Below are 114865 nucleotides of genomic sequence, written 5' to 3'. Positions count from 1 at the left end.
TCATCTTCCCTTCGAACTTGAAGCAGGTCATTTTGGCCTTGAGTTTAGGTGTGAATTCGAGGAAGAGCACGGAATGGGAATACGGTTTCGTAACTGGCAAATTGAGGAAGTAGGAGACGGATCAGAAGCCTTTTCTCTTGATTAAGGTCAAGCAATACATCTACTACCTAACCAATTACACAACTTTGAGCACCAGCAATAAAACCATAGTACTCCTCGGTAGTGGGGCCCGCGAACATGCTATGGCGTGGAAGCTGACCCGCGACGGGGCTACCGTGCACGTGCTGCCCGGCAACGGCGGTATTCCTAACAGCCACCCCGACCTCAGCGCCACCGACTTTCCCGCCATTCAGCGCTTCTGCCAAACCCACGGGGTAAAGCTGATTGTGGTAGGGCCCGAGGCGCCGCTGGCCGCCGGGGTAGCGGATTACTTCGCCGGTACTGACATTCGGGTGTTTGGTCCCAGCCGGGCCGGGGCCACGCTGGAAAGCTCCAAGGTGTGGAGCAAGGACTTTATGCGGCGGCATGGGGTAGCCACGGCCCTATCGTGGCAGTACCGCAGCGACAAGCTAGCCGAAGCCCGCGCCAAAGCTACCGAGCTGGATGGGCAGGTAGTGGTGAAATACGACGGGCTGGCGGCCGGTAAAGGCGTGTACGTGTGCTCTTCAGTGGAAGAAGCCCACGCGGCCCTCGACGACTTGCAGCAGCAGCACACCGGCTGGTTTAGCTTCTTGCTGGAAGAAAAACTGACCGGCCCCGAAATCAGCATCATTGGCGTGACGGATGGCAACCGCATCCGCCTGCTGGCCCCGTCTCAGGACCACAAGCAGCTGCTGGCCGGCGACCAGGGCCCCAACACCGGCGGCATGGGCGCCTATTGCCCCGTCCCGTTCTGCGACGACAACATCCTGGCCGCCATCCGCACCAGCATCGTGGACCCCACGTTGCGCGGGTTGCAAAACGAGCAGTTTGACTTCAAAGGCTTCCTATACTTCGGCATCATGCTCACGCCCCAGGGTCCGAAGCTGCTGGAATACAACGTGCGCCTCGGCGACCCGGAAGCCGAAGTACTGCTGCCGGCCCTGGAAAGCAGCCTGCTGGAACTCATTGAAGCTACCTTGGATGGCAAGCTCCAGCAAACGGTGGTGCGCCAACGCCGCGGCTACTACGTGGGCGTAGTGCTGGCCTCGGGCGGCTACCCGGCAGCTCAGTTCCCGACGGGTTTTCCCATTACCGGCCTCGAGGAACTGCACCCCAGCGTCCTCGCATTCCATGGTGCTACCAAGCGTACTGTGGAGGGTGAGCTTGTGACCAGCGGCGGCCGGGTGATGGTGCTGGTGGGGCACGGCGAGGAGCTGGAAGATGCTGTGAATCACGTGTATCGGGAAGTAGAAAGAGTTAAATTTCAGGATGTTTACATCCGTACCGATATCGGCCAGCGGCCCGAACCAATCGGTATTTTTAGCGCAGTGCGGTGAAGAAAAATACAGGACATCCGGATGCTTCACTCCCCAGCTCCTCTTTGCGGGAGGAGGGGGCGGAAAGGGAGGCCAAACGCCTCGCCATTCTTCTCTCCGGTCGGGGCTCCAACATGGTGGCCTTGGTGCAGGCCGTGCAAAACGGCGTGTTGCAGGGCTTGGCTGAGGTAGCCGTGGTGTTCAGCAACAAGCCCGATGCCCCTGGCCTGGAAACGGCCGCCGGGCTGGGGTGCCCTACCGCCAGCCTCAGCAGCCAGGGCCGCAAGCGTGCGGAGTACGACGCCGAGGTAGTAGAAATCCTGAACCACTATCAGCCCGATTACGTGGTGCTGGCTGGTTACATGCGCATTCTGTCGCCTACGTTCATTCGGGCGTTTGCCGGGCGCATTCTTAACATTCATCCCGCCGATACGCACCAGCACCAGGGCTTGCACGCCTACGAGTGGGCCTTTGAAAATCAGCTGCCGGAAACCAAAATCACGGTGCATCTGGTTGATGAGGGGCTGGACACCGGCCCTATTCTAGCCCAGCACCCCGTGGATTTGCGCGGGGCTGACACCTTGGGCGAAGTGGAGCGCCGCGGCCTAGCCGTGGAGCACCGGCTGTACGCCAATACCCTAGCCCGCCTCATGCAAGGCGAGCTATCCATTCCTACCTCCGAAACGGCTGCCGTTTCACCTCCTACCCCCGAGCCTCTGGTGCCATTCTCGTCCGGTTCTTCTGCCGAAGATGCCGGGGGTGAGGCTATTCGTTGAACATCACCACCCACCCCGGAATCCAGCTACCACCTGGCAACTGATAACACACTACCGACATGTGCGGAATTGTAGGTTTTTACGGCCCCGATGACGTCGCCCACGACATCGTATTTGGGTTGACGGCGCTTCAGCACCGCGGCCAGGATGCGGCCGGCATAGCCACCTTCGACGACAACTTCCACCTCTGCAAAGGCAACGGCCTGATTGCCGACGTGTTCCGTCCTAAGCAACTCAAGAAGCTGAAGGGCAACATCGGCATCGGCCACGCCCGCTACACCACCCAGGGTTCCAACGATGCCGAGCTAGCCCAGCCATTTACCACCAGCTACCCCTTCGGGCTGGCCATGGTGCACAACGGTAACGTCATCAACTTCCGGCAGGCCGCCAAGCGCCTACACGAGAAGTACCACGTGTTGCCCAAAACCAGCAACGACCTGGAGCTGATCATGTACACTTTCGCTTCGGAGCTGCGGCTGAAAAACCTCGACAACCTCTCGGTTATCGACATCTTCGACGCCGTAGAAACCACCCAGGAGCTAGTGAAGGGCGCCTACGCTACCATTACTGTCATTGCTGGGCACGGCCTGCTGGCCTTCAACGACCCCCTGGCCATCCGGCCCCTGGTGCTGGGTTGCCGCCAGACGGAGAAAGGCCCAATCTATGCCTTTGCCTCCGAAAGCACCTGTTTTGACTACCTCGGGTTTGAGTTTATCAAGAACGTAGGACCCGGCCAGGCAGTGTTTATCGACAAGGATTTTAAGGTTCACTATAAAAACCCCTATGCCCAGCCCAAGGCGTTCTGCGTGTTCGAACACATCTACTTCGCGCGGGAAGATTCCACCATTCACGGCCGCCTAGTGGCCCGGGAGCGGGTGCGGCTGGGTAAGATGCTGGCCCGTAAGGTCATCGAATCAGGTATTCAGCCGGACATGGTGATTGATGTGCCTTCGTCGGGCTACTTCTCAGCGTCCGGCCTGGCCGAGGCCATTGGGGTGCCTTACCGCCGGGCCTTGGTGAAAAACAACCACATGGGCCGCTCCTTTATTGTGAGCAGCCAAGCCGGCCGCGAGGACATCGTCAAGAAAAAGCTCAACCCCATCCGGGAGTTCGTAGAAGGCAAGAAGATTGCCGTGGTCGATGACAGCATTGTGCGCGGCACTACCTCGCGGCGTATTGTGCGCATTTTGCGCGAGGCGGGGGCCACGGAGGTGTACTTCATCAGCAGTGCCCCGCCCATCGTCTCGCCCTGCATCTATGGCATTGATATGGCTATGAGCACCGAGCTGATTGCCGCCAACTACACGGAGGAGGAAATCTGCCGCTATATTGAGGCCGATAAGGTTATCTATCAGTCGATTGAGGACTTGCAGGAGCTGTTTTCGGAAGAGAAGGGCCACGGCGGCAACTGCTTTGCCTGCTTCACCGGCCACTACCCCACCGGCGACGTAACCAAGTACCTGCGCCACATTCAGGAGGAGCGTCAAAGCCACCGCTCCGACAAAAAGCAAGGCACCGATTCTACACCCTCCGTGAGTGCCAAAGCCCCCGAGCCCACCGAGCATTAGTAAGTTGGAAGCTAGTAGTCAGAAGCTAGGAGCTAGAATTCGTTCTAGTGGCTTGCTGAACCTGCACCTGTTGCGCCTCTAGCTTCTTCACTTTCCTCCTAGCTCCTAACTTCTAGCTTCTAGCTTCTTTCTACCTATGTCCTCCTCCCAGAAACCCGCCGGTTACGACATCGACCTCGGCAACGAATGCTCCCGCAACGCCTACGCCTGGTCTAAAAAAACCTTTCCGAACCGGGCCGGCAAGCCTGGGGAGGCAGCCCAGGACCTGGACGGCGGCTTTGCCAACGAAATTCGCTTTGGCAACGCCCGCTTGGGCATCAGCTCCGACGGTATCGGGACGAAGATTGAGGTAGCGGAGCGGGTAGGGAAATTCGATACGCTCGGCTACGACCTAGTAGCCATGACGGCCGATGACCTTATCGTGGGCGGCTTCGTGCCCACCAACCTCAGCAACATCATCGACGTGAATACCCTCGATTACGAGGTGATTGACGAGCTGATGCGCGGCCTGCACGACGCCTGCAACTTTGCCGAAGTTGCCATTACAGGCGGTGAAATTGCTGAATTGGGCAACCGCATCGGGGGCTGGGCGGGTGCCCGCATGAACTTCAACTGGTGCTCCACGGCCATCGGTAGTCTGCACCCCAGCCTGGAGCGCCCCTTGAGCGGCGCGGGCGTGCAAGCTGGCCAAGCGGTAGTAGCGCTTCGTTCGCCGAGCTTCCGCTCCAACGGCTTCTCCTTGGCCCGCCGCACCCTCCAAAATCTGTTCGGCGAAAACTGGCATTCGGCCCCGTACGATGGCCCGGACGCTACCCCCCACGGCAGCGCCGGCCACACCTGGGGCGAGGTGCTGCTTGCGCCTTCCCTGATCTACTCGCCCGGCGTGGCGCGGGTGCTGGATGCGGGCCTGCCGCTCTACGCCGCGGCCCACATCACGGGCGGCGGCATTGCTGATAACTTCAGGCGGGTGCTTAAAAACGGCGTCGGTGCTGAGCTGACCAACCTCTTCGAGCCCCTGCCCGCCATGCAGAAGCTCACGGAGCTAGCCGGCATCACCCCTGCCGACGCCTACCTCTACTGGAACATGGGCAACGGCATGCTCCTGGTCACCGACGAAGCCCAGGCCGAGGCCGTAGCCGCTAGCCTCCGCAGCCAGGGCTACGACGCGCAGGTTGCCGGCCGCATTACGCCGGAGCCCGGTATTCGGCTAAACGTGGGTGCTGGCGAGTTGCGCTACGAAGCATAAGTTGGTCACAACTCGAAAAGCAGAAAGCCGCTCCATGAGAAATCATAGAGCGGCTTTCTGCTTTAGAACTGGATGAAAATCCCATCAGCAGTTGGCAGGCAGTGAGCCTCTGCAATGAGGAAGCTGCGGGTGCTAGCTATTTTACGGCCAAGACGCTAACGACCCCGGTTTGCTTATCTACCTCGAAGGCCGCTTTGTTCGGCATCCGGCCCGCCCAGTCGGTGCGGGGAACCAGAACTTGCCAGTGGTTTTCTACCTCCAGTGCGCGGGCCGAATCTAACTGGTACAGGGCCGCGTTGGGCTGCTGCTGCACAAGACGGGTCACGGCGGCGCGGGCGGCGGCTTCAGTAGAAGCTCCAGCTGCTGAGGTAGTGGCCGTTTCGCTGGCCTGAGCAGGGGTAGCTGTTACGGGCTGAGCCGGTTGGCAGCTGCTGAACCCCACCCAAGAGGCCAGCATCAGCAGAAAGGTAAAACGCATAGGCATGGGCGCAAGGTAGGTAAGGAGCCGGCCAAGTTAGGAAGGGGCTGGCCCAAAGCTGCTGAAGCCCGACCATTCGTAAAAAGTCGGCCTTTAGCAGCCCGGCAAAAAGCTACGCGGCGAGCGGCTCAATATCGAATCCGGCCTGCGACACCGACTTCATAACCAGTTCCGGAATGGGGTTTGCACCTTCCACCGTCAGGATTTTATCGGGGTTATTGGTATCAACACTCCACTTTTCTACGCTGGCTTCCGCATCGAGGAAGGGCGTGACGGCGCGCAGGCAGTTAGCACAATTAATGCTGGTTTTGAACCGAAGAGTAGTCATATGGCAGGGATGGTTAGAACAATGAAACAGCTACGCAAATAGCTAGCGGCGAGGCCGGAAGTGCTAGTATAACAAAGCACTTCCAAAAGTAGTGGCGGCAGCGGGGGCAGCAGGTATAGACTTTCGCGGCGGCCGTATATAGTTTTGATGTCTCGGGCCGGTTCGAAAACCGGGCGTAGTCAACGAGGGTAACAGCACATGGCAATGGATAAGAACGAGTTTTGGCAAATCATTGATTCGACCAGGGAAGCTGCGCTGGGTGACCAGGAGCGCCACCAGCAGGCCCTGATAAGCCGCTTGGAAAGCTACTCGCCCGAACAGATAGTAGAGTTTGAATGCCTGCTGCGCCAATACGTGTTGGAGGCCGATACCTTCCTCATCATGGCCGCCCAGAAAATCATCGACGGCTACGTTTCCGAGGATCCGTATCTGTACTTCCGGTGCTGGCTGGTTGGCCAGGGCGAAACCGTATTCACAGAAGCCCTACGCAACCCCGATTCCCTGGCCCCTCTACTTCACGACCCATATCAGGAGTTTGAGGCCCTGCTCTACGTAGCCGGCCTGGCCTACGCCCGTCGCACCGGCAAGCAGGAGGAAGACGACACCTTTCCCCGGGCCGTAGCCCTCACCCGCGGCCTGGATTACGCCGACTCCGTAACCACCGGCGAAGACTGGACGGAAAACCAGCTACCCAAAATGCTACCCCGCCTCTGGAAGAAGTTCGGCGCTTTGTAATAAGTAGTTGGTTGCTGCGAGGGCAGAGAATGGCTCCTTCAAGTCGGGACTATAAGCTTCTGTTCTGAGCTCAGAAGAGCTGTTCGCTCACGTGAGTAAGCCACAAGCCACTACGCGGGCCGTTGGGGCCGTTTCTCCAGAATCAAGTTGGTGCGGAAGGTGTTCAGGGTTTCCTCCAGGCCGACGGGGTAGGTGTGCGGGTTCAGGAAGCGGCGGATGCTGGGGTCAAGGGCTAGCACCTCCCGGTGGGCGCGGGCGCGGCTTTCTTGCAACGTGGGCAATTGGTGCACCAGCTGGCCGCGGCGGAAAATAGGCTCCAGCAGCTCCCGGTAGGTAGCATCGGGGCGCACGGGGCGGCGGCGGGTAGCGTCGAGCGGATCGACGATGGTGAGCTGGTCGGGCAGGGGCTCGGCTACATTGTAGAGCATATCGGCGCGGGGCTGGCCTTTTTCGCTTTCGTAGCGGCGCACCTGCAAAATGCCCGGAATGCTGGTTTTCGCTAGTTGCTCAGAAAGCTTGATGGTAAAGTCCCAGCCCGAATCATCTGGCTTGCGCAGGGCAGCCATTTTATACACTCCTCCTAGGGCCGGCTGGTCGTAGGCCGTTACTAGCTGCGTGCCAATGCCCCAGGTATCAATTTTGGCCCCTTGCTGCTTGAGGCTGGTGATAAGATTTTCTTCCAGGTCATTGCTGGCCACAATGCGCACATTCTCGAACCCTGCTTCATTGAGCAAAGCCCGAGCCTCGCGGCTGAGGTAGGCTAAGTCCCCGGAGTCGAGGCGGATGCCGCCCAGTTCGTGGCCCTTGGCGCGCAGCTCCCGGGCTACGCTGATGGCGTGGCGCACGCCTTCCAGCGTGTCGTAGGTGTCCACCAGAAAAACGGAATCATCGGGGAAGGCCTGGGCGTAGGCGGCAAAAGCTTCTTGCTCCTGCTCAAACGCCATTACCCAACTGTGGGCATGGGTACCCTTTACCGGAATGCCGAAGCGCTGTCCGGCCAGCACGTTAGAAGTTGCATCGACTCCGCCGAGGTAGGCGGCGCGGCTGGCACTCAGGCCGCCATCAAAGCCCTGGGCCCGGCGCAACCCAAACTCCAGCACCGTGTCGGAGCCGGCCGCCTCTCGAATGCGCGAAGCCTTGGTGGCAATCAGCGTTTGGAAGTTGACGAGTGTCAGGAGGGCCGTTTCCACCAGTTGAGCCTGTAATAGCGGACCCTGCACCCGAATCAGGGGCTCATTGGCAAATACTACGGTGCCTTCCGCAACAGCATCCACGTCGCAGCTGAACTTTAGCTCGCGGAGATAGGCCAGAAATTCTGGCGGAAACATGACCCCGCCCTTGGCGCTTTTCAGGCTGCCGAGGTAGTGCAGATCGTCTTCGGAAAACTGCAGGTTCTGCAGAAAATCGACCACGTAGGCTAGGCCCGCGCCCACGGCGTAGCCACCCGCAAAGGGCGGCCGGCGAAAGTACAAGTGAAATACAGCCTCGCGGTCCTGCATGCCCTGCTGCCAGTAGCCGTAGGCCATGGTAACCTGGTAAAGGTCGGTGAGCAGGCTTAGGGAGGGAGCGTAGAGGCCGGAAAGCGGAGCAGAATTCATGCGGGCAACGGTTGAGATGCCGCAGCTTACGCAGAATATTTCATTCCATCGATGGCCCAGCCGCTTCTACCTGTATCCTGTTCCTACAGTACTGCCCGGCTACCATTAGCGGTTCATTCGAAAGCTTCTGACTATCGGGAAGTTACCAGCCACCGTGTCCGCGTGAAGGCCCAAGAACTAGTGCACGAGTACATGCTGGCTCCGGCAGTACCGCTCAGCATCGAGCAAGGAGGGAACTACGGGCGGGCAGCTGGAGGTAGGCAGGCGGGCCAGCAACTGGTGGGCTGAGTCGCCGAGGTGGCACAGCACCAACGGAATCTGCCGCTCGCGCAGGCGCTGGTAGTAGCGCACCAGCAGCCGCAGCGTAGAAAAGGAAAGGTTACGCAGGTGGCTACAATCAATCCAGATGCTGGGCTTACCGCTCCGAATGGCCCGGCGCAGGGCGTACGAGAGTTGGGCCCGCGCCGTGGGCTGGCTATCATCGGTGAGGATGAGCAGGTAGCTCTCAGGAAGAATTTCACGGTAGACTTCCATAGTAAGAAAGGGGTAGCACAGGTGAAACCAAACACGTCACAGCGTCTTCCGCACAACTTCTAAGCCCTGGGCTCTAGGTAAGGAAACGTACTACAATATACGGGTACTATATTCGATAAAGTAGGTGTAAAACACTGATTTATAGATAAGTGATTCTACTGAATACGGCGGCGCGGAGTACCCGTGCGGCGGGAAGCCCGGACCAGGCACGTGCGGGCCGAGCCCGTTGCTGCCTCGGCAGCAATACTAGCTAGCCTCCAAGGCAATAGGGCCAACGCAAGGTGGTAGGATCAGCCCGAAAGGGTGGGGGAGGCCAGAAGGTGAAAGAACCCGGTCAGTGATGAGAAGAGGCCCGCTTTCCGCCCGAATGTGGCAGCTCCCATGCAGCCTTCACAGTAGTTATTCCGTACTATTGGCGAGCTGTGGCCACGTGGCCTTTCTACTGCTGAGTTTGAATCGACCCCTCTATGATTCGTGTATTGCTTGCTGATGACCATACCATTCTGCGGGACGGTATCCGGGCCATTCTCTCGCGTGAGCCTGATATTCAGGTGGTAGGCGAAGCCAGCAATGGCCAGGCACTATTAAATCTGCTGACAACTACCCCAGCCGATGTAGTGCTGATGGACGTCAACATGCCCGTCATGGATGGCTTCGTTACCATGGACTCCCTCCGTACTCACTTTCCGGAAACGCAGGTGCTCGTGCTGTCTATGCTCGACCACGAGAGTTACGTGCATCGGATGTTGCAGGCCGGGGCGCGGGGTTACGCGCTAAAAAATGCGGAAAGCGCTGAAATCACCCACGGCATCCGTACGGTAGCGGCGGGCCGGCCGTTTTTATGCTCCGAAATCGGCCTCAGCCTGCTCAACCGCACGATGCAGCGGGCGGCACCCGAACGAGCTACCCCGGTAAGCGAGGCCGCCGAGCCGCACCCCTCCTTTACCATGGCGCTGCACCGCAACGGCCCCGTAGAACTATCGGTGCGGGAAATGGAGGTGCTCAAGCTGATTGCCGAAGGGCTGACCAACGCGGAAATAGCGGATCAGCTCTTTGCCAGCAAGCGCACCATCGAAACGCACCGCCAGAACATCATCGAAAAAACCCAGGCCAAAAACACGGCTGCCCTTATCCGCTACGCCATGATGCACGGCCTGATAGAGTGAGTGGTGAACTAGTAAGGTGGTGAACTGGTGAGTTTGACGTTCCGCTGGCGCCACTTGCGCAGGTAGAACGTCAAACTTACTATTTCACACCTCACTAGTTCACCACTCCAACGTAGCCGCGACGGGAATCGAACCCATATCAAGCGTTTAGGAAACGCCTATTCTATCCGTTGAACTACGCAGCCAGGGGCACCCCTTCTTACAAAGCTACGCGGAAAGCGGCGGCCTCGCAAAACTACTTGGCGGGCGCCGCGTCCCTGCGCGGGCCCGTTGCGTATCTTCGCCTCCCCTCACCCTTACTTCCCCTCCTGGCTTCATGGGTTTATTGGACGACTTGCGCGCTGACCGCCGGGCCGCCGGCGAGTTGCCGCGCTCCGGAGCCGACAAGCAGCAGCCCGCCTTGCTGCTGATTCCGGATATCAGCGGCTTTACGCGCTTTATTGAGGAGTCAGGAAGTGTACAGGCTCCGTTTCTGGTGGCCGATCTGTTGGAAATCCTCATCGAAGCCAACACCCTAAACCTACAGGTAAACGAAATTCAGGGCGATGCGGTACTGTTTTATCGGCTGGGGCCGCCGCCGCCGGTAGCTGAGCTGGTACGGCAGTGCCGCCGCATCTACCTCGATTTTCAGAACTACCTGCGTATTGTAGCCCGCGACACAGGCTCGGAGCTGGCAGCGGCCCTGCACGAGCTAGCCCTCACGTTGAAAATTGTAGTGCACTACGGCCGCGTGAGCGTAGCTCGGATTCGGGAGTATACCAAGCTCATGGGCCGCGACGTAATTGTGGTGCACCGCTTGCTCAAGAATAACATTACGGGCTCCGAATACATTCTGCTCTCGGAGGGCTACCTAGCTACCCAGGACCTGGCCGCGCTGAGGCAGGCGTTTTCCTGGACGCGGCTGCTGCCCGGCGCTACCTACTACGAGTACCTCGGCGAAACGCCCTACCACTACGCCAGTCTCTCGCCCCTGCGGCTGCTGCTCAACAGCCCGGAAATAGACGATGACGTGCCGTTGGGCCGGGGCTGCGCCCTGAAAGTGCGCCGGGCCTTGCGCGTGCCTGCTCCCTACGCCGTGCGGCTCATTACCAATTTCCGGTTGCGGCCGCGCTGGATGGAGGGCGCCACTGCCGTGCACTACGATGTCACCAAGGCTGGCCGCCTCGGCACCAGCTATAAAGTGGATGTATTCGGGGGGCAAATTGACTTTCAGGCCGTGCAGCAGTTCGAGGATGAAGATGGCCGCCTGGAGTACGTGGAGAAGATTTCCCACTTCCGCCTCTTTCCCAACTCCCTGCTATTCTACGGCATTGAGGCCGTAACGCTCGACGCCTGTTTAGTAACGATAGAGCTACGCTACGGCCACATTGCCAGCCCCAGCCGCCTCGTCCGCTTCGGACAGCTCCGCCGCCTACACCGTTTCCTGGGCCGCTCCCTGCATAACCTAGCAGAATTAGTAGAGAAGCGGTGAAGCAGTCAGGTGGCGAATGAGTGATTGAGTGAAGTAGGGAATTGTCATGGCGAGGGTATCGACGCCATCCGTCCTGGCCAGCGTGCTACCCTTCTAGATGTAACAAGCCCTTACCGCCGCGCTGGCAGTAAGGGCTTGTCTCGTTTCTAGGCTATTCACAGGGAGGAGGAAGCTAGCGTCGCACTGCTCGCTATAACACTTCACTCAATCACTCATGCACCACCTCAGCGTTTAGACTTTGTAGAGCAGGGCGATACCGAATGATAGTGCCGTCAGGATCAGACCTACCATGAAGATGGTGTAGCTCAGGCGCAGCAGGCGGTACTTTTTGGTTAGCACGTCGCCGAGGTAGTAAATGTCCGTCACCATGTTGGTATAGAGCGCCTCCTTCTGGCCCATGATTTCCGTCATGCCGTGCTGAAAGTCGTCGAGGCTGAGTTTGCTGAAGTTACCAAAGAACAGCAGGTTTACCCGGCGGTTAGTAGCAATCTGGGGGCTGCGCTTAAGCCACTTGAAGCTCGTTACGTCGGGTTGGGCGCAGAGAATGGCGGTAATAACCGAGGCCAGCGCCGTGGCCAGCAGAATGCCCATCGGCACCGCAATAATGGGGTTCCGGATTAGGCCCACGTTGCTGAGGGCAGCAGTTTTGCTACCTAGCTTGGCGCCGAAGTACGTAATAATCAGCGACATGAGTACCGCGTTCAGCGAAATCATCATGTTCGCCTTCTTATCAGCCATGTCCGAAAGCTTCATGTGGTTGCTGTACATGGTCCGGAACATGGTTTCGATGCCGCGCTTGGGCTCAGCAAACGTGCCGCCTTCTTCCTCCTTTTTCTTCTTGTTCTTCTTTTCGGTTTTCTTGAGCTGCTTGCGCTGCTCCTTGATATTTTCCTTGAACTGCTCCTCGTACCGCTCTTTAGCAGCTTTCGTGTAGTACTTGCCGGCCAGCAGGAAAGCCAACTGGTTGTCGGCCCACTCCGTGTTAGAGTAGGTTTTGCCGCCGGTGGCTTCCCACTCGGCCCGCAGTAGCTCGCCCTCGGCAAAGAAACTCTCGCGGCCCATGTTGCTCATATCGGCATCCACCAGCAGCTGTTCCAGCTCGGTTTCGCGCTTGGCGTCGCGGTGGGTGGCCCGAATCAGGTTCTGTACCACGGCAATGCGCTCCTCAGGGTAGCCCTGCTGGCGCAGCCACTCGCCGGCCATTTCCGCGCTCCGGAACTCGTGGCCGTCGTACACTTCCGTGTAGCCCACATCATGAAACCAAGCCGCCAGCAGCAGCGCCTCCTGATCGGTCTCGCTGAGCCCCGCTGCTTCGCCCAGGGCCCGCGCCTCCTTTACCACAGTGGCCGTGTGCTTGGGGGAATGATACACGAGCTGGGCCGGGAGCTTTTTCTCCAGCAACGCCAGCACGTAGGCCTTGGCATTTTTTACAATTTCGGCCTTAGCCGGTTTCTGAACTAGAATGGTTTCCATCAGGGGCAGACAACAAACAACAGCGAGGAGCTGTTCGGCTTACAACGCGATTCGCGGCGCGGGGTTTTCGGGCCACGCGCCCCAACCGTAACGAAGGGAATTGCGTACGGCAGCGCACCGTACCTATGCGTAACAACTACCTTAGTCGTTACTGGTAAGTTTACCGTATTTCCTGAACATCCGTTCTCTTTCCTTGGTGCCCTCACCCGGCCCTTTGCTTTCTCGCTACCTCTCTTCTAGTATGAGCAGAAATTTTCTGTCCTGTTGCCTGCTGCTGGCCCTGGCCGGTGCCGCTGCCCCGGTGGCAATGGCCCAGCAGCAACCCACGCAGACGCCCCACCCCGAGCGGCCCAATTACCGCCGGGGGGGGCTGAACTGGGAAGCTAAAACGCCACCCGACAGCTCCCGCATTCGCTACACCGTGTTCCTGATTGGCGACGTGGGCAAGCCGATTCCGGAGGCCGAGGGCGGCGAGCCGTCTTTGAACTACATGCGCAAGCAGATTCTGGCTGCCGGCGCCAAAAGCACCACGGTCTACCTCGGGGATAATATCTACGAGTACGGCATGCCGGAAGCCAAGGCCTCCGACCGTCCGGAATCAGAGCGCCGCATCATCGACCAGATGAAAATTCTGCGCGACTACCAGGGCGAGAAATACATGATTCCGGGCAACCACGACTGGAAGCAGGGCTTGCGCGGGGCTGTAGACCAAGTAAACCGGGAACAGTTTTTCGTGGAAAGCTACCTGCAGAGCGACTCGGCAGCCTTCCCCTACACCGGCGACTTCTTCCTCCCCCGCGACGCCTGTCCCGGGCCGGTGGAGGTGCGCTTGCAAGACGATGTGGTGCTGATTGCCATCAACTCCCAGTGGTTCCTGCAGACCTCCGGTGAGCGGCCCTACGGAGCCAACAGCGGCTGCGGAGTAGCCAATGAAACGGATTTCTTTACCCAGCTGGAAGACATCATTCAGCGCAACGCGGGCAAGAACATTGTGGTGGTAGCTCATCACCCGCTATTTTCCGACGGTATTCACGGTGGCTACTTCACCCTGGGGGACCATTTCTTCCCCTTGTCCATCGTGTTCAAGTACGCCTTCGTGCCTTTGCCCATTATCGGCTCCATTTACCCGTTTGCCCGCAAGTACGGCGGGGTAAGTCAGGATATTCCGCACCCCTTGTACCAAGCGTATAAGAAGGGGCTGATGGAGATTTTCCAGAAGTACCCCAACGTGGTGTACGCTGCCGGTCACGAGCACAACCTGCAGTTCCAGAAGGAAGGCAACCTCAACCACATCGTCAGCGGCTCGGGCTGCAAAACCCAGCACGTGAAGCCCGGTAGCGGCGGCGACGCCCTGTTCTCCGACAAAGAGAAGGGGTTTGCCCGGGTTAACTACTACGACAACGGGGAGGTCTGGACGGAATTCTACGTACCAAATGGTACGGGTGAGACCGGCCGCCTTGTGTTCCGCACGCCCATGTACGCCCAGCAGGCCATGGCCTCCACCGACTCGGTGGCGCGGCCTACCGGCGCCCCGCGGCCCAACTTTGCTGATAGCACCGTAACGGTAGCCGTCAACCCCAACTACGTGAATCGTAGCGGAGTGCATAAGCTGTTCTTCGGCAAGCATTACCGCCAGGAGTGGGCTACGCCGGTGCAGTTTCCGGTGCTGGACCTAGCTACCGAAAAGGGCGGCTTGACGCCCTACAAAATCGGGGGCGGCAAGCAAACGGCTTCCCTGAAAGTACGCAACGAGCAAGGGCGCAATTTCACGATTCGCAGCCTGAACAAGGACCCCTCGGCGGTGCTGCCAGAAGCCCTGCGCGAAGGTGCCGCCGCCGACATTCTGCAGGACCAGATTTCGGCCCAGCATCCCTATGCCTCCATTGCCATTCCGCCCCTGGCTAAGGCCGCCGGCATTCTGTACACCAACCCCGAGCTGCGCTACATCCCTCAGGACCCCCTGCTGGGCCAGTATTTGGAGCGGTTCGGCAACACGCCGGGCGCCATTGAGGAAGATGCCAAGGACGACCAGAGCAACGTGGAAAGCCTGGGCAACGCCAAAAACCTGGTGGGCACCGACAAGGTGTTTGAGCGTATCACCGATGATAACGATAACCGCGTCAACGAAAAAGCCTTTGCCCGCTCCCGCCTCTTCGACATGTGGATTGGCGACTGGGACCGGCACGAAGACCAGTGGCGCTGGGCTGAGAAAAAGGACAAAGACGGGGACCGGAAGTTCACGGCCGTGCCCGAAGACCGGGACGTGGCCTTCTTCAAGGGCGACGGTATTTTTCCCTACCTGGCCTCGCGCAAGTGGGCCATTCGCAACTTCCAGAACTTTGGGTCCGACTACGGCGACTGGAAAGGCCTGAACCTAACGGCTTTGAGCAACGACCGGGTGTATCTGGCTTCGGTAACGAAAGAAGAGTGGGTGAAGCAGGCTGAGGACATGAAGGCCGAACTCACCGACGACGTTATCGAAAAAGCATTCCGGGAACGGTGGCCCAAGCAGATCTACGAGCTGCACGCCCCCGAAATCATTGCCAAACTCAAGAGCCGCCGCGACCTGCTACCCCAAGTAGCGGCCGACTACTACGAGGTGCTCAGCAAGGTGACGGAGGTGAAAGGCTCCAAGAAGCGCGAGCGGTTTGTGGTGGAGCGCCTACCGAATGATAAGACGCGCGTGACGGTGCAGAAAATCAACAAGGAAGGTGAGCTAAGCAAAAGCCTTTTCGACCGCACCTTCGACAACAAGGTAACCAAGGAGCTGCGTCTCTACGGCTTCCAGGGCGAGGACCAGTACGAGGTGAAAGGCGACGTGAAAGGCGGCCCGCTAGTGCGCATCATCGGGGGCACCGACCGGGACTCCATCGTAGACCGCTCCAACGTGGCAGGCCTGGGTCATAAGCTGCACGTGTACGATGCCGACACCGGCAACGTGATTGTAGCCGGCAAGGACGCCCGCCTGCGCCTGGAGCCCGGCATTGATGTGAGCCGCTACGATGTGCACACCCGCACCGACCGCAAGGACTACACCCTGAACTACTTCGGCCCGACCCTGTACTTCGGGTACAACATTGACGACCGGCTGTTTTTCGGGGGTGGCCTGGTGTACCGTACCTATGGTTTCCGCAAGTCGCCTTACGCTACGGAGCAGAGCCTGGCCGCCAACTATTCGCCCTCGCAGAGTGCTTACAATGTGCGCTACCTCGGTCACTTCGTGGATGTGCTGGGCAAAACAGATTTGCGCCTAACAGCCCAGCTCTACGGTCCTCAGTTGCTCTACAACTTCTTTGGCCTCGGCAACGACACCCGCAATATTCTGGCCGACGACCGGGATACCCGCGCCCGCGACATCAACGACACGTACCGCATCCGCTTCTCGAGGCTGTACGTGGCGCCCATGCTAGAAAAGGACCTGTTTAGCTTCCTCAAGTTCGGTTTCGGTCCCCAGTACGACCAGTTCCGGGTAGACCGCAGCCAGATTGGGCAGGAAATTGCAGCTGGTCTCGATGCCGCCGGTAACGGGCAGGAGGGCACCGCTGCCGCCGGTATTCGCGCTTCTGATTTTGGCTTGAACCGTTACCTTGGGGGTAGGGCATACTTGAACCTGGACGCCGCTTCTTCACCCAAAAATCCGCGCATTGGTCTGCGCTGGTACAACTCGGCAGAGTATAATCACCAGCTGAATGGCGAAAAGCTGACCTACGGCCGCCTGGCTACCGAATTCCGGGCCTACCTCTCGCCTAATTTCCCCTTCCAGCTAACCTGGGCCGGTCGCATTGGGGCCAGCCGCAACCTCGGCGACTACCGCTTCTACCAGGCCAACACCCTGGGCGGTACCACCAACTTGCGCGGCTACCGCCGTACTCGCTACGCCGGCCGTTCGTCGGTGTACGGCAACGCCGAGGTGCGCGTGCAGTTGTTCACGTTCAACGCGTACTTGGTGCCCGGTAAGTTTGGCATCCTGGGCCTGGCCGATGCCGCCCGCGTGTACAGCTCCCGCGACACCGATACCGGCCTGAGTGCTTTCCACACCGGCGTAGGCGGGGGCATCTGGGTTGATGTACTCAAGCAAGCCGTTATCAACGCTACCTACTCCGTAGGCGAGGAAAATCTTGTCTTCGTCGGCTTCGATTTCCTCTTCTAAGCGAAATGATGAGATAGTGAAATGGGGCATTTCACGCGCTTTCATGCCGAGGAAGCACGACGGTACCATCCGCTCTAATCACCATACTACCTCCCTAAAACCTAGCAAGCCCTTACCTCCAGCACGGATGGTAAGGGCTTGCTAGCTTACTAGACTTTGAGCGTAAGAGAAGGACGATGATGGCGTTGTGCTTCCTCGGCATGAAAGCCTGTGAAACGCCCCATTTCATTATCTCACTATTTCACCGTTCCGCCGCCTCATCTTTTTTTGCGAAAAGACGTTAAGGCTAGCCTAACGCCTTTTTGTCGTTTGTTTCTCTGCAAGCCACCCGTATGATTTCATTTTCTGCCCCGACGTTTCGGTTACTGGGGCCGCTGGCGGCCTCGGCGGCATTGTTGTGCGCCGGAGTTGCCCACGCTCAGATTACCCCCACTACGCCTCCCGTTTTCCCACCCCCGGCTCCTCCCGTCGGCGACACGGTGGCGGCGGTGAACACGCAGGAATTTGCTACCCCTTCTGTGGTGGGCATGGGCCCCAGCAAAGGCCTGATTTTCCACTACGAGCGGGTGCCGCGCTTCAACGTCACGTCGGATGGCAAGGTAGTGGGCTTGCAGGATTACAGCTCGGAAGCCACCAAAAATGCCCGCCTTGTTATCAAAGGCTACATCCCCATGCTCAACCGCCCCCACCTGAAGCTAATTCTGGGGGTGAACTATGAGCGGGAGGAGTTCAAGTTTCGGCAGAAACCTACCGGCTACGAGCTCTACGACAACATTGAAAACAAGGGCCTCAAAAACCTAGGAACCCAGTTGGCCGTGATTCGGCCCGTGAATGAGGTCAACTGGTACATCTTCCGGGTGAAGGGCGAGTTGAGCGGCGACTACACTTCCTCGGAGCTGAGTGTGCGCGACTACCTGCGTGTATCGTCGGAGTTCCTGTACGGCTGGAAGCGCAGTCCGATGTTCTCCTGGGGGGTAGGCCTGCAGCTAGGTTATACCTTCGGGCGGCAGAGTATTTACCCGGCCGTGCTCTACAACCGTACCTTTAACAACCGCTGGGGCGTGGAGGCCCTGTTCCCGGCCCGTATAACGGCCCGTTACAACGCCTCGCCCCGTTCCCTGTTCTTTGCTGGCTACTCCGTGGATGGCCTCAACTACATAGTAAAGCTGCGCGAGCCCCTACGCCGCGAAGGAGCCATCGACCTGCGCACCCTGGAGCTGCGTGAAACGGAGGTTAAGTTCCGGGGCCGCTGGGAGCGGGAAATCTATGACTTCCTGTGGTTTGGGCTGGAGGGCGGCTACCGCTACAACTATGCTTTCGATGCCTTTGACCGCACGAACGACAACCGTGTCAAAATCATTGACAGCAAGTTAGCCGGCGCTCCTTACGCCTCCCTCGAACTGTTTATTGTGCCCCCGCGCAAGTTCCTGAAGAAAACCGTAGATAAGGCTCCTAAGCCGTAAGGAGGCAAAGGCTGCCATCTATCCGCTAAGTTTCTTTGCTGTTTTGCGCGGCTGCTCCTAGTCGTTAGAAATAGTACTATTCTTCTGGTATGCTACCTACAGTAAGGAATCTGAGTTGCCCATGTAACGGGCTAACTCAGATTCTTTTTGGGTACAGTACAATCTGTATCGATAAAGACTTCCTTTGCTACCCAGAATCGAGTTACGAAGACGTGCTTTCCGAGATGGGTTTTTTGGAAAGTATTTTGGATCGTAACGACCATATTATAAACTGGTTACCAGCTAAATGTAGTGGATGTTGAGGTACCATCCTAACCAATGTAGCAGCGTAGGCTGCGCAGTGCCAGCTTTGCGGTGAATCCGATTCTTTGCTCGCTCCCGTGAGGTGGCGGTGGTGCTCAAGTGGGCCTGCTGGCTGAGGCTGATTTGGATACATTCTCAACAGCTGAGCAACTTGTGCTTTACGGCATTGTACGCAGACCTGAGCCGTAGTAACCTAGAGGGTAGCTGGCTGCGTTAAGTGCATTCATATCTTTCTATTATCCCTCTTTCCTCACATGCAAATTTCTAAACATACTGACCTGCGCGACGGCAGTAGCTGCGAGCTGGATTTTGACGAAGCTAATAATTGGCTGCGCGCCATTTGGCTGGGCTATATTGATCCGAATGAGGCCTACAACGGGGCCGCCCGCTTTCTGAGCGCCCTGCAGGAACTCCGCTGCCCCTACCTACTCAACGACAACAGCCGCCTCTCCGGCCCCTGGTTCGACTCGGTGGAGTGGCTTAGCAGCGTATGGGGGCCGCAGGCCGTGCGCCTAGGCCTGCGCTACATTGCCCACGTTGTGCAGCCCCACGACCTGCTCGATCAGGCTGCCTCGCTAAGTTCCTCCCCTTTTGGCGAGCAAATCCGCCTGCAACTCTTCGACGATGTTGTGTCGGCGGAGGAGTGGCTGCGCGAAATGCAGGGCCGGCGTCGGGCCTGAGCAGGTGGAGCGTTGTGCAGCAGTCGGGTAGTTGGCGGTAGATAAGGCCAGCTACCTACCCCTAAAAATGCGAAAAGCCTCTGCCGCGCAGAGGCTTTTTTATACCGGATGAGCTGCGGTAGTACTTACCATAGCCGCGTGTCGCTGACGCCGGAAGGTAAGGGAGCGTGCTCGGCCAGACCTAGCACGCACCAGCCTTCCTCAACGCCAAAGGAGCCGCCTTGCAGTAGGTAGCTGATCCAGCGCTCCGTGGTGCGGCCGCTGTACTGCTCGCTCTCGGGCTCGTATTCGCGCAGGAGTAGGGCGTCGCCTACGCGGTAGTCTCGGTCGTTGAGGCGTACATCGAAGGGCTTGGCCCCGCTTACCACGGCGGCAAAGCAGGCGGGCCATACCTTCAACTCGTGATGGTTGGCAGTGGCGCCGCGAACAGGAGCCAAGGCGCCGGAAGAAGTATATTGCATGAGGTTGAAGTCAGAAGTGAAAAGGTTACAGCCGTGAAAATTATGCCGTATTGCCTGAATGTATGTGCTGTTGGTTTGAAAACAAGCAATACAGGCGTATCGTTTAGCGCTACGGAGCTTTTCCTCTAACTGTTGCCACTGCCTATAGCTAACGTATATACTACCGCCGGCCTTGGTGCAGCAAAAAGCGCCTCCATTACACAATGGAGGCGCTCATACGGATTAAACTACTTTGTGCTGGCAGTCAAAAGGTTACAAAACAATAACCTCAGCTGACATCAGTGCACGCTACTTCCGCTTCTTGGTGGGTTTGCAGAGGCTTTTGAGGTAGTCGTAAGTGTCGAACTGGGAACGGATGCGAGCCGAGGCAGCATCCTCGGGGCCAATAAAGCGGTTATGGAAGTCGCGGGCCTTTACGTTGTCTTGGCGCTGCAAGTCCAACATGTGGCGCACCTCAGCCCGTAAATCGTCCTGCAGGACGGGGAAGGCTACCTCCACGCGGCGGTCGAGGTTGCGAGCCATCCAGTCTGAGGAGGCGACGTACACTTTTTCCTGGCCCCCGTTGCCAAACACATAGATGCGGCCGTGCTCCAAAAATCGGTCGACCATACCGCGCTGCTGGATGTTTTCGCTCTGGCCGGCCAGCTCCGGAATCAGGCAGGAAATCCCCCGAATTAGCAGCTCAATACGCACCCCGGCCTGGCTGGCCTCATAGAGCTTCAAAATCATACGCTCATCCTGCAAAGCGTTTAGCTTCAGAATGATATAGGCGTCCTTGCCCTTCTGAGCTAGCTGAATTTCGTGGTCGATGAGAGCCACCAGCTTTTCGCGCAGCTCGAAGGGGGCCACCAGCAAGTTGTGAAACTGCCCGGTCTTGTCCTGGCGGTCGTGGAAGTAGCGGAACACCTCCACCACGTCGCGCGTGATTTCCGGGTTGGCCGTGAACAAGCCGTGGTCGGCGTAGATTTCGCTGGTTTTCTCGTTGAAGTTGCCCGTGCTCAGGTAGGCGTAGAGGCGGTTCTGGTCGTCCTCGGCCCGCGTGATGAGTAGCAGCTTGCTGTGCACCTTCAGCTCCGGAATGCCATAAATGACGTTGGCACCGGCCTTCTGCAGCTTCTCGGCCCAGAACATGTTACTTTCCTCATCAAAGCGGGCCTTCAGCTCTACTACCACCGTTACCTGCTTGCCGTTTTTGGCGGCTTTGAGCAGCGCTTTGGCTACTTCGCTCTTGCCGGCTACCCGGTACAGGGTAATGCTGAGGCTGCTCACTTGCGGGTCCTGGGCGGCCTCCGTAATCAGACGGGTTACGTAGTCGAAGGACTGGTAGGGTGGGTGCAGCAGGTGGTCGCGCTCGGCAATGGCAGGTAGCATTTTGCCCGTGCGCGGCAGCGTGGGGTGGGGCAGGGGCGGCATGGGCTCGTACTGCAGCTCGGCCAGGCCAAAGTCCGGGAACCCGAAAAAGTCGCGGAAATTATGGTAGCGGCTGCCTTCTACTAGCTCCTCTTTCCCAATGCCGGTTTTCTGCATCACGGCCCGCAGTACCTCTTTGGGCATGGCGGGGTCATAGAGCAGGCGGGCAGGGTAGCCGGTTTCGCGCTTCTGCAGGCTGCTTTTAATCTTGGCCAGCATGTTGCCCGATACTTCCTCCTGAATGTCCAATTCAGCGTCGCGAGAAAGCTTGACGGCGTGCACCTGCACTTTCTGGTACTTTGGGAACAGCTCCCGGGCGCAGCAGCGCACTACATCATCCAGGAACATCACGAACTTCTCCTCGCCCTGGTCGGGTAGGCGCACAAACCGGCCACCGTGGCGCTTGGTGGGCAGCTCCATCACAACTACGCGCTCTAGCTCCTGCTTTTTGCGGTTCTCGGGCTGGCTAAGCAGGAAGGTAAGGTACACGCTCTGGTCGCGCAGAAACAGGTGGTGCAGGTTCTCGTCCAGGATAATGGGCGAAAGCAAATCCTGCACGTGCTGGCGGAAATACTCGTCTACCCACTGGCGCTGCTCGGCCGTGAGGTCGTGCTCAGAAATCAAATGAATGTGCTGGGCCCGCAGCTCCGGCAGGATGCCGTTGCGGAAGGTGTCGCCGAATTCCTGCTGCTGGCGGCCTACCTCTTCCAGCAGGTCGCGTAGCTGTACCACGGGGTCCTCGCCTAGCTTGGCCCGGGTTTTCTTCTTGAGTTTTACTAAGCGCCGCAGCGTGGCTACGCGCACCTTAAAGTACTCGTCCAGGTTGCTGCTGAAAATGGCTAGGAACTTAATACGCTCCAGCAAAGGCACTTCAGGGTTCTGCGCTTCCTGCAGCACGCGGCGGTTAAAAGCCAGCCAGCTCAGTTCCCGATTCAGCAGTTGGGGCTGCGCCTGTGTGGTTTCGGACATGGTGTGGGGTCTTGGGGGCCTGGGGTCTAGGGGCTTAGTGGGTGTTCAACGACAACGAAAAGCGCTGGTTGAACGTCAGCTTAGCCCCCCAGACCCTAGTTATTTTTTGGATGATCGTAGAAGTAGTACTCGGCGTTGGTCTGGTCGATTTCAGTCCAGCGGGCGCAGTTGAACTTCAGGCACACGATGGCGGCCGTGGGCATATCGGGAATACTGCTGGGAGACAAAATGTTGGCAAACTCCGTGATGGTAGGGTTATGTCCCACTAGCAACACCGAGTCGGCGGAGTCGGGGCACTGGCGCACCACGTTCAGCAAGTCCGGCACCGTAGCTTCGTAGATGCTGTCCACTACCTGAATTTTCTCGGCGGGGTACTCCAGCTCGTGAGCCACCAGGGCGGCCGTGCTCAGGGTCCGGACGGACGGCGAGGTCAGCAGCAAATCCAGCTGAATGTTGCGCTTGGCCAGGGCCTGGCCCATAGCCGGCGCATCGTCGCGGCCCCGGTCATTGAGTGGGCGTTCCTTGTCGGTCAGGTCGTCAAAGCTCCAGCTCGATTTGGCGTGGCGCATCAGGTACAGCGTCTTCATAAGCAGGCAGGAATGTAGGCAGGCCTCTTTACTGTGGGGTTAGGAAAAGGTTTTGCTCTGGGCAGGCGGCCCACCCAAAATCGGGCCGGTAAATAATCGATAAAGAAAAAGACTCGCTCAGGAATGAGCGAGTCTTTTCATACGGAAGTCAGCTAGGCCATGCCGGTGGCCCGGGGTAGGCATCCGCTATTCTTTCACGAAACGATGGTGCGTCACCTGCTGACCATCGGCGATGCGCAGCATGTATACGCCCTTGGCCAGCTGCCCCACGTTGAGCAGGTTGCCATCGAAGGTTACCTGCTTCATTTCGGCGCCGCGCACATCCAGCACCTTTACCGTTACGGCGCTGGCGTTGATGGTAGCCGGAACTTCAATGTTGAGCACATCGGTAGCCGGGTTCGGGAAAATGCGGTAAGCTGCCTCAGCTATAGCGCCCGACTGACGCGCCGTGCCGCCGGAAATCGTGATGCTGTAGTCTTCGGTTTCGCCGTAGCTGTAGCTGCCGCAGCTGGTCGTAGCGGAAGCGTCGCTCATCACAATGCGGAGGCGGGTTTTGCCGGTTTTGGCCGTGGCCGGTACCGTAAACGTGCTGGTCAGGGTGCTGGCCGAGGCGGCGCTCCGGCTGGCTACCAGTTCGCCGGCATCGGTGAACACGCCGTTCTGGTTGTAGTCGATGTACACTTTCCAGTACTCGGTGTAGGCCGTGGAGGCGTAACCGGCCGAATAGCTGATGGTCTGGGCCGTGCCCGCCGTTACGGTTGTGCCCAGGGCCGTGCCGTCGTAGTAGCCAGCGTTGGCGCCGGAGGTGCGGCTAATCGAGCCCAGCTGCACCAGGTCAATCCACTCGTAGGCTACGCTGGTGCCTTTAGAAGCGCAATACGTGGGCGTGGTCGGGGTAGTGCCACCAGGAGCAGTGCCGCCGGTAGAAGTAACCAGACCCGCACGGGCGCCGCCAGCAGCAAACAGGGCGTTCATGCGCGAGGACTGCCCATTCGAGAACATGTACATGCAGGCGTCATCGGTGTAGTCCATGTAGTTCATGAACATGTCCCCGTTCGGACCATTCGAGCACGTCACTTTCGGGAAGGTAGGGCAGCTGTAGTTCTGGGTCTGCTGGGTTGGGGTGTCCGAAACTAGGTCATTGCCGCAGGAGGCGTCGCCCCAGATGTGGCGCAGGTTCAGCCAGTGGCCTACCTCGTGCGTACCAGTCCGACCCAGGTTGAACGGAGCCGAAGCCGACCCGCCGCGCCCGAAAGCCGACGTCAGAATTACCACGCCATCGGTAGCAACTGCACCACCCGGAAACTGCGCGTAGCCCAGCACCCCACCCGACAGGTTGCACACCCACAGGTTCAGGTACTTGGTAGCATCCCAGGCGTCCAGGCCGCCGAGGCTGGCTTTTTTCATGGCGTCATCGGTACCCCAGCTGGTTTTGGTGGTCGATTTGCGCTCAATGCCCGTGGTAGCAGTGCCCGCCGGCGTGCGCTTGGCCAGCACAAACTGGATGTTGGCATTGGCCGCCAGCCCGGCAAAAGCCGCTGGCGTTTTGCTAGCATCGGCGTTGGTTTTGCTGAAATCCTCGTTCAGCACCGCAAGCTGGGACTGAATTTGGGCGTCGGAAATGTTCTGAGCCGCGGTGTTGTAGAGCACGTGCACAACCACCGGAATAGTTACTACGGCTGTGGTGCGTTTGGCTACTGGGCTGTTGATGAACTGCTGGGTCTGGCCCTCAATGGAGGCCAGCCGCTGGGCCAGAGCCGGATCGGCGGACATCTGGGCGGCCAAGTTTTCCATGGTGGAACACTGGCGAACCTGCTGGGCCTCAGCCGTAAGAGAAGCGCCCAGCCCTAAGCAAGCCAGCGTCATTGCGTAAATGGTTTTTTTCATAGAAAGGGGTTTTGGTTGTGTTGGTGAGCAGAAAAGTGAGGACGGTAGATAGGTGTGAAGGTTGTGAAGAAAGGGGGCGAAGCGTCCAAATTATTGAAAATATTTAAATATATGAGCGTATAACTGATGTAAATTTCATATTTGGCCAAATTATAGGGGTTCTCTTTACGAGAAGACGACTCCAATAAATACAAACACCCGCCCGGTGCGTACCGGGCGGGTGTTGCGAGAGTAGCAGAATAGGAAACCCTACTCTTTACGGAAGCTCTGGTGCTGGGTCGATTTCCCATCGCTGAGCACGAGGTGGTACAGGCCGTTGGGCAGGCTGGATACGTCCACGTCACCGTTGGTCGTGCGAATCTGCTTCATTTCGAAGCCGCGCAGGTCGTACACCTTGGCGCTCCAGTTAGCCGCCGGCGTGTTCAGGCCTGTGCGGATCGACAGCTGATCGGTAGTTGGGTTCGGGTAAACCGTCAGCGACTCCGCCGTCGTGGTAGCCATCAGCGGGGCAGTGCCGCCAGTAGAGGTAGCCAGACCGGCGCGGGCACCGCCCGTAGCAAACAAGGCGTTCATGCGGGTAGACTGACCGTTGGTGAACATGTACATGCAGGCATCGTCGGTGTAGTCCATGTAGTTCATGAACATGTCCCCGTTCGGACCATTCGAGCAGGTCACTTTCGGGAAAGTGGGGCAGCCGTAGTTGCTGGTTTGCTGGGTTGGAGTATCTGCTACCAGGTCATTACCGCAGGAGGCGTCGCCCCAAATGTGGCGCAGGTTCAGCCAGTGACCTACCTCGTGGGTAGCCGTCCGGCCCTTGTCGTAGGGCTTGGCCGTGCCACCGGGCAGCGACGAATACAGCACTACTACCCCATCGGTAGCAACTGCACCACCCGGAAATTGCGCGTAGCCCAGCAGGCCCTGGCCCAGGTTACATACCCAAATGTTGAGGTACTTGGTAGCATCCCAGGCATCGTCGCCGCCGCGCTTGGAGTTTTTCACGGCATCGTTGGAGCTCCAGGACGTGGTTTTGGTGGCTTTGTGGATGATGCCAGTAGTAGCGCTGCCCGTGGGCGTCCGCTTGGCCAGCGTGAACTGAATGTTCGTGTTGGCCGCTGCCCCCGCGAAGGCCGCCGGAATCAGGCTGGCGTCGGCGTTGAGCTTGGCGAAGTCCTGGTTCAGCACATCAATCTGGGCCTGTACCTGCGCATCCGATACATTCTGAGCTGCCGTGTTGTAGAGCACGTGCACGACCACCGGAATGGTAATGGCCGCCGTGGTGCGCTTCAAGGCTGGGTTGCTCACGTACTGGCGGGTTTGCGACTCGATGCGCTCCATGCGCTGGGCCAGGGCCGGATCAGCTGCCAATTGGGCGTTCAGAACATCCATAGTAGCGCACTGGCGCGACTGGGGAGCCGAGGCCAAACGATCTGCAATGTTGCCGAGCTGGCCCTGCTGCGCGGAAGCAGCAGATGCCATGGATAGTAAGCCCAGAGTGAGAGAGTAGAAAGTTTTCTTCATGTACTTGTGAGTGGTTGTGGACAAGGAGGCTAAATATAGGCAATTATTACTTTATTGTTAATGAAAGGTTGTATTTGATATGAAATATTTAAAGTTTATGGAAGAACAGACGAAGTGTTAATAAAAAACGCCCGGCTGCAAAGCCGGGCGTTCAAAAGCTGAGTTCTAAGCCTATACTAAAATTCCGTTTCCTCCTGGATAGGATGCACGGAAGGGTAGCGCTCCTGATAAATAGCCGAAACGTGGCGTACGAGCAGGGCCCGTAGCTCGTCAATGTTTTCCCGCTCCTGAGCCGAAATGAAGATGACCGGATCGTGGAGCTTGGCCATGTACGTAGCCTTCAGCTGCTCCAGGGAAGGCCGCGCGGCCGGCGCATCTTCGTCCGTATTCATTTCCTCGAAGCCTTCGGTAGAGCTGGCCACGGGTTCATGATTATACCGGTCGATCTTGTTGAACACCAGCAACATCGGCTTATCGGCGGCCTCGATGTCTTTAAGCGTGGCGTTAACTACTTCAATTTGCTCCTCGAAGGTAGGGTGGGAAATATCTACCACATGCACCAGCAAGTCGGCCTCCCGAATTTCGTCGAGGGTGCTCTTAAAGCTCTCGATCAGGCGGGTAGGCAACTTGCGGATAAACCCGACGGTATCGGACAGCAGGAAGGGCATGGTTTCCAGGACCACCTTGCGCACCGTAGAGTCGACGGTCGCAAACAGCTTGTTTTCGGCAAACACGTCGGCGCGGCTCAGCAGATTCATAATGGTGCTCTTGCCCACGTTGGTGTAGCCGACCAAAGCCACCCGCACAATGCCCGTGCGCGACTTGCGCTGGGTGGTCGTTTGCTTGTCTAGCTCCTTGAGGCGGTCCTTGAGAAAGGCTATCCGGTCGCGCACTACGCGCCGGTCCGTCTCGATTTCTGTTTCACCCGGTCCGCGCTGGGCCACGCCGCCACCTCGCTGCTTGTCCAGGTGAGTCCAGAGGCCCGTCAGGCGCGGGAGCAGGTACTGATACTGAGCTAGTTCTACCTGGGTTTGGGCGGTAGCAGACTTGGCCCGTTGCGCGAAAATATCAATGATAAGTAGGGAGCGGTCCACGATTTTGACCAGCAGTTCGGCCTCCAGGTTGCGCAGCTGGGAGGGCGAAAGGTCATCATCGAAAATAACCATGCTGGCCTTGGTGTGCTCCACGTAGGCCTTAATTTCGGCTAGCTTGCCTTCGCCCACAAACGTGCGGATGTCGGGCTTGTCGAGGCGCTGCACGAAGCGTTTGGTGACCGTAGCGCCGGCCGTTTCGGCCAGGAACTCCAGCTCATCAAGGTATTCCTGGGTGCGGGCGTCGGCCTGGCGTTTGTCGGGCACGGCCACCAGCACGGCGGTTTCAGCCTCGGGCGAGGTTTCGTAGGTGCCGTTCTTTTCTGACTTGGCCAGCATGCGCCCTACGCGGCCTTTCACGTTGTCGGTGGCGCCGGGGTGGCGGGTGCTTTTGCCCGGTTTTCGGCCTTTGGAGGCGGGTTTATTGGCCATGAAAAAGGTAGTGCGGGGTAGGAAGGTAGGTGAAGGGGCGGGAAGTAGACGGGTGTCGGCTTACTAAACGTGAGAGTAGCCCAGGAAGATGCCCGGAGTGCGTTACGGCTTCTTAAGGGTAAGCGAATAGGCCACAACTTGCTCAATTTGCTGCTGGGTGAGCTTTCCGCCAAAGGCTGGCATTTTCTTGCTGATGCTGCCGTGGGTAACCTGATATATGCGGCCCTGCTGGGTTAGGTTACTCTTAGTCAGATCATAAGCGCCATTGAGGCCCAGCTTGCCATCCGGACCATGACAAACGGCGCACTGCTGCACGAACAGAGCTTTGCCCGCCACCAGCGCCTCATCTGCTGATGCCGGAGCGTCGGCGGCCGCGGCCAGTGTGGCTGCCTCAGCGGCTGAAAGACTGGCTGCGGCCCGGGCAGTATCCACGGGCGCCACGGCTTCCGGAGTAGCCGTGGCTTCGGCCCGGCCCGGGGCGTAGGCGGCCGCGCCGTTTGAAGCGCTAGAGGCTTGCGCTTGCTGCAGGGTCGGGGAGCCGGTTTCGGATACGCCGTACACGTACAGAAACCCCAGAAACGTAAGCACCACGCCGGGCTTGAACTGCCGCCGCATCGCCATAATAGCCAGGGGAAGTAGCACCAGCACTAGGCCTAGCTTCACCCACAGCCACCCCGGCGCCCCGCCCGGGTAAAGCGCCAGCGAAGCCCCGCCTGAGGCCAGAATCAACAACCCCAGCCCGGAGTCGGCTAGGCGGGTACGGGCCCGGACGGTGCGCAGCGTGTCCAGGCGGCCCAGCACGAGCAAGCCCGCTTTAAAAGCATAAAACAAGAGAAACGCCAGTACCACCAGCTGGTGCAGGCGTAGCAGGAAAGGAAATGCAGCCATAGAACCGCAAAGATACGCCCCGGCGGTGGGGAATGCCCCAGTCCGTAAGCTGAAGCCGGTCGGCGCTACCTTATTCGGCACGAGTATAACCCAGCCCGCCTGGGCTCGTACCTTTGCATTCTCTTCCTGGCCCCTTACCTCTCCCTGAATGCGCGTTGCCGTTGTTATTAATACCAGCTGGAATATCTGGAACTTCCGGCGCAGCCTGGTGAAGGCCCTGCAGGCGGCCGGCCACGAGGTACTGGCCATTGCGCCACCCGACGATTATTCGGCGAGGTTGGAAACCGAGCTAGGCTGCCGCTACGTCCCTATCCTGATGGAAAACAAGGGCACTAACCCCGTAAAGGACGCCCAGCTGACCCGCCGCTTCTACCGCATCTACCGCCGCGAGCGGCCCGACGTGGTGCTGCACTACACCATCAAGCCCAACATTTACGGCACGCTGGCCGCCAAGCTGGCCGGTATCCCTAGTGTTAATAATGTGTCGGGCTTGGGCACGGTATTCATTGTGAAAAACTTTGTGAGCCGGGTGGCTTTGGGCCTTTACCGCTTCGCCTTCAAGTTTCCCAAGCGGGTATTTTTCCAGAACAACGACGACCGGCAGCTCTTTCTGCAGCACGGGTTGGTAGAGGCCCGCATTACCGATGTGCTACCCGGCTCCGGCATTGACACCCAGCGGTTTCGGCCCGCTGCCACGTTTGAGCGACACGAGCCGTTTACCTTCCTCATGATTGCCCGGGTGCTCTATGAGAAGGGCGTGGAGGAGTACTTCGAGGCAGCCCAGCTAGTGCGCGCCGCCCACCCCACCGCCCGCATCCAGCTGCTGGGCGGTATCGATGAGTCGGGCGGGGTAGGCGTGAAGCGCGCCGTATTTGAGCAGTGGCTGCAGGCTGGCCACGTGGAGTACCTGGGTACCTCCGACGACGTGGCGGCCCACATTCGGCAGGCCGATTGCGTGGTGCTGCCGTCTTACCGCGAGGGTACGCCCAAAACCCTGCTCGAAGCCGCCGCCATGGGCAAACCCATCGTTACTACCGACGTGCCCGGCTGCCGCGAAACCGTGGTAGATGGCCAGAACGGCCTGCTCTGTGAGGTGCGCAACGCCACCGACTTAGCCGCTAAAATGCGCCAGGTGCTGGAGCTGCCTAACCAGGAGCTGGAACAGATGGGCAAGGCTGGCCGCCAGCTGGCTGAGCGCAAATTCGACGAGCAGATTGTGCTGGACAAGTACCTGACCATCGTGCGCGAAGTGACTAAAACCAATTCCAGCCGCCTCTAATTATAGCTAACTTGCGGCCACAGTCGCTTAACTAACGTGTAGTGTATGGAGTTTAAATACTTTGATATTCAGGGGGTAGTGGAAATATTGCCGCGGGTGTTTGGCGATGCCCGCGGGGCCTTTTTCGAGTCCTTTAGCGCTCAGAAAATGCAGGACGCCGGCATTCACGGCCAGTGGGTGCAGGACAATCAGTCGCGCTCCGACCGGGGCGTGGTGCGGGGCCTGCACTTCCAGAAGCCGCCTTTCACCCAGGCCAAGCTCGTGCGCGTGGCCCAGGGCCGCGCCCTTGATGTGGTAGTCGATATTCGGCGCAACTCACCCACGTACGGCCAGCACGTGATGGTAGAGCTGGACGCGGAGCGCTTCAATATGCTGTATGTGCCTGAAGGCTTTGCCCACGGCTTCACGGCCCTGGAAGACAATACCCTCTTCCTTTATAAGTGCACGAACTACTACGCCCCCCAGGCCGAAGGCGGCCTGCTCTGGAACGACCCCGCCCTGGGTATTAACTGGGGCGTCCAGAATGCTACCATATCAGCCAAGGACCAGGTTTTGCCTACCCTGGCTAACTTCGACAGCCCTTTTTAAGGTGAGTGAGTGAGTGAGTGAGTAAAGTAGCTAAACCGTCTGTCATCCTGAGCGGAGCGAAGGACCTTATCACATCAGTACGACAATCGTTGTTACGACTCGTTCATGTGTGATAAGGTCCTTCGCTCCGCTCAGGATGACAGGCTTTTTATATAAGTAGATTTGCTAAGAGCTACTTCACTCATCATCTCACCTTAAACCAGTTCTACCAAAGTTTCCAGGCCCATGCCGCGGGAGCCTTTGATGAGGAGTTGACGGCCGCGCTGAGGGTGGGCTTGGAGCCAGGCCGCGGCCTCGGGCTTGGTAGCGAAGTGCAAAAATGCCGGCTCGGTGGAGGCGTGGCGCATATCCTGCCCAATAAGCACAACGGTGCCGAAGGGTAGGCCGCGCAGCAGCTGCCCGAGGGCGCGGTGCTCAGCCTCGCTTTCCGGGCCCAATTCAAACATGTCACCCAGGATAACCACCTTATCGGCGGGGTTGCCGGGGCGGGCCGCGAAGCTGTTCAGGGCGGCCGCCATGCTGCTGGGGTTGGCGTTGTAGGCATCCAGCACCAGCTCATTGTGGGCCGTGCGTACCAGTTGGGAGCGGTTGTTGGTGGGGGCGTAGGCGGCCAGGGCCTGGGCAATGGCGCCGGGCTCCACCTGGAAGTAAGCGCCCACGGCGGCGGCGGCAGCCAGGTTAGGGAAGTTGTAGCCGCCGGTAATCTGGACGGCTACCTCTGTGCCGTCAAACAAGCGCACCACTACTTGCGGGGCCGTGCTTACCAGCTCGGCGGGGTAGGTGTCAGTGGGGCCGGGGTAGGTAACCTGGTCCGAAATGCCAGCGGCCATGCCGGGCAGGCGGGCGTCCAGGGTATTCACGAAGGCCGTGCCATGTACCTGCTCCAGAAACCGGAACATTTCGCCCTTGCCTTTCACAATGCCTTCCACGCCGCCAAAGCCTTCGAGGTGGGCCTTGCCGATGTTGGTAATTAGGCCGTGGGTAGGCTCGGCCAAGCGGCAGAGTAGCTCAATTTCGCCTTGGTGGTTGGCTCCCATTTCCACAATGGCCAGCTCATGCTCGCCGGGTCGGATGCTGAGCAAGGTGAGCGGCACGCCAATGTGGTTGTTGAGGTTGCCGCGGGTGTACTGCACTTTGTAGCGCTGGCGGAGTACGGCGTGCACTAGCTCCTTGGTAGTGGTTTTGCCATTGGAGCCGGTAATGGCCAGCACCGGAATGATGAGCTGCCGCCGGTGGTAGTGGGCTAACTCCTGCAGGGCCACTAGCGGGTCGGGGGCGTAGGTGTAGCGCTCCGGGTCCCGGGCGGCTAGCTCCTCGTCGTCCACTACGGCGTAGCAGGCGCCTTTCGTCAGGGCTTGGGGGGCAAAGTCGCGGCCCCGGAAGGAGGGGCCATTCAGGGCAAAGAACAGGGTGTTGTCCTGGGGCTGACGCGAGTCGGTGCTGACGGCCGAAGCGGTGCGGAACCGGTCGTACAGAGCCGGAAGGTCAAGCATGCGGTTTTGCATGTAACTTAGAGCAATAGAAGTGTGTTCGTAACTCGGACCATAACGCCCGTATGCATGCGCCAGTACTTTACCGGAAGCTACCTTGCCGCTCTGCTGAGTGGTTTTTCCCTCACGGCAGCGGCCCAGAGCAGTGCGCTCTTCGGCTTTGAATACCAGGCCGTGGCAAAAGTAGTGCACGGCACCGATACCCTGCGCAATGCCTGGACGGGTGGGCTGAATTCGCCTCAGTTTTCCAACATCGACCTAAATGCCGACCAGCAGCCCGACCTGTTCGTGTTCGACCGGGCCGTGGGGCGGGTATTTACCTTTCTTAGTGTAGCCACTACTACCGGCCGTGCCTGGCAGTACGCACCCGAGTACGAAACCCTGTTTCCGGCGGGCCTGCAGAGTTGGGCCTTGCTGCGCGACTACGACTGCGACGGCCGGCCCGACCTATTCACCTACGCCAACGGGGGCGACATTCGGGTGTACCGCCACGTAGCCAACTCCGCCGGACGGCCCGGCTTTCAGTTGATTACCAGCCAGCTGACCTACTTTGATCCCAGCCCCACCGGCGGCAACATCAACATCACCTCTGGGGGCTACAACATGCCCGACATCCGGGACGTGGACGGGGACGGGCGCCTGGACGTGGTGACCTTCGATTTTGCCTCCTCGGTGCCGGCCGTGAACTACTTCCGCAACACCAGTACTACCGCCTGCGGCGGCCTGCAATTCGAGCAGGGTTCCTACTACTGGGGCGGTTTTGCGGCCTGCTTCGGCAGCTGCACCGGTTTCGCCTTCGCCCCCAACCAGTGCCGGCCGGCCGCGGTTCGGCCCCAGCATACGGGCGGCTTTAACATCACGCTCTGGGACCTGGACGGCGATGGGGACCAAGACGTGCTAACCGGCCGCGACAATTGCCCGGAGCTAATCAGCCTGCGCAACGATGGCACGGCCCAAACCGCCCGCATGAGTAGCGCGGGCCAGAACCTGAGCTTCCCAACCGGCACGGCCGCCGCGCGCGTGCCCAACTTCCCGGGCGCCTACGTGGCTGATGTTACCTTCGATGGTCGCCCCGACGTGCTGGTGGCCCCCAACCTCTACGACAACGTAGACACCGTGGACACCCGCCAGTCGGTGTGGCTGTACCGCAACGCGGGCACCGGCGCTGTGCCTACCTTGGTGCGCGAGCAAACCGACTTCCTGCAGCGCGACATGCTGGATTTCAGCGAAGCGGCGGCTCCTACCTTCGGGGATGTGGACGGTGACGGGCTGGTGGACATGTTGGTGGGTAGCGTGAACCGCAACAATGCCCGGGGCTTTTACCGGGCCACGCTCAGCTTGTACCGCAATGCCGGTACGGTGGCCAAGCCAGTGTTTCAACTAGTTACCAACGACTACCTTAACCTGAGCAGCCGCAAGTTTACTTCGTTGAAGCCGGCGCTGGCCGATATCAACCGCGACGGGGCAGTGGATTTGGTGTATTCGGCGGCGCAAACCGCTACCGTTAGCCCGCTCTATTACGTGCTGAATACGGCCGCTGCCGGCCGGGCCGCCGTGTTCAATACGGCCGCTACGGCTACCTTCAGCAACCTGCCCAGCACCCCCGGCGACGCTCCCTGCTTTACCGATGTGGATGCCGATGGGCGGGTGGATTTGCTCCTGGGTACCAACTATTTCGATGTGCCGGTGGGCTCCCTGCGCTACTACCGCAACGTGGGCGCCACGGCCGTAAGCCAGACGTTTGTGCTCCAGGACGCTGACTTCGGGCAGATCCGGACCAGCACCGGCACCCGGCCCAGCAACCTGCATCCTGCCGTAGCCGACTTCGACGGGGACGGCCGCCCGGACTTGCTCACGGCCGATGCTAGCGGCGAAATTCGCTTTTTCTCGAACTACCGCGCCCAGACCGGCGCCTTTACGGGGCGCACCGATCTGTTCTACAACGCCCTTACCAGCCAGTTCCAGGCCGGCCGCCTGGGCACTGCCGCCCGCTTCCATTACGCCCCCGCCGCCGCCGATGTGACCGGGGACGGTACGCCCGAGCTGTTCATCGGGCTGGAGGGCGGCGGCATCAGCAGCTTCGTGACCCGCAACCGCACTGTTACGGCCCAGCAGCCAACGCGCGCTACCCTACCCCTGCACGTGTACCCAAACCCCGCCGTGGCCACGGCTACCGTGGAAGCGCCTCTGCCGGTGCGCGTTACCCTCCTAGATTTGGCCGGCCGGGTGGTGCGCCCGACTACGCCCGCAGCCCGGGAGCACCGCCTGGAGCTGGCTGGTTTAGCCGCTGGCATCTACCTGGTCCGCTGCGAGGCCCTGACCGGGGAAACTGCCGTGCGCCGCCTAGAAGTAACTGCCGGCCGCTAGAAATAAAGCCAGTAGGCCCGGCATAGAAACGCACAATTGTGTTTCTATGCCGGGCCTACTGGCTTCTAAGCAAGTCTGACAAGACAAAACCGAACGGTTGTCATTCCGAGCGCGGCGAGGAATCTGGGTCAAGCCATAGGGAGACAACCCAGATTCCTCGTTGCGCTCAGAATGGTAGTGTTGAAGCTAGTGCTGGTGCACTTTACGCTACTTTAGCAGGCGCGCTTTCTCTGCTTCACTGCTGCGGATTAGGGTCTGTAGCTCGAATGGGTCGCCGTCGTGGAGGGCCGGGAACCGCTCCCGGAAGGCTTCCAGTTCGGAGCGGCGCAGGGCGCGGGTAATGCTGGTTTCCTGGTTGCCGACTTCCACCAGGTATTCACCGCGCATGTCCAGCAGGGCCGAGTCGCCGGTGTAGGCGAGGCCGTTGCCATCCAGGCCCACGCAATTCACGCCCATGGTATAGGCCAGGTTTTCAATGGCCCGGGCCCGAAGCAGCGTAATCCAGGCGGTGCGGCGGGTAGCAGGCCAGTTGGCAATGTAGAGGAGCAGGTCGTAGGGGTTGTCGAGCGGATTGCGGCTCCACACCGGAAAGCGCAGATCGTAGCACACCAGCGGGCAGATGCGCCAGCCGCGCCACTCCTCAATCAGACGGGCGGTGCCGGGCGTGTACACCTGGTGTTCCCCAGCCATCGTGAACAGGTGGCGCTTGTTATAATAGCTCACCGAGCCATCGGGCCGCACCCAGAGCAAGCGGTTGTAGTAGGCCTCCTGATCTTTGATGATGATGCTGCCAACCACTACCGCGTCGCGGGCGGCGGCGAGTTGGCGCATCCAGTCGGTGGTGGGGCCATCCATGGGTTCGGCCAGGGCGGAGGCGTCCATGCTGAAGCCAGTGGTGAACATTTCCGGCAGCACAATCAGGTCCGTCGGAATGGATATTTCGTCAACATGGCGCCCCAACTCCTGCCGGTTGGCAATGGGGTCGTGCCATTGCAAGGAGCTCTGCACGAAGGAGACTGTCAGATCGGACACGGCAACAGGCGTTAAGGAGAAGATCAGTTGTGAAGTATACCAAAAAACGGTGAAATACGGAGCCTGCGGCTATCTACTAGCAGGCCAAAGCCAGACGCATCTTCTCCGCACGAACTCAGCCCACTAACGCCAGGTCGTAATCCAGCTCATCACACCCATCATGGCGAGGGTAGCGAGGAGTCTAGGTTCAATCGTTGCCTGACAACCCCAGATTCTTCGCGCTGCTCGGAATGACAGGTATGCCTTACTGCCCGATGTACTTACAGCTGCTGCAGGCGCTCAGCGGCCGCGCGCAGGGTAGCGTCTTGCTTGGCAAAGCAGAAGCGTACCAGTCGGTGGTCCTGGCGGTTATGGTAGAAGGCGGAAATGGGCACCACCGCCACGCCGGTTTCCTGGGTGAGGCGGCGGGCAAAGCTCTCATCGTCCAAGTCCGGAGCAATATCCCGAAATTCAGCCACTTGAAAGTAGCCACCTCGCACTGGTAGCAGGCGGAAGCGGGTAGGAGCCAGCAGCTCCCGGAACAGGTCGCGCTTCTGCTGGTAGAAACCGGGTAGGGAATCGTAGAGGTCGGTGTCGGGCAGCACGTCGGCCAGGGCGTGCTGAGTGGGCGTGCTCACGCTGAAAGTCACGAACTGGTGCACCCGGCGCAGTTCCGCCGTCAGGGCCGGCGGGGCCACGCAGTAGCCTACCTTCCAGCCCGTAGCGTGGTAGGTTTTTCCGAATGAGGATAGCACGAAGGCCCGTTCGCGCAGCTCAGGTTGGCCTACTACGCTGCGGTGGGGCTGCCCATCAAACACCATGTGCTCATACACTTCGTCGCTGAGCAGCAGGGTAGGCGTGTTGCGCAGCAGCCCGGCCAGGGTGTCGAGGTCCTCGGGGGTGAGGGTGGCACCGGTGGGGTTGTGGGGCGAGTTGAGCATGAGCAGGCGGGTGCGGGGCGTAAGGGCCGCGGCCACCCGGTCCCAGTCGGGCCGAAAATCGGGTAGGAGCAGGGGCACGTACACCGGCACGCCACCCTGCAGGCGCACGGCGGGAGCGTACAAATCATAGGCCGGCTCCAGTATCAGCACCTCGTCGCCGGGGCTGACCACGGCGGCTAGCACCGCGTACAGGGCCTCAGTGGCACCACTGGTGACGGTGATTTCCGTGGCTGGGTCGGGGGTGTAGCCGTAGAGGCGGGCAGTTTTGGCAGCAATGGCTTCGCGCAGGCGCGGCAGGCCCGGCATGGGCGCGTATTGCTGGTGGCCGGGCGTAAGCACGTGGCGGGCCAGGGCCTCCAGCAGGGGCCGGGGTGGGTCGTAATCGGGGAAGCCCTGCGCCAGATTAATGGCCCCGCTTTCCTGGGCCAGCTGGGTCATCACCGAAAAAATACTGGTGCCCACATCAGGCAGCTTCGAAACGAGGGGAGGTAGTGACATAACGTAACTCGATAAAATAGCCTGGGCCGGCGCGCTTGCCCCAGCAATGCATCTACCGCGGCCCAGCAGTCCGCAAAAAAGCCAAGATAAGACCCTCCGCCTCAATAGCCGGATCAGGCCAGGCTACCCGTTCGGCGGACGACTACTTGGGTGCGTTTATGCCGGGCGGGCGCTGGCTGGCAGCACTACCCGAAACGTGGTGCCTTCGCCCACGGTGCTGTCCACGGTGAGGTAGCCGCCGGCGTTCTGCACTACCCGGTTCACGAGGTACAAGCCCAGGCCGGCCCCTTCTACGTGGTCGTGGAAGCGGCGAAACAGCTGAAACAGCTCGCCGCCAAAGCGCTGCAAATCCAGGCCCAGGCCATTGTCCTGCACCTCCAGCACCGGCCGCCCTTCCACCAGTGCCGTGCGTAGCTGAATGTGGGGCCTCCGGCGCGGGGCCGCATACTTCAGGGCATTGCTGAGCAAGTTGTAGAGCACACTTTGCAGGTGGGGCTGCACGAAGAACAGGGCCGGCACGGCCGCAAAATCGGTGTGGATGATGGCCCGGGAGCTGGTTACCTGGTCATTGATGCTGAGCAGCACTTCCTCCGTTAGTTGGGCCAAGTCTACTAGTTCAGCAGGCTGCTCGTGGCGTAGCTTCTGAATGCGCACCAGCTCCGAGAGGTTGTGAATGGTACCGTCAATCTGGTGCAGGGACTTCTCGAACATGGCAATAAGCTTCACCGCGTCCGGGTCGCGGAAGAAGGCCGTGCGAATCAGCTCCTGAAAGATGCCCGCCATGTTGTGGATGGGTTGCTTGAGGTCGTGCGAAACGGCGTACACGAAGCTGTCCAGGTCCTGGTTGGTGCGGGTGAGTTCCGCGTTTTTGTCCTCCAGGCGCTGCTGAATTCGCTTGTAGTCGTCGATGTCGGCGGTGGTACCAAACCAGCGGATAATCTGGCCGTGCTCGTCGCGCAGGGGCTGGGCGCGGTGCAAGTACCAGCGGTACTGGCCGGTGCGCACATCCAGCAGCCGGCTTTCCATGTCCAGGTCGGTGCCGGTTTGAATGCAGTGGCTGAACTCGCTGAAGACGGTTTCCCGCTCCTCCGCCCAAAGCAAGTTGGCCCAGCCTTCGCGCAGACTTTGCTCCACGGATATGCCCGTATAATAGGTCCAGCGGGAGTTGAGGTAGTCGATGGCCCCGTCCGGGGTTGCGGTCCAGACGATGGCCGGCACACTCTCGGCCAGAAAGCGGAACTGCTGCTCGCTGCGGCGTAACTCCTCGGCCAGCAGGCGTTGGTCCTGCACGTCGGCGCAGGCTCCGTAGAAATGCTGGAGTTGGCCGGCATCATCGAAGGAAGGAACCGAATGGCTCAAGTGCCAGCGATACTGCCCATCGTGGCGGCGCAGGCGCACTTCCACGCTGAAAGCGGTGCTTTCGGCTACGGCTTGCTGGAAGGCCTGGCGGGCGGTTTCGGTGTCGTCGGGGTGCAGGGCCAAGGTCCAGCAATCAGGCAAATCGTCGATGGTCTGGCCGGTGTACTCAAACCACTGGGGGCTGAGGTACTCTACTGAACCATCGGGGCGGGTAATGCTGGTAATCTGGGGCAAAGACTCGGTCATCACCCGCAGGAGCTCATCCTGGCGGCTGAGTTCCTGGTTCAGCGCTTCCAGGCTCAGGCGGGTCCGTACCCGCTCCGTAACCTCCACGGCAAAGATGAGAATACCCTGAGCCGCACCCGCGGCATTGAGTAGGGGCTGGGCCGTAAAATCGAAGTAGCGTGTGCGGTCGGGGCCTGGGCTGGGCGCAGGCAGCAGCACGGCGCGCTCCTGCTCTACCAACGGTTGCCCGCTGGCGTACACCTCATCTAGGAGTTCAAATAAGCCCTGGTTAGCTAGCACGGGAGCCGCCTGTTGGGCAGTTTGTCCTACCCGGGCCTGGCCGCCCACTAAGTCATTGAAACGCTGATTAATAAAGCTAACTACGTGCTGGGGTCCGAGTAGGGTAGCCAGCAAGGCTGGCACCTTGCCCAAAATCAGCTGCAACTGCTGGTCCTTCTTCTCGAGCAGCTGTTGGGCCTGTTTCTGGTCCTCAATATCGGTGCAAGTGCCAAACCACCGGGTTACTTGCCCCGCTTCATCCAGCACCGGGCGGGCCTGGGCCAGAAACCAGCGGTACTGCCCCGTCTGGTCGCGTAGGCGGTAGTCGCACTGGTAGTAGGTGCCGGCGTGCTTGGCCTCGTTCCAGCGGGCAGCAGCCTGGGGGCGGTCGTCGGGGTGTACCAGGGCAGCCCAGTCTGCGTCCGTGAACTGCTTAAGGCCAGTATACTCGTCCCAGCGCCGGTTGGTGTACAGCTTCTGGCCCTCGGCGTCCAGGCTCCACACGAGCTGAGGAATTAAATCGGCGAGCAGCTGAAACTGCTCTAGGCTTTGGTGCAGGGCGCGCTCCGTGGCGCGGGCCTGGGTTACGTCCTGGGTGGCTCCGAGCAGGCGCACCGGCTGGCCCATTTCGTCGCGGATGATGTGGTAGCGGTCCACCACTTCGGCCCAACTGCCATCAGCCCGCCGCAGCCGATAGGTAATGACAGGAGACACTTGCTGCCCCGCCCGCACCGCCGCTACGGTGGCGTCAATGGCGGGAAGATCATCGGGGTGAAGCCGCTCGTACCAAAACTGGAACGAATGGGTTTCAGGCGTGAGCGGGTAGCCAAACAGGGCCGTGAATGTTTCGTTGCGCCACACGTGGCCGGTGCGCAGGTCCAAGTTCCAGACGGCGTCGTGGGTCGTGCGGGCCAGGGTCGAGAAGCTTTCGAGGCTAAGCCGCCCCTGCTGCTGAGCCACTACCCGGTCTGTCACGTCGAGCACCCGCGCCAGCACATGGCGCAGCTCGCCATCCGGCGCCAGCACGGGGCGCAGCAGCACCTGCCAGTACCGGGTAGGGGCATCCGCCTCGGTGGGGGGTGGGGCCAGCTCGTAGCGCAGGGCTTCCAGGCTGCGGACCGTGCGGTGGGTTACCACTTCCTGCAGCGCCTCCTGCCAGAGGCTGGCACCGGGGATGCCAGGGTAAGCAGGCAGCACGGCTAGTACCGGCTGGCCTACAACCTGCTCGCGGGGCTGGGCCAGCAGCTGGCACATGGCATCATTAAGGGCCGCAATCCGGAGTGCGGGCGTCAGGACCAGGTGCGGGGTAGGCAGGGCCTCGAACAGGAGCTGAAAATCGATGGACTCGGAGGCCATAAATGGGAAGAGGCAGGAACAAGCAAAGATATACTGCCGGCCGCGGCCTCCCTACCGGAAACCAGCGGCGCAGTTGCGCTGGAAAAGGAATCTTTTGGACATAGACCGGATAAAAACGGAGGTGGCCTATCGGCGCCGGCCGGGCCGGAAACCAAGCGGGTAGCAAGGGCGGGATAGGCGGCCAACAGCGGCCAGCAAAAGGCCCGGTTTTTCGCCCCGCGCGGGAGCGAAAAACCGGGCCGGAATAGGCGCCGCCTACCTGCCTTACAGCGGGTTTTTCAGCAGCTGCGGAAACGTATGACGGAACTTCTCAATCTTGGGCGTGGAGACGTTGCTGACGTAGGGCTCGTTGGGGTGGAGGCGGTAGTAGCCCTGGTGGTAGCCCTCGGCGGGCCAGAACTTGGTAAAGGCCGTTACCTGGGTTACAATGGGATTGGCGTACTGCTTGGAGGCATTCACGCGCTTGATGGCGGCCTCAATTTCCTGCTTTTCCTGGGGCGTGCGGTAAAAAGCCACAGAGCGGTACTGCGTGCCCGCGTCGGGTCCCTGGCGGTTGAGGGTCGTGGGGTCGTGGCCAGCGCGCAAGAACACGTCAACCAGAGTAGCAAAGCTGATTTGCTTGGGGTCGTAGTAGATTTCGATGGACTCGGCGTGGCCGGTGCGGCCGCTGCTTACCTGCTCGTAGCTAGGGTTTTTTTCGGGGCCGCCGCTGTAGCCCGATACCACGGCGCGTACGCCCTTCAGCTCCTCAAATATTTCCTCGGTGCACCAGAAGCAGCCCCCAGCAAAGGTGGCCACGCTCAGGCCGCGCAAATCCGTGGGGGCCGGGCCGGCGGTGGAGCGGGTAGGCGTCTGGGCATCGGCTGGGCGGTGTTCCGAGCAGGCGCCGAGCAATAAAACCAAAAAGGTCAGCAATGAAAGTTTCATGGGGAGCGTAAAGAGCGTAGAGAAATAAAAGGGTAAGCTGGAGCATATACGACAGCAAACGCCGCCTGGACGCCGGAAGTGCGACGGATACCATTTCTTTGTCTTTTCACAAGGATAAGTTCATTGACCATGGCGTTGCGCCTTCTGCACCAGGACGAACACATCAGCATCTACTTCGACTACAGCAACGACTGGCTGTACGCCGACTGGACGGGCGACCAAAGCGGTGAATCGGTGAAGGCGGGGGCGTTGCGGATGCTGGATTTGCTGCGCCAAGAGCAGTGTCACAAGGTGCTCAACGATAACCGCCGGGTCACGAGCATGTGGCTGGATGCCTCCGAATGGGGCGGCACCGAGTGGTTCCCGGCCATGGCCGAGGCGGGCCTGGAGTACTTCGCCTGGATTTATTCGCCCAACGTGTACAGCCGCCTTTCCACTGACTTAACCCTGCAGCACACCACCCGCCCCGTAGTGCTACCCTTTGATAATCCGGAAACCGCTGAATCCTGGCTGCGGCAGATGTAGCCGAGCGGCCAACAAGAGATGTTGCTTTCGGCCTGCCGAGGTAGTTTATTCGGGAGTTCAACCCGTATTCGTCGCGTGATATTTTCCCTGCGTACTCTGCTGCCGGTGGCGGCTTTGGCGGCCTGGCCCGGTAGCGCCGTGCTGGCCCAAACTCTTCCCGTCCTCGGCCAGGTGCCCGCTTCCGTTCGGTGGTACGAGGTGCGCACGCCCCATTTTCGGGTGCTTTACCCTGAGGGGTTTGCCGAGCGCGCCCACCGCACGGCCCACCGCCTGGAGCAGGTGCACGAGCCGGCCGGCACTTCCCTCGGTCTGGTGGCCCGGCCCGTGACGGTAGTCTTGCAAACTCGCACCACCATTGGCAATGGCTTCGTGACCCTGCTGCCGCGCCACTCCGAGTTCTACACCACTTTTCCCCAGGATCCGTTTCTGACCGGCACCCTCGATTGGCTGGATGAGCTGACGGTGCATGAGTACCGCCACGTGGTGCAGTACGACAAGGCCCGGCAGGGAGTAGGGCAGCTGGGCTACCTGCTCGGCGGCTACGGCGGCCTGGGCCTGACTACCCTGGGCGTACCCGACTGGTTTGCCGAGGGCGACGCCGTGGGCACGGAAACCGCCCTAACGCGCAGCGGCCGGGGCCGGATTCCTAACTTCGATGCCTACCTGCGGGCCAACCTACTGGCCGGCCGGCGCTACTCCTACGCCAAAGCCGTGGCCGGCTCCTTCCGCGACAATGTGCCCAACCACTACGTGCTGGGCTACTTCCTGACTACCCGCCTCAAGCGCACGGTTGGGGCCACCGCCTGGAGCGACGTGCTCAACCGCTACTACCGCTTCCCGGTCTACCCGCTGTCGTTTTCCGATAAGCTGCGCCGTAGCACGGGCCTGCGCACCGACGACCTGTACGCCCGCACCATGCAGGAGCTGGACAGTACCTGGCGGGCCCAGCAAACCGGCCGGGAGCTAACCCCAGCCACCGACTTGCCGGTAGCGGCCACGGAAAAGGTATTCACGGAGTATCAGTACCCGCAGTACATCGATAACAATATGGTGCTGGCCCTGAAAAGCGGCCTGGGCCACACGCCCCAGCTGGTGGAGCTGCGCCGAAACGGAACGGAGCGGCGGCGACTGGTACTGGGCCTGCATCACAACCCCGAGCAACTCTCGGTGGGCGGGAGCAAAGCAGCCTGGTTGGAGTTTCGTTACGACCCGCGCTGGCAGCAGCAGGTGCACTCCGAGCTGCGCGTGCTGGATTTGAGAACCGGCGTCGTCACCCGGCCCGGCCGCCGCACCCGCTACACGGCCGCCGTGCTTTCTCCCGATGGGCAACGCCTGCTGGCCGTCAGCACCGACTCGGCCTACCAGCACCACCTGCACCTGCTAGATGCCACTAACGGGGCCGAGTTGCGCACCTACCCCAACCCCCAGAACCTGCCCTACCTGCACCCACGTTTCGGCGCCGATGGACGCACCGCCGCCGTGGTGCGCCTGGAGCCAGCCGGCAAAAGCCTGGAGCTGCTGGAAGTAGAAACCGGCCAGAGCCGCACTCTGCTGTCCGCCGCCAACGACAACCTTTCCCACCCTCAGCCCTGGCAGGAGTACGTTTTCTTTAACTCGCCCCGCTCGGGGCAAGATGAAGTGTACGCCGTGCACGCCCGCACCGGGGAAGTAAAGCAGGTGACTGCCCGGTCCGTAGGCGCCTACCACGCTACCGTAGCGCCGGATGGGCAGCGGCTGGCATTCTATGAGGTGCGGGCCCAGGGTAGCCGGGTGCTGGAAATGCCCCTGCAGCCGGCGCAGTGGCGCACCGTGGTAACCCCCACAGCCGGCAACCCCGCCAACCCCTACGCCGATGAGCTGACGGCCCGGGAACCCGGGGCGCGCACCGTCGGGGCCCTGCTCCCCCAAGATTCGGTGGCGGGCGCGCCGCTGGTAGCCCAGCGCTACCGTCGCCTACCCCACGCCTTCAATACCTACAGCTGGGGACTGGTGCAAAGCCCCTCCGGCACCGGACTGAACCTGGGTGTGCGCGCCCAGGATGTGCTGAGTACTACCCAGGCCATTGTGGGAGCTGGCTTCGATGGGGTAGAGCGCACGGGCCGGGTGTTTGCCGACGTCAGCTACCAGGGCCTGTGGCCGGTGCTCGACCTGAGCCTGGAGCACGGCGGCCGGCGCACCGTGGGGCCGGTGGCCAGCGGAGGCCTCGACTACGACCGGTGGCAGTACAACCGCCTGAGCCTAGGCAGCCGCCTCCCCCTGACCCTGACGACATCTCGCATGCTCACGGGCCTTACCGTGGGAGCCTACTACCAGCTAGAGCAAACCCAAGGCTACGATTTGCTTGCCCGGCCTAGCCGCACCGAAGTGGGTAAGCAGGCCTTGCACGTGCTGGTGGGCAGCGTGGCCTTTAGCCGCACCCTGCGCCAAAGCTACCGCGACGTAGGACCGCGCTGGGGCCAGAGTCTGAGCCTGGTATGGCGCGGCACGCCCTTTGGCACCGGGCTTTCGGCGGAGCAGCGGGCGGTTCAGGGCAGTCTGTTTCTGCCGGGACTGGGGCTGCACCACGCCGTGCGCCTGCGGGCCGGCTACCAGTGGCAACAGCAGCAGGAGTACCGGTTTGGAGCGGCCATTTTCTACCCCCGTTCCCTGCCCTACTTGAGCTACAACGAGTTGGGCTCCCTGAGCGCCGAGTACCGCCTACCCCTAGCCGATGTACACTGGGAGTTGGGCCGCGTGCTTTATATCCAGCGCCTGAAAGGGGCCGCCTTCGTGGACGGAGTCCGGGGGGCGTCGGGGCCGCTGAACGCCAGTCACTACTCCATGGGTTTCGATGTGTCGGCCGTGTTCAATCCGCTGCGGCTGCGCACCCCGCTGGAGGCCGGCATCCGCACGGTATATAACTCCTACTTCCGGCGGTGGGAGCTACAGCCCTTGGTCCTTAATATCGGCTTTTAAGCACGGCCCATAACCATCACGGAAAGTCCCATTCCAGGACTGGAATGGGACTTTCCGTGATGGTTATGGGCCGGTGCCCCCTATTCGGCTGCCTTATACACCAGCAGGGGTTGGGCGTGCTCGGCATCATACAGGGAAAGCTCCCCGTTGCTGATGACGTAGCGCCTCACCTGGGGTAGCAGCTGGAAGTAACGCGCCTCCTGGTTTTGGTCGGCGCAGGCAGCGTAGGTTGAGAACTGGTCCCCGAAAGTAAGCTGAGCCGTGCCGGCCGTTAGCTGGTATTTGCCGCCGTATCGGTTACAGGGCGCCTGCCCCGAATTCCGGCTATCCACGGAGCTCAGGAACAGATCGGTGGCGCTGCTGCCGGACTGCTGGCTGGGCGCGTGCCCCTCAATGCCCGTGAGTACCCAGCGCTGATCCAGCAGGTACACCGGCGCGGGCATGGGCTCCGTGTCTTTGGCGCAGCCAGTCAGCAGTGCACTACTCAGAAAGAAAGCCAGGGGTAGAACGCGCCGCATAAGAATCAAGATAAAAAGAGGGAGGAAGTACGGCAAGGAGTGCCGCAGAAGCCAAATGGTTGCATACTTGCAGCATGCCCGTGCCGCTTCCGCTTGTTGTTTCCGATTTCACTCTTCCTTTCGCCGACCATTACCTACGCTGCCGCACCTTGCGCCAACCTGCCGCCACCCCTGCCTCGCGGCCCTGGCTGGTGTTTCTGCATGATTCGCTGGGTAGTATTCAGTTATGGCGCGAGCTGCCGGCTCAGCTGGCGGTAGCTCTGGGCTGCCACGCCCTCATCTACGACCGGCGCGGCTACGGCGAGTCGGCGCCGTTTGGCCCGGAGCCACGCACCCCGGCCTACCTGGAGGAAGAGGCGCTAAGCGTTCCGGCCGTGTTGGCTGCTTGCGGCATTAGCCGGGCCGTGCTGCTGGGCCATTCCGACGGCGGGACGCTGGCCCTGCTGGTAGCCGCGGCCGAGCCTGCGCTGGTTGCGGCGGCCATTACGATAGGGGCCCACGTTTTTGTGGAAGAAGAAACCGTGCGCGGCATCCGGGCAGCTACGCAACAGTACGCCACCACTGAGCTGCCCCAGCGCCTGGCCCGCTACCACGGCGCCAACACCGAAGGCCTGTTCCGGGCCTGGACCGACACCTGGCTGGCCCCCGGTTTTCGCTCCTGGAACATTGAGCACTACCTGCCCCGCGTGCAGTGCCCGCTGCTCGTGGTGCAGGGCACCGCCGATGAGTACGGGACGCCCGCGCAGGTAACTGCCATTGCCGGGCAGGTAGCCGGGCCGGTGCGCACGGCCCTCTTGCCCGGTCTCGGCCACACGCCCCACCGCCAGGCCCCGGAACTGGTAACAGAATTGGTTGTTGGCTTTGTGCGCGAGTTGGTGCCGGACGCCTGATAGGCTTTCACCGAAACCGAGGTACGGCTGAGGTTATATAATTACTGCTTAGTAGTATAATTAGGTTAATTGTTGTTATTTAGTGGTAAGGCTGGTGTAAGAGTAACGCGCGTTGGTACTGTAGTGAAGAGACAGAAACCAGGCTCTTCCATCTGTAAATCAGTGCGTTGACTGCATCTCACCTGTTATTTTTTTTCGTATAGTGAGCCTTTCTTCGTTGGGCTTGGCTGCCGGCCAAACCCGGGCTACCCCCGCTTCACCCTTGCAACTTATTCAGGAGCTGCCCCAGCTGCAACTCTCCCACAACGCGGCCCATAACTGGCTGTATGCCGATTGGCGGGGAAGGCAAACTGCGGCTACCGTACTGGAGGGTGCGGAGCTGATTGTGGCCACAGTGGCGGCTGGAAAGTACAACAAGCTGCTCAATGACAATACCCGCCTGACCATCATGGACGTGACGGCGGCGGAGTGGCGCAGCATGCACGTGCTACCCCGTTTGTTTGCTTGCGGCCTGCAATACCTGGCCTGGGTGTACTCGCCCGACCCCCAGGGCCGCCTGCACACCGATTATTCCGTGGACCATAGTTCGTGGCCCCTGGTGCTCACCTTCGAAGAGTGCAGCATGGCCGCCGAGTGGCTGCGTCAGTACTAACGCCCTGCGCGCCGGCTTGGGCGAGCCAGTTCGTTTGCCTACCGACGGGAAGTTCCAGTTCGCCGAAGCCGCCTGGCCGGCGCTTATCCCAGGGCGTACACGGGGCCTGGTAGCGGGCCAAAGCCACTTTCTTTGGCCCGCCCCCTTCAATGCGTATTCCTACTTTTCTAGCTGAGCGGCTCCTGTATTCCCAGGCCTGCGGCGAGCTACTCCTGCTGCCCGAAGTGCCCTGCCTGCTCATTCGCTGGCACGGGTTTGCCAATAGCGCTAACCTGCGTCGGCTCCTGAACAAGGGCCTGGAGCTGTACCAGCAGTACCGGGCGCAGTACCCTACCCTTGGCTGGCTATCCGATACCCGGCAGTTTGGGGCCATGCTACCCGCCGATCAGCACTGGGCCGCCACCGACTGGAACCGCCGGGCCCACGCGGCCGGCATCCGACACCTGGGCTTTCTGGGGCTCGAAAACGTATTCGGCCAAATTGCCATTCAGCAGTACTCGCGCAACACCACGCACGGCGACTACCGCTTGCAAGTCAGCTACTACGCCTCCCTGAGCCAGGCCTGCCACCGCCTGCCGCAGCTACCCCAACTGGCCGGCAGTAGCTGCCCGTATGTACCGGGCATTTTTGGGCTGAAAACCAGAGGAATTGAAGAGTGGAAATGACGGGCCGGGGTAATTATTTTACGCCGAGTGGTGTTGGGCTGACATCGTTTCATTGCCTACCTTCTGCCATGCAAGTACTACAGCACCTCTGCCTGACTACCCTTTGTGCCACGGGCGTAGCTGCCCCGACGGCCACCTTGGCGGCAGACGGCCCTTCTTCCGTAACGGTGGTAGTATCGGCTCTGGCTTCCACTTCTTCTACCGTGAAGCTCTACTTCTATAATGTGCGGGAGAAGTTTTTGACCAAGGGTGGCTACGCGTTTATGCGGGTTGTAAAGCCCGCCGGGCAGCGGCAGGTAAGCTTGCCCGTTGAGCTGCCCGCCGGCGAGTAGGCCGTGGCCATTACCCAGGATACCAACAACAACGATAAGCTGGATAAGAACTTCATGGGCATTCCTACCGAGCCCTTTGCCTTTTCCAACAACGTGCGCCCCCGCCTGGCCCCGCCCGATTTCAACGACTGCAAGTTCACCGTCAGCGGTGCGGGTAAGGTGGTCAGCATTGCCCTGACCAAGTAACCTTAAGTGCTAATCTTTGCGGAAAGGATGGGCCCCGCGGGCCAGGCGCTCCGTCATTTCCACGGCCCGGCGGGCCCGGGTTTCCGCCTGCCGCCCCGTGCTGATGTGCTGGGCTACGGCCCGGCGCATGCTCCCGGAGAGCCGCGCAAAGTGGGTTTCCGCCTCGGGCCAGGCGGCAAAGGCTTCGGCCAGCTCTTCGGGCAAATCTACGCGGTCCGGGTCGGGGTCGGGCGCCAAACTTAGCCGCACGTGCTGCCCTACCTGCACCCCGGCAGCTTGGCACAGGTCTTTGTTGAGCATAAGGTAGCGGCCCCCGCCGGTTTGGGGAAGCAGGCTCAGCCGCACGGGGTAGCCATTCAGAGTGCCCAGCACCCGCTTGGTGCTTTTGCCGCCCAGGGCTTCCAGCACCAGAGGGGGTACCACTACTACTTGGGTAGGCATGAAGCTGGGCCCCCCAGCCTCCAAGTACGCGTCGAAAGAGTGCAGAAGCATCGGGTAGAATTAGGCCGCCGGGTAACCGCGGTGGTAAGCTAGCACTAGGAAAAACTACAGGCAGAAATACCCAAGGCGGTGGTTGCGCCGGCTCCAACCCGTGTGCCGGGCGTAGCCGGCTGAGCCGGTAGCAATGGCGAAACCTTTTGTCGGCCCTGCGGCTTATATCCGCCTAAACTCGTAAAATTCTGCTGACATGAAAATAGAAATCTGGTCCGACATTGTGTGCCCATTCTGCTACATTGGCAAGCGGCGGCTGGAAAAAGCGCTGGCAACGTTTCCCCACGCCAACACCGTAGAAATTCAGTGGCGCAGCTTCGAACTGGACCCGGAAGCCAAGCCCGAACCCACCACGAGCCTGTACCAGCGCCTGGCCGCCAAGTATGGCAATACTGAGGCGTGGGCCCGCCAAATGAGTGCCAACATGACCCAAATGGCAGCTCAGGAAGGCTTGGCCTTCGACTTCGACCGGGCCGTACCGGCCAACACGTTCCGGGCTCACCGCCTGGTGCATCTGGCCGCCCAGCACGGCCAGCAGGATGCCGCCAAGGAGCGTCTGTTTAAAGCCTACCTCGAAGAAGGCCAGGACATCAACGACACGGTCACGCTCAGTCGTTTAGCCTCAGAATTGGGGCTGCCCACCGCTGAGGTAGAGCAGGTGCTGGCTTCCGAACAGTTTGCCCAGGACGTGCGCCACGATGAGTACCAGGCCCGCCAGATTGGCGTGCGCGGGGTACCCTACTTTGTCTTCGATGATAAGTACGCCGTATCGGGTGCCCAGCCCACCGAGCTGTTTCAGGAAGTGCTGGAGAAAGTGTGGGAAGAATCGCGCCCGCAGCCGGTGCAGCTCGCCGGCTCTGACGGGGCCGCTTGTGGCCTCGACGGCAGCAACTGCTAGGCGCTTCGCTCCGCAGCGTTTCATTCGGCTCATAAAGTAAAAAAGGCTACCCTCCAGTTCGAGGGTAGCCTTTTTTGATGGTAGTAGCTTATTCAGCGGCCCTGAACAGCAGCAGGGGTTTCAAGGAGTTGCTCGCATCAAAAAGGCGTAGCTCCCGGTCTTTGACTTCGTAGCTTACCGTACGGGGCAGCGCGTTCAGATACAGCGTTTCTATGCCCAACGCCGCGCAGTTGATTCTGGTAGCGGCCTGCTCACTGATACGCAACGTACCTCCCGAAGCGCCCAGGGTATAAGTTCCGCCAAAGGAATTGCACGGCCCTAGACCCTCAGTGCGGTTATTCTCAGTGAATTGTAGGTAGGAGCGGTACGTGTCGGAGTAGCTGGAGATGGACAGGGGAGTGTCCTCCACCTGCACCAGCATCCAGCGGGTGCCCGTCAGGGCAGGCTTACCGCTGCTTTCCTTGTCCTGACAACTGCCGAGCATACCCAGACTGGCTACACACGCTACGAGAAAAGCTGTACGCATAGAGGTAATAGTAAAGAGGAATGGATAAGGGGTATTGGGAAGAGGCTAGAAATGCGCAATAGGTTGCAAACAAAAAGCGCTGCCCACAAAGGCAGCGCTTTCCAATGGTAAGAAGCCGGAATAGTTAGGCTGGTTGCTGCTGCAACTGCTCCAACTGCTGGGTAATGAAGTCTATTTCCTGGGGCGAAAGCTGCACATCAATAGCGTGGGCATTCTGCACGGCCTGCTCGGCGTTGCGGGCGCCTACTAGTGCCACCGAAATGCCAGGCTGCGCCAGCGTCCAGCGCAGAACCAGCTGACCCAAGGTAGCGTTTTTGCCTTCCGCCATCGGCCGGATTTTGTCCAGGAAGCCATTCACGCGGGTTACAAATTCCGGCTTGAACAGCGGGTGCGTGGCGCGCAGGTCGCTGGCATCGAAGTGCTGACCGGGCTTGATTTTGCCCGTTAGCAAACCTAGCTGCATAGGGCTATAAGCCAGAATGGCCTTGTTGTGCTGCAGGCAGTAGGGCACCACATCCTTCTCAATATCACGGCGCACCATGCTGTAGGGCACCTGGTTCGAGGCCAGGTTTACTACCTGCTCGGCCTCCTGCATTTGAGCCACGGAATAGTTGCTCACGCCCGCGGCGCGCACCTTGCCCTGCTCAATCAGGCGCTGCACGGCCTCCATGGTGTCGGCAATGGGCGTGGTTTTATCGGGCCAGTGAATCTGGTAGAGGTCAATATAGTCGGTGCCGAGGCGGCGCAGGCTGTCCTCGCACTCCCGAATGATGCTGGCCGGGGCCGCGTACTTGTACACGTCAATGTCCTGGCCCTGGTTGTTCTTGCTTTTGAAGCCGAAGTCGCCCTTCTGCTCGTCCCAGCGCATGCCAAACTTGGTCAGGATCTGGACCTGGTCGCGGGGTAGGGTTTTGATGGCTTCGCCCACGATTTCCTCGCTCAGTCCCTGCCCGTAAATAGGAGCCGTGTCGATGCTGGTTACGCCCAGCTCAAAGGAGGCCCGGATGGCGCCCACGGCGTCGTTCTGTTCCGTGCCGCCCCACATCCAGCCGCCGGCCGCCCAGCTGCCAAACGTAATGCGCGAAACCCGGACTCCGGAGTTGCCTAATTCAGTGTATTCCATGGAAAAGAAGAAAGACGGATCAATGTATGCCGGCGAGTGTGCCGCCGGGGAGTAGGTAGAAACCCGCCCTCGGGCCCAAAGGTTATGGCTCAGCTTCAGGAAACAGCTGCTTTTCGGTTGCTTATGCGCCTTCTCAGTTTCCGTTAGCAGGTAGGTTCTTGCAATGAAATTCTTTGTACCGCAACCAGTGGGGTAGCGCCGGGCTTCCGGCAAGATGCGGGGTAGTAAGTGGCTTCGAGCTGCCAATTTCAATGGGCGTGGCAATCAAGTGCCAACGGCTAAACGGTTGAGCTAGAATAGGAAACTGTCGAGCTAGCCGGCGCGTACACCGCAACTTCCCGGCTGCCGGAAGGGTATAGCCAGTAGATTCTATGCCTTCTTTTACTTAAAACCTGATGAAACCTACCCTACTTGCAGCCTTCCTTTTCCTGCTGGGCCTCGTGAGCAGTTGCTCCTCGCCCGTGGCCGTGCAGCAGAAACCCGGCACCGATTTCAGCCGCTACCGCACTTATGCCTGGGCCAAAACCGACGTGAAGTCCGCCGACTCGCAAAACCCCATTTACAAAAGCAGCCTCAACGACGAAATCATCCAGAACGCCATCAACAGCGAAATGGCCAAGCGTGGTATCCGGCCCGTAACCGGCAACGCCCGCCCCGATTTCTACCTGACCTACCACCTCTACATTGAGGAAGCCGAGCGCACCGTAGCCAACCCTCCGGCCGCGAACTACGCCTTTCCCTACGCCATGTCGTACCGGGGCCGCTTCATCCCCATCAACTACGGCTACTGGTACACCTCGCCCTACTACAACACCGGCTACCGTACCGAAACCTACAACGAAGGCACCATGATCCTGGACATCATTGACGCGCGCAGCCGCAACCTAGTGTGGCGCGGCTCCGTGGCCGACCCCGTGGGCAACCCGGCCCGCCTCGGCGAGGAGTTTGCCAAAGCGGCCAAAGACATCCTCGATAAATTCCCGGTGGAAGAGAAGAAATAAGCTGCCCCCGCCAGTGTCTTGCTCCAACAAAAACGCCTTGCCAAGCCGGCAAGGCGTTTTTGTTGCTTTTTTACTACCCAACTCCTAAGCGCCTTGAACGTGGGGCAGACAAAGCTGAAGCTAGCTTCAGGATGGAGTGAGGGCGTACGAACTGCATCCTTTGAAAATTTTTAATTTGTAATTTTTTGTTGATTTAGTACAATTATTGCCTTGTGCTTACATGCCGTAGGAAGGCAATAGGTAGGGCCGCGGGGTTGTAAATGCCCATTTGATAAAAGGTTGGGCAAGAGAAAGATAATTATATAAGACATCATTTTGTTACCCGTAAACTGAGCTCAACCGTGGTAACACGAGCAGGGGAGGGGCGTACATATGGCCCTATGAACACGAGCTCCACTCCCACCCCTGAATCTACTTCCCGGCTGACTGAACCGGTTGCCGGCGCCCCCTTGGTAATTCCCATTATTGAGGAACACGCCGTGGTAGGGCGCGAGGTAGTGGAAACAGGCCGCGTGCGCCTTTCAAAAACAGTAGAGGAGCACGAGGAAGCCCTAAACTTCACGCTGCTGCACGACGAGGTGCAGGTAGAGCGGGTGCCCATCAACCAGTACGTAACCGACGGCGCTACCCTGCCCGGCGTGCGCTACGAAGGCGACACCATGATTATTCCGGTGGTGCGCGAGGTAGTCGTAAAGCGCATGCTAGTGGTAGAAGAACTGCACATTACCAAGCACCAAGTGCCTACCCAGGAAAGCCACCGCGTAGTGCTGCGCCAAGAAGCGGTACACGTTACCCGTGAGCCGGGCCCGGGCGCTGCTACCCCTCCTCCAACTACATCATTACCTGCCTCTTAAGTTACCCATTTTTCACCCAAAACTCTCCTGAACGCTATGAACCAGACCGTAATAGGAATATTCGAAACCGCTGCCCAGGCGCAGCAAGCCGCCCAACGTCTAGCCGCCGCCGGCTTCAGCACCGAACACGTAGATGTGGCCTCGAGCAACAGCTATAACAGCACCCAAGGTGGCAATAGCAACTACCAGAACAACAGCGGCACGGCCGTAGAAGGCGCCGCCGATGCAGCCGGCCGCACGGCTGAGAAAGCCGGCGACGGTATCAGCAACTTCTTTAGCAACCTCTTTGGCGGCGACGACTCCGAGGATAGCCGCCGCTACTCGCACGTAGCCCGCAATAGCGGCTCGGTAGTAACCGTGCACGCCCACTCAGCTGAAAACGCCGAGCGCGCCGCCGAAATTCTGGACGAAGCCGGTGCTATTGACGTAGATGAGCGCGCCGGCCAGACGGGCTACCAGTACGGCAACAGCTACGGCGCTACTGGTGCCGCCACTACAGCCAGCACCACGGAAACCGGCGCTACCGCCCAGGTAATCGAGGAAAACCTGCAGGTAGGCAAGCGGGTAGAGCAAACCGGCGGAGCCCGCCTGCGCAGCCGCATTGTGGAGCGCCCCGTGGAAGCCAGTGTTCGTTTGCGGGAAGAGCACGTGAACGTGGAGCGTCACGCCGTCAACCGTCCTGCCACGGAAGCCGACTTCGCAGCCTTTAAGGAAGGCGAAATCGAAATTACGGAAAGCGCTGAGCGTGCCGTAGTTGGCAAAGAGGCCCGCGTGGTAGAAGAAATTTCGCTGGGCAAAGAAGTAACCGAGCGCGAAGAAACTATCCGCGACACCGTGCGCAAAACCGAGGTAGACATTGAGCGTCTCGACGGTGGTACTACCAACACCGACACGGACTCCACGTACAACCAGCAGCGCAATAGCTAAGCTTCGGCTTGCTAGTAGGCATAAGGAAAGGCGCCCGGCACATGCCGAGCGCCTTTTTTGCGTGTAAACCTAGTGCTTGGAGCCCGGCGTTTCGGTGTGCTTATCTTCGGCCCTTCGGAGCGGGAGTCACTGCGGGTGGCTTTCGGCTAGGGTTGTTTTTGCTGCAGAGGCAAGCCGCGGTTAGTGGCTGCCAGTGCGGACCACGCTTGTTGCTGTTATTATGAGTTTGTTGCGCGTATCCGGGGTTAGTTTGCAGGAGCGGGAGCGGTACGCCGTGCACAATATCAGCTTCACGCAGCAGCCGTTTCAGAAAGTAGCCATTGCCGCCGAAACCGGGGCCGGAAAAAGTACCCTGCTGCAAATCATTGCCGGGCTGGTGCAGTCCACGGCTGGGGAAGTATGGCTGGAGGACGCGCGCGTGAAAGGCCCGGCCGAACAGCTGATGCCCGGTCACCCAGGCATTGCGTACCTGTCGCAGCAGTTTGAGCTACCTAAGTTTCTGCGCGTGGAGCAGGTGCTGCGCTACGCCAATAAGCTGCCCGAAGCGGCGGCCCAGCGCCTCTACGAGGTTTGCCGCATCAACCACCTGGCCCTGCGGCGCACCGACCAGCTTTCCGGCGGGGAACGGCAGCGCATTGCCCTGGCCCGTTTGCTGCTTTCCTCGCCCAAGCTGCTGCTCCTGGACGAACCCTTCTCCAACCTCGACATGGGCCACAAGCGCCTGCTGAAAGCCGTAATTCAGGACCTCGGCGACCAGCTTGGCATTACCTGCACGCTCATCTCCCATGATCCGCTGGATACCCTGTCCTGGGCCGATGAAATTCTGGTGCTGCAGGAGGGGCGCTTGGTGCAGCAGGGGCCGCCGGCGCAGGTGTACCAACAGCCCGCTTCAGAGTACGTAGCCGGCCTGTTTGGGGGCTACAACCTGCTTACGGGCGCGGCGGCAAAGACCCTGCTTGCCGCCTCCGGCCAGTCCCTAGCGGCGGGCCAGCGTCTGCTGGTTCGTCCGGAGGCTCTTGCAGTGGCAGAGGCCGGACCAATTGGGGTAGCGGGCCGCGTTACAGCCGTCCGGTTTTTCGGGAGCTACTCCGAGCTAGATGTTCGGTTGGGCAAGTCCGTGGTTACCAGCAGAGTTACGGAAAACCGCTTTGGACCGGGCCAGCTGGTGCACGTTAGACTGGCTGCCGAAGGGGGCTGGGTGCTACCTGCCAGCAGCTAGGCAAGCTCAGCAGCACTAGCAAACGGCCGTTGCAACGGAGCATTGCGCTACTCAAACCAGTGCACCAGGAAGCTGGTGCCTTCATTTACCTTGCTGGTTACGGCCAGGTGGCCACCCCGGCTGTCCACGATCCGCTGCACTAGGTATAAGCCCACGCCCGCTCCCGATATGCGCGGATGTTGGCGCTCAAAGTTGTGAAACGCTGGGGTTGGCTCGGTCTGCAGGTTCATGCCCAAGCCGTTGTCTTGCACAAGCAGTTGGGGCTGGCCAGTTTCCGACAGCTCACTGCGCACCACGATGTGCGGGGCACGCTCAGGATGCGCAAACTTCAGGGCGTTGCTGATCAGGTTATGAAGCACGGAGCGCAGGTTAGCGCGCCCGTAGGTAAGGGTAGGCGCCTGGCTCATCTGCAGTTCCACCACTGCTTCTGATTCCTCTACCTGGGCGCGCAGGCCCAGCAGCACTTCTTCGGCTACGCTGCGCAAGTCCAGCGTTTCGGTGGGGGCGGCCAATTCGCGCTGGTTCTGAACCGTGGCGGCCAAATCCTGCAGGGTGCCTTCAAATTGGCTCAGGGCCTCGTCCACCATCTGAATTAGAACTTCCTGCTCGGGGTCGGAGAAGGTAGCCACGCGGTGCAGCTCGTCAAAGAGGCCGCGCAGGTTAAACAAGGGCTGCTTGAGGTCGTGGGAAGCCGTGTACACAAAGGTGTCCAGGTCGCGGTTGGTGCGGGCCAGCTCGTCGTACTGGGTTTGCAGTACCTCGCGCAGGCGGTGCTGGTCATCTACGTCGGTGCAAGCGCCAAACCAGCGCGGACCGCGGGTATCAGTCAGTTGCCGGGCCCGGATGATGTGCCAGCGGTACTGCCCGTCGTGGCGGCGCATCTGGTAAAGGCCCTCGTAGTTTTCACCCGTGCCCACGCACTGCACCCAGCGGCGGGCGGCGGCAGCTTGCTCGCGGGGTTCCAGCAAGGATATCCAGCCAGTAGGGCCCAAGTCTTGGGTTGAGCGACCCGTGTACTCTGCCGTGTGCTGGTTGTAGTAATCGATAAAACCTTCGGCAGTAGCCGTCCAGATAAGCTGAGGAATACTATCGGCCAGAAATTGCAGCTCTGCCTCGCCCCGGCGCAAGGCTTCGGCCAGCTCGCGCTGGTCGTGTACCTCCGTAACGGCGCCGTGCCAGAACACGGGCTTATCGGGGGCGTGCAACTCCGGTAGGGCGCGGCTCAGCATCCAGCGGTACTGCCCGTCATGGCGGCGCAGGCGGTACTCGTAGTTCCAGCCTACCCCATTAGCCCGGGCAGTATCCGACTGGTAAAGCACGCGCAGCCGGTCGTCGGGATGAATGAGTAGGGGCCAAATGGCGTTGACATCGGCCGTGGGGGGCTGGCCGGTAAAGTAGTACCACTGCGGGCTTACGTACTCATATGCCCCAGCGGCATCGGTGGTAAAGGTAATTTGGGGGGCCGTTTCGGTGAGCACGCGCAGGCGAGTATCGAGGCGGCGGGTTTCCAGGGCCAGCTCATGGGCGTGCTGCCGGGCTTCCTCCTGGGCCGTCACATCCACGGCAAACAGCAGCAGCCCTAGCGTTTGGTCGTTTTCATCGTGCAGGGGCTCCAGGGCCAGGTCGAAGTAGCGCGGGGCGCTTTCATCAAAGGCCGCTAGCGGTAAGCGGTAGGCTTTGGCCACGTACGGCCGCCCCGACTGGTACACCTGCTGCATCACCTCCAGCAGGTCCGCCTCCAGGGGGCTCAGGTGCGTTGCCAGGGGTTCACCTTCGGGCGTGCTGCCGCCCAGCAGCGCCTGCATGGCCTCATTCACAAACCCGTAACGCAGCTCCGGCCCGAGCAGGGTAGCAATGCCCGCGGGCATGTGCCGAAGAATGGATTGAAGCTGCTGTTCGCGCATGAGGTGGGGGAGAGGCGGCGGAAAGGGCGGGAAGTGGGAAACTACTAGTGGGCTTCCCGGGTGGGTTGGGCTGAGGCCGGAGCAGCGTCGCTCGGGCCGAATACGGCCTGTCGCACGAGGTCCACAATCAGGGCATCGGCAATGGACATGGTTTCGGGCGTGGGCGGCGCGTGGTGAGGTAGGAAAAAGCCTTCCAGGGCGTCAAAGCCCGCCTGCTCAATAGGGTGAAAGGCCATGGACCACTCCGCGAAGCTGCGGTTGGCAATGGGCTTGTTCACGAGCTGCACTACGTTGGAATGGCGCCCGTCGCGCGAAATCTTTTCGTACAGCGGCTCAATGATGGCCGGGTCACCTTCAATCAGCTGGGCAATGTGGCCGTGGCTGTAAAACAAAACGCCCGTCACCCCGTGCTGGGCGTTGTCGCGGCGGCACTGCTCCAACAGGGCCTTCAAATCGTCGTCGGAGAGGGGGCGGACTGCCCGGCTCATGTATACAAGGTGGTTCATGGAAGCAAACAGTAAAACTCGCCGCGGCCACTGCTACCGGCAGACACGTATGGGGAGGGGAAAGAGAAGTTCAGGGCAGAAAAGGGGACAAGATACGAGCAGATTGGGAACGAACCGAACGAGGCCCCAGCGGGCCAGAAATTGCGCGATTAGTAAGCTCAACTGTAGTGTTGCCTTCCCGAAGCTCGTGCATAACCGGGCCGGCTGGTAGCGCGTAGGTTTACCCCGGTGCAGGTAGGGGACGAGGGGGCGCAATGCCGGCTTGCCCGGGTCTGTGCCATCAACCGGGGCGAGTGCCGCCCTCTTACCACGCAAGCTGATGAAAGCAAGCCAAGCCGCTGGCTGGGGAATTCTGGCTGGTGCGGCCGGGGTAGCCGCCATGACCATAGCCGAAAAAATAGAGCAGCGCTTCACCCGCCGGCCCGACTCATACGTGCCGGCCCACACCCTGGAGCGCCTGCTGGGCCTGCCGCACCGGCCCGATGCGCAACGCCTGGGCCTAAACTGGACCATGCACTGGGGCCAGGGCATTTTGCTGGGCGCGGTGCGGGGCCTGCTGGCCGCCCGGGGCATCCGGGGGCCGGTGGGCTCCTTTCTGTTTCTGAACCTGCGCCTGCTCAACGACCAAACCCTGGAAAACGCTACCGGCGTGGGCGCCCTGCCCTGGACCTGGCCCCGCGACGAGCAGGTTATCGACTTGGTGCACAAGAGCATTTATGCCTTTGTGGCCGGGGCCCTAGCCGACCGGCTGGTGCCCGGCCCGCCGCGCCCGGCCGTTCCGCGGGCCGGCTGGACGGTAGGGCAACCAGCTTAAGCGCCTCTTGGCTAACCCCGCCCGGCACCCGGCCTACCCCGTCCGGCGCGAAAACGTGTTGGGCTTCGGCAAAGAAGCCGATGTTCAGCGTATGTACCATCTAGCGGCCCACAATGGGCTGTTGTTCTAAGAAGTACCCATGACCAGGCTTGCCAGTGTGCTATTAGTTGATGACGATGCAACTACTAATTTTCTGAATGAACTCCTGCTCCGAAAACTTAATGTGGCGGATAAACTTCTGGTGGCCCTCAACGGCCAGGAAGCCCTGGAGCTGCTACACCACCACTGCCAGAGCGCTACTCCCACCTGCCCGGTCCTGATTTTTCTGGACATCAACATGCCCGTTATGGATGGCTTTGAGTTTCTGAATGCCTACCAGCAGCTGGCTTGGATGCAGCAGCGCCACGTTATCATTGTGCTACTCACTACCTCCATGCACTCCCGCGACGTGGCCCAGGCCGAGCGCTTGCCCGTAGCCGACTACGTCAGCAAGCCGCTAAACCAGGAGAAAGTCACGTCCATCCTGCGGCAGCACTTCCCCCTGGCCAGTCCGGAGGCGTAACTCAGGCTATGTGGCTAGTAAGCTCCCGAGCCCGTCCTAGTGCTGAGTGGAAGTTGTTTCGCTTGCTGATTATTTGACCACTGATTACTAGTGCAACATCAGCACGCCAGATGCTTCGCTACGCTCTGCATGACGGGCTTGCTTCAAAGCAAAGGACTTTGGCACCCACCTAGCTTGAGGCGGCTAGGTATTTCCGGCTAGGTGCTGCGAATCGTTGCTTCCCTACATCCTTTCTTCCATTATATCTTTTCATCATGGCTCAATCTTCCACCTCTGGTGCCGACTCTGGCTGGGTAGCTCCCGGCGGCCTTTCTCCAATTCCTAAAGAAGAACTCTTCCGCGTGCTGGACGAGGAAAACATCCAGGAGCAGGACCTGCCGAAAAAGACCAAGCACCTGGCCGACAAAATCCGGGACATCTACGAAAAATCGTCCGGCTACACACTGCAACCCGCCGATATGGAAGCATTTCAGGCCCTAGTGGGCCGCGAAGCCGCTGAGTGGCTGTCCCGCCGCCCGCACGTGTAGGCTCCAGTTACTCCTAGCTCACATAGCAACGGCCGCTCCAAGTTGGGGCGGCCGTTGCTATGTGAGGCCGGACTAGCCGGTACCATTAAAAGACTATACTCCTACCTTCTCCTCACTGCCCAACTCGCTCAGAATGCGCTTGGCGGCTTGCACGCTTTTCACTTCTTCTACGGAGAGGATGAGTTGCTCTTTACGCTCTTTCATGGAAGCGGAGCGGGGGTGAGTTTGCACGTAGCTGAGGATGTTGCCGAAGGTGTCGCTCTGGAAGTAGGGCTCGTTGTTGGTGGCCGGAATGAAGCCTTTGAGCAGGTTCTTCTTGAGCGTGAGCTTCTCGAAGCCGGCCTGGCAGGCCTGCCAGCGCAGGCGCACAATGTCGGCTAGCTGCTCTACCTCGGGGGGGAGGGGGCCGAACCGGTCTACCATGCTGGTGAGCACCTTGCGCAACTCCTCGGGATTTTTGGCCCGGTCCAGCTTGCTGTACAGCTGCAGGCGCTCGGACACGTTGCTTACGTAGCGGTCCGGAATTAGGACTTGCAGGTCCGTTTCGATGTTGCACTCCTTGGGGGCGCTGGTGCCGGCTGCTTCTTGTAGGCGCTGGGTCGGGTCGCCGAGGAACAGGTCGCGGAACTCGGTTTCCTTGAGCTCCTGCACCGCCTCGTCCAGAATCTGGTGGTAGGTTTCAAAGCCCAGGTCGTTGATAAAGCCCGACTGCTCGCCGCCCAGCAGGTTGCCCGCCCCCCGAATGTCCAGGTCGCGCATAGCCACGTTGAAGCCCGCCCCCAGGTCGGAGAATTCCTCCAGGGTACTCAGGCGCTTACGGGCGTCGCTCGGCAGGCCCGCCACCGGGGGCGTGAGCAGGTAGCAGTAGGCCTTTTTATTGGAGCGGCCCACCCGGCCCCGCATCTGGTGCAGGTCACTGAGGCCGTGCATGTGGGCGCGGTTGATGATGATGGTGTTGGCGTTGGCAATGTCCAGGCCCGACTCAATGAGGGTAGTACTCACCAGCACGTCGAAGTCGCCATCCACGAATTTCATCATGCGCTTTTCCAGCAGGTCGCCCTCCATCTGGCCGTGCACGTAGGTTACGCGGGCGTCGGGCACTAGGCGCAGAATCATGCTGGCTTGCTCCTCAATGTCCTTGATGCGGTTGTGCACATAAAACACCTGCCCGCCCCGCTTCAGCTCGCGGGCAATGGCGTCGCGCACCAGCGTCTCGTCGAAGACGTGCAATTCCGTTTGTACGGGTTGCCGATTGGGTGGGGGGGTAGCAATAACCGACAGGTCGCGGGCGCCCATGAGCGAGAAGTGCAGGGTGCGCGGAATGGGCGTGGCCGAGAGGGTCAGTGTGTCCACGTTCACCTTCAGCTCCTTGAGCTTGTCCTTGGTTTTCACCCCGAACTTCTGCTCCTCGTCAATTACCAGCAGGCCCAGGTCCTTGAACTTCACGTCCTTGTTGGTGAGGCGGTGCGTGCCGATAAGAATGTCGGTTTTTCCCTCCGCTACCCGGGCCAGGGTCTCCTTGATTTGCTTGGTGCTCTTGAAGCGGTTCACGTACTCCACCGTCACGGGCAGGTTGCCCAGCCGCTCCCGGAACGTTTTGTAGTGCTGCATGGCCAGGATGGTAGTGGGCACCAGAATAGCCACCTGCTTGCCATCGGCCACGGCCTTGAAGGCGGCCCGAATGGCTACTTCCGTCTTGCCGAAGCCTACGTCGCCGCACACTAGGCGGTCCATGGGATGGGGCACTTCCATGTCGCGCTTCACGTCTTCGGTAGCCTTGGCTTGGTCGGGGGTATCCTCGTAGATGAAGCTCGATTCCAGTTCGGCTTGCATAAAGGAGTCCATGGCGAAGGCGTGGCCGGGCGCGGTTTTGCGCTTGGCATACAGCCGAATTAGCTCAGCCGCAATGTCCTTGACCTTCTTCTTGACCGACTTCTTTTTGTTTTCCCACTCCGGCGAGCCCAGCTTACTCATGGTAGGCGGGTTGCCCTCGGCCCCCGAGTACTTGGCAATCTTGTGTAGGGCGTGAATGCTGACGGTCAGCACGTCGTCGTCGCGGTACACCAGCCGGATAGCCTCCTGCACCCGGTCGTTGATTTCTACCTGGGTCAGGCCGGCAAAGCGGGCAATGCCGTAGTCTTGGTGCACCACGTAGTCGCCGGGTACCAGGGTGCGCAGCTCCTTTAGGGTCAGGGCCTTTTTCTTGGAGAACTTGCGGGTTTCTTGGGCCCGGTAGAAGCGCTCAAACAGTTGGTGGTCAGTGTACACCACCAGTTTCAACGTTTCGTCAATGTAGCCTTCGCGCAGGCCCAGCAGCAAGTGCTGAAACTGCACGTTGTTGTCCAGCTCGTCGAAGATGGTACGCAGGCGGTCGGCCTGGCGCACCTGTTCGGCGGCAATGATGTTGGTATAGCCCTTCTGCTGGTTGTCGTGCAGGTTTTTTACCAGGCGGTTGAAGTCCTTGTTGAAGCTGGGCTGAGGCTTGGCGCTGAAGCTGAACTCTTCGGCCCCGGCCTTGAAGTGAAAACGCTTGCCGAACTCCACTACCGGAAAGCCCTCCAGCAGCTTGCGGAACGTCTTGCCCGACTCAAACAAATCTTCCGGCTTGCTGACTACCTGGGTGCCGCCCGACGCCGCCAGTAGCTCCTTGAAGCCCTGCTCGGCCTTGTCGAAATACTCCTCTACCACGTCCAGGGTCTGGCGCACGTCCTTAGCCCAAATGGCAGTGCTGCGCGGAATAAAGTCCAGAAACGACTCCCGCGTTTCCTGGAGCAGCTTGGTTTGCACGTTTGGGATAATGCTCACCTGCTGGCGCTTCTCCACCGAGAGCTGGCTTTCCGGGTTAAACGTCCGGATGGTTTCCACCTCGTCCCCAAACAGTTCAATGCGGTAGGGTAGCTCGTTGGCGTAGGAAAAGATGTCCACGATGCCGCCACGCACGGCAAACTGCCCGGCCTCGTACACAAAGTCCGAGCGCTCAAAGTCGTACTCGGCCAGCATGTCGCTGATAAAGTTCACGTCCAGCTTGTCGCCTACTTTTACCAGGAAGGTATTCGCTACCAGGCTTTTCTTGTTGATAACCTTCTCAAACAGGGCCTCGGGGTAGGTAACGATGAGGGCCCCGGCGGTTTCTTTGGCGCTGGCTTTGGCACGCTTGCCCTTGGGTTTGGTGGTGCCATCTTCGGTAGCTTCGGCCGCGTCGGCGGCATTTTCAGCGTCCTGCTCGGCGGTGGTTTTGGGCCCACGGTGGGAGTTGAGCTTGTTGAGCACCTCGGCCCGCATGAGCACGTTGGCGTTTTCCGTCTCGTCGAAGGAGTAGGGCCGCTTGTAGGAACTCGGAAACAGCAGGGGCTCCTCCTCCGGCACCAGGTGCTGCAAGTCGGCCAGGAAATAGGCGGCCTCGTCCCGGTCGTGCAGGATGAACAGGTGGTGCTGATCCGGGAACTCCTGGTGCAGGGCGGCGGCCAGCACGGCATCCTGGCTTCCTATCAGGCCCTTCAGGTGCAGGCGCGCGGGCGTCTCGGACTTGTCAGTCGCCGGTTTCAGCGAGTTGCGCGTGGCCGGGTTCAGGCGGGCCCCCACCGTCAGCGTGGTCGGGTCCAGGGAGTAGAGCTTGAGAAAATCGGTGACCTTCAAAACGGGTAGCGGCTAGGGGAGGAAGCAAAGGGAGAAGCCCGGCCGAAGGTAACTCCGGTCGGGCACGTGTGGGGCAAAGCACGCACGGCGGGTGCGCAGGGCGTGTTTCTGCCAGCCGAAAGGTAGGCACCAGTGCTTCAGTTTGTGCAGGGCCGAAGCTCAGGGCTAGTCTTCCAACAAAAATGCACGCTACTGAATACCCCGGCTGGCCTCCGAAAGTTTCCGCCACTTTTCTTCGCCAGCCTCGTATCTTCCCAGTTCACGCGCAGAAGTCGCCCCAGCGGGCATAAGGCAATGGTGGACAAGCAGAAGGAGCAGGGAAGCGACGAGTGGGACGATATTCTGAATCATCTGCGGCAGGTGCGTCAGCAGGTACAGGAGCAGGGCCCCCTTCCCGAGCATGAGAAGCAGCAAGTAACCGATGCCTTCCACCGTGGCCTGGCCCTGTTGGAAAACCAAGTGCGCGATGCTCAAGGCGGCTTGCACGGCAGCTCCGGCGGCTGGTAGCAGCTGGCACTTTGGGCAGTTTCTTAGCGGTTGTCTTTATAAAGCATCTAGACTGAGTAGGCTGGAGCACCACTGCTCCATGTGCTTATCTGCACCTACTTTCCTCACTGGCCCTCCTGAACCCTGCGCAGGACCATTTCATGCATGAACAAAAGGTTGAGATACCTGCTGCTGCTCGTTCGTGATAAGGTTCTGCGCTGGGTTCAGGGAGAAGACAGGTACGAGGAACCTGACGTATCGGTGATGCAGAATAAGAATGTACAAGCAAAAAGTAAGCTGATAGCTGCCGCAGGAGCTACCTCCTAAAATGCTCAAGCTACTACAGCGGTAGTAAGCGGCACATAAACGCGGCAGCAATTATCCGGGACTTGGTTTAAGTGCCGAACCCGGCTGCCAGCCTGCTACCTACTACGGGCCGGTGGTACGCGCAAAAACCTGCTGCGGCTTGTAGTAAAGCGGCTCGTCTGGGCGGTATCTTTACGGCTTATTCTCTATGATACTTTTTTAGTGCGCGGTTCTTCTCACTTGGCCATTGGCCTGATTACCGGCGTGGCTGTTGCGGGCCTCGTACCGGGTATTCCGTTTTCACCCGCCGGCATTGCCCTGGCCGGTTTTTCCTCCCTAGCCCCCGACCTCGACCACCCCGGCTCCCGCCTAAGCAAGCGCCTGGGGTTTGCGCAAGCCTACGTGCGGTGGGCCTTTGTGGCCGTAGCGGCCGGACTGGCGCTCTACACCCACTTCCAGCTACCCCTCGGCCCCGACCGTCGCCTGGGCTTTACCATTGCCCTGGCATTTGGTCTGATTGGGGCGGCCATGCAGGGCGACTCTACCCGCAAGCTGGCCCTGCTCTTTACCGGGCTTTGCACGCTGGTGGCGGGGCTTTACACCGGCTACATCTGGCTGAGCATGCTGGGTTTGTTTGTGTCAGTAGCCCCCTTCACCTCCCACCGCTCCTGGACGCACACGCTTTGGGCCACTGGCCTATGGACCTACATTGGCCACCTGGCCGATAAGGGCCTGGGCTGGCACGGCGTGGCGCTGTTTGCTGGCGCGGGCTACGCCTCCCACCTGCTGGCCGATACCCTCACGAAAGCCGGCGTGAAGTGGCTCATGCCCCTGACTGACTTCTCCCTGAAAATTCCCCTGATTCGGACGGGCTCCAAAAGCGGTAACCTGTTGGAGCTGGCAATCTGTGCGGGCTATGGGCTGCTGGTGCTGGGGTTGGTAGTAGGCCGGCTGGGGTTCTAGTGCGGGCGGGTTGCTAGGCAAGGCAAGCTTGCCGGGCCTCTGCCGGCGGAACCCGGCGCTATTAGTCTGATGTTACTGGCACTTGGGCTATAAAACAGGGCAGTCAGGCGAATTGGCTGCTAGTACGCGGACCGGAATTGTATATTTGATTACTACGTATCCGCGGTTCTATTTGTAGGATTTAGGAATGACGATTTTGCGCTAAAACCCGTTCTCCGCCGCAAAGCTCAGCGTATTAAGTTTGTAGCAGAAGCGTTTAATTTGCACTTATCGGATTCGCATAATACATATATATGCTTTAATATTGTAGAGGAACCCGCCTGCTATATTCCGACGTGATACGGGTAGAATATCACCCGTGTGGAGGCCGTTATCCTCTTCATGAAGGTCTCATGTGGGCAGTTATTATCTAGCGTGCTGAGAGAACTGACGCATATTCTTTACCAGCTAACTCGCACGTGCTCATTCGCTAAAACCGCCTAGCCTATGGTTTACTGCATTACTGTAAGGTCTACAACTTGTATCTTTGATCGGGCATGTGTACGCCACGCGCCCACCCGAACCAACTTACCCGCTCTTACTCACACACACCTTTTTGCGCTCAACCCGTTTCTTGTATGAACCAGATGAATAGCCCTTTAATTAGGATCGGCGTCTTCTATGACGGCAATTATTTCCTGAAAATCAGTGATTACTACTACTTCCAGCATGACCGTAAGGCCCGTATTAGCTTGGAAGGCCTCCATGAATTTATTCGTCATCAGGTTGCTGAAGAAGAAGACGTAGACGTACGTCTGAGCCAGATAATTGACTCTCACTTCTTCCGCGGCCGCCTCTCCGCCACGGAAGCTCGCGACAAAGACCGGCTGTTCCACGACCGGCTCCTCGACGATATCCTGATGAACATGGGCATTCAGACCCACTACATGCCCCTGAAAACGCGCGATGGCCGTTTGCAAGAGAAGGGCATTGACGTGTGGTTGTCCCTGGAAGCCTTGGAGTTGGCTATCCACAAGAGCTTCGACGTAGTCGTGCTCATTGCCGGCGACTCTGACTACGCCCCCCTGATCAAGAAGCTCAACACCGTGGGTACCCGCGTGATGCTCCTGAACTGGGACTTCAAATACACCGACTTCAAGGGCGAAAACCGCGTAACCCGCGCCTCGCAGCAACTGCTGGAGCAGGCTACCTACCCCGTGCAAATGCACGAAGTCATTGACCAGGGCCTGAGCACGGGCGACGAGCTAATTGAGTCGATGTTCGTGAACACGCCTGAGCCAGTAGCCTTCCCTGCGCCCAAGCCCGTACGCCCCACCGGCCCCACGGCCGCGGGTCCGGTAGGCACGGTGGGTATCAGCACCATCAAAAACCTCAAGAATGGTTTTGGTTTCGTGGTAATGCCCCCGAACAACCTGTTCTTCAGCTACGCCGACATGGCCGAGGGTGACTTCAACGAGCTGCACGAAGGCGACTGGGTGGAGTTCACGGTGGGCCGCAACCACCGCGACGAAGACTGTGCCCGTAACGTGCGCAAAGTAGAAGCCCCCGAAATGGAAGAAGGCGACGAGTACGACGAGCACGAGCACGAGTCGGCCGGCTCTCCCGAACGCCTGTAATAACTAGCCTCGGTTCGGTAGCTCCCAAGCCGCCGGGCAGCCTGCGTGAGACAGGCCGCCCGGCGGCTTCTTTTTAGTGGTGAGGTGGTGAGTGAATTATTATAGCGAGGAGGCAAGGCACAACGCCGCCATCCGTCCTGGCCGGAATGCTACCCCTCTAAAATGTGACAAGCCCTTGATGTATGGTAGCGTCAAGGGCTTGTCACGTTTCTAGGTTTTAAGGCAAATGAGAGGAATGGGGTCGGTGCCCTCGCTAGGACGGCATGGGGCAGATGCATGTACTCGGCAAACTCACTCATTCACTCAGTTACTCAGTCACCATCTCACCACGTAAGGTCTCGCTTGGAGGCGGGGTAGCGGTTGAAGGTGCCCATGCCCCGGGCTACCACCAGATTGTTGCGGGCGGGACAGCTGATAAAGGCACTGCTTACAACCAACGTTTTGCCGTGGTGTTCCACTAGGCCGTGGGCCAGTAGCTGGTCGTGCAGATGAACGGGGTGGAGGTAGTTAATCTTAAACTCCACCGTTGAAACCAGCTCCGCGGTGGTAAAGGCCAACGAAAGCGCGGCGGCGCCCAGCGTGGCATCCATTAGGCCGGCCAGCACGCCCCCGTGGCAGGTGCCGGGCGAAGACAGGTGCTCGTCGCGGATGGTCATGGTGTAGCGCACGTTGCCGGGCTCCTGTACCATTAGCTCCATGCCATTGGCGCGGCCATAGTGGTTTATTTGGTTGTAGATGGCGAGCAGGGCGGCAGGGTCGGGAGTGGGTTTCATAACCGGAAAAAGCAGAAACGGGCGGGTTGGAATACCCGCAAAAGGTAGAGTACTTTAGGCAAATCCCTGCCGACCATACCTGTCTGTTCCTCTTTCGCCGCGCTCTACTGCTATTGCCCGCACGGCGAGTAGTAACCGCCAGTACCCGGACCAGTACGGGGCAGAAAGCGCGGGTAGGAGGCCCAGGATTGCCGCCGCCGGCCACCTCAACCATTCTACCATTTCCCTACCTCACTATCTTTGAGCCAACCTGCGTGGGTGCCCTACGTAGCGCAGACTTTCTCCTTTCACCTTCCTTCTCCCCATGGCATCATTCGATATCGTGAGCAAAGTTGATCCGCAGACGCTTGAAAATGCGGTAAATACGGCCAAAAAAGAACTGCAGACCCGCTACGACCTGCGTGATACCAAAGGTGGTATTGAGCTAGATAAGAAAGCTAATACCGTTACCCTAACCTCCGAAAACTCCATGCGCGTGAAAGCCCTGGAGGACATTTTGCTCACCCGCGTGGTGAAGCAAGGCATTGATGGCACGGCCCTCGACTTTTCGGCTGAAGAGCAGGCCAACGGTGCCCTCATCAAGAAAGTTATTAAGGTGCGCGCCGGGGTAGATAAGGAAGCGGGCCGCAAAATCATCAAAGCCATCAAGGACGGTAAGGCCAAGGTAGAAGCCCAGATGCAGGACGACCAAGTGCGCGTCACGGCCAAGAAAATCGACGAATTGCAGGCTGCCATTGCCATTCTCCGCCGAACCGACATCGGCCAGCCCCTGCAGTTCGTCAATATGAAGTCGTAGGGCGCGGCGGACGAAACCGGGGCCTTTGCGTACTACTGCCAGCTTCTGGGCTGACAGCCGGCGTGGCCTTCTCGTCCTGACTGCTCCTGGCGCGCTACTCCATCATTTCACTACCGCTTCCATGCACTTCGACTTCTCCGTTTTTTCTGACCCCCAAACCTGGGTGAGCCTGCTGACGCTCACGTTCATGGAAATTGTGCTGGGTATTGACAACATCATCTTTATTTCCATCATCGTCAACCGCCTACCGCAGGAGCAGCACAGCCGCGGCCGCACCATCGGGCTGCTGCTGGCCCTGTTGTTCCGGATTGGGCTGCTGCTGAGTATTTCCTGGATTGTAGGCCTGAAAGCGCCGCTCTTTAGCATTCCCGTGCCGTGGATGCAGGAGGGCTGGAACGTAACGGGCCGCGACCTGATTCTGCTGGGTGGGGGCTTGTTCCTGATTGGTAAGAGTACCACCGAGATTCACACCAAGCTGCAGGGCGAGGAGGAAGAGGGCCACAACGCCAAGGGCGGCGCTTCCATGGGCAGCGTCATCCTGCAGATTATTCTGATTGACATTGTGTTCAGCTTCGACTCGATTCTGACGGCCGTGGGCCTCGTGGATAACGTGCTGATTATGATTCTGGCCGTTATCCTGTCCATGGGCGTGATGCTGGTATTCAGCGGTATTGTGGCCGACTTCGTGAACCGCAACCCTACCATCAAAATGCTGGCCCTTTCCTTCCTGATTATGATTGGGGTCATGCTCGTGATGGAAGCCTTCCACAAGGAAATTGAGAAGGGCTACATCTACTTCGCCATGTTCTTCTCCCTGATTGTGGAGGTGCTGAACATGCGGTTGCGTAAGAAGGCTGCCCCCGTGCAGCTCCGCGACTCTCAATACGACTAAACGCGCGCCGCGTACTACCCAGCAAAAAGCCCCCGAAGCGTACGCTTCGGGGGCTTTTTGCTGGGTAGCAGGACTAGCTTTTTCCTCAAGATCTGACCAGGAAATAAATCACCACCAGCAGCAGCAGCCCGCACCCCAGGCTGCAATTGAATACGAACACATTGGAGCGACGCCGGAAGGTTCCGGCAGCGGCTATAAGCAACAGCAGCGCCGGCGCAAACAGAAAGTTGCCGTAGATGCTTACCTGATCAGCGCGCTGCCAGCCCTGCCCGCCCACGGCAAACTGCCGGATTTGGCCAAATAAGGCGCTTTTGCGGATAGCCAGCGCCGTGCCAATGGTCCAATCGTACTCGTAGCTGCGGAAGCTGGCGTGCGGGGTATGAAAGGTGTAATACGTAACCATACCGCTCCGGCGCGAGGATAAGGAGTGCCGCTCCACCGCCTGCACCACCTCGCGGGGGTACTCCCGGGTCCAGCAAAAGTCAACCAGCAGCAGGCCGCAAAACACTAGCATGAGCAGGCAGAAGCGCCGGGCCCAGGGGGCGTAGCGGGCGTACACCACCGCGTACGGATCGGGGGTTGGACCGCGGCGGACCTGAGCCATCGGTCGGCGGTGCCGGTCCCGGTTGGTGCGCCCGGGAGAGGTAGCCACGGGTGCCGGCGCAGGCGGGCGCCGCCGAATGGCCAGGGCCGCGTCGTAGAGCTGCCGGCGCTCAGGTTGGCTCAGGACATCGTAGGCTGCATTAACGGCCAGATACCGCTCGTGGGCAGCCGGATCGGGGGTGCGGTCAGGATGGGTCAGCAGAACCAGCCGGCGGTAGGCCCGGCGGATTTCCTCGGCCGTGGCCTGCTCACTTACTTCCAGCGTGGCGTAAAACGTGCTCATCCAGGCGGTAGCAGGGTAGCAATTTCCGCCGTTTGGTCCTGCACCCGCCGAACGGCCAGCTCCAGTAGCCGCCGATTTAGCTCGGGGCGGTGGGCGCGGTAAAAAACCGTTTCGGCGCTGGTAAACAGGCCCGTAATCAGCCCAACGATGGTGTAACGGAGCTTGGTGTTGCGCGTGAGCAGTTCCGCTACCACCCGCTGGCGCTCTGCCGCGCCGGCACCGGCAAACGGCACATGATGATCGGCCAGAAAATCGGCCGTTACGGTAAGCAGCCGGTGGTTTTGTAGCTTGAGCACGGGGCGCAGGGTCTGGTGCAAAAAGTCGCCGACGGAGTCCGCCGCGCCATCTAGCACCACGGCATCCAGGGTAGGCCGCAGGGCCAGTAGGGCCGCGTCAGCTAAGGAGGAGTCAGGCAGGAATAGAGTCATGGGTAAGTAACCAGCAAGTAGGCTGAAAAGCTAAAAAAACTGCCCGCCCGGCGCAAAGCCAGACGGGCGTTTTTCTTAATGGGAAACAAAGCAACCAGGACAAATTGCGCCTAAGTCTTAGTGCTGTACTACCACCTTTTTGGTGATGGTACCTTCCGAGGTGGTCAGGCGCACGATGTACACGCCCCCAGCTACGTCAGCCGTATTGATGAGCGCACCTTCCTGCTGCAACCGGGCCGCGGAAACCTGCTGCACCCGTACGCGCTGGCCCAGCAACGATACTAGCTCTACTTGCACAGGGGCCGCGCTGCTAACCTGCGTGCGTACCAGCACTTGGTCGTTGGCTGGGTTGGGGTACAGCTCCAGCAGTTTCTCGCTGAGCTGCTGCCGGCTGCTGAGCACGGCAGGCAGTGAGAAGGATGCCGTCTGGTCGTTGAGCAGATCGGCGCTACCTTGGCTAGCCCCGAAACCCATGCCCCGGCGGGCAAACACGCGCCAAATAATGGCCGAGTTAGCGGCGTTGTTGTTTATGGAGTCCGCTTTCAGGATGGCGTTGCGGCCGTCGATGAAGCCGGGGTTGCAGGCTTGCAGTTTCAGCCCATCGATAACCAATTGCAGGGCAATGTTGTTGCCACCGGTGGTGCCGCGCAGGTCGGTGTTGTAGCCGTATTTGTCAATCAGGGCCCAGTTCAAATCCCAGAGTGCAGAAGCCCACACGTACCCGATATTGTGGGCGGCATTGTAGGCTTCCCCACTTACCGTCTTGCCGATATAGTCATAGGTAGCCGGGTTAGTGGTCATGTTGGTGCTGTAGCGGTTAGGCCGGATGCCGCCGCCCGTGGTGGCTTGGAAGGAGCTATAGGTGCCAATGCCCCGGCCTGTAGCGCCCACGTCGCTGGGCTTGGTTGTCATCCACAGCCCGAAGAAATCACTCCAGCCCTCGCCCATTTGTTCAGCGCTGCGTAGGCAGCTAGGGGCCGCTGCACCGCCCGTCAGGCGGGTGGAAATACCGTGGCCGTACTCGTGGGCAATGATGCCATTGTCGAAATCACTGTCGCGGTAGTTGGTCACGCCGCTAACCGTGAAGCTGACGGTGGTACCTGCCTGCAGGGCCGCTTTGATTCGGTCACCGTCGGCCTTCGAAATCATGACGCCCGGAATTCGGATACCGACTGAGTCGGCGGCACTACCAAAAGAGACGGCTCCTTGCGTTGCACTGTTGTTGATAATAACAACCATGCGCGCGCCGGCTACTTGCGCTTGCTGCACCTTGATGGCGAACGTACAGTCGCCGCGGTCAACCAAGGCAATGTTGTCCTTCACGGCGGCAGTGTTGGTGTACGTAAGGCAGCCGTAAGTGGGCGTAGCCGTTCCATCGTTCACCAACACTAGATTACCACTGATTGGGCCCGTTTTTGAAAGGCGGCGAGTAAACACGCCCTCAGCCGCAGCAATCGGTCCGGCTAGGGTCGCCGGGGCCGTAATGCTGGCCGTGGTAACGTTTTGCTCCCACAGATACATTTGCATGCGGGGCGTACGGCCATCGGCGGGGGTAGCAAAGTTGGCATTGTTGAAGCTGGCAGGATTTGCAATGCTGGCGTCTTGCGCTTCGGCAAACACGGCGTCGCCGCCCCGGCCCTGGCTGGAGTAGTTGAAGGCCTGGAAGTTGCCGCTGGCCTCAGTAAAGCCCTTGCGCGCCATTACGTCGTGCATCACGTTGTTCCAATAGAACAGGTTGATGATGGCCGCGTCGAGGTTGGCAGTCGGAGCCGCGGTAACGCCACTGTTAAAGGGTGCGTCGAAGATTTGGTTGGTGCCGCCTTTCGGGGCGTAGCCTCCGCGCCACAGCTCCGTGGCGGAGTTGTTGCGGTTGTTGCGGTCCTCGTAGGCGTACACGTTGTTGCCGGCCGTGCGCAGGGAGTCCGCGCCGGGTTTGCCGTCCACATCGTGCCAGCCGTAGGGCGAAACCGCGGGGTCGGCGGGGTCAGTAACTACTTGCCGGGAGCCGTGATTAGGGCTTTCCACCGTGATAGGCCACACATTGTAGCTGTTGCCGGCCGTGGGGCGGGCCGCCGTGGGGGCCGCCGGAGTAGGCGTGGAGGCCAGGGCCAGGGGCGCGGTGAGAGCTGCCATGGTAAACGGCTCCCGAATCACGAGGTCGTGCCGGTCGAGCAGGGCGCCGGTGGAGGCATCCACGCGTACGCTCCAGTAGTTGCGGGCGTTCCGCGGGTAAATGGTGACGTCCCATACCAGGCGCAGCTCGCCGGTGGGCATGGGCAGGTACATCAGCTTCACCGGAATTGGGTCCAGGGAAATGCCGCCGGTCGAGAATTCCAGACCGGCCGCTGCGGTGCCAGCTTTGAGTACTCGCAGGCCCTGGGGGGCCGCCAGGTTCAGGGCTTGGGCCGCCGCCGCTACGGCTTGCTCCGCCGTGAGGCCGGGCGTGGCCGGACGGGCCTGGGCCGCAGCATTCACCACAAATTTGCTGTGCAGACTAGCCACCTGCCCCGCCGCATTCAAGTGCACATCGGCCACGGCGTTGTAAATCTCTACTCCCTGGTAGCGCTGGCGCAGGTACACGTGCGTGATGCCGTTATAGTCGTCGGTGAAGGAGCTGGTAATGGCCGGATCCGAAACATCCGTTTTTTTCAGGCCTAGGACGGACGTGCGCGCCTGCAAAGCATTACGCGCCTGGTCAAGCAACGCTGCCGATTGGGCCAATGCAAGACCCGGTATTGCCAGGAGGGCGGCGGTAGCTACAACGCGCACCGTAGGAGTAAAAGTTGACTTCATCAAGAAGGGCTAGGAGGGTAAATAGGTGTGGGCAGGAGCGAGGGCCTCCCAAGCGGGGCGGTCCGTTTCAAATCTACACAAGAAAACGCGTAGTTCTTACCGTAATTTTGAGTAAATGAGAGGCTTTGTTACCAAGCTCGTATTTTTACCGCCTACTTATGGCGTTAGGCCCCAGCCAATCTTGCTGATAAAGTCCCAGAGCACGACGCCGGCGGCCACACTCACGTTCAGGCTGTGCTTGGTGCCGAACTGCGGAATCTCCACGGCAGCGTCGCAGAGGGCCAGCACCTCGTCCTCTACCCCGAACACTTCATTACCCATGACCAGGGCGTAGGCGCGGGTAGGGTCGGGTTGGAAAGCCGGTAGGGGTTGGCTGCCAGTGGTTTGCTCCACGGCCACTACCACGTAGCCCGCCGCTTTCAGCTGTTGCAACGCCTCCACTGTAGTCGGTGCGTACTCCCACGTGACCGACTCGGTGGAGCCCAGGGCTGTTTTCGTGATTTCGCGCTGGGGCGGGCGGCCCGTGATGCCGCAGAGCCAGATTTTCTCAATGGCAAAAGCATCGGCCGTGCGGAAGGCGGCACCCACGTTGTGCAGGCTGCGCACGTTGTCGAGCACTAGGGTAAGGGGGAATTTTCGCGTATTTTTGAAGTCTGCCACCGTCAGCCGGTTCAGTTCTTCCATCGAGAGTTTGCGCATGGCACCAAAGGTAGGAACGCGCCGCCGCGCAACGGCTGTTAGGCTTGCGCCCCTTTCTACTGAACCTCCTGCCGAGCCCCGCGAGGAATCTGACGTGCTGACGCTGGAGGAGCAACCCAACGGGGGCAGGCCAGATTCCTTACGGGGCTCGGCATAACAAGGTGGCTGTTCTTGTTCGCAAGGCGAATGGGGGCTTCTGCCCCAGCCCACTTCTCTTTCCCGTATTTCCGCTTTCCGTGAAAACCAAAACTGCCGACCCCAACAAAAAGCCTATCCGCATGCACGGCTCCCTCGGGCCCGCGCCCGTCGTTGATACGCCGCTGATGAAGCAGTACTACCAACTCAAACAGGCCCATCCCGGCGCGGTGCTGCTGTTCCGCGTCGGCGACTTCTACGAAACCTTTGGCGAGGATGCCGTAACGGCCTCCCGCATTCTGGATATTACCCTGACCAAGCGCGGGGCCGGCACTTCTTCCGAAACGCCCTTGGCCGGCTTTCCCCACCATGCCCTCGACAACTACCTGCCCAAGCTGGTGCGGGCCGGGCAGCGGGTGGCCATCTGCGACCAGCTTGAAGACCCTAAGCAAGCAAAGGGCCTGGTAAAGCGCGGTATTACGGAGCTGGTGACGCCCGGCGTGAGTCTGCACGACAACGTGCTGGAGCGCAAGAGCAACAATTACCTCTGCGCCGTGCATTTCGGCAAGCAGGAGGCCGGCATCAGCTTCCTCGATATCAGCACCGGTGAGTTTCTGGTGGCCCAGGGTACCGTGGACTACCTGGGCAAGCTGCTCCAGAACTTTCTGCCCGCCGAAGTTTTGTTCTGCAAGAAAAGCCGCCAGGAGTTTGAAGGCCATTTCGGGCCCGATTACTGCCATTTTGCCCTGGATGAGTGGGTGTTCGGCTTCGACTACGGCCACGAAACCCTGACCCGGCACTTCAACACTACCTCGCTCAAGGGCTTTGGTATTGACGGGCTACGCGAGGGCATCACGGCCGCCGGCTGCATCCTGCACTACCTCGCCGAAACCAAGCATACCGACGTGGGCCATATCGGCAGCATTGGGCGCCTGGAGGAAGACAAGTACGTGTGGCTCGACCGGTTTACGGTGCGCAACCTGGAGCTGGTGCAGCCCCAGCACCCCGGCGGCGTGCCCCTGATTGACATCCTGGACCAGACCGTGACACCCATGGGGGCCCGCCTGCTGCGCAAGTGGGTGGTGCTACCCCTCAAGGAGCCTGCCCAGATTCAGCGCCGCCTCGATACGGTAGAGGCCTTGCTGCAAACGCCCGAGCTGCTGGAAAACACGCTTCAGCACTTGCGCCAGATTAATGACTTGGAGCGACTGATTTCCAAGGTGGCCGTGCGCCGCGTGAACCCGCGGGAGCTGCAGCAGTTGGCCCGGGCCCTGGAAGCCATCGGCCCAATCCGGGAGGAACTAGCCGCTTCGGGCGTGCGGGCCCTGCAAAAGCTGGCCGATCAACTTAATCCTTGCACCGCCCTGCGCAACGAAATCCAGGCCAAAATCAAGGTCGATGCGCCCATCCTTACCAACCAAGGCGGCGTGCTGAATGATGGCGTAGACAAAGAACTGGACGAGCTGCGGGCCATGGCGTTTTCGGGCAAGGACTACCTGTTTAAGCTCCAGCAACGGGCCGTGCAGGAAACGGGCATTTCTTCCCTAAAAATAGCGTATAACAAGGTTTTTGGCTACTACCTTGAAGTCACCAACGCCCACAAGGACAAGGTGCCTACCTCCTGGATTCGCAAGCAAACCCTGGTGAATGCCGAGCGCTACATCACGGAGGAGCTGAAAACCTACGAGGAGAAGATTCTGCACGCCGAGGAGCGCCTGTTCATTATTGAGCAGAACATCTACAACGACCTGGTACTGTTTGCCGCCGACTACGTCACCCAGATTCAGCAGAACGCCCGTGCTATTGGTGTTACTGACTGCCTGGCTTCTTTTGCCGCCACCGCTCGCCAGCACCGCTACGTCAAGCCCACTGTCGATGATTCTACCATCCTCGACATCCGGGCCGGGCGCCACCCCGTCATTGAGCGCCAGCTGCCCCCCGGCGAGCAGTACATTCCCAACGACATCCGGCTGGACCAAGATGACCAGCAGATTGTGGTAATTACGGGTCCGAACATGGCCGGCAAATCCGCTTTGCTGCGCCAAACGGCCCTGATTGTGCTGCTGGCCCAAATCGGCTCTTTCGTGCCCGCCGATTCGGCTCATTTGGGCATCATCGACAAGATTTTTACCCGCGTGGGTGCTTCCGACAACCTGAGCAAGGGCGAAAGCACCTTCATGGTGGAAATGACCGAAACGGCCTCCATCCTCAACAACCTCTCCGACCGTAGCCTGGTGCTGATGGACGAAATTGGGCGCGGCACCAGCACTTACGATGGCATCAGCATTGCCTGGGCCATTGTGGAGCACCTGCACAACTCGCCCAAGGCCCGGGCCAAAACCCTGTTTGCTACCCACTACCACGAGCTTAACCAGCTAGCCGACGACTGCCCGCGGGTACGCAACTACAACGTGGCCGTAAAGGAAGCCGACGGGCGCATTCTGTTCCTACGCAAGCTGCGCGAAGGCGGCTCTGAGCACTCCTTCGGCATTCACGTGGCCCGCATGGCCGGCATGCCTACCTCCGTGGTGCTGCGTGCCAATGAAATCATGCACCACTTGGAGCAGGAACGCACCTCCGCCGGCCCCGATGCGGACGCCGCCACGGAATTCGACGACGTGCTGGCGGGCCTCGATGATGAGCCAACGAGCGGAAAAGTAGTCCCCTTGAACGGTCGGGCTTCCACCCCGGCTGCGGATGTTGCCCCGCGGGGCCCCAAGGCTCAGCCGACGGCTGCTGTGCACAGCGCCCCACGCCCCAGCCTGCAGCTCAGCATGTTTGAACCAACTGACCCAGCCCTGGAGCGCCTGCGGGAACTGCTGGAAAAACTGGATGTGAACACGCTGACCCCCATTGAAGCCCTGCTCAAGCTTAACGAGCTAAAGCTTACCCTAAGCAGCAGCTAGGCTCGCTGGCTATCAACTTCAGAAGCCCTACCGCCATTTTCTACTCGGATTCTTTCACAATGTCTGAGCAGGGAATGGGGGTAGGGCTTTTCGATGTAGGCTGGTAAACCGTAGTGGTATAGTTGCTGAGAAGTAGTTTTTACCTAAATTTTTCTCCCTGAAAATCAGCTAAGAAGGTTCTGGTGAAACAAAAAGTATCGGTTTTTTTAAAGTGGGCTCTTGACTTCGCGGTTTCCTGTAGTACCTTTGTCACATCAAAACGCCACTACGGCGCCAAGATCAAAAGCGAGAGTAGCTCAGTTGGTAGAGCGCGACCTTGCCAAGGTCGAGGTCGCGAGTTCGAACCTCGTCTCCCGCTCCAAAAAAGACCCTGTCATTCGGCAGGGTCTTTTGCTTTATACTAAGTGCTCAATCGAGTTGATATGAGAATCAAAGTGTCGGATGAGCAATTCCGGGCACTAGCTGCAGAATGCTTGTCCATGGCGCAACTTATCAAGCGGTTGGGCTTAGTTCCAGCAGGGGGCAATTACAAGACCATCAAAGGCCGCATTGCTGCATTAACCATTGATATTAGCCACTTCACTGGTCAAGGCTGGAACAGAGGGGAGCGGTACCGCGACGTTGGCCGACAATTTTCGTGGGATAATATTCTGGTAAAAAACTCTCGCTATACTTCCTCGCACAGGCTGAAAAATCGGTTATTAAGTGAGGGGTTAAAAGAAAGAAAGTGTGAAAGTTGTGCGCAAGTGGAGTGGTTGGGCAAGCTTATACCCTTGGAGCTTCACCATGTAAATGGAATAAATAACGACCATCGTTTCGAGAATTTACAGTTACTTTGCCCTAATTGCCACGCGCAGACAGCTAGTTACCGTGGCAAGAATCAAGTGCGAGCCGGAGTGGTGGAATAGGTAGACACGCGGCACTTAAAATGCCGTTTCCGTAAGGAAGTACGGGTTCGATTCCCGTCTCTGGTACAAAAAACGTCCTCCGCGGCTTGCGGAGGACGTTTTTATTTTTCAGCCAAAAGCCAGGCTACCTTATTTCAACACTTTGGGCGTAGCTAGTACCGTCTGGAGAGTACAGCTTGAGCACGTAGAGCCCCTTGGGCAGAGAGGTGCAGTCGAAAGTAGCTTGGGCCTGAGTAGCATCGGCTGGGAGCAGGGGCTGGGCATCAACTACTACACCCAAGGAGTTATGTAGCAGCGCCTTGCCCGGTAGCAGGCCGGTTTGGTTGCCCGATAGGCTGGCCACCAGTCGGCTATGCACCGGGTTGGGATATACCTCCACGCTGGCATGGCTACCGCCTCGGGGGTGGGGCTTGGTTTCCGGCAGGTGCAGGCGACCCACAAACCCGGCTGTTCCGGCGGGTACCCGCAGCGTGGTAGCCCCAAAGGTGGCGGTACCACTCAAGCTGCCAGCCAGATAAAGCTTACCCGTCTTGTCTTGGGCAATGCTGGCGGTGGTACAGCTGCCGCGCGTGCCCAGCGTTTCGGAGTAGTGGCCTGTACCGGTGGGCAGTATCTGTTGAATCAGGGTAGTAACCTCATTGCGGGAGTTTAGGCGGCGCCCAATCAAGGTGCTGTTGCCTTCTGAAGTTGTGACCAGGCAGGAGCTGTACTCTGGCGCGCTCGTGCCACCGGAGTACACCCACTGCAACGCCCCCGTGCGGGTATAGCGGGCCAGAAGCTGGTCGGAGTCGCCATTGTTTGGTAAGGGCTGCCCCCCAAAAGAGGCCAGGCCGGAATGCTGTCCGGCGGCGTACACGTTGCCTTGTGCATCGGTAGCTACGGCGCTGATGTACGCATTCGAGCTGGTACTACCCCCGCCGCCTTGCCGGATCCATTGCAGGCTGCCAGAGGCAGCGTGGAAGCTGGCTAAAAACGCGTCGTAGCCGGCAGCAGTGAGGGCGGTGCCGTCCAGGGTCATATCATTAATGAAGCCGCCGCCCACCACGCAGTTTCCGCGCCCGTCCAACGCCACATCGGCTCCGCTGGCGCCGTAACTGCTGTAGTTTGAGGATACCTTGGCCCAAGCAACGGAGCCCGTGGCGTTGTAGCGTGCCACGTACATCACGCGGCGGCTGCCTCCTACCGCCTGGGGCCCAAACTGAATACCACCATAATCTGACTGCCCCGTGACGTAGCTATTGCCCGCGGCATCGGTGGCAATGGCATAGCCATAGCAGCCAAACTGCGGAATGCCGAACCGCTCCACCCACTGCACTTGGCCGCCGGGGTTGAATTTTGCTACCAGCGCCGTGTTGAAACCGTTGCTGAAGCTGCTAATGGTGCTGTTGCTGCCGTACGATAAGGTGCCGGTGAAATTGCCGATAACGTACACGTTGCCCGCCGCGTCCAGGGCTACGTCGGCGCCGCTGGCGGTGGGTTGGGAATAGGACGGTGTTTGCGGGTCGCGGCCGATTTGCGTAGCCCACAGGGCCTTACCGGCCGGGTTATATTTAACCAAAAACAGATCCGTGAGGCCCCGGCTGGTCAGGGCCAAGCGGCCAAAGGAGGTAGTGCCCGCGAAGGAGCCCGTGACGTAGCTGTTGCCCGCCGCATCGGTAATAACGCCCTTGGCGGTCATGGTGGCCCCGGAGGCGCTGAGCTGGTTTACCCATTGCCAGCCCGGTTGGGCCGACACGCCATAACTACCAACAAGCAGGAACAGGAGGAGGAGAAGTGTTTTCATAGTAAAACAGAATGAAAAGGTGGAAAGCAAGGACGGTGAATGCAGTAGCTGGCCCCCGGTTTTCGGGGGCTAAAAAACAGGAATGTTGGGGCGGGCGTCCGTGGGTAGGGCCCGGGCAGAGCCATACGGCTTCGCAGAGTCAACAGCACAGGTAATCAACAGCTTCAGGGCCCTGAAGGTAGAAATTTGCTGGTACTTGTGTTATAAAAAATAGTGGTTGTGTCATAAAAAAACAGCTCTGTCTCAGGAAGGGACAGTGACCATTATCCTCGGGCCATAGTTTATAAGATGAAGCCCTGCCCAGAGGTAGTGGTAAGGTTTCTCTACCTTTAATCTCCTTAGACCTGTTTTGCTCCCGTATGACGCCTCCGCAGTTTGCTTCGGCTCCCGACTACCAGCAGAAAATCAAGCACGTATTTGCCGAGGTAGGCAAAGTAGTAGTAGGGCAACACTACATGCTGAACCGATTGCTCATCGGGCTTTTTACCGGCGGGCACATCCTGCTGGAAGGGGTGCCCGGCCTGGCCAAAACCCTAACCATCAGCACGCTTTCCAAAGTGTTGCACCTGCACTTTCAGCGCGTGCAGTTCACCCCCGACCTGCTGCCTTCTGATTTGGTGGGCACCATGATTTACAACCAGAACCAGTCGGAATTTCAGGTGAAAAAGGGGCCGATTTTCGCCAACCTGGTGCTGGCCGATGAGGTGAACCGCTCCCCGGCCAAGGTGCAGAGCGCCCTACTGGAAGCTATGCAGGAAAAGCAGGTAACCATTGGGGAAACCACGTATCCGCTGGATCTGCCGTTTCTGGTGCTGGCCACTCAAAACCCCGTGGAGCAGGAGGGCACCTACCCCCTGCCCGAGGCCCAAGTGGACCGCTTCATGATGAAGGTGTACGTGGACTACCTCAAGAAAACCGACGAGCTGGAAGTGATGCGCCGCATGGCCAACATGAGCTACGTGGGCGAGGTGAGCCCCATCCTGACCAAGGAGGATATCTTCGGTATTCGGCAGCAAATCAACCAGGTGCAGATTTCAGAAACGCTGGAGAAGTACATCATTGAGTTGGTGTTTGCCACCCGCAAACCGGCCGAGTACGACCTCACGGAGTTTCAGCAGTACGTGCAGTTTGGCGTGAGCCCGCGGGCCAGTATTGCCCTGCACCGCGCGGCCAAAGCCGTGGCCTTTTTGGATGAGCGCGACTACGTGCTGCCCGAAGACATCAAGGAAGTTGCCGCCGATGTGCTCAACCACCGTATCTTGCTCAACTATGAGGCCGAGGCCGATGGCATCCGAACCCAGGATATGATTGAAGCCATTCTGCGCAAAGTCCCGATCAGCTAGTGGTGAGTTGATGAACTAATGAGTTAGGTGTTCTCGCGGCATAATTGCGCCATCAGCACGCCAAACTCACCAGCTCACCACTTCACCAGTTCACTACTTTATTGTTACCGCTTGTCCCGACTTACCAAAACCCTGCGCGGGCTGGGCAGCCTGCTGCGCAATCCGTGGCTGCTGAATACGGTGCTGGCCGCCGATGACGAAGCCTGGCGCGCTAAAGCGCTCCGCCACGCCTCGCGCTGGCTTGTTGGGGCCGACGGGCTGCCTGTCGTGCCACTGATCAGCCTGCTGCCTACCACCGGCGAGACCATCCGGCCGTTTGCCTTCCGCGACGGTGGGTCGCTGCCTACTGATTTGGCCCTGCTGCGCGCCTTGGTTCGGCAGGCTCCGGACAAACGCTACTTCGAGATTGGCACCTGGCGGGGGGAAAGCGCCGCCAACGTGGCCGAAATAGCCTCCGAGGTGTATACTTTGAACTTGTCGGGGGCTGAACTGCGGGCACTAGGCCTGGCGGAGCGCTACATTGAACTGCACGGTTTCTTCTCGCGGCCTTTGCCTAACGTGCACCACTTGGAGGGCAACTCGGCAACCTATGACATGGCCCAGCTCGGCAAGTTTGGGGTTGTGTTTATTGATGGTGACCACCGCTACGAAGCCGTCCGGACCGATACTCGGCGGGTGTTTGCGCACTTGGCCGGGACGGAAACCGTGGTGGTGTGGCACGATGCCAGCCGCCAGCCCGGGCAGCCCCGGTGGGAGGTGCTGGCAGGCATTCTGGACGGGCTGCCAGACGCGGCTTCCGGTCAGCTTGTTCAGGTCGGCAACACCTTGTGCGCCGTTTATTTTCCTACCCCGCGCCCTACCCAGCAACCCGAACCGTGGGCTGACCCCACCCCGTGGTTTGAGGTAACCGTGAAAGCCGCTACTTAGCCTCTATTCGGGCCCGCAGCAGCTGCCAGCAGTACCGCACATCGGCCGCGCCCGGCAGAAAAGCCGTTGGCACTGCCCCCGTATCGCGCCAGAAGTGTAGCAGCAGAAAGGCTGTAGAAGCCCCGTACGAGAGGGTAGCTGCCAGCGCGGCACCTCGAATTCCGTACGAGGGAATGAGCAGTGCGCAGGCCAGCAGCGTAACTACCAGCCCAACCACGGAAGCTAAATTGTTTACACGGTAGCGGGCCCGCCCGGCAAAATAGCTGCTTACTACCATCTGCACGGCCATAATAACGGCCCCCGGTGCCAGCAGCACCATTACCGGGCGGGCGGCCCCAAACTCCGCTCCGAAAACCGTGGTGAGTACTGCAACCGGTAGCGCAATAAGCAGCCCAACGGCCGCGGCCGTGGCCAGCACCGCCAAACGGGCCACGCGCAGGGCCCCGGTGGGCAAGGGGCCGCTGCTCGCGGAAGAATGCACCAGGTCGACGTATTGAACCAGGGCCGCGCTCCGCGGAATCAGCCAGATGGCCTCCACCAGGGCCACGCCTACCGACAGGATGCCCACGGAGGGCAGATCAACGTAGTGCGCCACGAAGTAATAGCTGAGCCGGTAGTTGGCAAAAGCCAGAATGTTAGATAAATGGGCCCCCCGACTATGCCGAGCCAACTCACGAGTAGTGGCCCGCAAACGCCGACCCCAACGCCGGCGCCGGTCGGGTTGCCGCAACAGGGGGATGAAGCTCAGCAGCAGCGGTACGCCGAACGCCACGTAAGAACTCCAGTAATAAGCCTGAACAGAACGCCCCGGCCCGCCCGCTTGGAACGCCACTAGTAGGCTGCCAGCCAAAAGTCCAACCTGAATAAGAGTCAGCAGGTTGTACGTTCCCTCGCGGCGGCGCCCCAGCACCAAGGAAGTGTTGATTGAAAAGAAGGCCTGCAACGTGCTCAGCCCAGCTAGGTGCCAGAGGTAGGCCGGGCCGGGGTGCCGTAAACCGGCAACCGTAGCCGTCCCTACTATGCATACCACCACGGCCCACCCATACGCTGGCAGCAGCAGGTGCCAGAGGTTGCGACGCGGAGCCAGGTAAATCAGCGAAGAGCCGCCCAGCAGCCCAATAAAAAGGAGTAGCGCCGCGCAATCCGTCACAAACAGGCTAATGGCCCCGCGTCCTGCCGCACCTAAGTAGCGGGCTGTCAGCCAAACGACGCCAAAGCTGAGAAAGGCAGTGCCCAGGCGGGTAGCAAAATTGTGAACAATGCGGCGGAGCATACGGGAGCAGAGGCGAACGGGCCGCTAAGATGCACCGCTTTCAGCGGGCTAGTGAGGTGAACCAGCTACTATGCTGGCGTACAAGTCGATAAACTGCCGGCCCACCGGCTTGTAGCCGCACCGCTTTTCGGCATCCGCGCGCAACACATCAGGAGCGAAAGTCGCGGAGTTGGTAAGAAGTATCGTTAGCGCCTGCTCCAGGGCTGCTTCATCATCGGGCGGCACCAGGAGGCCGAACGTATTCGGGGGGTGAAAGAGCTCGGGGACGCCGCCCGTGGCAGGCCCCACAACCGGGCAGCCGGTGGCCCGGGCCTCCAGCAATACGCAGCCAAAGGTTTCCGCTCGGCTAAAGGATACCAGCGCGGCCGCCTGCTGCATTTCCTGAGCCACCGCCGGGTGCGGCAGCTTACCCAGAAACACCACCGTAGCATCGGCCAGCAAGCCTAACTCCGCCGCTTGCTGCTGCAGCAGGTGCTCGTCGGGGCCGTAGCCGGCCAGGCGCAGGCGCAACTGGGGCCACTGCGGGCGCAGGCGAGCTACTACCCGCAAGATGCCGCCGATATTTTTCACCTGCTCATGGAAGGCCGAAACCACCAGCAATTGTCCCGGAATCCGTGGGGTAGCAGCAGGGGCGAACAAGTTGGTATCCACCACATTCGCCAGCACCACAGTCCGCGGATTCTCAAAGCCTAACTGCTGCATTGCCCCGCGCAGGCTTTCCGAAACGGTGTGTAAGGCCGCCGCTCGGCGCACTACCAAGCGCGTCAGCTGGCGCCGGGCCCAGCTCATATGATGGGCGCGCTCCGGCAGGTAAATGGTCCAGTGCTCCGTTATGAGGTAGGGAATACCGTGGCGCAGCCGCTGCCACCAAGCCCACACTCCCGTTCGCAGCAGCACATGCACGTGCACGAGATTGGGCCGGCCCCCCCAGTGCTGTTGGAGCCGGCGGTATCCGCTGCTCAGGCACCAAAAGTACAGTCCCAGCTTCAGCAGCTTATCCACCGGGGCCAGCCCCGTAATGCGGTTTCGATAGTAGTAGCGCAGGGTAGGAACCGGCCCAGTGAAATCCAGGTCCTGCTCGAGCAGATTAGGCAGCGGACCCCGGGCTACGGTGGCCAGGAGTACGGCAGCCTGCACGGCGCGGCCTTCCGTAGCCGCCGCTTGGGCAATAGCCGCTACGTGCCGCGCCACAAAGTCTCCATCTTGGTCGTCGTAGCGGTTAGGGTACCACTTGGGCAGGTGCAAAACGCGCATGCAGCGAAGGTAACAATTGAATCGGGCGGGGTAGTAAGGCAGGCCGAAAACCACGGCAGCAGTAGCCCTGGCAAGAGCCTGGTCACCACATCTAGTCACTGTCTGCTAGTCCGCCTCATCTCGTGGAAGCATTGGCTCTACCCTTTTATACTATAGCGTTAACAGAAGGTAAGCCGGGTCCGCTGCTTTAGGTAGGTGGCTGCTTGTAGCGGCGCTGGGTACGGCCAATAACAAAAACACGCTGTGGCACGCACACCACCCGAAAGTGGCTACCCCTGGTTCTTTGCTAAGAAGTTAGTAACTGCTTTACTGCTAGCAAGAAAGCTGCCGAGGAGGAACAGTCTGAATCCGGCCTTTATAGGTAGCTCCGACAAGCACACTAGCGCCGATATGCTAATATTGCAGCTGCCTTGTGCCCGGAACACTGCTTGTTGAGCTGACCTGACCGCGCACGAAATCCTGTTCTCGCCCTCACTTTGCCTTATCTGCTTATGCTCCAGTCAATGACCGGCTACGGAATTGCGCACCGCGAAACCGACCGCTACTCCGCCACCGTTGAGATTAAGTCCCTGAATTCTAAAACGCTGGATTTAAGCCTACGCCTGCCCCGGTTTCTGCTGGATCGGGAGCTGGAAATCCGTAATCTGGTGACCAAAAGTCTGATTCGGGGCAAGGTAAACCTAAACCTGGATTTCACACGTCCGCGCGCCACGGGTAGCCAGGGCTCCATTGTAAATAAAGAAGCCCTGACGGTAGCCTGTCGGGAATTGCAGGAGCTGAGCGCCGTAACCGGTCTGTCGTTGGAGCAACTCACGGCTGTGGCCCACGCCCTACCGGGCTCCTTACGCATTCCGACCGATGCTACCGCTGCCACGGAGGAGGAAGAGGAAACACCTTGGGAAGAGCTGCTGCCCCTGCTGCAGCAAGCCCTCGACCGGGTCAACCAGTTTCGCCGCGACGAAGGCCAGGCCCTGACCGCAGAAATTCTGGGCTACGTTGACCGAATTCGCATTCTGCTTGCCGAGGTTGAGCGCTTTGATCCGGTTCGGATTGAGCAGGTTCGGCAACGCCTACAAACCCACTTGGCCGAAATTAGTAGCCACGAGCATTTCAACCCAATCCGGTTCGAACAAGAGGTGCTGTACTACATCGAGAAGCTTGACATTGCCGAGGAAAAGGTGCGATTGATCAACCATTTGCACTACTTCGCCGAAACGGCCGGACTACCCGAGCCCACCGGAAAGAAATTAGCCTTTATTTCGCAGGAAATAGGACGAGAAATTAACACTATCGGGTCCAAAGCCAACGATTCTACCATCCAACATCTGGTGGTAGGAATGAAGGAAGAGCTCGAGAAAATCAAGGAACAAATCAATAACATTCTCTGAGTGCTAACTCCAGGAATGTACGGGAATGAATCCCAGGAATTGAACTTTGCCGTTAGTATTTCGTATAGGCTATTCCCAATACATTATTGGGATTTTTCAGGGAAGCCTCTGAAATATAAGTAGCCCTATATGTTGCTCTAAAAGTGCCTTTTTACGCTTGAAAACAGGTTTTTGTTCTTTTTGCTGAAGAATATACTCCAGATTGGAAATTATTTTTTTGTAAAAAACTTGCAGCTTAAGAATTCGTGCGTAAATTGTGTTATCCAAACAGAGCGACTTTTCACTCTTCGGACCACATCTTGCTTTTGAAATCCACCTTTTTTCAGTCCATACTTATGAAAAAAGTATTACTCGCCGCCCCTATTTTCTGCCTGATGCTGTTGCTGATGGCTGCCCGTCCCTTCGCTGAAGTGGAGCTGATCAAAAAGCGCGTGCTAAGCGAGCGGGTAGAGATTCTCATCCCCAAAGGCTTTGAGGTGATGAGCGAACAGCAGATGGACTTCAACTACGCCAAGGCGCAGAGCCGCCCGAGCGTTATCTACACCAACAGCAAGGAGGCTAGCATTGCCTTCTCCTACACCGACAACACGGCCGATCAGGACATGATCGACATGTACTCGGACAACTTCTACAAGACCTACGCCAAGCAGTTCAAAGAAGCCAAGTGGTTTAACCACGGCGTGAAAGAAGTGAACGGCCGTAAAGTGGGCTATATGGAGCTGATGAAGCCCGAGCTTGGCCACGAGGTCTACAACCTGATTTTCTTCACCGATGTAGAAGGCAAACTGCTGATGTGCACCTTCACCTGCGCCGACCGCCAGAAGCCTGAGTGGGAAAACGTAGCGAAGCAGATCATGGCTTCGCTCAAAGCCAACAGCTAAGCCTCCTTCGCCACAGTATTTTGGCACTACTTAAAAGCCGGGGCCTTCCAGTATTCGCTGGAAGGCCCCGGCTTTTTTGCGTTAAATTTCCGCTACGAGCGAGGGGGCATCTTAACGGGCGCCTTGCTGGTTTAAGAAGTCTTGAAGCAAGCCGAACATGCCGGTAAAACCCGTTAGGGATAAGGTCTGGGCGCGGTCGGCTACGTCGTGGTAGGCCTTGCTACCGCCGCGGGTGTAAAGGAAGAAAGACGGCACGCCACGCTCCGAGAAGTAGTAATGGTCAGAATTGGCGGCGCGGCCCCGGGCCGTAAGCGCGGGTAGGTAGCGGGCCGTGGCATTTACCTGAGTTAGCTGCTGGTACTGGCGCTCAAACACCCGGCCGTTCACGACCGTAGCGCCCTCCTCACCCGTGCCCATTAAGTCCAGGTTGAGCAGGAATCGGATGCTCGTTAGCGGAACCAGTGGGTGCTCCACAAAATACTTGGAGCCAACCAGGCCGGCTTCTTCCGCCCCAAAAGCAATGAATATCAAAGAGCAGGCCGGACGGTTTTCTGGGCGGGCGTAGTGAGCGGCCAGCTCCAGCAGCATGGCCACGCCGCTGGCGTTATCGTTGGCGCCGGGAAAATACGTGCGTTTGCCCATCGTGCCCAGATGGTCATAGTGGGCCGTCACTACTAGAAAAGAGTCGGGTTGGATGCGGCCAGGCAGGTAGCCGACGATGTTCTGGGTGTGGTGCGCAGTTTTAAGTTGAGCATCCACCCGTAGCTTGGCCGTAGCAGCAGGCGGCAAACCAGAATAGTTATTAGTCCCTGTCAACCAAGGATGTGGCAGCGCCTCCAGCCGGAGCTGTCGGCTTTGCATAGGAGCCAACGAGGCCGTTAGTTTCGGAACCAAGGTGATGACAGCCGTAGCCGAATCGAGGCGCTGGCGGATATCCGGCGGATAGTGAGCTAACTGCGCCTTCGTGCGAGCCGATAACACCACAGTGCCCGGGGAGCTAGTAAGACGCAGAAACCATTGCCGGGCGGCGGCATCGGTCAGCAACGTGCTATCTAGGTAAGCCAGTGTCCGGCCGATACCTAGTCGGCCTGATCCACAGTCGGGAGCCGCAATAAAATCGAGGCCGGGCCGGAGGCGACGCTGATTACCCAGCAACGGGAAGGCGAATAGCGACTGGCTTAGGCGGAGCTTCAGCTTACCGGGAAACGTGTTTACAGCTAGGGTAAATGGCTGGAAATACTCCGGGGCGAGGGGCTGCAAACCCAGTTGGTGAAAACGCTGCTGCAGATAACGAGCTGCCTTCTGCTCGCCCTGGCGCACGTAGCCCCGACCGTGAAAAGCCGGGGAAGCCAGCGTAGCAATGGTTTGGCGCACCCGGGGCATATCCTGGGCGAGGGCAGCCGGAGCCAACCACAGGCCAGCTAAGGTTCCGACTAGGGCGGTGGGGTAGAGCCAGGAACGGTGCCCGGAACCAGGTGCTTTCATTGCCAGAAGCGGCGGGTACCCCACATCAGCAGCAAGCCGCCTACTACCCCAAGTGAGTCGCTCAACAAATCCGACCATTCTCCTCGTCGGCCCAGGTCCATCAGCAGTTGAAGTAGCTCGATAAAAGCGCCCATGCCAACCGTGAGGACCAACACACTGCTAAACGCCCGGGCCTTCAGCCGCGGAAACCAAGACTGCCGCCGGGCCCAAAAAACCGTGAGTACGGCCTGCACCAGGAATACGCCCGCGTGGGCCGCCGTGTCAAAAGCCAGCAGTTCCCAGTGGGGCGTATCGGGCATTTCTTGGGCTGGGGCCAGAGTCAGGGTAAACACCAGCGCCGCCCACGCCAGCGGCAGGACCACAAGGGCCCGACGATGGGACGAGGGCGGCGCGGTAGGAAGCACGGCCAGTATAGTAGGAGCGGTGGGCTAGGCGCCTACCAGCTCACCGTAGGTTTCTGCAGTCAGCAAGCCTTCCAGCTCGGCAGGGTTGGCAATGGCAATTTTTACCATCCAGCCTTCGCCGTAAGGATCAGAGTTTACCAGCTCGGGGCTACCGTCGAGGGCGCTGTTTACTTCCAGTACGGTGCCGGTAATGGGGCTGAACAAGTCCGAAACAGTCTTTACAGCCTCTACGGTACCGAATACTTCGTCTTGCGCTACCTCCTTATCGAGGGTATCAATGTCCACGTACACAATGTCGCCGAGTTCTTTTTGGGCATGGTCAGTGATGCCGATGAAGGCAACGTCACCTTCCACACGGATCCATTCGTGCTCTTTGGTGTACTTCAGGCTGGCGGGCAGATTCATGGGGTGCGGGTTTGGAAAAAGTAAATGGGTGCACGCGGGGCGTGTTGGCTCAAAAGTAAAGGTTAAAGGTGAAATAGTGAGATAGTGAAATGGTGAGTTTTCCTTTCGTGCCACCGAAGCCACACGAAAGGAAAACTCACCATTTCACTATCTCACTATTTCACCTTACTGCGACAGGCTATAGCGGAGCTGGACTCCTCCTTCCGTAGCCGTGTTGCGGAAGGCATTCTCTACCCGCGGATCCGTAATGTTCTGGGTGAAGAAGAACTGCAGATTCAGGCGCTGGTTAAGCACGTAGTCGACGGTAGGACGCAGTTGGAACTGCCGGGAGCCATTGGTTACCTGGCCGAACGCCCGGCCCGCGGAAGCCGTGCCCGTGGTGCCGGGGTCCACTACATCCAGAATGGTACGCTGAATGGTGAAGTTGTCGCGGATGCTGAGGTCGAAGCGCACGTTCAGCTCGTTGCGCAGGATGCGCTGCTCCCCGCCAATGCGGAAGGGTAGCTTCAGGCGGTTAGTGGCAAAGCCGAAACCCACAATCATTTCAGTGGAGTGCAATTCCGTTACCTGGGCGTTGTTTGTATTCAAGCCAATGTTACGGTCGATGCGGTATTCCAGGCGGCCGCTGAGCTTGCCAGTAGTCTGGAAGTTTAGGCCAATGAGCGGAGCTAGGCGCTCGGCAATTGTCACCTGCCCAATAATATAGTAGGGCACGTACTGGCCATTGGTCAGGTTTACCCGGTCGGGGAGGCCCTCCGGCTCCCGGGTATAGAGGGCGTTGGTGGTATAGCCGTTAATGTTGTAGTTGGAGGCGTAAGCGTGGCTGAGCTGAATGGAGCGGAAGTAGCGCTGCACAAACGGCAACTCCGACAAGCCGTTGTAGGCAATGGTCCAGTTCGGGATGGGTAGCACCGAGAAGGGGTTGAACTTCTTCGACTTGTAGCCATCCGACGACTTGCCCCGGTACGCATCCAGGAAAGCGGGTAGCAGTACATCTTGGGAGTTGTAGCTGTACGTGCCGGTACGGCCGCTGGTCGGGTCTACGGTGCGGTTGTCGGCCGAGAGGCGCTGCTGCACAAACACGCGGTTATCCACGAAGCGCTGGAAGGCCTTCGAAATCTCGCCGCGGTTGCTCAGGTCCCCAAACAAGGTCTGAATGGAAATGAACGAGGTGTTGAAGGTACCGGAGCCCAAGGCATTGCTGGGCTGTGGCCCCAGGCCGGGAATGGGGGTAAGCTTCACCGTATCCACCTGCAGGCGGTAAAACACTTCGTTATTTTCCACCTTGTTGCGGCGGGCATCCAGTTGAATCACAAAGTCGCGGAAGGGCTCCAAAGTGGTGCGCAGGGTCAGGGCCTCAGTAAGCAGGGAGCTGAGCGGCGTGTTCAGGTACTGGCTGCTGTCGGTGTACCAGCCCCGGCTGTAAGTCCGCTGATACAGGTTGTCTAGGTCATACTGCCGGCCGAGCAGGAAGGGCACGCCGGGCGCGTCAAAGTCGCTGTTCATCCCGAAGAAGCGGGTGCCAGGTAGATAACCGGGCAACAGGGTTCCGTTGGAGCGGGTATAGGTAAAGTTGATGGAACGAGCCGTCATCAGGGAACGAAGCACCGCTTTCAGGGCGCGCAGCTCCGGACCCTTTGCCGAATCGGCAGCAGCCTGGGCAGGGTCGGGCACCACGCCAGGGGCGGCGCGGCGGGCAACTCCGCCGCGCAGGTCGCGGGGGTTGTCGGCGGCCTGGGCGCGGGGCTGGGGCGGCGGGGCGTTGTTGATGATGTTGAGGAAGCGCACCTTATTGTAGAGCTTCACCAAGTCAATCTTGCCGTTGGCACTCAGTTCCCCGTTGTTCTGGATGGTGTTGCCCAGGTTCAGCCGCCCGGAGGTGGTATCAGCGGGGTTGCCGGGGTGCAGGGGTGCGCGCAAGGCCGTAGAAGCCGCCTGCCAGGTATAGTTGGCGGCGTAGCGGGCATCGGCCGACAGCCAGTCGGTGAGTGGGAACTTGTCCAGGGGTAGGCGGTAAGTGAAGGCTACTGTCTGGTTGAAGTTGGTGGTGCGGCCCCCGCGGCGGAACAGGTTGTCGCGCAGTTGCTGGCGGTTGCGCTGGGCAATGGCGTCGTCCCCGATAGTGCGACCGGGACCTTCGTCCACTACCGCCCGGTTAGTAGCCGTGTAGTCAATGGCCAGGGCTTTGGTCAGGTCCCAGCGCAGGTCGTAGATGCGGTTCAGGAAAAATGACTTCTGGAACACGCCCGGAATGCCAGCTGTCACGGGTACCTGGCCGGGCTCCAAGGTGCGCTGCAGGAACCGCTCGTTGTAGCGGCGGTCCAAGTCGGCGCGGAAGGAGAAGCGGGAGGGTAGGGGCGTGAAGTTCACCTCCTGGAACATCTTCAGGTAGGGCGAATCAAACGCCTTCACCTTGGCCAGGGGCGTGTAGTTGCGTGGAGTAGCTTGGTACACGTAGGCCAGGGCGCCGGTGTAGGTGCGGGTATAGTCCCGGTCGGTGCGGACGTCGGTGTGCAGGCGTTCCGTGAGCGAGTAGCTCAGGGCAAAGTTCTCGATGTCGTAGGGCCGGACTTTCTTTTCGGGGTTGGTGCGCTCCTTGCGCACGTTCAGCAGGGAAATGCTGCGCTGGCTGGTCTGGTCGACTACCTCCTTGCGGTAGGCGGCCTTTTCCTCCGCCGTGTCAAACTTCTGCAAGGACTGGCTCAGCTCCGTGTCGGGGTCGAGGGGGTCGTACTTGGGGGCGCGGCTTTCTACGCCGGCCTGCACCAGCACCGGCACCCGGATGCCCAGCTTTTCGGGGAAGAACTTATCGGCCGAGATGGTAGCGTTTACGTCGCCGCGGGCAATATTGTCGATGGAACGCTGCTGAGCGCGGTCCTGCAGGCCCCCGAAACCGGTGGTTACGTAGCTACCCGTGGCCGTGATGTTAGCCACGTCGGCGAGTTTGGCGTTGAAGCGGGCGGTAGCGGCCCAGCCGTTTTCGGTGTCAAATTCCGAGACGCGCAACTCATCGGCCCAGAGCGTCAGGTTTTTGCTGGCGTTGTCGTCGCGTGGGTTCAGAATGCCAATCATCACGCCCTGCACCGCCGATAAATCGGGGTTACCCACAATGGTAATCGTGGAGTTGTCGGGCAGGGTCACCACGAAGGGCTTGGTGTAGTCGGCGCTGCCAGCGGCCTGCTGGTTGCGGCGGGCCTTGGCATCAATAAAGTCCTGCAGCTTCAGGTCGATGCGGTTGGATTCGGGCCACACATTATCGGCCGTGTAGGAACCAAGACCCCGTTGAGTCAGCTCCAAGGGCCGGGAGTACTCGTAATAGTTCTGGGTATAGTCAGTGCCGATGCGCACGAAGCCTCGCAGTTGGCCGTCGCGCACGGTGCCGTCTTCGCTTTCCGCGTGCAGGAACATGCGCAGACGCTTATAACGCAGCATATTCAGGTTCACGTTCTTGTAGGCTGCCTTGGCAAAACCGTCGCGCAAGCCTTCTACCACGAGGCGCAGGCTCTGCTCATTTTGCTGCCGGTTCACAGTGCTGGAGCCGTACTCCCGGTCGCGGCGGATGTTGGGCGGCAGCACGTACGGAATGGCATCGGAGCCGGCAGTAACTGCCGGGCCGTTTTCCTCAATGCTTACCGTCGAAATGTTAAAGGCATCGGCATCCGTGTCGGGGCTTACAATAACCTGGGTTGGGTCAGCAATTTTGGTGAGGTAGCGGCGCCACTGGTTGGCCACAAACTGGGGTTGCACCATGCGCAGTACCACCGGCTGCTCCCACTGCGTCAGGTACATACGCAGGAAACGAATCGACTTGAAGCCGAAATCCTGGCCCTGCAGGGTGCCCACTATCCCGGTAGGCTGGCGCACCGGAATCCGGAACTGATACCAGGTTACTTCCTCGTTATCGGTGTCGGCATTCTTGTTCGTGATTTTGTCCACGATGAAGTTCTGCCCTACCTCCATCTGGCCTGGCCGGAGCTGCATGCGGTACTCGTAGTAGCGCTCCGTGTCCGTGAGCACGTTGTCCCGGTTCAGGTCCTCTTTGTCGGGGAAGGCGGTGGAGCTGCGCTGGCTACCCTCCGGGGAGTTGCCTTCCATGCCGTTGAAATCCTTGTAGCGAGCCAGAATCTTGGCGTCGGCTTGGTCGTAGCTCTCGTCGAGGTGGTGGCGGAAGTTGTCGGCCGCGGGGTCCGGCACCGAGCCGTACACGGCCGGGGCGCCGGCCAGCGTCTTTTCTTCCGCGTCAGTTACCCCGTCCAGGCCCACGTCTTGGCGGCCCCGGGCCCCGGGGGTAGCGCTGAAGGCATCCGTGAGGAAAGGCTGGCGCGATACCCGACCGTAGGGCGTGGGGCTGGTGTTTTGGTTTAGGTCAGCCTCGTTCACGGGCAGTCCGTTCTCAAACTCGTAGCGGTTGTTGTCCTTGAGCACATCTTCCGAAACGGAGCCCAAGTTGATGTACAGCTCGCCGCCCGTCGTGTTGTTCGACTGGTGCCCGTCGGAGTCAACTACCCGGCCGTTCTGGGTGGTGATAAACGGGTCCATCAGCCAGAACTCCAGGTACTCCACGTTGGCGTTGTCGAAGTCCGTGTCGAAGGTGATTTCGCGGGAAACGCCCCCGTAGCGGGCTCGGTTAGCGGGCGCATTCGTAGCGGAAAACCGGCGCGGCTGGCTAGGGTCCACGTTGGGCGTGTAGTTGTACTGGCCGCGCTCATCGGGGAAGTAAGCCAAGTCAAAAGTCGACTCGAAGGAGTTGCCCGTGGTACCTACGTCGCGGTTTGGGAAGATTTCCGTGCGTTTGATGCCGCGCACGTAGTGGTTTTTCAGGTCGTTCACCCCAATATTCTGGGGCTTGCTCTGGCCGTTGGTGTAGTAGGTTTGGTCCACGGTATACCAGGCCAGTTTGGCCCGGCGGTAACCCGCTTCCAAGCCCTGCACGTTGCCGCCCAGCGGAGCCGGGGTAGCCGCCAGCCGCCAGGTAGTAACCGAGTTCAACCCACCTAAGGTGTAGGGCGTGCGGGCGTTTTCGAAGTCATCGAGGTAGGAGACGCCGTTTTCGCCGCCACTTTCCCCATTGCCCAGCCGCGACTGGCCCGGCAGCAACTGGGCAAACTCCCCACTGAAGGCCACCGAGGAAATTTCCTTGGTCGAAAGCAGGGGGAGCATGTCCAGGTACTTGGTCAGGGCCCGGGACTCCCGGCGCATGTTCACATCGAAGCCGTAGATGGTGTTGTTGCCCGGCTCATCGCCGATGTTGACGCGGTTAATGCCGGGCGCCTGGTTTTCGCGCAGGTGCAGCACGGTAGCCCCAAAGTTGAGGTCCGGCGACACCCGGTAGTCGAAGCGGGCGCCCAGCAGCTTGCGGGGCTGCACTTGCACCAGGGCGTTTTTCTCGAACTCTACCCGCAACTCGTTGGCCGAGTTGAGGTAGCTGGGGTTCAATATTTTTACCTTGGCCTGGTCGTAAAAAACTTGGTAGTCAACGCCTTCCTGCAGCAGAGTGCTGCCGGCCCGCACGCGCACCGAGCCCTCGGCAATGCCAATGCCGGGCAGGTTAATCTCGTCGGTGGCGGTAGCCTGGAAGCGGCCGCGCAGAAAGAATTTGTCCTTTTCCTGGCGCTGCTGGGCGTCGCTCTGCACCTGGGTGTACAGCTCCCGGTACACGTACTTGCGCGCTAGCTCCCGCTCGGTGGTAGAGCCTAAGGTATCAAACTGCGCCGCGAGGTAGGAGCCAAACGGCTGCACCTCCGGGAAGATGATCTTGCCCAGCTCCGTGTCAATGGTAATGCCAGGGAAGAAGTCGAAGTTACCGTCCGGGTTCCGGTCGTTGTTGGGGTTGACGTTGTCGAGGTTGAGTACCTCAATCAGGGGGCGGTTGGCAATGCGCTGGCCTTCCTTCAGCGAAATCAAGTCCACGCCCGTCACGTCATCCTTGTAGATGATCTGGAGCTGGAAATTGTCGCGGTTGAGCTGGGAGGCGTTCAGGGGATAGATGTTTTTCATCATCAAATCCCAGGTCGGCAGGTTGCGCGTCTGTAGGTTCTGGTTGGTCGGGTTTTGGGTAGGGTCGGCCAGGCCCACGCCGGGGTTGGTGGCTTTCAGCATCTTCAGGAAAATCACCTCGTCCTGATTGCGGGAAGCGTAGTCAATGGAGCTGATTTCACCTACCTGCTTGGGCGCATTGGAGCGGGTGCCGCTGGCTCGGTTGTCTACGTACTGGTAGGATACGGCCAGCACCTGCTCGGGTAGCAGCTGCGTATTCAGCGAAATGTAGCCCAGCTGCGCGTTGTAGGTGTACTCGCGCGGATCCAGCTTGCGGGCCCGGATGTGCTCATAATCGATGTTGCGCTGCAGCTGCAGGGTGCCCGTCAGGTAGTCATCCACGCCCAGCTCGTTGCGGGCTGTGGCGCCGCCGGCCAGAATCTGGCTGAGCAGGGTGTTGGCGTTGTTATCAGCTTGAGCGTTGGGGCCCGCCGGCTTCTGAAAGCGCTGGCGGTACAGGCGTTGGGGCTCGCCCACGTCCATGAGGGCCACCACGTTGCGCAGGTTGTCACTCTGGCGGTTGTCGTTCGTGACGTACACCTCCAGGTTGGTAATTTCCACCCCGCTCTGCACCGTAGGCAGGTTGCGCAGGGAAGCGTCGTACCGGTCGCGGAAGGCCTGGGACAGGAAGTAGTGCCGGTCCCGCTCGTACTGGCTGGCTTTCAGTTCAAACTGCCGGCTCTGGCCCCCGTTCTGGATGCGCACCTCATCGGCCTGGCCGCGCAGGGTGCTGGCCACGGTGGTAATACCTAGGCGCCCGAACTGGAACTGGGCCTTCACCCCGAACAGGTTCTGCCCGCCTGTAATCAGGGAGTTGTTCAGGGGCAACGACACGTTGCCCAGCTCCACCTTGCGGATGATATCGGTTTCGTAGCCCGTGTAATCGAGCTTCATGTTGTTCTCGAACTCGAAGGCCGCGCGGGTGTCGAAGTTGAAGGTCAGCTTGAGCTTTTCCCCAATCTGCCCGGTCAGGTTCAGGTTCTGGTTAAGATTAAAGTCGAAGTCGCCTACGCGTTGCTGGCGTAGCGTCAGGGTAGGGTTTTCGTTGCGGTTGAAGCGGGCGCCCATGCGTATCGCCACGGAGCCCTGGGGCCGGATGTCCACGTAGCTGCCCCCGAAAATCCGGTCGGCCATGGGGCCTAAGTAAATCTTCGGAATCAGGCGGCGGCTGGCGGGCGTGTTGGCGTCGCCGGCTACGCCGCCGGCGGAGCGCTGGCGGAAGTAGTTGCGCACGGCCTGCTGCTGCTGCCAGCGCGAGTACTCCTCAAACGTCATGCGGCTCGGGTCGCGGTAGTCCAAGTCCGAGCCCAGCTTCTCACGCACATCGAAGTTTTTCAGGCTGTCGTCGGCCTGCACATCGAGTTGCACGTTAGAGGGTAGGGGTAGTACTAGCGGGGAGCGGCGACGCTGCGGCGCGAAGGGCGTGCCCACCCGGTCCTGCGGGGCTACGCGGGGGCGCCGGCTGGGCCGGTAGCGGACCGTATCAATGCGGGGCGTATCGGGAGCAAAGCCCAGCGGCAGGCGCAGCCGCGGGGAGCTAGCGGGCAACCAATCCGACCAAAGCTGCTGCATGGCAAAGGAAGTAGCCGCGCTACCCAACGGCTTCGCCTGCGACCACCACGCTACCAACGATACAACTGCTGCTAGGGAGGCAGCAAGGGACTTCTTACCGGTATTCAAGCGTCAATAAACCAAATGGTTATAAGCCGTTAGCTGCTGGCTAATAGCTGTTAGCTTTTTCAGAAGGACATAGCTGTGGTAGTGACGGATGACCCGGACAGTCAGACCAATCAAAAAGCTGTCAGCCAACAGCTAACAGCCAGCAGCTTCTAATGAGACTTAAGAGCGAATTTAATCAATTCCTCCACGCTCAGGTCGTTGCCGTGCTTGTGCTGGATCTGGTCGAGGGTTTTCTCGGCCGCGGCCCGCGCAAAGCCCAGCGTTATCAAAGCCGCTAACGCTTCGCTGCGGTTGGTATTGTGCGCTTTGGCTAGCGGTACGGTATCAATGCCGGCCTTGGCCAGCAGCTCATCTTTGCGCAGCTTATCCTTGAGCTCCAGCACCACACGCTGGGCCGTTTTGGGGCCTACGCCCTTGATACTCTGGATAGACCGCACGTCCTCGCTGACGATGGCTTGGCGGATTTCGCCCACCGACATCGACGACACCATGACAATGCCCGTGCCCGGCCCAATGCCCGAAACCGAAATCAGCTGCATGAACAAGGCCTTTTCGTTGGGGTCCAGAAAGCCGTAGAGCGCCTGCCCGTCTTCTTTAATGTGCTGGTAGGTGTAGAGCTTGGCCTTTTCCCCGTCAGTAGGCAGCTTGGCATAAGTAGCCAAGGAAATCCGGATTTCGTAGCCAATGCCGTTCACGTCCAGAATGGCTTGGGTGGGGTCTTTATAAGCGAGTTTACCGTCGACGTAGGCAATCATGCGGGGTGGTTGAAGTAAAAACTGTCAGAACGGATACAACACGCCACAGCCGGGATTTGTGCCAAGGTGTTTAGCTGTTCTAACTGGATTAGCCGGCTTGGGCGGGCCGGTAAGGTGGTTGAGCAAGTTGGGGCGAATTTGCCCGGAATCAAAGCTCTGGAATAGAAGTGGGTAGGCGAAAGCAAGAAGTGAGCCTTTCGTTCTGAAAGCTGCTGCCCACAGAACAAAAGACTCACTTTTCGTTTCTAGCTCCTTACTGCTGAGGCCTACAAGCCCTTGCCGTCGGGGTGTTGGGCATCGACTACGGCAATGGCAGCCATGTTCACGATTTCGCGGACGGAGGCACCCAGCTGCAGGATATGCACAGGCTTGCGCATGCCCATCAAAACCGGCCCGATAACCTCGGCCCCACCTATTTCCTGGAGCACTTTGTAGGCAATGTTGCCGCTAATAACGTTCGGGAAAATGAGCGTGTTGGCCCCGCCTTTGTCGGCTAGGGGCGAGAAGGGATATTGCTCCCGCAGCAGCTCCGGGTTCAGGGCCGTGTTGGCCTGCATTTCCCCATCCAGAATCAGCTCGGGGTAGCGCTGCTTGGCCAGCTCGGTGGCGCGGCGGGCTTTATCGGGCAGCTCGCCGGGGTTGGAGCCGAAGTTGGAGTAGCTGATTACGCCAATCCGTGGCTCGGTGTCGAAAAACTTTACGGCCCGCGAAGTCAGCCCGATAATTTCCACCATTTCCTCGGCCGAAGGATCAATGTTCACGGTGGTATCGGCGAAGAAGTACGGGCCTTTCTTGTGCTGGATAATGTACATAGAGGCGACGCGCTGCACATCTTCGGCTACCCCAATCACCTGCAGGGAAGGCACAATGCTCTTGCCGTAATCCTTGCTTAAGCCGGTGATAAAGGCGTCGGCCTCGCCGGTTTCCAGCATCATACTGCCGAAGTAATTTCGCTCGCGCAGCAGGCGACGCCCTTCGTAGAGCGTAATGCCGCGGCGCTGACGCTTTTCGTACAGCTTCTGAGCAAACTCCTCGCGCTTGGCTTCCTCGTGCAGGATGTCGATAACCTGACAGCCTTCCAGATCAAGGGAGTTTTCCTGAGCGATACGCGCAATCTTGTTGCGGTTACCGAGCAAGATGGGCTGGGCAATGCCTTCGTCGTGCAGAATTTGCGCTGCCTTAAGAATTTTGTAAGTGTCGCCCTCGGCAAATACCACGCGCTTGGGGTTGCTCCGGGCCGCCTGGGTAATGCGGTTCATCAGCTTCTGATTGACACCGAGGCGGGCGCGTAGCTCGTCTTCGTAAGCAAACCAGTCTTCAATCTGAATGCGGGCTACCCCGCTTTCCATGGCGGCCTTGGCTACGGCCGGACTCACGGCCGTAATCAGACGCGGATCCAGGGGCTTGGGAATCAGGTAGGTGCGACCGAAGGATAGGGTATTGTCGCCGTAGGCTTTGTTCACCATATCCGGCACGGGCTCCTTGGCTAGCTCGGCCAGGGCGCGCACGGCGGCCAGCTTCATGGCCTCGTTGATTTCGGTGGCGCGTACGTCCAGAGCTCCCCGGAAAATGTAGGGGAAGCCCAGCACGTTGTTGACCTGGTTGGGGTGGTCGGAGCGGCCCGTCGCCATGATAATGTCCTCGTGGGTGGCCATGGCTACCTCGTAAGGAATTTCCGGATCGGGGTTGGCTAGGGCAAACACAATAGGGTTAGCCGCCATTTTCAACAACAGCTCCGGAGCCAGCACGTTGGCCGCCGAAAGCCCCAGAAAGAAGTCGGCGCCTTCCATGGCCTGGGCCAGGGTAGTAATGGGCCGCTCGGTGGCAAACTGCATTTGCAGGGCCGCCAAATCGGTGCGCTGGGGGTGGATGATGCCGTCCTTGTCGAACACCACCACGTTTTCCCGCTTCAAACCCAACTCCAGGTACAGGCGCAGGCAGCTAATGGCCGCGGCTCCGGCCCCGCTCACTACCACCCGAATCTCGTCAATCTTCTTACCGACTACCTCCAGAGCGTTCAGCAGCGCCGCCGAGGAAATAATGGCCGTGCCGTGCTGGTCGTCGTGCATGAGCGGAATGTTCATCTGCTCGCGCAGGGCCGTCTCAATGGGGAAGCACTCGGGGGCCTTGATGTCCTCTAGGTTGATGCCGCCAAACGTGGGTTCCAACGACTTTACGATGCGAATAAACTCCTCCGGGTCCGTCGCGTCAATTTCAATATCGAAGCAGTCGATGCCCGCGAACTTCTTGAACAGTACGCCCTTACCCTCCATTACTGGCTTGGAAGCATCGGGGCCGATGTTGCCCAGGCCCAGCACGGCCGTCCCGTTGCTAATAACTCCCACCAGGTTGCCCTTGGCGGTGTACTTGTACACCTCGTCCTTGTTCGCAGCAATTTCCTTGCAGGGTTCCGCTACGCCCGGCGAGTAAGCCAGGGCCAGGTCCAGCTGCGTACTAACGGGCTTGGTTGGGACTACCTCAATTTTGCCGGCGGGGCTTTGAGAGTGGTAGTTCAGCGCGTCCTGTTTATTTATTTTCAGCATGCTACGGTACTAGGGTGGAGCTTCCTTGAAAGGGCAAGAAAGCAAAATGGGCAATAGTAACCCGTGGCAAAGGTACACGCCCCCGCCCGGATAGAAAAAAACGCTCCGAGTTCTGCTGAGCTCGGAGCGCTACGATGAAGGTCGCGAATCGGCGAATAGCTTATTCTACTTTCAGGTCTTTAAAGGATCCGGTTAGGTTCACGTCGCACCGGAGGGCAGTAGAGCTGGGCAGCGGACCTTCCAGAGGATCGTGGATATTCGTGAGCTGCATTTCATAGGTGCCACTGATAAGCTTGCGGGTGGCATCGTAGGCGGTAATAGTGAGCTGCCCTTGCGCTTGATTCTGGGCGCTGTAGTGGAGGCTGCCGCTCAGAGACGTTGCTACGTTAACGCGGTAGTACACATACAAAGCCGGCACTATCCCACCTGAATTGGACCGGCTCAGCACCGGATACGTCCCGGTCAGGCCCGGGGAGAGGGCAGTTCGGGGTACCTCAAAATTAACTCGGTCGACACCTTCCGGCGCTACGAAATTTAGGTAAAGCCTCTTCTCCTCAAGTACGGCAGCGCCGGATAAGGTTTGCTGCGTGTAAGACAAGCCATTGTTACGGGAGGACGCCGCCGGGTAGGTCATAGTGCGCGTCATCGACAACTCGGAGGGAGTTGCCGAAACCACTGGTTGAGGATCTTCCTGTTTGGAATCAGAGCCGCAGGAAGCCAGCCCCATAGTAAGAACGGCAAGGAGAAGGAGGCGTGGCGAAAAATGCATCAGACTACGGATGAAATAGGTACAGCTAAGGATGGGCTAGAGCAGCGGAATTTCAGTAAACGTGCCGTAGCTCTTAATCTCACAGTCGCGCCGGCTGTCTGCCTGCGAACCGACGGCCAGGTACACGTACGGGTCCTTGGCATTGCGAATAGTGAAGGTGTACGACCCACTGATAAGTTGGCGGGCGGAGTTGAACTCGGTAATGACGAAGCTACCCTCTAGCCGGTGCGAATTACCGGAGTACTTGTTCAGGTAGATGCCCGTACCGTAGGCGGGGCGCTCATACGTAGCTAGCACCTCGCCCTGACCCGGGTCGGGTTGGGAGGATAGGGTGTACGTGCCGACCAACCCGGCTTTTTGCTTGCCTTTGGGCAGAACAAACTCTACCCTTTCTTCGATACCCAGGCCCGCTGGGCGGGGCTCCTTCTCAAAGAGCAGCGTTAGTTTATCGGAGGCCAGCCGACCAGAAGGGGCCGGCGCCAGGAACGTTTGCCCTTTGCTTTCGGTGGGGTAGGTGTACGTGAAGTTGATGTTGGCCTCCTGGACGGGAGGCGTCACGGTGGGTTCTGGCGTTTCAATATCTTGCTGGCAACTTGCCAGCAAGGTCAGAAGAGATATACCGGACAGGATACGTACGAATGTCAGCATAAGTAAAAGGGAAGGAAAGAATGGAAGGGCGTATGACCGAACTAGCCAAGCGCCGTGCCAACTTTTAGTGAAATAGTTCCACTTCTTATGCCGGGCGAGAAAATTTTAAGCTACATACTTGATAATTAGGCATAAAAAAAGCGCAGAAGAAGTTCTGCGCTTTCTGATAGGTAGCTCGATAATACCACTAGCTCTTTACAATGAGCTTCTGGCCGGGCTTCACCTCGTCCGATTGTAGGTGGTTCAGCTCCCGCAACTTCTCAACCGTGAGGCCCTGATAGCGGCGGGAAATGTTGTAGAGCGTATCGCCTGGCTGAACCAAGTGTACTTGCGGAGTGGGCAACAAGGAGCGGGAAGCCGGCCGGCTGGCTCGTCGCGCTGGTTCCTGGGCCGCGGCGGCAGTTTCGCGAGTGGCCGTTAGGAGCTCTGCTGTGGGTTCCGCCGCCAGCTCCTGCAAGTTCAACTTCTGGCCGGGGGTAAGCGTTTCCGTGGCTAGCTTGTTGCGGGCCACGAGTTGAGCTACTGTCAGGCCATGAGTACGGGCCACCTTCTCCAAAAAGTCACCCCGCCGCACGGTGTAGGTAGTAGGAGCTGGGTTATCGGAGAGAGCCGTTGGTGTCGCCACTTCGGAGGCAGGACGAGCCGGCCGGGTTGCGGCCAGAACTTGCTTAGCAGCTGCCGGACGAGCGGGCGTTGGTGCCGTAATGTCTTCGGTCTCCGAAGTCAAGGGCTTGGTTCTGCTGGTACTTACTCGCACCGGCACTGCGAGTGTCGGCCGGTTATTCGTAGCTGCAAGAACATGGGTTTCGGAGGTAGCAACAGGCCCGGCCGGCAGTTGGGTGGCGGGTGACGGCACAAAAACCACGAGCTGACTGCGCGGTGTCAGGGCTGAGCGCTTGCCCAAATTGTTCCAGCGGCGCACCTGGGCTGCACTTACCTCGTAACGCTCCGCTACCGAAGCTACCGTTTCGCCGCGCTTCACGGTGTGACGCACCCGACGATACCGGGGTGGCGTAACGTGTCCGCCGGCCGAAGCTCCGGCCGCGGCTAGGCTGCGGGCAGGAAATGGCTCAATGCCAGCCAGCAGCACGGGGCGCAGAAGTACCGGCTGCGGCAGCTCGGCTAGGGGTCGGCAGTAGTCAAACAACGTCTCCCTATCGACGACGGCCAGGGCCGGGCGAGCTGCCGCCGGCAACTGCACAGCATAGGGGCGGTAACCTTGGGGTAGCCAGGGCTTGCGCAGCTCCGGGTTCAGACGGGCCAGCGTCATAGAATCGGGGTAGCCGCAGGCCCGGGCCAAGCGGGTCAAATCGAAGGCCCGGCCGCCCAGCTGCAGCGTATCCATGGCCTCGGCGTACTGATACTTGAGGGTAGGGGAGTGCAACTGGTGCTGCTGGGCGTACTTCATGGTGTACATAATGGCCGTGAAGGTGGGCACGTAGTTGCGTGTCTCGGCCGGCAAGTGCGGGTGCACTTCCCAGTACGTTTTCTTGCCCGTGCGGCGCACGACTTTCTGCATGTTGCCAGCGCCCCAGTTATAGGCTGCCAGCACCATTTCCCAATCGTGAAACACGCCGTAGAGGTAGCGTAAGTGCTTGCAGGCCGCTTCAGTAGCCTTTTCCGGGTTCATGCGTTCATCCACCCACTCGTCGCGGCGCAGGCGTAGGTCGTTGGCCGTGGGGCCCATAAACTGCCACAAGCCGGTAGCACCTACTCGGGACTTAGCCGTCGGAATCAGGGCGGATTCTACTACGGCCAGGTATTTCAGATCCGTGGGCAGATTATACTTGGCCAGATACTTTTCGAAGAGCGGAAAATACAGGTTCTCACGTTCCAGCACGCGCTGGGTATAGCCGCGCTGCCGTTCCGTGAAGAGACGCACAAACGCCAGCACATGTGAATTAAAGACGTGCGGAACATCGGTTTCAAAGCAGCTAATTCGGTCCCCCACCAAGTCACGCAGCTCGGGCGGCGTGCGGAGCCACACCAGCTTCACTGAGTCGACCGGGACTGGCGCTGCTACCAACGAATCGGGCAGCAACTCCAGGTTAACCCGCAGCGAGTCATCCGCTACTGGTGGCGCCTGAGCAGGCGAGGTAGGAGGTAGTTCGGGCCGCACCTGGGCTACCGCGGGGCGAACCACGGAGGCGGCAAATAGCAACGGAACAGCAGCACGCAGCAACGACTTCTTCATCTTACATGGAAACTGGCAGGTAAGCCGAAAACCTCAACTTGCTGTGCCTCAGCCCAGCGCATCTTCAAAAATAGCACGGATTGACATAAATGCCAGCCCGGCAGCGAATAAGAACCCCGAAGCTCCGCGTAAGCTCCTGCTTCAGGCTGCCCGCGGCAGTCAGTAGCGAAGAAGCCAGAGCGAAACTCCGGGGCTGTTTTTTATGGGCTGGTTAGGCCTCTACGGGAGCTGCTGTTTCCGTCACGGTGCTGGCAAACGCTAGTAGGTGCTCCTCGCGGAAGGCACCCGCCAAAATCTGCAAGCCGATGGGCAAGCCCTGCGCATCTTTCCCCGCGGGCACCGAAATAGCGGGCACGCCCGCCAAAGAGGCCTGCACCGTGAAGATGTCGGCCAGGTACATGGCCAGCGTATCCTTATTCACGTCGCCGATGCGGAAGGCCGTGGTAGGGGTAGTGGGCAGCACCAAGAAGTCGTACTCGCGCAACAACTCGTCGGTTTTTTCCTTGATGAGGCGGCGTACGCGCTGGGCCTTGGTGTAGTAAGCGTCGTAGTAGCTGGCGCTCAACACGAAAGTGCCCAGCAAAATGCGGCGCTGCACCTCCGGACCGAAGCCCTGGGCGCGCGTTTTCTTGTAGAGTGACTCCAAGTCCGTAGCATCCGGCGCGCGGTAGCCAAACTTCACCCCGTCGTACCGGCTTAGGTTGGAGCTAGCTTCGGCCGTGGTCAGGATGTAGTAGGTGGGAACAATAAAGTCGAGGTAGGGAAAATCAACGGCTTCTACCACGTGGCCTTGGCCCCGGAACTGCTCCAGCGCCTGCTCCGTGGCCGCCTTGATTTCCGGATTCAAACCCGGCCGCTCCAGACAATCCTTGATAAAGCCGATGCGGTAGTGCGGGGCTGGCGTCAGCTGTTGGCTATAGGCAGGCACTTCCCGCTTGCTGGCGGTGCTGTCGAACGAATCAGGGCCGGCCATTACTTCCAGCAGCAAAGCGGCATCTTCCACCGAGCGGGTCAGCGTGCCAATCTGATCGAAGGAGGAAGCGTAAGCAACCAGCCCGTAGCGCGAAATGCGTGAATAAGTAGGTTTGAAGCCCACAATTCCGCAAAAAGCGGCTGGCTGACGCACTGAGCCCCCCGTATCGGAGCCAATAGAAGCCAGGCACATGTCGGCTTGCACCGCCACCGCCGAGCCTCCTGAGGAGCCACCGGGTACTCGCTCAGGGTCAATTTCGTTGCGGGCGGGGCCGAAATAGGATGTCTCGTTGGAGGCGCCCATGGCAAACTCGTCGCAGTTCTGGCGCCCAATCAGAATGGCGTCTTCGTCGAGCAGGCGCTGCACGGCCGTGCCCGTAAACAAGGATTTGAAGCCGTCCAGGATGTGGCTGCTACTCTGCAAGCTATGGCCTTCGTAGGCCAGCACATCTTTCAGCCCGATGACCATACCCGCTAGCTTGCCGGCCGTACCGGCGGCCAGCTTGGCATCAACGGCCTCGGCTTGGGCCAGGGCTTCTTCGGGCCACACCTCCAAAAAGGCATTCAGGTGTTCTTTGCGGCGGATATTATCCAGATAATAAGCCACGAGCTGACGACAGGACGTGGTGCCTGCCGTCAGCTCGTGGCGAACTTCCGTGAGGGAGTTAAAGCGTCTCAAGACGAAAAGGGTTTAGTTCATTTGGTCGAGGCGGGGCCGCTCTTCGGCGGGGCGCGTAACCGGAGGGGTTAGGCCACCATCCATGGGCGGGGCCACCGGCGTAACGGCCGGGGCTTCGGCTACTGGGGCCACGGGGGCCTGGTAGGGTTGCTGGTTGAATTGCTGCTGGTAGGGCTGCTGAGGCTGGCCGGAGTTTTCAATTTCGCTCCGAATCTCGCGGGAAGCGTCCTTGAACTCACGGATGCCTTTACCTAAACCGCGGGCTAGTTCCGGAATCTTATTGGCCCCGAAGAAAATGAGGATAACGACCATGATGAGCATTATCTCACCACCGCCCAAATCACCTAAGAAGAGGAAGAAAGGAGTGTTCATGGCTACGAGCAATTAGCGGCGGGGAGCCGTGGGGTCATTCGGGTTGATTGGGCCATCGCGGAACTCCGGCTTCTCTTCCTTAGAAGCATCCTTAAATTCGCGGATGCCTTGGCCCATACCCCGGAACAGCTCCGGAATGCGCTTGGCTCCGAATAAAAGGATGATAGCGAGGCCGATGAGCAGGAGTTCGGTGCCGCCAAGGCCGCCAATACCAAGCAAAAGGGTGGCAAAATTCATAAGGAGGAAGACCAACAGGTCGGGTTATTATGTGGCAAAGCTACGTATACGCAGCCTTGTACGCATTGGGATTGGTAAAGGTACCGCATAATTTCAAAATCAGTTCCCGCGTGGCTCCAGGCTTCTGCTAGGAGCCCGCCGGCTACAACGCGCAGGAACGGACTGAGTGGCAACAGCTTCAGCCAGTGAATGATGATGTTAAGCCGGCAAATGCAGCTGCTCGGCGGGGTGCGTACAACAAATTGCCACCATTGCTGCTATTTAGAGAATTAGTTATAGACTACCCTACCTTTCTTCCGCTGTACTACCTGCTCCTTTCCTGATGTCACCTACTTTTTCCACCGCGGAAAGTGCTGTAAAGCCACTTACCCGCCGCTTCGACGAAGCTGCTCGCTTGGAGGTCCTGCGTAACTACCGCATTCTGGACACGCCCCCCGAAACGGTTTTCGACGACTTGGTGCGGCTGGCGGCCTACATCTGCGGTACCCCTATTTCCTTGGTTTCGCTGCTGGATGCCGAGCGGCAGTGGTTTAAGGCCGAAATAGGTTTGGGAGTTAAGAGCACACCCCGCCACTTGGCTTTTTGCCAGCACGCCATTCTCTCAGACAAAGTGTACGAAGTGGAGGATGCGACTCAGGACCCCATCTTCAAGCAAAACGCCCTAGTTACCGGCGACCCTAACATTCGCTTTTACGCCGGTGCCCCGCTTATAACCCCGGAAGGGCAGGCCCTCGGCACCATCTGCACCATTGATACTGTGCCCCGCCGCCTGACGGAGGAGCAACGGGATGCACTCCGCATTCTGGCCCGGGAAGTAGTGTCGCACCTGGAACTGCGGCGGGCCCGCCTGCAGCTGGAAGAAGAGAAACTCAAGCTGGAGGGATTACTACGCATGGCCAACGACACGGCGGAATCATTCTACCTACATGGAGGGCAGAACGAAATTTTTATAAAACAGGATCATAAACTGCTGCGGGTGAATACATCTGATATCCGGTATGTGGAGGCGCTTGGCGACTACGTGAACATCTACTCTGGTCGTGAGCGGTACACGGTGTACAGCACCATGAAGGAGCTAGAAGCCAAGCTGCCGCTCCGCGACTTTGCCCGCGTACACCGCAAGTACATTGTGCGGCTGGACCGCATAATTGCCATCGAGAACGACGCAGTTACCGTAGAAGCCGGCCGCAGTGCTGAGCAGGCTACCAGCGTGTTGCCCGTGCCCATTGGTAGCTCCTATAAAGCCGCGCTGCTGAGCCGCTTAAATCTTATTTAAGCTCAACAGGTAGGAAAAGCATTCAGAATGCTAGTATTCACCGAGGGAAAAAACACATTCGGCGAAATTGCGGGAGCGGGCAGTATCGCCGCATGTATCTTTCGTCATGTTATCGGGGATTACCCTTGCTAGGCTAGCCGCCTTACCGCAGTTGCTAAGTAAGGGGAGGGATTCTGATAGCTAAGTTTGTTTTCATAGCTCAGAAAGACACCGCATGTTGTGCGGTGTTTTTTTTGCTACCTACTTGCGGCCCAGCCAGTTTTCCGGGTTCAGATTGGAGCTGTTGTGCCACACCTGAAACTGCACTTCGGAAGTTCCTTCCGCGTCCGTAGAAACGGTACCAATGGTTTGGCGGGCGCTAATAGTTTGCCCCTCGCTAACGCTGACGCTACGCAGCTTGGCGTATACCGTGAAGTAGTCGCCGTGCTGCACCATTACAATGGTATTCATGCCGGGCACGCTGGCCACGGTCAGTACCTTTCCGCTAAATACGGCCCGCACCGGTTCCCCGGCATTGGTTTGAATATCAACACCCCGGTTCTCCACTACCACATTTTTCAGCACGGGGTGGTTGTGCCGGCCGAAGTGCTGACTGATAAAACCCCGGCCCACGGGCCACGGCAGCCGGCCCCGGTTATCGTGAAACGACGAAGCCAGTTCGGCACCCTCCGGAGTCATCGTGACGCGGTCCACGCGCTCAGCGGCCGCTTCGGCGGCGGCTTCCGTAGCCTCGGTACTGCTGGTGCGGGCAGTTGCTCCCGGACTACGAGAAGGGGCAGTAGCGGCAGTGCTGGTGCGGGCCGCGGCGGCTTTGGCGGCCGCGCGCCGGGCTGCCAAGCGAGCCGCCCGGGCAATTTCCTCCCGTACCCGCTGGGCAATCAGGTTGTCGAGGCGGGTTACGGCCTGCTGGCGGGTTGCCAGTTCCTGGCGCAGGTTCTGCTCCTGCTGGGTAAGCTTCGTGACTACCTGATCCTGCTGGGTTTTGAGCGTGAGCAGGTTCTTCTTTTCCGAAATCTGGGTAGTGAGCAGGGAGCCTTTTTCCTCCTGCTTTTCCTTGAGACCGGTGAGCTGGGTGCTCAGGCGCTGCTGGGTGTGGCTGATTTGGGCGGCCTGGGCTTTGCGCACTTCCGTGTACTGACGGATGTAGCGCAACCGGAGCATAAATTGGTTAAACGACTCCGAAGCAAACAGAAACATGACCCGGTTGTAGCCGTTGGCCGTTTTCGAACCGGCATAAATCAGGCGGGCGTATTCTGCTTTAAGCTGCTCCAGGCTCTGGCGGGTTTGCTGCACCTGGTTTTCCGTTTGCTTAACATCGGTTTCGATGTAGCGCAGCTCACTGCTGATGTTCTTAATGACGCCCTGCTGCACGGTGAGCTTTTCCTTCAGGGCATTTAATTGCCCCACGGAAGCTTGCTTCTGCTGCTGGGTTTGCTCCAGAATGCGGCTGGTTTCATTGATGCGCTTCAGGGTCAGGCGCCGTTCCCGCTCGAGTTGGGCTTTGGTTTTACGCCCCGTGGAACCCATGCGCTGCGCCCAGGAGGCATCGGCTACCCCCAGCAACAGCACGCAACTTACTACCAGCAGCCAGCTTTTACTTTTTGCGCGCATAGCCCTTGGGTACCGAGAAGGGGAACTGCAGCCGCTCCTTATCCACATCTACCGAGCGGTAAGTAATGGTAAGCGTGGAGGGCGCTGCCTGCCCTTGCTGCACCTGCACAAGGCTGCTGTGCGCAAACGGCTGAGCAGTGCGCTCCAAAGGCCGGAAGTCGGAGTAGTCGACGGTGAGTTTGTTTTCACTGGCCGGCACCTGCACCTGCAGTTGCTGAATGCGCCCCCGTTCCAGGTTCACCAGTTGCTGCACCAGCAGGCCCGCCTGCTCATAGTTCACCCGCTGCACAGGGCCATCTGTAGTAACCGTAGGCTGGGTAGCGGCGCTGAGTGGCGCCAGGTAGTTACCTAGCAGCAAGGCTTGCAGCATGTCGAAGTTGACAGGCACGTTCAGGCGCTTGCTGAGGTAGGCGAAGTCGCCGGCGTAGTATTCGCGGTGGAGCTTGTCGAGCACTTGCACCGAGTCGCGGGTGATGTAGATGCGGCCGCCTTCTACCCCAATTAGTGAGGCCGAAATCCAGATGACGCTGTCCTTGCGAATGCGCACGTTGATGTTGCCACTCTGCTGGTCAAACTGCGCCTTGCCCTTGGCCGCCAGAAAACGAAAATCGACGTTGGCTGCGCGCACTGACTCCGGCATGGGTACCGTCGTTTTATTGGCCTTAGAGCCAATAGAAAGCAGTTTGCGGTTGCAGCTGCCCAGCATCAGTGTGGCGCCGAGCAGCACCAGCAGGAGGCGGTTACTCATATAGTTTTTTGTCTTTAATCTTCCGGTCGATGAGCGGGGAAGCACCGCCTGTTTTTTTGGCTTTCTGCCACTCGGCCAGGGCCTTATCGGCCTCGCCCAGCTTGAACAGCACGTCGCCGTAGTGCTCAATTACGGTAGCATCCGTGGTAGTTTTCAGCGCTTTTTCAAACTGTTGCCGGGCCCCGCTGTAGTCTTTCAGCCGGTACAGCACCCAGCCGTAGGTATCGAGGTAGGTGTCGTTGTCGGGGTTCTGCTTGACCAGTTTGCCCGCCATTTCCTTGGCTTTGTCCAGCTTCTCGCCCCGCAAGGAAAGGTAGTAGCTGTAGTTGTTCAGGGCCTGAGCATTATTAGCGTCAAACGTCAGAGCTGCTTCGTAAGCCGCATCCGACTTGGCGTATTCCTTTAACTCGTGGTAGGTGTCGCCGAGCTGGGTGTCGAACTGAGCCAGCAGCTCGGGGTTGTCGGTGGCCAGCTTGCGGCCGTATTCCAAGGATTTGATGGCCTTGGTTGGCTGCTTTTTCAGCTGATGGCCCACGCCGTTGTAAAACCACAGGGGCGCCTGGTTTGGGAACAACTCTAAAGCCTGCTCCGTGTGGGTAAGCAAGGAATCAACCTGATTGAGCTCGGCATCAATGAGCACCACCTGCTGCCAAATCTGGTAACGGGAGTTGTCCAGTTCAATGGCCTTCAGATAGTTAGCGCGGGCCGCAGGCCGGTTGCCGGTTACCGTCTGAATGTCGCCGGCAATGGAAAAGGCTTTGGCTTCGCGCGGATGCACCCGGGTAGTAATGGCGGCCAAGTCCTGGGCCGTTTGGTTGAGGGCCGGGTTGGGCAGCTGCTTGATGTAGTCAACCAGAATCCGAACCTTGTCGTCGATGTCCAAGGCCGGGCTTTCGAAGGCCAGCTTGATTTGCTTTTCCGATTCCGGCGCGTTGTTCTGCTGGCGGTACACGTCGGCCAGGATCATGCGGGCCCGCGGGTTGTCTGGGTCCTGCTTGAGGGCCTGCTGGGCCACCCGAATGGCATCGGGGAAGCGGTTGTTGGCCGCGTACATCTGGGCCTGGGCCAGCACGTAGCGTACCTCATTCGGGTTGGCCGTAATCAGCGTTTCGCCTTCCTGCAGGGCCTTATCGAGGTTATTTTGCTTGAGATAGATCTGCTGCTTTTTGAAGGATACCTCATCCAAGAGGCCGAATTGTTTTTCCGCCTGATCAAAGGTCGCCAGTGCCTCGTTCAGCTTGCCTTGGGCAATGTACAGGTCGGCTAGGTTAAAGAGGTAATAGCCCGAGTTGGGCACCTGCTTGATCAGGGTATTGTATACGCCAATGGCCTGATCGAACTGCTTTTGCGAGGCGTAAATCTGGGCCAGCAGCAGGTAGTAGTAGGCGTTCTGCGGATCGAGTTTTACGGCTGCTTGCGCAAAGTTCGTGGCATCCTGGAGGTTGCCGCTCAGCAGGTTGGTTTCGGCAATTTTGTAATTGACGGCCGCATTGGTGGGGTTGAGGGCGTAGGCTTTTAGCAGCCGCTCGAGGGCCTTGTTGTAATCTTCCAGCAGCACAAACCGCACCCCATCCACGAAATACGCCTCGCTGATTTCCCGATCCTTTTCCGATAAGGGGCGTTTTTGCTGGGCGGCGGCATCCAGAGCCGCCCGGCGGGCCAGCTCCTTGCGCTCTTTGCGCGTCAGCTTGCGGGGCTTCTTTTCGGGGGCCGTAGAGGTAGCGGGAGCCGCTGGCTTAGCCTGCTGGGCGTACCCGGGGCTGGCCACCAGCAGGCCCAGCAGAAGCACAGAAAAAGCACCGAATCGACTCATGAAAACAGTAGCGCGGACCCTGCGGCCGCGGTTTGGAAACGAGGAAACCTAACCCCAACACGACAGACCTCGGCAAAGGTCCGCGCTACTGAAACGTCAGGAGACGCAAAAATATCACACGCGCAGCGTGTTGTAGTCTCCTAGGCTCAAATCATTGGGCGTGCTGGCGACGGTAGCGTGGCTGCCCACCATGGAATTGGTCAGGTTGGCGTGCAGCACCGTGGCCGACTGCTGCACGATGGAGTTAGAAACGATGGACGCGCGTACGTTGGTATGGTTGCCTAAGGAAACGTGCGGACCTACCACCGAATCAGTAATGATAACCCCTTCGCCGATGTACACGGGCGGAATCAGGACGGAATTGGTCACTTGGGCGGATTCCGACACTAGGTTCTCGCCGCGCTCCTGCAGGTACTCCAGGTAACGCTGGTTAGTAAATACGGTAGCGTCCTTATTGCCGCAGTCCAGCCACTCGGTTACGCGGCCAGGCACGAAGGAGGTACCCTTGTTCTTCATGTTTTCCAGGGCGTTGGTGAGCTGGTACTCGCCTTTGTCCTTGATGTCGTTGTCGAGCAAGTACTGCAACTCGTTCTTCAGGTACTCGCCGTCCTTGAAGTAGTAGATGCCAATAATGGCCAGGTCGGAAACAAACTCCTGGGGTTTTTCCACGAAGTCGGTAATCTGGCCCTGCTCGTTGAGCTTTACTACCCCGAACGGCTTGGGGTCGTCTACGCGCTGCACCCAAATGGTGCCCTCGGCAGAGGAGTCCAGAATAAAGTCGGCTTTAAACAGCGTATCGGCGAAGGCTACCACCACCGGGCCATCAAGGGCCGACTGGGCGCAGAGAATGGCGTGGGCCGTACCCAGGGGCTCGTCTTGGTAATGAATAGTGCCCTTGGCGCCTACTGATTCAGCAATCTGCACGAGGCTTTTCTCCACCTCCGCGCCAAAGCGCCCGATAATAAAGGCTACTTCCTCAACCTGCTCGCCGCATACTTTGGCAATGTCTTCCACCAGGCGCTGCACAATGGGCTTGCCGGCAATCGGAATCAGGGGCTTAGGAACAGTAAGCGTGTGGGGGCGCATGCGCTTCCCCATACCAGCCATCGGGACGATGATTTTCATACGGGTGTGGTATTAGAAAGGTAAAAGTTGAGTAAAGAGTGATACTAGCCTAAAGCAGGTACTGTGTACGTAAGGATGGGCTACTGGTGCGCCATTACTGCACGCCGGTGCTGCCGTAGCCGCCCGCGCCGCGTGCTGTATCGCTGAGCACCTCAACGGGCTGCCACGCTACGGTTTCGTGGCGGGCTACCACCAGCTGAGCAATACGCTCCCCGTCCTGCACCACGAACTCCTGGTCGGAGAGGTTTACGAGCAGCACCTTCAGCTCGCCGCGGTAGTCTGCGTCGATGGTGCCTGGGCTGTTCACCAGGCCAATACCGTGTTTGTACGCCAGCCCGCTGCGGGGCCGCACCTGCATTTCGTAGCCCACCGGAATTTCCAAGAAAAGGCCAGTAGGAACAAGGGCGCGTTGCAGGGGCTTCAACGTAACGGGCTCGGTGAGGTTGGCCCGCACATCCATGCCGGCGGCGTGGGCCGTTTGGTACTCCGGCAGCGGATGCTTGGATGTATTGATAACAGAAATCAGCATGAAGCAAAGGAGCACAGGCACTTGCCCGCGCCAAAGGTAGAAGGAGGAACAGAGGTTACCGCACGAGCTTGGCGGATTACAAGGAATTTATGGATGATTCCGATGCGAAATTTCCCAGTGAAACGGTTCAAGCTAGCGTTATTTCACGGGTTTCAAGGCGGAAGCTGCTAAATTCAGAGGGCGCGCAAGCGGCGGCCCTCCACCAGGGCAATCAGGCCCACAAAACCCAACGTCAGTAGGGCATGGAAGGCGTAGCGAGGCCAGCCGGCCGCCACGGGCAGCCACCAACTCAGGGCCACAACGCCCACGGCCAGCGCCAGCCACACCAGCAGACGGGCAATGGGGTAGGGGACGGGGAAGTGCCGCTCGCCCAGCCACCAGCACAGGGCCGCCATCAGGAAGTAACAGGCCAGGGTAGCCAGGGCCGAGCCCATGTAGCCCAGCAGCGGAATCAGCAGGAAGTTGAGGACTACCGTTACCACTGCCCCCGCAAAGCCAATGTAGGTGCCGTAGTAGGTTTTGTCGGTGAGCTTAAACCACACGGAGAGGTTCCAGTACACGCCCAGAAACAAGTAAGCCAGCAGCAGTACTGGCACTACCGCCAAGCCTTGCAAGTATTCGGGCCGACGCAAGAATATTTGGGCTACGATGTCTACGTTCACGCTCACGCCCACAAACAGCATGGTGCAGCAGAGCGTAAACCACTTCAGCACCAGGGCAAACGTGTAAGGCGAGTTCTTTTCGTTGCTCTGGGCAAAGAAAAACGGCTCTGCTGCGTACTTAAACGCCTGAATAACCAGGCTCATCAGGACGCTGATTTTGTAGCAGGCCCCGTAGATGCCCACGGCTGCCAGGTTGCTTTGGCCGGGGTAGAAGTTTTCCGGTAGCCACCTGGGCAGAATAACCCGGTCCAGCATCTCATTTACCATACCCGCTACCCCCATGAGCATGATGGGGTAGGCGTACTGCAGTAGGGGCCGCAGGGGCTCCAGGTTCAGGCGGAAGCGGAAATCCAGCAGCTCCCGGCTCAGTAGCAGCAGCGTAAAGGCCGAAGCGGCCAGGTTGGCCAGGAAAACGTAGCCTACCCCCAGGGTGGGGTTGTACACGCTTTCGACCAGGGGGCGCAAGCTCGTTAGGTACTTGCCGGCCAGCACATCGGGGCAGAGCACGATGAAAAACAGGTTCAGCCCGATGTTGAGTAGGATGCTGGCCAGTCGAATGCCGGCAAACTTGCGGGCCTTGTTTTCCAGCCGTAGCCGGGCAAACGGAATGGCCGCCACGGCATCGAGCCCGAGAATAATGGCAATCCAGACGGCGTACTGCTCGTGGCCGGCCGGCAGGCTCAGCAAGCTCATCAGGGGCCGGGCCAGCAGGGCCACTACTCCACTTAGTAGTACACTAGTCAGCACCAGCAAGGTCATGACCCGGTCGTAGAGTTCCTGCCGGTCGGTGCCGGGCCGGTTGGCAAAGCGGAAGTAGGTAGTTTCCATGCCGTAGGTAAACAGCACGTTCAGAAACGAAACGTAGGCGTACAGCCCCGTTACAATACCGTACTCCGCCGCCGCAAACCGCCCGGTGTACACCCGCACTAGCAAAAACGTCAGCACGCGCCCCACAATGCTACTCAAGCCGTACACGGCCGTTTGCGAAGCCAGTCGCTTGGCTATACTCATCTAATAGAAAGGTAAATTCAAGGGAAACGGGAAGCGGAGCGGGCAGGAAAAGGCCGGGGCGGCCACTGCCTGCACGGTCAATGACTACCCCGGTCCCGTAAAATCAGCATAAAAAATTGCTAGGCCGCTACGGATGGTAGCGTGCTACTACTTGCCGGTAAAACTGGCTGGCCGCTTTTCCAGGAATGCCGAAGTGCCCTCCCGAAAATCAGCCGAATCAAAGCAACGGGCAAAGGCGTCGGCCTCACTCTGGTAGCCCTGGCGGTCCTTATCGTAATAGGCATTCACGCAGTCCAGGCACAGCCCTACGGCCAGTGGCGCCTTGGTCAGGATGCGGCCGAGCAGTTGCTTGGTGAAGCTCAGCAGCTCCGCCTGGGGCACTACGTGGTTAACCAACCCCAGGTGCAGCGCCTCGTCGGCCTTAATCATGTCGGCCGTCAGGAGCAGCTCAATGGCTTTGCCCTTGCCAATAAGTTGGGTTAGGCGCTGGGTACCACCATAGCCGGGCACCAAGCCCAAGTTCACTTCGGGCTGACCGAAACGAGCGTTTTCTGAGGCAACGCGCATGTGGCAGGCCATAGCCAACTCACAGCCCCCGCCCAAGGCAAACCCGTTTACAGCCGCAATAACCGGCTTGGGGCTTTCCTCCAGCAGGCGGAAAGCCTCCTGGCCCTGCATGGCGGCCCGGCGCCCTGAAACCTCATCAAGTTGGGTAAGCTCCGCAATATCGGCACCCGCCACAAATGACTTCTCTCCGCTACCCGTCAGAATGAT

General features: G+C 59.4%; 93 protein-coding genes and 3 tRNA genes (2 of these 96 cut by a window edge). 44 read left to right on the top strand and 52 right to left on the bottom strand.

From position 1 onward, the window contains the following. The 5 genes from MWH26_RS16140 to MWH26_RS16120 form a co-directional block, all read left to right on the top strand. Positions 1-145 carry the final stretch of a DUF6985 domain-containing protein gene (locus MWH26_RS16140; protein ID WP_244697767.1) on the top strand. It extends 320 nt beyond the left edge of the window, so the window shows 145 of its 465 coding nt (coding positions 321-465); its start codon lies off the left edge, out of view; the stop codon is at positions 143-145. Then, positions 138-1478: a phosphoribosylamine--glycine ligase gene (gene purD, locus MWH26_RS16135; protein WP_311136868.1), complete on the top strand. Its 1341-nt coding sequence runs from the start codon at positions 138-140 to the stop codon at positions 1476-1478. The genes MWH26_RS16140 and purD overlap by 8 nt, the downstream gene beginning before the upstream one ends. Then, positions 1475-2233 carry a phosphoribosylglycinamide formyltransferase gene (purN, locus tag MWH26_RS16130; protein WP_247975076.1) on the top strand — a complete coding sequence of 253 codons (759 nt, stop codon included), beginning with the start codon at positions 1475-1477 and terminating at the stop codon, positions 2231-2233. The genes purD and purN overlap by 4 nt, the downstream gene beginning before the upstream one ends. Before the next feature lie 59 nt (positions 2234-2292). Further along, entirely contained in the window at positions 2293-3801 is a 1509-nt protein-coding gene (gene purF, locus MWH26_RS16125) for an amidophosphoribosyltransferase (protein WP_244697759.1), read from the top strand. A gap of 136 nt (positions 3802-3937) precedes the next feature. After that, a complete protein-coding gene (locus MWH26_RS16120) occupies positions 3938-5047 on the top strand; it encodes an AIR synthase-related protein (RefSeq protein ID WP_247975075.1) in 1110 nt (369 codons plus the stop codon). 136 nt (positions 5048-5183) lie between these two features. On the opposite strand, the gene MWH26_RS16115 is transcribed toward MWH26_RS16120, so the two are convergent. Together MWH26_RS16115 and MWH26_RS16110 are read right to left on the bottom strand one after the other, a co-directional pair. Then, positions 5184-5531: a hypothetical protein gene (locus tag MWH26_RS16115; RefSeq protein WP_247975074.1), complete on the bottom strand. Its 348-nt coding sequence runs from the start codon at positions 5529-5531 to the stop codon at positions 5184-5186. Positions 5532-5637: 106 nt separating this feature from the next. Continuing rightward, complete coding sequence (locus MWH26_RS16110) at positions 5638-5853, bottom strand: heavy-metal-associated domain-containing protein (protein ID WP_244697750.1); 216 nt, start codon at positions 5851-5853, stop codon at positions 5638-5640. Positions 5854-6051: 198 nt separating this feature from the next. Here MWH26_RS16110 and MWH26_RS16105 point away from each other — a divergent pair, with 198 nt between their 5' ends. Then, positions 6052-6588 (top strand): DUF4240 domain-containing protein, encoded by a 537-nt coding sequence (locus MWH26_RS16105; RefSeq protein WP_247975073.1) that lies wholly within the window; start codon positions 6052-6054, stop codon positions 6586-6588. 110 nt (positions 6589-6698) lie between these two features. Here MWH26_RS16105 and MWH26_RS16100 read toward each other — a convergent pair whose 3' ends face one another. Both MWH26_RS16100 and MWH26_RS16095 read right to left on the bottom strand, forming a co-directional pair. Then, positions 6699-8186: a nicotinate phosphoribosyltransferase gene (locus MWH26_RS16100; protein ID WP_247975072.1), complete on the bottom strand. Its 1488-nt coding sequence runs from the start codon at positions 8184-8186 to the stop codon at positions 6699-6701. Positions 8187-8363: 177 nt separating this feature from the next. Continuing rightward, the gene (locus MWH26_RS16095; protein WP_244697741.1) at positions 8364-8720 is read right to left on the bottom strand and encodes an STAS domain-containing protein; all 357 of its coding nucleotides are present in this window, start codon (positions 8718-8720) and stop codon (positions 8364-8366) included. 467 nt (positions 8721-9187) lie between these two features. Here MWH26_RS16095 and MWH26_RS16090 point away from each other — a divergent pair, with 467 nt between their 5' ends. After that, positions 9188-9886: a response regulator gene (locus tag MWH26_RS16090; protein ID WP_244697740.1), complete on the top strand. Its 699-nt coding sequence runs from the start codon at positions 9188-9190 to the stop codon at positions 9884-9886. Between the two features lie 113 nt (positions 9887-9999). Here the strand turns inward: MWH26_RS16090 and MWH26_RS16085 are convergent. Then, a tRNA-Arg gene (locus tag MWH26_RS16085) sits at positions 10000-10071 on the bottom strand. A 131-nt stretch (positions 10072-10202) separates the two neighbouring features. On the opposite strand from MWH26_RS16085, the gene MWH26_RS16080 reads away from it, so the two are divergent. After that, a complete protein-coding gene (locus MWH26_RS16080; RefSeq protein ID WP_247975071.1) occupies positions 10203-11357 on the top strand; it encodes a DUF2652 domain-containing protein in 1155 nt (384 codons plus the stop codon). 231 nt (positions 11358-11588) lie between these two features. Here MWH26_RS16080 and MWH26_RS16075 read toward each other — a convergent pair whose 3' ends face one another. Beyond that, entirely contained in the window at positions 11589-12830 is a 1242-nt protein-coding gene (locus MWH26_RS16075) for a Pycsar system effector family protein (protein ID WP_247975070.1), read from the bottom strand. A gap of 241 nt (positions 12831-13071) precedes the next feature. Here MWH26_RS16075 and MWH26_RS16070 point away from each other — a divergent pair, with 241 nt between their 5' ends. The 3 genes from MWH26_RS16070 to MWH26_RS16060 all read left to right on the top strand — a co-directional run bounded on the left by MWH26_RS16070 (position 13072) and on the right by MWH26_RS16060 (position 19426). Continuing rightward, positions 13072-16980 (top strand): BamA/TamA family outer membrane protein, encoded by a 3909-nt coding sequence (locus MWH26_RS16070; RefSeq protein ID WP_247975069.1) that lies wholly within the window; start codon positions 13072-13074, stop codon positions 16978-16980. A 332-nt stretch (positions 16981-17312) separates the two neighbouring features. Further along, a complete protein-coding gene (locus MWH26_RS16065) occupies positions 17313-18443 on the top strand; it encodes a DUF6268 family outer membrane beta-barrel protein (protein ID WP_247975068.1) in 1131 nt (376 codons plus the stop codon). A gap of 557 nt (positions 18444-19000) precedes the next feature. Beyond that, positions 19001-19426 carry a hypothetical protein gene (locus MWH26_RS16060; RefSeq protein WP_247975067.1) on the top strand — a complete coding sequence of 142 codons (426 nt, stop codon included), beginning with the start codon at positions 19001-19003 and terminating at the stop codon, positions 19424-19426. A 125-nt stretch (positions 19427-19551) separates the two neighbouring features. Here MWH26_RS16060 and MWH26_RS16055 read toward each other — a convergent pair whose 3' ends face one another. From MWH26_RS16055 to MWH26_RS16025, 7 genes are all read right to left on the bottom strand, one after another. After that, positions 19552-19887, bottom strand: coding sequence for an ASCH/PUA domain-containing protein (locus MWH26_RS16055; RefSeq protein ID WP_247975066.1), 336 nt, complete (start codon positions 19885-19887; stop codon positions 19552-19554). 288 nt (positions 19888-20175) lie between these two features. Beyond that, positions 20176-22266 (bottom strand): polyphosphate kinase 1, encoded by a 2091-nt coding sequence (ppk1, locus tag MWH26_RS16050; protein ID WP_247975065.1) that lies wholly within the window; start codon positions 22264-22266, stop codon positions 20176-20178. A 95-nt stretch (positions 22267-22361) separates the two neighbouring features. Next, the gene (locus MWH26_RS16045) at positions 22362-22853 is read right to left on the bottom strand and encodes a SixA phosphatase family protein (protein WP_247975064.1); all 492 of its coding nucleotides are present in this window, start codon (positions 22851-22853) and stop codon (positions 22362-22364) included. Positions 22854-23039: 186 nt separating this feature from the next. Continuing rightward, complete coding sequence (locus MWH26_RS16040; RefSeq protein WP_247975063.1) at positions 23040-24740, bottom strand: GEVED domain-containing protein; 1701 nt, start codon at positions 24738-24740, stop codon at positions 23040-23042. Between the two features lie 249 nt (positions 24741-24989). Then, positions 24990-26216: a M43 family zinc metalloprotease gene (locus MWH26_RS16035; protein WP_247975062.1), complete on the bottom strand. Its 1227-nt coding sequence runs from the start codon at positions 26214-26216 to the stop codon at positions 24990-24992. Positions 26217-26434: 218 nt separating this feature from the next. Next, positions 26435-27688: a GTPase HflX gene (hflX, locus tag MWH26_RS16030; RefSeq protein WP_247977099.1), complete on the bottom strand. Its 1254-nt coding sequence runs from the start codon at positions 27686-27688 to the stop codon at positions 26435-26437. 195 nt (positions 27689-27883) lie between these two features. Continuing rightward, positions 27884-28669, bottom strand: a complete 786-nt coding sequence (locus MWH26_RS16025; protein ID WP_247975061.1) for a c-type cytochrome — start codon at positions 28667-28669, stop codon at positions 27884-27886. A gap of 148 nt (positions 28670-28817) precedes the next feature. Between MWH26_RS16025 and MWH26_RS16020 the strand changes: the two genes are divergently transcribed. Both MWH26_RS16020 and rfbC read left to right on the top strand, forming a co-directional pair. After that, a complete protein-coding gene (locus MWH26_RS16020) occupies positions 28818-29948 on the top strand; it encodes a glycosyltransferase family 4 protein (protein WP_247975060.1) in 1131 nt (376 codons plus the stop codon). A 45-nt stretch (positions 29949-29993) separates the two neighbouring features. Then, positions 29994-30536 (top strand): dTDP-4-dehydrorhamnose 3,5-epimerase, encoded by a 543-nt coding sequence (gene rfbC / locus MWH26_RS16015; protein ID WP_247975059.1) that lies wholly within the window; start codon positions 29994-29996, stop codon positions 30534-30536. Between the two features lie 194 nt (positions 30537-30730). On the opposite strand, the gene MWH26_RS16010 is transcribed toward rfbC, so the two are convergent. Further along, positions 30731-32029 carry a UDP-N-acetylmuramoyl-tripeptide--D-alanyl-D-alanine ligase gene (locus MWH26_RS16010; protein ID WP_247975058.1) on the bottom strand — a complete coding sequence of 433 codons (1299 nt, stop codon included), beginning with the start codon at positions 32027-32029 and terminating at the stop codon, positions 30731-30733. 66 nt (positions 32030-32095) lie between these two features. Between MWH26_RS16010 and MWH26_RS16005 the strand changes: the two genes are divergently transcribed. After that, positions 32096-34393, top strand: a complete 2298-nt coding sequence (locus MWH26_RS16005) for a T9SS type A sorting domain-containing protein (RefSeq protein ID WP_247975057.1) — start codon at positions 32096-32098, stop codon at positions 34391-34393. A 207-nt stretch (positions 34394-34600) separates the two neighbouring features. Here MWH26_RS16005 and MWH26_RS16000 read toward each other — a convergent pair whose 3' ends face one another. The 4 genes from MWH26_RS16000 to msrA form a co-directional block, all read right to left on the bottom strand. Continuing rightward, the gene (locus MWH26_RS16000; RefSeq protein ID WP_311136867.1) at positions 34601-35425 is read right to left on the bottom strand and encodes an amidohydrolase; all 825 of its coding nucleotides are present in this window, start codon (positions 35423-35425) and stop codon (positions 34601-34603) included. A gap of 260 nt (positions 35426-35685) precedes the next feature. Next, on the bottom strand, positions 35686-36843 hold the full coding sequence (locus tag MWH26_RS15995; RefSeq protein WP_247975056.1) for a methionine aminotransferase: 1158 nt from the start codon (positions 36841-36843) through the stop codon (positions 35686-35688). A gap of 156 nt (positions 36844-36999) precedes the next feature. Beyond that, a complete protein-coding gene (locus MWH26_RS15990) occupies positions 37000-40062 on the bottom strand; it encodes a PAS domain-containing sensor histidine kinase (protein ID WP_247975055.1) in 3063 nt (1020 codons plus the stop codon). A gap of 264 nt (positions 40063-40326) precedes the next feature. Further along, the gene (gene msrA / locus MWH26_RS15985; RefSeq protein WP_247975054.1) at positions 40327-40989 is read right to left on the bottom strand and encodes a peptide-methionine (S)-S-oxide reductase MsrA; all 663 of its coding nucleotides are present in this window, start codon (positions 40987-40989) and stop codon (positions 40327-40329) included. A 129-nt stretch (positions 40990-41118) separates the two neighbouring features. Here msrA and MWH26_RS15980 point away from each other — a divergent pair, with 129 nt between their 5' ends. Further along, on the top strand, positions 41119-41514 hold the full coding sequence (locus tag MWH26_RS15980) for a hypothetical protein (RefSeq protein WP_244697694.1): 396 nt from the start codon (positions 41119-41121) through the stop codon (positions 41512-41514). A 75-nt stretch (positions 41515-41589) separates the two neighbouring features. Next, positions 41590-44469, top strand: coding sequence for a TolB family protein (locus MWH26_RS15975; protein WP_247975053.1), 2880 nt, complete (start codon positions 41590-41592; stop codon positions 44467-44469). An 80-nt stretch (positions 44470-44549) separates the two neighbouring features. Here the strand turns inward: MWH26_RS15975 and MWH26_RS15970 are convergent, their stop codons facing one another. Then, positions 44550-44987, bottom strand: a complete 438-nt coding sequence (locus tag MWH26_RS15970; protein ID WP_247975052.1) for an META domain-containing protein — start codon at positions 44985-44987, stop codon at positions 44550-44552. A 74-nt stretch (positions 44988-45061) separates the two neighbouring features. Between MWH26_RS15970 and MWH26_RS15965 the strand changes: the two genes are divergently transcribed. The 5 genes from MWH26_RS15965 to MWH26_RS15945 all read left to right on the top strand — a co-directional run bounded on the left by MWH26_RS15965 (position 45062) and on the right by MWH26_RS15945 (position 47712). After that, on the top strand, positions 45062-45877 hold the full coding sequence (locus MWH26_RS15965; RefSeq protein ID WP_247975051.1) for an alpha/beta fold hydrolase: 816 nt from the start codon (positions 45062-45064) through the stop codon (positions 45875-45877). 202 nt (positions 45878-46079) lie between these two features. Beyond that, on the top strand, positions 46080-46529 hold the full coding sequence (locus tag MWH26_RS15960) for a hypothetical protein (protein WP_247975050.1): 450 nt from the start codon (positions 46080-46082) through the stop codon (positions 46527-46529). A 149-nt stretch (positions 46530-46678) separates the two neighbouring features. After that, on the top strand, positions 46679-47194 hold the full coding sequence (locus MWH26_RS15955; protein ID WP_247975049.1) for a hypothetical protein: 516 nt from the start codon (positions 46679-46681) through the stop codon (positions 47192-47194). A 68-nt stretch (positions 47195-47262) separates the two neighbouring features. Continuing rightward, complete coding sequence (locus tag MWH26_RS15950) at positions 47263-47526, top strand: hypothetical protein (RefSeq protein ID WP_247975048.1); 264 nt, start codon at positions 47263-47265, stop codon at positions 47524-47526. A gap of 3 nt (positions 47527-47529) precedes the next feature. Next, complete coding sequence (locus MWH26_RS15945) at positions 47530-47712, top strand: DUF2141 domain-containing protein (protein WP_247975047.1); 183 nt, start codon at positions 47530-47532, stop codon at positions 47710-47712. A gap of 9 nt (positions 47713-47721) precedes the next feature. Here MWH26_RS15945 and MWH26_RS15940 read toward each other — a convergent pair whose 3' ends face one another. After that, positions 47722-48204 carry a YdeI/OmpD-associated family protein gene (locus MWH26_RS15940; protein ID WP_247975046.1) on the bottom strand — a complete coding sequence of 161 codons (483 nt, stop codon included), beginning with the start codon at positions 48202-48204 and terminating at the stop codon, positions 47722-47724. Between the two features lie 196 nt (positions 48205-48400). On the opposite strand from MWH26_RS15940, the gene MWH26_RS15935 reads away from it, so the two are divergent. Further along, positions 48401-49102, top strand: coding sequence for a DsbA family oxidoreductase (locus tag MWH26_RS15935; protein ID WP_247975045.1), 702 nt, complete (start codon positions 48401-48403; stop codon positions 49100-49102). Positions 49103-49190: 88 nt separating this feature from the next. On the opposite strand, the gene MWH26_RS15930 is transcribed toward MWH26_RS15935, so the two are convergent. Continuing rightward, positions 49191-49628, bottom strand: a complete 438-nt coding sequence (locus MWH26_RS15930; protein ID WP_247975044.1) for an META domain-containing protein — start codon at positions 49626-49628, stop codon at positions 49191-49193. Between the two features lie 124 nt (positions 49629-49752). After that, positions 49753-50751 carry an aldo/keto reductase gene (locus tag MWH26_RS15925; protein ID WP_247975043.1) on the bottom strand — a complete coding sequence of 333 codons (999 nt, stop codon included), beginning with the start codon at positions 50749-50751 and terminating at the stop codon, positions 49753-49755. Between the two features lie 395 nt (positions 50752-51146). Between MWH26_RS15925 and MWH26_RS15920 the strand changes: the two genes are divergently transcribed. From MWH26_RS15920 to MWH26_RS15905, 4 genes are all read left to right on the top strand, one after another. Beyond that, positions 51147-51752 carry a DUF4136 domain-containing protein gene (locus MWH26_RS15920; protein ID WP_244697677.1) on the top strand — a complete coding sequence of 202 codons (606 nt, stop codon included), beginning with the start codon at positions 51147-51149 and terminating at the stop codon, positions 51750-51752. Positions 51753-52132: 380 nt separating this feature from the next. Next, a complete protein-coding gene (locus MWH26_RS15915; RefSeq protein ID WP_247975042.1) occupies positions 52133-52606 on the top strand; it encodes a YsnF/AvaK domain-containing protein in 474 nt (157 codons plus the stop codon). Positions 52607-52642: 36 nt separating this feature from the next. Beyond that, complete coding sequence (locus MWH26_RS15910) at positions 52643-53533, top strand: YsnF/AvaK domain-containing protein (RefSeq protein ID WP_247975041.1); 891 nt, start codon at positions 52643-52645, stop codon at positions 53531-53533. A gap of 220 nt (positions 53534-53753) precedes the next feature. Further along, positions 53754-54752, top strand: coding sequence for an ABC transporter ATP-binding protein (locus MWH26_RS15905; protein ID WP_247975040.1), 999 nt, complete (start codon positions 53754-53756; stop codon positions 54750-54752). 47 nt (positions 54753-54799) lie between these two features. Here the strand turns inward: MWH26_RS15905 and MWH26_RS15900 are convergent, their stop codons facing one another. Together MWH26_RS15900 and MWH26_RS15895 are read right to left on the bottom strand one after the other, a co-directional pair. Next, positions 54800-56656 carry a PAS domain-containing sensor histidine kinase gene (locus MWH26_RS15900; protein ID WP_247975039.1) on the bottom strand — a complete coding sequence of 619 codons (1857 nt, stop codon included), beginning with the start codon at positions 56654-56656 and terminating at the stop codon, positions 54800-54802. 44 nt (positions 56657-56700) lie between these two features. After that, positions 56701-57162, bottom strand: coding sequence for a BLUF domain-containing protein (locus tag MWH26_RS15895; protein ID WP_247975038.1), 462 nt, complete (start codon positions 57160-57162; stop codon positions 56701-56703). 319 nt (positions 57163-57481) lie between these two features. Here MWH26_RS15895 and MWH26_RS15890 point away from each other — a divergent pair, with 319 nt between their 5' ends. The 4 genes from MWH26_RS15890 to MWH26_RS15880 all read left to right on the top strand — a co-directional run bounded on the left by MWH26_RS15890 (position 57482) and on the right by MWH26_RS15880 (position 59065). Beyond that, on the top strand, positions 57482-57976 hold the full coding sequence (locus MWH26_RS15890) for a hypothetical protein (RefSeq protein ID WP_247975037.1): 495 nt from the start codon (positions 57482-57484) through the stop codon (positions 57974-57976). Between the two features lie 7 nt (positions 57977-57983). Then, positions 57984-58106, top strand: a complete 123-nt coding sequence (locus MWH26_RS20160) for a hypothetical protein (protein ID WP_262921962.1) — start codon at positions 57984-57986, stop codon at positions 58104-58106. A gap of 9 nt (positions 58107-58115) precedes the next feature. Next, positions 58116-58538, top strand: a complete 423-nt coding sequence (locus tag MWH26_RS15885; RefSeq protein ID WP_244697665.1) for a response regulator — start codon at positions 58116-58118, stop codon at positions 58536-58538. Positions 58539-58792: 254 nt separating this feature from the next. Next, the gene (locus tag MWH26_RS15880; RefSeq protein ID WP_247975036.1) at positions 58793-59065 is read left to right on the top strand and encodes a hypothetical protein; all 273 of its coding nucleotides are present in this window, start codon (positions 58793-58795) and stop codon (positions 59063-59065) included. Between the two features lie 93 nt (positions 59066-59158). Here the strand turns inward: MWH26_RS15880 and mfd are convergent, their stop codons facing one another. Beyond that, positions 59159-62701, bottom strand: a complete 3543-nt coding sequence (mfd, locus tag MWH26_RS15875; protein ID WP_247975035.1) for a transcription-repair coupling factor — start codon at positions 62699-62701, stop codon at positions 59159-59161. A 294-nt stretch (positions 62702-62995) separates the two neighbouring features. Here mfd and MWH26_RS15870 point away from each other — a divergent pair, with 294 nt between their 5' ends. The 3 genes from MWH26_RS15870 (at position 62996) to MWH26_RS15860 (ending at position 66072) form a co-directional block, all read left to right on the top strand. Next, positions 62996-63208 (top strand): hypothetical protein, encoded by a 213-nt coding sequence (locus MWH26_RS15870; protein ID WP_244697660.1) that lies wholly within the window; start codon positions 62996-62998, stop codon positions 63206-63208. A gap of 507 nt (positions 63209-63715) precedes the next feature. Next, entirely contained in the window at positions 63716-64456 is a 741-nt protein-coding gene (locus tag MWH26_RS15865) for a metal-dependent hydrolase (RefSeq protein ID WP_244697659.1), read from the top strand. A 617-nt stretch (positions 64457-65073) separates the two neighbouring features. Then, positions 65074-66072, top strand: coding sequence for an NYN domain-containing protein (locus MWH26_RS15860; protein ID WP_188555873.1), 999 nt, complete (start codon positions 65074-65076; stop codon positions 66070-66072). A gap of 323 nt (positions 66073-66395) precedes the next feature. Here the strand turns inward: MWH26_RS15860 and MWH26_RS15855 are convergent, their stop codons facing one another. Next, positions 66396-66845 (bottom strand): PaaI family thioesterase, encoded by a 450-nt coding sequence (locus tag MWH26_RS15855; protein ID WP_244697657.1) that lies wholly within the window; start codon positions 66843-66845, stop codon positions 66396-66398. A gap of 304 nt (positions 66846-67149) precedes the next feature. Between MWH26_RS15855 and MWH26_RS15850 the strand changes: the two genes are divergently transcribed. Next, positions 67150-67641 carry a YajQ family cyclic di-GMP-binding protein gene (locus tag MWH26_RS15850; RefSeq protein WP_244697655.1) on the top strand — a complete coding sequence of 164 codons (492 nt, stop codon included), beginning with the start codon at positions 67150-67152 and terminating at the stop codon, positions 67639-67641. A gap of 121 nt (positions 67642-67762) precedes the next feature. After that, positions 67763-68533, top strand: coding sequence for a TerC family protein (locus MWH26_RS15845; RefSeq protein ID WP_244697654.1), 771 nt, complete (start codon positions 67763-67765; stop codon positions 68531-68533). Positions 68534-68618: 85 nt separating this feature from the next. On the opposite strand, the gene MWH26_RS15840 is transcribed toward MWH26_RS15845, so the two are convergent. The 4 genes from MWH26_RS15840 to MWH26_RS15825 all read right to left on the bottom strand — a co-directional run bounded on the left by MWH26_RS15840 (position 68619) and on the right by MWH26_RS15825 (position 73339). Further along, a complete protein-coding gene (locus MWH26_RS15840; protein WP_247975034.1) occupies positions 68619-69419 on the bottom strand; it encodes a J domain-containing protein in 801 nt (266 codons plus the stop codon). Then, entirely contained in the window at positions 69416-69847 is a 432-nt protein-coding gene (locus tag MWH26_RS15835; RefSeq protein ID WP_247975033.1) for a hypothetical protein, read from the bottom strand. Before MWH26_RS15835 ends, MWH26_RS15840 begins: the two co-directional genes overlap by 4 nt. Before the next feature lie 117 nt (positions 69848-69964). After that, the gene (locus MWH26_RS15830; RefSeq protein ID WP_247975032.1) at positions 69965-72640 is read right to left on the bottom strand and encodes a T9SS-dependent M36 family metallopeptidase; all 2676 of its coding nucleotides are present in this window, start codon (positions 72638-72640) and stop codon (positions 69965-69967) included. A 156-nt stretch (positions 72641-72796) separates the two neighbouring features. Beyond that, positions 72797-73339 (bottom strand): RNA methyltransferase, encoded by a 543-nt coding sequence (locus MWH26_RS15825; protein ID WP_244697645.1) that lies wholly within the window; start codon positions 73337-73339, stop codon positions 72797-72799. Between the two features lie 278 nt (positions 73340-73617). Here MWH26_RS15825 and mutS point away from each other — a divergent pair, with 278 nt between their 5' ends. The 4 genes from mutS to MWH26_RS15805 all read left to right on the top strand — a co-directional run bounded on the left by mutS (position 73618) and on the right by MWH26_RS15805 (position 77354). After that, positions 73618-76380: a DNA mismatch repair protein MutS gene (gene mutS / locus MWH26_RS15820; protein ID WP_244698762.1), complete on the top strand. Its 2763-nt coding sequence runs from the start codon at positions 73618-73620 to the stop codon at positions 76378-76380. 285 nt (positions 76381-76665) lie between these two features. Beyond that, positions 76666-76741: transfer RNA gene (locus MWH26_RS15815), tRNA-Gly, on the top strand. Positions 76742-76802: 61 nt separating this feature from the next. Next, complete coding sequence (locus MWH26_RS15810) at positions 76803-77288, top strand: HNH endonuclease signature motif containing protein (protein ID WP_247975031.1); 486 nt, start codon at positions 76803-76805, stop codon at positions 77286-77288. Continuing rightward, positions 77271-77354 (top strand) — tRNA-Leu (locus MWH26_RS15805). The genes MWH26_RS15810 and MWH26_RS15805 overlap by 18 nt, the downstream gene beginning before the upstream one ends. A gap of 58 nt (positions 77355-77412) precedes the next feature. Here the strand turns inward: MWH26_RS15805 and MWH26_RS15800 are convergent. Continuing rightward, positions 77413-79071, bottom strand: a complete 1659-nt coding sequence (locus tag MWH26_RS15800; protein ID WP_247975030.1) for an SBBP repeat-containing protein — start codon at positions 79069-79071, stop codon at positions 77413-77415. A gap of 359 nt (positions 79072-79430) precedes the next feature. Between MWH26_RS15800 and MWH26_RS15795 the strand changes: the two genes are divergently transcribed. Continuing rightward, positions 79431-80414: an AAA family ATPase gene (locus MWH26_RS15795; protein ID WP_244697641.1), complete on the top strand. Its 984-nt coding sequence runs from the start codon at positions 79431-79433 to the stop codon at positions 80412-80414. Between the two features lie 111 nt (positions 80415-80525). After that, positions 80526-81341 carry a class I SAM-dependent methyltransferase gene (locus MWH26_RS15790; RefSeq protein WP_247975029.1) on the top strand — a complete coding sequence of 272 codons (816 nt, stop codon included), beginning with the start codon at positions 80526-80528 and terminating at the stop codon, positions 81339-81341. On the opposite strand, the gene MWH26_RS15785 is transcribed toward MWH26_RS15790, so the two are convergent. Next, positions 81334-82614, bottom strand: coding sequence for a lipopolysaccharide biosynthesis protein (locus MWH26_RS15785; protein ID WP_247975028.1), 1281 nt, complete (start codon positions 82612-82614; stop codon positions 81334-81336). The two genes, MWH26_RS15790 and MWH26_RS15785, sit on opposite strands and share 8 nt — an antisense overlap. Positions 82615-82662: 48 nt before the next feature. Further along, entirely contained in the window at positions 82663-83868 is a 1206-nt protein-coding gene (locus MWH26_RS15780; protein ID WP_247975027.1) for a glycosyltransferase, read from the bottom strand. A 491-nt stretch (positions 83869-84359) separates the two neighbouring features. Here MWH26_RS15780 and MWH26_RS15775 point away from each other — a divergent pair, with 491 nt between their 5' ends. Together MWH26_RS15775 and MWH26_RS15770 are read left to right on the top strand one after the other, a co-directional pair. Next, a complete protein-coding gene (locus MWH26_RS15775) occupies positions 84360-85256 on the top strand; it encodes a YicC/YloC family endoribonuclease (RefSeq protein WP_247975026.1) in 897 nt (298 codons plus the stop codon). A 335-nt stretch (positions 85257-85591) separates the two neighbouring features. Further along, positions 85592-86137: a hypothetical protein gene (locus MWH26_RS15770; RefSeq protein ID WP_188555888.1), complete on the top strand. Its 546-nt coding sequence runs from the start codon at positions 85592-85594 to the stop codon at positions 86135-86137. A gap of 111 nt (positions 86138-86248) precedes the next feature. On the opposite strand, the gene MWH26_RS15765 is transcribed toward MWH26_RS15770, so the two are convergent. The 12 genes from MWH26_RS15765 to MWH26_RS15710 form a co-directional block, all read right to left on the bottom strand. Further along, on the bottom strand, positions 86249-87622 hold the full coding sequence (locus MWH26_RS15765; RefSeq protein WP_247975025.1) for a M28 family metallopeptidase: 1374 nt from the start codon (positions 87620-87622) through the stop codon (positions 86249-86251). Then, positions 87619-88026: a VanZ family protein gene (locus tag MWH26_RS15760; RefSeq protein ID WP_247975024.1), complete on the bottom strand. Its 408-nt coding sequence runs from the start codon at positions 88024-88026 to the stop codon at positions 87619-87621. Before MWH26_RS15760 ends, MWH26_RS15765 begins: the two co-directional genes overlap by 4 nt. A 24-nt stretch (positions 88027-88050) precedes the next feature. Continuing rightward, positions 88051-88431, bottom strand: coding sequence for a glycine cleavage system protein GcvH (gcvH, locus tag MWH26_RS15755; protein WP_244697623.1), 381 nt, complete (start codon positions 88429-88431; stop codon positions 88051-88053). A 165-nt stretch (positions 88432-88596) separates the two neighbouring features. Then, complete coding sequence (gene sov / locus MWH26_RS15750; RefSeq protein ID WP_247975023.1) at positions 88597-96039, bottom strand: T9SS outer membrane translocon Sov/SprA; 7443 nt, start codon at positions 96037-96039, stop codon at positions 88597-88599. Between the two features lie 257 nt (positions 96040-96296). Then, the gene (ruvA, locus tag MWH26_RS15745; protein ID WP_247975022.1) at positions 96297-96902 is read right to left on the bottom strand and encodes a Holliday junction branch migration protein RuvA; all 606 of its coding nucleotides are present in this window, start codon (positions 96900-96902) and stop codon (positions 96297-96299) included. Positions 96903-97168: 266 nt separating this feature from the next. Further along, positions 97169-99445 (bottom strand): NADP-dependent malic enzyme, encoded by a 2277-nt coding sequence (locus tag MWH26_RS15740; RefSeq protein WP_247975021.1) that lies wholly within the window; start codon positions 99443-99445, stop codon positions 97169-97171. Between the two features lie 160 nt (positions 99446-99605). Continuing rightward, positions 99606-100172 (bottom strand): hypothetical protein, encoded by a 567-nt coding sequence (locus tag MWH26_RS15735; RefSeq protein WP_247975020.1) that lies wholly within the window; start codon positions 100170-100172, stop codon positions 99606-99608. Positions 100173-100250: 78 nt separating this feature from the next. Beyond that, positions 100251-100862 (bottom strand): hypothetical protein, encoded by a 612-nt coding sequence (locus tag MWH26_RS15730; RefSeq protein WP_247975019.1) that lies wholly within the window; start codon positions 100860-100862, stop codon positions 100251-100253. Between the two features lie 187 nt (positions 100863-101049). Beyond that, positions 101050-103056: a LysM peptidoglycan-binding domain-containing protein gene (locus tag MWH26_RS15725; protein WP_247975018.1), complete on the bottom strand. Its 2007-nt coding sequence runs from the start codon at positions 103054-103056 to the stop codon at positions 101050-101052. 211 nt (positions 103057-103267) lie between these two features. Continuing rightward, positions 103268-104707 (bottom strand): Asp-tRNA(Asn)/Glu-tRNA(Gln) amidotransferase subunit GatA, encoded by a 1440-nt coding sequence (gatA, locus tag MWH26_RS15720; RefSeq protein WP_247975017.1) that lies wholly within the window; start codon positions 104705-104707, stop codon positions 103268-103270. 12 nt (positions 104708-104719) lie between these two features. Beyond that, positions 104720-105079: a twin-arginine translocase TatA/TatE family subunit gene (tatA, locus tag MWH26_RS20210; RefSeq protein ID WP_311136866.1), complete on the bottom strand. Its 360-nt coding sequence runs from the start codon at positions 105077-105079 to the stop codon at positions 104720-104722. 12 nt (positions 105080-105091) lie between these two features. Continuing rightward, a complete protein-coding gene (locus MWH26_RS15710) occupies positions 105092-105316 on the bottom strand; it encodes a Sec-independent protein translocase subunit TatA (protein WP_244697617.1) in 225 nt (74 codons plus the stop codon). Between the two features lie 322 nt (positions 105317-105638). Between MWH26_RS15710 and MWH26_RS15705 the strand changes: the two genes are divergently transcribed. Beyond that, a complete protein-coding gene (locus tag MWH26_RS15705; RefSeq protein ID WP_247975016.1) occupies positions 105639-106592 on the top strand; it encodes a LytTR family transcriptional regulator DNA-binding domain-containing protein in 954 nt (317 codons plus the stop codon). A gap of 240 nt (positions 106593-106832) precedes the next feature. Here the strand turns inward: MWH26_RS15705 and MWH26_RS15700 are convergent, their stop codons facing one another. From MWH26_RS15700 to MWH26_RS15670, 7 genes are all read right to left on the bottom strand, one after another. Next, positions 106833-108203: a murein hydrolase activator EnvC family protein gene (locus MWH26_RS15700; protein ID WP_247975015.1), complete on the bottom strand. Its 1371-nt coding sequence runs from the start codon at positions 108201-108203 to the stop codon at positions 106833-106835. Further along, positions 108187-108951, bottom strand: coding sequence for a lipoprotein insertase outer membrane protein LolB1 (lolB1, locus tag MWH26_RS15695; protein ID WP_244697614.1), 765 nt, complete (start codon positions 108949-108951; stop codon positions 108187-108189). Before lolB1 ends, MWH26_RS15700 begins: the two co-directional genes overlap by 17 nt. After that, positions 108944-110764: a tetratricopeptide repeat protein gene (locus MWH26_RS15690; RefSeq protein ID WP_247975014.1), complete on the bottom strand. Its 1821-nt coding sequence runs from the start codon at positions 110762-110764 to the stop codon at positions 108944-108946. Before MWH26_RS15690 ends, lolB1 begins: the two co-directional genes overlap by 8 nt. 114 nt (positions 110765-110878) lie before the next feature. Beyond that, complete coding sequence (locus tag MWH26_RS15685) at positions 110879-111889, bottom strand: sugar phosphate nucleotidyltransferase (protein WP_244697611.1); 1011 nt, start codon at positions 111887-111889, stop codon at positions 110879-110881. Positions 111890-111983: 94 nt separating this feature from the next. Next, positions 111984-112418, bottom strand: coding sequence for a dUTP diphosphatase (gene dut / locus MWH26_RS15680; RefSeq protein ID WP_244697609.1), 435 nt, complete (start codon positions 112416-112418; stop codon positions 111984-111986). Positions 112419-112591: 173 nt separating this feature from the next. After that, entirely contained in the window at positions 112592-114091 is a 1500-nt protein-coding gene (locus MWH26_RS15675) for an oligosaccharide flippase family protein (RefSeq protein WP_247975013.1), read from the bottom strand. A gap of 147 nt (positions 114092-114238) precedes the next feature. Continuing rightward, positions 114239-114865, bottom strand: partial view of an enoyl-CoA hydratase/isomerase family protein gene (locus tag MWH26_RS15670; RefSeq protein WP_247975012.1) — the 3' portion only. The gene runs 159 nt beyond the window's last position; 627 of the gene's 786 nt are visible here — the last part of the coding sequence; the start codon falls outside the window, past its right edge — the gene reads right to left on this strand; its stop codon occupies positions 114239-114241.

Source organism: Hymenobacter sublimis (assembly GCF_023101345.1).
GTDB classification, from domain to species: Bacteria; Bacteroidota; Bacteroidia; order Cytophagales; family Hymenobacteraceae; genus Hymenobacter; species Hymenobacter sublimis.
Note: the sequence above shows the minus strand (reverse complement) of the source record. Positions and strands in the feature narration are given on the sequence as shown.

What these genes read in the sequence shown, in the direction of transcription:
- purF (WP_244697759.1), top strand. Translation starts at nt 2,293, where the DNA reads ATGTGCGGAATTGTAGGTTTTTACGGCCCCGATGACGTCGCCCACGAC.
- MWH26_RS16120 (WP_247975075.1), top strand. Translation starts at nt 3,938, where the DNA reads ATGTCCTCCTCCCAGAAACCCGCCGGTTACGACATCGACCTCGGCAAC.
- MWH26_RS16115 (WP_247975074.1), bottom strand. Translation starts at nt 5,531, where the DNA reads ATGCCTATGCGTTTTACCTTTCTGCTGATGCTGGCCTCTTGGGTGGGG.
- MWH26_RS16110 (WP_244697750.1), bottom strand. Translation starts at nt 5,853, where the DNA reads ATGACTACTCTTCGGTTCAAAACCAGCATTAATTGTGCTAACTGCCTG.
- MWH26_RS16105 (WP_247975073.1), top strand. Translation starts at nt 6,052, where the DNA reads ATGGCAATGGATAAGAACGAGTTTTGGCAAATCATTGATTCGACCAGG.
- MWH26_RS16100 (WP_247975072.1), bottom strand. Translation starts at nt 8,186, where the DNA reads ATGAATTCTGCTCCGCTTTCCGGCCTCTACGCTCCCTCCCTAAGCCTG.
- MWH26_RS16095 (WP_244697741.1), bottom strand. Translation starts at nt 8,720, where the DNA reads ATGGAAGTCTACCGTGAAATTCTTCCTGAGAGCTACCTGCTCATCCTC.
- MWH26_RS16090 (WP_244697740.1), top strand. Translation starts at nt 9,188, where the DNA reads ATGATTCGTGTATTGCTTGCTGATGACCATACCATTCTGCGGGACGGT.
- MWH26_RS16080 (WP_247975071.1), top strand. Translation starts at nt 10,203, where the DNA reads ATGGGTTTATTGGACGACTTGCGCGCTGACCGCCGGGCCGCCGGCGAG.
- MWH26_RS16075 (WP_247975070.1), bottom strand. Translation starts at nt 12,830, where the DNA reads ATGGAAACCATTCTAGTTCAGAAACCGGCTAAGGCCGAAATTGTAAAA.
- MWH26_RS16070 (WP_247975069.1), top strand. Translation starts at nt 13,072, where the DNA reads ATGAGCAGAAATTTTCTGTCCTGTTGCCTGCTGCTGGCCCTGGCCGGT.
- MWH26_RS16065 (WP_247975068.1), top strand. Translation starts at nt 17,313, where the DNA reads ATGATTTCATTTTCTGCCCCGACGTTTCGGTTACTGGGGCCGCTGGCG.
- MWH26_RS16060 (WP_247975067.1), top strand. Translation starts at nt 19,001, where the DNA reads ATGCAAATTTCTAAACATACTGACCTGCGCGACGGCAGTAGCTGCGAG.
- MWH26_RS16055 (WP_247975066.1), bottom strand. Translation starts at nt 19,887, where the DNA reads ATGCAATATACTTCTTCCGGCGCCTTGGCTCCTGTTCGCGGCGCCACT.
- ppk1 (WP_247975065.1), bottom strand. Translation starts at nt 22,266, where the DNA reads ATGTCCGAAACCACACAGGCGCAGCCCCAACTGCTGAATCGGGAACTG.
- MWH26_RS16045 (WP_247975064.1), bottom strand. Translation starts at nt 22,853, where the DNA reads ATGAAGACGCTGTACCTGATGCGCCACGCCAAATCGAGCTGGAGCTTT.
- MWH26_RS16040 (WP_247975063.1), bottom strand. Translation starts at nt 24,740, where the DNA reads ATGAAAAAAACCATTTACGCAATGACGCTGGCTTGCTTAGGGCTGGGC.
- MWH26_RS16035 (WP_247975062.1), bottom strand. Translation starts at nt 26,216, where the DNA reads ATGGCATCTGCTGCTTCCGCGCAGCAGGGCCAGCTCGGCAACATTGCA.
- hflX (WP_247977099.1), bottom strand. Translation starts at nt 27,688, where the DNA reads ATGCTGGCCAAGTCAGAAAAGAACGGCACCTACGAAACCTCGCCCGAG.
- MWH26_RS16025 (WP_247975061.1), bottom strand. Translation starts at nt 28,669, where the DNA reads ATGGCTGCATTTCCTTTCCTGCTACGCCTGCACCAGCTGGTGGTACTG.
- MWH26_RS16020 (WP_247975060.1), top strand. Translation starts at nt 28,818, where the DNA reads ATGCGCGTTGCCGTTGTTATTAATACCAGCTGGAATATCTGGAACTTC.
- rfbC (WP_247975059.1), top strand. Translation starts at nt 29,994, where the DNA reads ATGGAGTTTAAATACTTTGATATTCAGGGGGTAGTGGAAATATTGCCG.
- MWH26_RS16010 (WP_247975058.1), bottom strand. Translation starts at nt 32,029, where the DNA reads ATGCTTGACCTTCCGGCTCTGTACGACCGGTTCCGCACCGCTTCGGCC.
- MWH26_RS16005 (WP_247975057.1), top strand. Translation starts at nt 32,096, where the DNA reads ATGCGCCAGTACTTTACCGGAAGCTACCTTGCCGCTCTGCTGAGTGGT.
- MWH26_RS15995 (WP_247975056.1), bottom strand. Translation starts at nt 36,843, where the DNA reads ATGTCACTACCTCCCCTCGTTTCGAAGCTGCCTGATGTGGGCACCAGT.
- MWH26_RS15990 (WP_247975055.1), bottom strand. Translation starts at nt 40,062, where the DNA reads ATGGCCTCCGAGTCCATCGATTTTCAGCTCCTGTTCGAGGCCCTGCCT.
- msrA (WP_247975054.1), bottom strand. Translation starts at nt 40,989, where the DNA reads ATGAAACTTTCATTGCTGACCTTTTTGGTTTTATTGCTCGGCGCCTGC.
- MWH26_RS15980 (WP_244697694.1), top strand. Translation starts at nt 41,119, where the DNA reads ATGGCGTTGCGCCTTCTGCACCAGGACGAACACATCAGCATCTACTTC.
- MWH26_RS15970 (WP_247975052.1), bottom strand. Translation starts at nt 44,987, where the DNA reads ATGCGGCGCGTTCTACCCCTGGCTTTCTTTCTGAGTAGTGCACTGCTG.
- MWH26_RS15965 (WP_247975051.1), top strand. Translation starts at nt 45,062, where the DNA reads ATGCCCGTGCCGCTTCCGCTTGTTGTTTCCGATTTCACTCTTCCTTTC.
- MWH26_RS15955 (WP_247975049.1), top strand. Translation starts at nt 46,679, where the DNA reads ATGCGTATTCCTACTTTTCTAGCTGAGCGGCTCCTGTATTCCCAGGCC.
- MWH26_RS15950 (WP_247975048.1), top strand. Translation starts at nt 47,263, where the DNA reads ATGCAAGTACTACAGCACCTCTGCCTGACTACCCTTTGTGCCACGGGC.
- MWH26_RS15940 (WP_247975046.1), bottom strand. Translation starts at nt 48,204, where the DNA reads ATGCTTCTGCACTCTTTCGACGCGTACTTGGAGGCTGGGGGGCCCAGC.
- MWH26_RS15935 (WP_247975045.1), top strand. Translation starts at nt 48,401, where the DNA reads ATGAAAATAGAAATCTGGTCCGACATTGTGTGCCCATTCTGCTACATT.
- MWH26_RS15930 (WP_247975044.1), bottom strand. Translation starts at nt 49,628, where the DNA reads ATGCGTACAGCTTTTCTCGTAGCGTGTGTAGCCAGTCTGGGTATGCTC.
- MWH26_RS15925 (WP_247975043.1), bottom strand. Translation starts at nt 50,751, where the DNA reads ATGGAATACACTGAATTAGGCAACTCCGGAGTCCGGGTTTCGCGCATT.
- MWH26_RS15920 (WP_244697677.1), top strand. Translation starts at nt 51,147, where the DNA reads ATGAAACCTACCCTACTTGCAGCCTTCCTTTTCCTGCTGGGCCTCGTG.
- MWH26_RS15915 (WP_247975042.1), top strand. Translation starts at nt 52,133, where the DNA reads ATGAACACGAGCTCCACTCCCACCCCTGAATCTACTTCCCGGCTGACT.
- MWH26_RS15910 (WP_247975041.1), top strand. Translation starts at nt 52,643, where the DNA reads ATGAACCAGACCGTAATAGGAATATTCGAAACCGCTGCCCAGGCGCAG.
- MWH26_RS15905 (WP_247975040.1), top strand. Translation starts at nt 53,754, where the DNA reads ATGAGTTTGTTGCGCGTATCCGGGGTTAGTTTGCAGGAGCGGGAGCGG.
- MWH26_RS15900 (WP_247975039.1), bottom strand. Translation starts at nt 56,656, where the DNA reads ATGCGCGAACAGCAGCTTCAATCCATTCTTCGGCACATGCCCGCGGGC.
- MWH26_RS15895 (WP_247975038.1), bottom strand. Translation starts at nt 57,162, where the DNA reads ATGAACCACCTTGTATACATGAGCCGGGCAGTCCGCCCCCTCTCCGAC.
- MWH26_RS15890 (WP_247975037.1), top strand. Translation starts at nt 57,482, where the DNA reads ATGAAAGCAAGCCAAGCCGCTGGCTGGGGAATTCTGGCTGGTGCGGCC.
- MWH26_RS15885 (WP_244697665.1), top strand. Translation starts at nt 58,116, where the DNA reads ATGACCAGGCTTGCCAGTGTGCTATTAGTTGATGACGATGCAACTACT.
- MWH26_RS15880 (WP_247975036.1), top strand. Translation starts at nt 58,793, where the DNA reads ATGGCTCAATCTTCCACCTCTGGTGCCGACTCTGGCTGGGTAGCTCCC.
- MWH26_RS15870 (WP_244697660.1), top strand. Translation starts at nt 62,996, where the DNA reads ATGGTGGACAAGCAGAAGGAGCAGGGAAGCGACGAGTGGGACGATATT.
- MWH26_RS15860 (WP_188555873.1), top strand. Translation starts at nt 65,074, where the DNA reads ATGAACCAGATGAATAGCCCTTTAATTAGGATCGGCGTCTTCTATGAC.
- MWH26_RS15855 (WP_244697657.1), bottom strand. Translation starts at nt 66,845, where the DNA reads ATGAAACCCACTCCCGACCCTGCCGCCCTGCTCGCCATCTACAACCAA.
- MWH26_RS15850 (WP_244697655.1), top strand. Translation starts at nt 67,150, where the DNA reads ATGGCATCATTCGATATCGTGAGCAAAGTTGATCCGCAGACGCTTGAA.
- MWH26_RS15845 (WP_244697654.1), top strand. Translation starts at nt 67,763, where the DNA reads ATGCACTTCGACTTCTCCGTTTTTTCTGACCCCCAAACCTGGGTGAGC.
- MWH26_RS15840 (WP_247975034.1), bottom strand. Translation starts at nt 69,419, where the DNA reads ATGAGCACGTTTTACGCCACGCTGGAAGTAAGTGAGCAGGCCACGGCC.
- MWH26_RS15835 (WP_247975033.1), bottom strand. Translation starts at nt 69,847, where the DNA reads ATGACTCTATTCCTGCCTGACTCCTCCTTAGCTGACGCGGCCCTACTG.
- MWH26_RS15830 (WP_247975032.1), bottom strand. Translation starts at nt 72,640, where the DNA reads ATGAAGTCAACTTTTACTCCTACGGTGCGCGTTGTAGCTACCGCCGCC.
- MWH26_RS15825 (WP_244697645.1), bottom strand. Translation starts at nt 73,339, where the DNA reads ATGCGCAAACTCTCGATGGAAGAACTGAACCGGCTGACGGTGGCAGAC.
- mutS (WP_244698762.1), top strand. Translation starts at nt 73,618, where the DNA reads ATGCACGGCTCCCTCGGGCCCGCGCCCGTCGTTGATACGCCGCTGATG.
- MWH26_RS15810 (WP_247975031.1), top strand. Translation starts at nt 76,803, where the DNA reads ATGAGAATCAAAGTGTCGGATGAGCAATTCCGGGCACTAGCTGCAGAA.
- MWH26_RS15800 (WP_247975030.1), bottom strand. Translation starts at nt 79,071, where the DNA reads ATGAAAACACTTCTCCTCCTCCTGTTCCTGCTTGTTGGTAGTTATGGC.
- MWH26_RS15795 (WP_244697641.1), top strand. Translation starts at nt 79,431, where the DNA reads ATGACGCCTCCGCAGTTTGCTTCGGCTCCCGACTACCAGCAGAAAATC.
- MWH26_RS15785 (WP_247975028.1), bottom strand. Translation starts at nt 82,614, where the DNA reads ATGCTCCGCCGCATTGTTCACAATTTTGCTACCCGCCTGGGCACTGCC.
- MWH26_RS15780 (WP_247975027.1), bottom strand. Translation starts at nt 83,868, where the DNA reads ATGCGCGTTTTGCACCTGCCCAAGTGGTACCCTAACCGCTACGACGAC.
- MWH26_RS15775 (WP_247975026.1), top strand. Translation starts at nt 84,360, where the DNA reads ATGCTCCAGTCAATGACCGGCTACGGAATTGCGCACCGCGAAACCGAC.
- MWH26_RS15770 (WP_188555888.1), top strand. Translation starts at nt 85,592, where the DNA reads ATGAAAAAAGTATTACTCGCCGCCCCTATTTTCTGCCTGATGCTGTTG.
- MWH26_RS15765 (WP_247975025.1), bottom strand. Translation starts at nt 87,622, where the DNA reads ATGAAAGCACCTGGTTCCGGGCACCGTTCCTGGCTCTACCCCACCGCC.
- gcvH (WP_244697623.1), bottom strand. Translation starts at nt 88,431, where the DNA reads ATGAATCTGCCCGCCAGCCTGAAGTACACCAAAGAGCACGAATGGATC.
- sov (WP_247975023.1), bottom strand. Translation starts at nt 96,039, where the DNA reads ATGCAGCAGCTTTGGTCGGATTGGTTGCCCGCTAGCTCCCCGCGGCTG.
- ruvA (WP_247975022.1), bottom strand. Translation starts at nt 96,902, where the DNA reads ATGATTGCCTACGTCGACGGTAAACTCGCTTATAAAGACCCCACCCAA.
- MWH26_RS15740 (WP_247975021.1), bottom strand. Translation starts at nt 99,445, where the DNA reads ATGCTGAAAATAAATAAACAGGACGCGCTGAACTACCACTCTCAAAGC.
- MWH26_RS15735 (WP_247975020.1), bottom strand. Translation starts at nt 100,172, where the DNA reads ATGGGGCTGGCTTCCTGCGGCTCTGATTCCAAACAGGAAGATCCTCAA.
- MWH26_RS15730 (WP_247975019.1), bottom strand. Translation starts at nt 100,862, where the DNA reads ATGCTGACATTCGTACGTATCCTGTCCGGTATATCTCTTCTGACCTTG.
- MWH26_RS15725 (WP_247975018.1), bottom strand. Translation starts at nt 103,056, where the DNA reads ATGAAGAAGTCGTTGCTGCGTGCTGCTGTTCCGTTGCTATTTGCCGCC.
- tatA (WP_311136866.1), bottom strand. Translation starts at nt 105,079, where the DNA reads ATGAACACTCCTTTCTTCCTCTTCTTAGGTGATTTGGGCGGTGGTGAG.
- MWH26_RS15710 (WP_244697617.1), bottom strand. Translation starts at nt 105,316, where the DNA reads ATGAATTTTGCCACCCTTTTGCTTGGTATTGGCGGCCTTGGCGGCACC.
- MWH26_RS15705 (WP_247975016.1), top strand. Translation starts at nt 105,639, where the DNA reads ATGTCACCTACTTTTTCCACCGCGGAAAGTGCTGTAAAGCCACTTACC.
- MWH26_RS15700 (WP_247975015.1), bottom strand. Translation starts at nt 108,203, where the DNA reads ATGCGCGCAAAAAGTAAAAGCTGGCTGCTGGTAGTAAGTTGCGTGCTG.
- lolB1 (WP_244697614.1), bottom strand. Translation starts at nt 108,951, where the DNA reads ATGAGTAACCGCCTCCTGCTGGTGCTGCTCGGCGCCACACTGATGCTG.
- MWH26_RS15690 (WP_247975014.1), bottom strand. Translation starts at nt 110,764, where the DNA reads ATGAGTCGATTCGGTGCTTTTTCTGTGCTTCTGCTGGGCCTGCTGGTG.
- MWH26_RS15685 (WP_244697611.1), bottom strand. Translation starts at nt 111,889, where the DNA reads ATGAAAATCATCGTCCCGATGGCTGGTATGGGGAAGCGCATGCGCCCC.
- dut (WP_244697609.1), bottom strand. Translation starts at nt 112,418, where the DNA reads ATGCTGATTTCTGTTATCAATACATCCAAGCATCCGCTGCCGGAGTAC.
- MWH26_RS15675 (WP_247975013.1), bottom strand. Translation starts at nt 114,091, where the DNA reads ATGAGTATAGCCAAGCGACTGGCTTCGCAAACGGCCGTGTACGGCTTG.